Genomic DNA, 115,343 nt, shown 5'->3' with positions numbered 1-115,343 from the left:
TTATGATGACTGGACCGCTTTTTTAGAATCAGAAAATAAACAGTTATTTATTTCTGCGGATGAAGTGGATGACCAGAATCAGAAGTTCTCTTTAAAAAGTTATGAAGGAGGAACCAAAATTCTTATTGTGTGGAGAGCAGATAAAATGAATGTCGCCGCTTCTAATAAGTTTTTGAAATTTTTGGAAGAACCACCAGCAAAAACGGTTATTCTTCTTACAGCTGAAAGTACAAACGATATTCTTCCAACTATTCTTTCCAGAACACAGATTGTAGAAATTCCGAGAATTAATGATGAAGACATAGAAAGTCATCTTAAAAAGAATTTCTCTGTTTCAGAAGAAAAAGTGAGAGAGATTGTTCATGAAGCTCAGGGAGATCTCAATGAGGCTATAAAATTGTTGAATTCCGGAGATAAAAGCAACGAGTTTGAAAAGCTTTTTGTACAATGGGTGAGAGATGCATTTATGGTAAAGAAGAAACCGGAATATCTCAGAAGCATTATTGTCTGGGCAAGAGAAATTGCAGGATGGAACAGGGAAAAACAGAAAAATTTTCTTAATTACTGTTCTGAGATTTTCAGACTGGCATTGCTTCAGAACTATCAATCTGAAAATCTGGTCTACAAAAAGATCAATGCGAACGGTTTCAATTGGGCCGGCTTTTCAAAATTTATCAGTGGGGCTAATATTGAGAGTATTTTGGAGGAAATTAGTACAGCCGATCTTCACCTTACCAGAAACGGAAACCCCAAAATTGTCTGGACCGATCTGGGAATTAAACTATCAAGATATATTCATAAAAGTACATAAATAAAAACTCTGGTTAACGCCGGAGTTTTTATTTTATTCTGGAGATTATCATTTTAGCTTTACTTTCCTGCCTTTTTTATGTATACTTTAATTGAATATAGGCTGGAAATAATTAAAATTATCATTGAAATATTTCCCATATATGAATTAAAAATGAGCTCTCTTTTTATTGTTTTCCATTAAAAACTGCCTCTGTTGCGTATTCAGCATATATTATAGAAAACGTCTTTTCTTTGCAATAAATTAAATCTATATTAAAAAGTCAATCAATCGTTTGATTTGTGTTAAAACTTGTGTACATTTGCGCCCTGAAAAATGAACACTAACATGATTTCAAAAGAAGAAAATATATTATTCGCAGCTGAGAAGCTCTTTGCAGAAAAGGGATTCGAAGGAACTTCCACCAGAGAAATTGCAAAGGATGCGAATGTTAATATTTCTATGATCTCGTATTATTTTGGCTCTAAAGAAAAACTTTATGAGAAATTAGTAGAATACAGAATGAATGAAGGTCAGTTTTTTTCTAAAGATCTTTTGGGAAGAACAGACATCAACGAATGGCAGAAGATTGAAAGAGTAATCGATCAGTTTTCTCACAAGATCCGGACTCAAAAGTGCTTCTACAGGATTATGCAGAGAGAGCAGCTGCATACTAAAAATCCTCAGATTGTAGAATTTTTGAAGCAAACCAAAATGGGATTCCTTTCCATGTATTCACAAATATTGGAAAGAGGTCTTAAAAATGGAATTTTCACCAAAAATCCACCTATTTATCTCCTGCATTCTACCGTAAGCGGAACTTTGTTTTATGCATTTAATGCGAAAGAAATGTATAAAGAGTTCCTGAATGAAACAGAAGATGAAGAAGCTTTTGACGAAAGATACTACACAGAACTTAATAAACATATTAAATATTTACTAAAAGACCTTTTAGGTTATGAAGAGAATAAATAACTCAGTGATTGCATTATCACTATTCGTAGGAATAGCAAATGCGAATGCTCAGGAGAAAAGAACACTTACTCTTGACGAGGCCGTGCAACTGGGAATCCAGAACAGCAAGAATCTCAAGATCGATGCAGCCAAGATCGAAGAGGCTACAGCTGATCTTTTGGAGGCTAAAAACAGACAGCTACCGGAATTAAAAGTGTCAGGTAGCTATATGTACCTTCCGATAAAACCCAATGTTGATATCAAACTTCCTGGTGTTGCAGGCGGAGCTGGCGGGCCTGAAATACATCAGGTAGTTTACGGTTCTGCTAACCTTAGCGTTCCTATTTACAGCGGCGGAAGAATCAAATATGGGATTCAGTCCGCTAAATATCTTGTAGAGGCGTCTAAACTAAGCACTGAGAATGATAAAATTGCCATTGCTTACAACGTTGCCCAGGCTTATAACAATTTGTTTAAAGCTAACCAGTCTATCAAAGTTTTTGAAGAAAATCTTGCCGCTTCTCAAAAAAGAGATGAAACCTTCCTTAAAATGGAAAATAATGGTTTGATCGCAAGAAATGATAGATTAAAGGCGAACCTTCAGACTTCAAATATTGAACTTCAACTATTGGAAGCTAAGAATAACTATAATATTGCCAACATCAATATGGATCTTTTATTGGGGCTTCCTGAAACTACAGAACTTACAGTAGATGAAAATTATATTGAAGAAGGATCAGACGTAAAACCTGTTGATTATTATGTTACCGAAGCCAGAGAAAACCGTAAGGATTTACAGGCTCTGGCACAGCAGAGAAAAGCAGCGGAATTAGGTTCGAAAGCAGCAAAAGCAGAAAATCTTCCTTCCATCGCATTTACAGGAGGTTATGTAGCAGCAGATATCCCTAAGTTTCTTACCGTATACAATGCCATCAATGTAGGAATCGGTGTTTCTTATAACCTGTCCAATCTTTGGAAAGAAAATTCTTCATTGAGACAATCGCAGGCGAGAGAAAAGCAGCTTGCCGCTACTGATGAATTACTGAATGATAACATTAAGCTTGATGTCAACAGAGAATATCAGAACACAGACTATTCGAAAAAGAGAATTGCTGTTTTTGAAAAATCGGCGGAACAGGCTAATGAAAATTACAGAATTACCAAAAATAAATACGACAACGGGTTGGCAACCATGACTGAATTGCTGGATGCAGACGCAGCTCAGATTGCCGCCAATGTTGGCGTGATCAATGCCAAGGCAGATGCTGCACTTGCATACAGAAAACTATTACAGACAACAGGAACTTTAACAATTAAATAATCAGATCGAAACCAAAATGGAAAATAATAATACACAGGCAGCTGAACCTAAAAAGAAAAAAAGTTTAGTTTTTCCTATCATTTTAGCAGCCGTAGTAATCGGAGGAGGAATCTACGGTTACAGAGCCTTTACTTACGGACAGTATCACGAAGAGACTGATGATGCTCAGATTGCTTCCAATATGGCACCGGTAATTTCTAAAATCTCCGGCTATGTAGCTCAGGTAAAAGTAAAAGACAACCAGTTTGTGAAGAAAGGAGATACCTTGGTGATTTTGGATAACAGAGATCAGAAAATGGCTCTTGATCAGGCTCAGGCAGCATTATCTACAGCTAAAAGTAATATCTCCAATGCAGAAGCTACTACCACAGCGACTTCAAAAAATATCGGTTCTTCTGAAGCAGCGGTAGTTACTGCTAATGCTCAGATAGAAGCAGCAAAAGTAAATGTCTGGAAAACTTCTCAGGATTTGAAAAGATATGCTAATCTTGTAAAAGACCATTCTATTACAGAACAACAATATGAGCAGGCTTTGGCTGCAAAACAATCTGCAGACAGACAGTTGCAGGTTTTAGTGGATCAGAGAAACCAAATTGCTCAGCAAACTCACATCGCTTCTTCTCAGACGGCTGCAAGCTCACAACAAATCAGTGTGGCAGGTTCTGTTGCTAAACAAAGAGAAGTAGATGTAGAAAATGCAAAATTGAATTTATCCTATACTGTAATCCTTGCTCCTGAAGATGGATACGTAGGAAAAGTACCTACACAGGCAGGTCAGTATCTGCAGGCTGGAGCACAGTTGTTTGCTTTGGTTAAAAATGACCAGAAATGGGTGGTAGCTAACTTTAAGGAAACGCAGGTAGATAAAATGGTAGAAGGGCAGAAAGTGAAAATTGAGATTGATGCCTTCCCTGAAAAAGAATTTGAAGGAGTGGTAAGCTCATTCTCTCCTGCTACTGGAGCTACTTTCTCTATTCTTCCTCCGGATAATGCGAGTGGTAACTTCGTTAAAGTAGTTCAGAGACTTCCTGTAAAAATTGATTTTGTAAATCTTGACAAGAATATTGCCAAAAGATTAAGAACAGGAATGAACGTGAAGGCAGAAGTTGCTTTGAAATAACATTTAAAATTGTTAAAAATCAATGAACTTCGTTGTCATGAGTGAATCAGCTTTGCTGTCAATTAAAAGGCAGGCTTTACAATTCACCATTTACCTGCGAAGCAAAATTTGCCATTGATTTTTCACATCGAAAAAAACTTATGCAAGATTCATTAGTAGAATATGGAGCGCGGAGAGTAATTATTACGATTACGGCTATCCTTTGTGCCCTTCTTGAAATTGTAGACTCCACGATTGTCAATGTTGCCTTGAATGAAATGAAGGGGAATCTTGGAGCTACGCTTTCAGAAGTAGGGTGGGTGATTACAGCGTATGCCATCGGGAATGTTATCATTGTTCCGATGACGAGCTGGCTTTCACAGCAGTTTGGGCGTAGAAATTACTTTGCGGCATCCATCATTATATTCACCGTATTTTCATTCTTATGTGGAAATGCGACCAATATCTGGGAACTCGTGTTCTTCAGATTGATGCAGGGAATCGGGGGTGGAGCCTTATTGGTAACCTCACAAACGATTATTACGGAATCTTATCCGATTGAAAAAAGAAGTATGGCTCAGGCTATTTACGGCCTTGGGGTAATTATCGGTCCTACACTAGGTCCGCCTCTTGGAGGGTACATCGTTGATAACTTCAGCTGGCCCTATATTTTCTATATTAATATTCCGATTGGGATTGCAGCAACGCTGATGACTCTTCAGTTTGTAAGAAGCCCGAAATATGCAGAAAAACGTAAAGCTTCAGATGTTGACTGGCTTGGAATTGCTCTGCTGGCAGTAACAGTAGGTTCATTACAGTTTATTCTGGAAAGAGGACATGAAGAAGACTGGTTTGAAAGCGGAATGATCGTAGCCTTCACTGTAGCAGCAATTTTAGGATTTATACTATTCCTTTGGCGGGAACTTACCTTTAAGTACCCGATTGTTGAGCTCAGAGTGCTTAAAAACAGTAACCTGAGAATCGGAACTATGATGTCATTCGTTCTTGGATTCGGATTGTATGGTTCTACATTCATCGTTCCTTTGTACACCCAGAGTATTTTGGGATGGACAGCACTTCAGTCAGGAGCTTTGATGATTCCGGCTGCATTAACGACAGCCTTTATGATGCCTATCATTGGGAGACTACTGGCAAAAGGAGCAAAACAGCAGATCCTGGTTTCATTAGGACTATTTATCTTCTTTGTTTACAGTTTCTGGGGATACAAAATTCTGACACCGGATACCAGTAAAGATGCCTTCTTCTGGATGCTTATTGTAAGAGGTGCGGGGCTGGGATTATTATTTATTCCGATTACCTCTTTGTCATTAAGTACCCTGAAAGGGCAGGAGATCGGTCAGGGAGCAGCGTTTACAGGGATGATGAGACAGCTGGGAGGATCTTTCGGGATTGCGGCGATCACGACCTTTATTGCCAATGCAGGACAGAAGTACAGAAACAACTTAATTTCCCATCTGGACGAAAACAGTTTTGATGTTCAGCAAAGACTGGCAGCATTGAAAGCCAATTTTATAGCAAAAGGGATGACTCCTGATGCAGCAATGAATGCCGCCTATAAAATGCTCGATTTATCTGTAACAAAACAGGCCACTGTTTTATCTTATATGGATGTATTTCTTTACCTCGGAATCGTATTCCTGATATGTATTCCGTTTATCTTACTCGTAAAAGAAAGAAAGAGCAAAGAAAAAATAGATTTGAGTGAAGCCATGCACTAGATTTAAAAAAGACCTTCGAAATTTCGAAGGTCTTTTTTGTTGTATCTGCCTTAACATGATAAGAGACAATACTTTCTGTTTTCATTTTGTTAAATAAAAAATAATATCACTTATTGGAGAGTTTATTTATTTTTTCTAGCTTTACATCACCAAATGAAAAAAATATGAATAAATTCCCTCACCTTGTAATAATCCATTCAAAAAGGATTTGCCGGAATGTTGTGTCACACTTTATCTGATTTCCGGTTATTGAACTGAAAGACCTGACTGTTCTTCACTTGCTTTTTATAGTTAATAAAGGCAATTTCCCAATATCCGAAAACGGTATGAAGTATTGTATTCCGTTTTATTATTTAGCTAAATCATGATTTCAAGCCACTAATAACTTATTATATATGAATCAAATTCAACTGCCGGAAACTTATGCGGCATTATCAGATTTCAGAAAAAATGACGTCTATCTTCCTGAAATGAATCAGGCTCAGCTTATTGCAGATTTCTTTCCCGGAACTTTTACAGAGCTTACCCAGCGCCTCTCTGATATTACAGGGGCTTTTTATGGAGGCATGCTCAAACAGATTGGAAAACTTTACGGAGCTGAAGCTATTGAACAGCTTTCCAGTACTTTTATGTACGATCTGGGATCAAGAATGACACTGAGGAATCTTGAAGCAAAACCCAATCTGCAGCCTGGAATTCCGGCCGTTGCAAAAATATTGATGGGAGCAGTTTTTACATCCAGTCCTGAATATAATTTTGAATTTAAAGAATTAAATGACTACAAATGCGAATTGCTCATTAAAGGAGTAGACCGTTACCACAAAATCACCCATAGCCTGCAAATTGCAGGTCTGCTGAAATGGCCAGTCATAAAACCTTTTATACAGGGCATTTGCGACACTATGGGACTGGATGTTTTATTGGATATAAAAGTACTCAAACTTGATCCGGATAGCTCATGCAGTTATCATGTTTTTATTTCAGAAAAGTAACATCAGATATGAATAAAAGCGGACTTTAGTCCGCTTTTTTTTGTAAATGAATATCCAATGGTTTTACCCGAAATGTATAAAGCATCTCGCAGATTTTGTTGATTCTGCAGATTTTAATTTAACAAAATTATAGTCATAGAGGAAAAATTAATTAGGGATGGGCTATCATCAAGAGCGTAGACGAAGAAAGCCCATTTACAAAAAAAATATCTTCCAACGGCTTTAGCCAAATCATAAAACGTTATAATAATAAACTCCAATCCCTGAACCCCGAACCTCGTATCGCGAATCCCAAACCTTATTCAATATTCTCTACCCACTCAATACCACTTACATCAATCAGTTTCAAAGTGTGGATATCATTTTTTTGAAAAATATCATCAATATTCAGGGTAACATCAGCCTTGGCTCCCAACGGAATCACAAGACTGTGTTTTCCGGGTTTCACTTTGGCAACATAATGATTCTTTATATTTTCTTTTGAAATTCCGGAGAGTTCTTTATGATCAAGTTCCTTTAAAATCTTTCCGTTTTTGTCGAGAACATGAATACCTATCAGAAAAGAACCGTACACATCAGCACCTTCTGTTCTGTAGACTTCAAATGTCAGCTTCGAATTGTTATGAGAAATATTTGAAATCTCAAGTTTAGGTTTTACAGACTTATTATGCAGTGTTCCCCATACACCTCCATGAAAATATTGATTGGTAAAGAGAGTCAGTCCGAATATAATCACTGAGCCTGCCAGTACAAGAACTTTTGGGTTTGAAATAGGAAAACTCCCTGAACCCAACCATTGAAACCATCTTTTCTGGGTGAAATTTTTGTTGTTTTTTATGAAATAATAATCCAGAGAATAAGATCCGCTTCCTGTAAGAAACAGTACAAATCCGCCTGCAATACCTAAAACACCAATCTGCCATTCATCAAGACAAGTTGTTCCCAGCCATCCGGAACCTAGTAAAATTCCTAGAGCAAGACTGAAAATTCCTATACTCATTAAGCGGGTCAATAATCCGAGGATGATGAATAAACCCACAATGGCTTCGATAATGGTAAAAATCATCATAGAGCGTTGCAAAGCATCAGGATGAGTTACCAGGTATTCAATAATTGGTTTTATTCCCAGGGCATTGGGTAAGAAGTGATTGAATTTTTCCCCGATATATCCCTTTTCATCAGGAATAAGCTTGTTTTCGAGGATCAATCTGCGCCAAAACGCTGAAAAGTAAGTCCATCCGATAACCATACGGAGGGATAAAGTGTATAATCCGGCCAGCTCTAAAGACTGACGGTTTAAGATATGTTTCATTGAAATTACTATTGTGTTGTAAAAAACTGATTTTTAATTCGATTTAAAAAAAGTTTAAACCAGATTAAGCTTCAGTCTTTTAAATAAAATATATTTCGGTGGGCTGTTACCTGTAGAATGCCCTGAGTAGTTATTGAAAGAAATCCTTTTTTCGACAGAATTTCCGGTTGTTGAAGAAAAACCAGGAAAAGAATTTTTGTATTGGCTCTGAGTTTTGTTTTTTGAAACCGAAATTCCGGAAGTAGCAGATGCCACATCACAGCTAAAGGAAATTGAAGAGGTTGTTTTAATCTTATTCAGTCCGCTTATGAACTGAATGTCAAAAATATCAAGAACATTTCTTTTTACAGAACAAGGAGATAATGAAAACACCAAAATAAGCATCGTAATGATTGCTTTATAGGTTTTCATATGGACTCCTGAATTGTGCATGATTACAAAACTACACTTTATTTCAATGTGAGCTTAATAAATTCTAAAAAATCGTTTTGCTGATCAACAAATAAGTAATGGGAACAGTTATCAATGAGTCTGAAATTTGTCTTTCCAACTATATTTTTGAGATCATTCATCTGTTTTTCTGAAAATATGCCGTCATTCTTACCATATACTGCAAAAACGGGAATTCCTTTTTTTCGAATATCTTTTAAAACCGAGGTATTATCCAGATTATTCTGAGGCTCATTTTGATAGAATTTAGTAGGAGACTCAGCATTTCTTATATTGTTTTTGTAAAATTCGCCTGTGTTGTATTCCGTTCTCAGCATTTCACTTTCAGGAGTAGGATGAGGCATATCAAAGAAGCCAAGTTTCCCGGCCATATCATAGCATCTTTTTCTGTAAGCAGCAGAATTTTTGTCCAGACTTTCTATTTGTGAAATCTCCTGAAGCTGAGCAGCATCATTTTTAAAATGTTCTTGAGCCTGTTTTAAAATATGATCATAGGTTTCCTGTTGGGTAAATAAAGCTCCTGCCAATGTAAGTGTTTTTACTTTTTGAGGAAACTGATCTGTAAATAAAGTCCCGATGATCCCACCAAAACTATGGGCAAGTATATTTGCATTTTGGAGGTGATAAGTGGTGTAAATATCTTTTAAATCCTCAAAACTTTCTTTGAATGTCATGGTAGCATTCTCATCCTTTGAGCGCCCTTCACCGCGTCTGTCATAAACGATCACATAAAATCCTTTATTGGCAAGCATTTGAGCGGTAGTTCCTTCAAACAAAGTAGCATTTCCGCTTGGTCCGCCATGGATAAAAATAACAGCTGGGTTTTGGGGATTTCCATACGCTTTTGAATATAAATTCTGTGCTTTGAAGAAGATCGAACATATAATAAAAAGAAAGGAAAACACAGATTTCATGATGTCGTTTTTAAGTTCTCAAAACTACTAAATATTCTGGGCAAAAGAAGATCAAATGAAGGGAATTATGATTACATTTAAAAATTGAAATCACTACTGACGGACAGTTGTCACAACTCTGATTTATTTTTACCTTTCGAAAGTCTTTACTTAAAAACAGAGAAATATGGACACCAATAATTTTGATACCATCGTCAAACGTTCTTTAGACATCAGAGAGAAGTATCATCAGCTGGAAATAAAAAGCAACGGAAAAGAATGGTCATTGGAAGAAGATGCACTTGCATATCTTACCGATGCCGGACTGGTAGGGAGAAATGTAATGTCCCATCAGAAAACATGGCTGAAGAAAGATTCAGCAGAAGAACTGGAGCATAAATTAGCCGAAAATATCTGGTGGCTGATTGTTCTGGCAGACCGTACAGGAATTAATATTAACGAAGCCGTGGACAAATTTTTAACGAAAACAGAAAATATATTGTAATGAGTTATTGTTTAGCAATAGAAAGAATGCAGCCCGAAAGTAGAAAAGAACTGCACAAAAATTACCATGACCATTATTATGGGTTTCCTATTCATGATGATAATGAATTGTTTGGAAGACTGATTCTTGAAATCAATCAGGCAGGATTAAGCTGGGAAACGGTTCTGAAAAAAGAAGAGAGTTTCAGAAAAGCATATGACCAATTTGATATTCAGAAAATAGCAGATTATACAGAAGAAGACCGTGAAAGATTATTGAGCGATCCGGGAATTATAAGGAATAAGCTAAAAGTAAATGCTGCCATTGAAAATGCTAAAACAATCATTGCATTACAAAAGGAATTTGGTTCTTTTGAAAAATGGCTGGAGCATCATCATCCACTGACTTTGCAGGAATGGATGAAGCTTTTCAAAAAAACATTCAAATTCACTGGTGGAGAAATTGTAAACGAATTTCTTATGAGCACCGGATATCTAAAAGGCGCTCATCATGAAAGCTGCCCGATTCACGCAAAAGTATTAGCTCAAAAGCCTTTGTGGAAGAAAAAACAGTGAAATAATATATAGGGATTACTACGGAGTGACAGATAGAAGTATTTAACATTATGCATACACTCAGTCATTCCGCAGGAATCTCATTTTTCAATTATCTTTTGATGCTTGTTTCATCAGTTCTTTATGCTCATTTCCCCATTTTTCAAATTCAAGAATGATAGGCTTCAACTTATAGCCAATTTCTGTAAGTTCATATTCTACTCTTGGCGGAACTTCTGCATATACGGTTCTGGTAATAATTTTGTCTTCTTCCAGTCTGCGGAGCTGAAGTGTAAGCATACGTTCAGTAATATTCTGAAGCTTTTTTCTAAGTTCTCCGAATCTCATTTTCCCATTGATCAGATAACAACAGATGGCCAATGCCCATTGCCCTCCGATAGTGTTGGAGGCATAGATTTCCGGACATTCATCAGCAAGGGCTTTCTTATTGGCAAAATTGGTAGAGGTTTCCTTTATTTTAGTCATTACTTACATTTTTTATAGTACCATACAATAGGTTGCTAATGTACAAAATGTAAGTTACATGTTGTAATTTTGTAACAGAAATTTAAACAGAATGAAGACTTTAGTAATTGTTACCCATCCTGATATTGAAAAATCAGTGATTAATAAAAAATGGATTGACGAGTTAAAAAAATATCCTGAAAAATACACGGTTCATCAACTGTACGAAGCTTATCCTGATGGAAAAATCAATGTGGCAGAAGAGCAGAAGATGATGGAATCGTATGACAAGATTGTATTTCAGTTTCCTTTTTATTGGTTCAGCAGCCCGCCGCTTTTAAAACAATGGCTGGATGAAGTCGTTTTATACGGCTGGGCGTATGGAAGCAACAGCGGTTTCAAACTGGCCGGAAAGAAAATGACACTGGCTATTACCGCAGGAATAGATGAAGATGGATATTCTGAAACAGGGGAATATAAATACACGATGAATGAACTTTTCCGACCTTATGAACTGACTTTCGATTATATAAAAGCTGATTATAAAAAACCATTCGTGTATTATGGAATTGAAAGAGATTCTTCCGATGAATGGATCAACAGAAGTGTTCCGATGTATCTGGAATTCTTGGATAATTTATAGCAGAATAAAAAATAAAGTTGGACTTGAATTAAAATGAGTTCAATTTACTTTTGTATGTATTCAAAAAGATTTACACCTACAAAAAATACTTCAAAACCCTTATCCCACCGTAGGAGTATTTTTTTTCTTTCATAATAAGATTAATTTAATCTGCCTGGATACTTTTGAAAATGCTTAATAAGTCTAAAGGAGACAAATCTTTGAAATTGAAGATTACTTTGTTTATAATAGCCTTTTTTAAGGCAGATTCATCTTTTTTTCTAATAGCTTCTAATTGAGGATAAGTTTTCATTATAATATCCTCTTCCAACGAATGTCCCTGTATTTTACAATACCAAACTGGCAATTTCAAAGTCATCCCATTGCATAATTCATAGTTGAAATATTCAGATAAATCTTCATTTTTTACATTTACTTGTAAGTCGGAAATTATCTTATCAATAATTTGTTGAAGTTGCGATTGACTAAAATTTAATATATTAAAATAAACTTCATTGTTTTCACACCCAAAGTGTTCTGCCTTTAAAATATTTTCTTTCCAAAGTAAAATTGCTAATAGTAAAGGATCAAGCAAGTAGTTCTCAATACTATATCTTTGAGAATCACCTAAAACTTTAATAAACTCTGAAGATTTATGTTTTAAATCCCAATCAATAATTCCCCAACTAAAATTATTACCAGCTTTTCTGAGAATATCAACTATACTTATGACCTGATCGCAACTTGCTATTCCGATACCATTACCATTAATTTTAGTTTTACCGGACGATATAAAATTTAAAGAAATTTCAGGATTTAATTTATCGTTATAAATATAATATAAACTTTCATAGTAACTAGCATCATACTCACTTTCAACAAAAACTTGTCTTCTGTTTTCATAATTAACGCTGAAAGATGGGACACCAAATGTCAGTTCTTTTAATGCTTTATCTTTGGAGACTTTCATTATTTTAGGAGTAGAACATTTATCCATAATAAAAATACTTTCTTTTGGGGCGAGTGCAACTGTGGATGGCGAATGTGTTGAAAGTATAATTTTAATGCCCATTTTTTTATGAAATATATTATATAAAACATCTAGCAATCTTTTAGACATTGAGGGGTGTAAAGCCGAATCAATCTCATCTAACAACATTAGATTTGTAATAAAGCTCTTTTTTTTTAGTTTATATATGTAAAACGATAAAGCAATAAGAGTTTTTTCTCCTGATGACAGATCATTCAAGTCAGTAATGTAGTTTTCTTTCTTATTTGAAAGTGAAATTGATACATTTTGTTGGCTTATATTCATACCAAAATGAAAGTCTATTTGGCTTTGAATAAATTCGTAACCATTACAATCATATTCATTTAAAACTGTATTAAGCAATTTTATTGGTGAATCTCCATATATTTTTAGAAACTCTTCATCAGAGTAAAAATAGACGTCTTTATTTTGTTTAGTCGCTTGAAATTCGAGATATTGGTTTTGTTCTTTTGCTATTTGATAGCTCTTTTCTGCATTTGCGATTTCTTGCAAATTCAAAAAACCAGAATCAACATTAATTGGATATAAAATATTTTCTTCACCATTTATCTGAATTGATAATTGTAGATAATCTTTAGATATATTTTCTTTAAAATAAATAATTAAATCATTGTAGATTTCACGTAAACTGTGCTTTACATTTATTAATTCGAACTCTAAATTTTGAAAATAATGATGAGTAATATTTATAAACGCTATAAAATTTTGACTAAATCCTTCGACATGGCCTGTCATTAGACTAAGATAAAAATTAGGATCTTGTTCTTTAATGATTTTATATTTCTCGATTTCGGAATCATCCCAATTCAATATCTCAATATTGTAATTATCATGTCTAATAATATTTAGAATTCTTGTTTTAAATACCAAAATTGATACATCAGATAACCACTTTCTAATATCAACTGTCTTAAGATCTTCATTTATAAGATGTAATAATTGAGATTGCTTATAATTTAAACGATATTCTGTGTCAGTTGTGAATAAGAAATTATCTTCATTTTGTTTTTTTTCAAAAATTTCTATTTCTTCATCACTCCATCTTAGAACTTCTGAATTTTGTAATAATAATTTGTCTATTTCGAGTAAATTAATATCTGTATATATATTGTAATTACTTAGAATTGAAATTCTTTGATTAGACAAATTTTGTAGTAAGGTTGAACGTTTGGTGTTATAGATATCATTCTTATCCTGTAAATTGGAATTTTTTAATAGATCCTCATTAAAGAGATTAAAGTCATTATAATTATAATAGATGATGCCTGACTGATCAATATTCTCAACTTTAATAATGCCTTCATTTATCGCCTTTAGTAAATGAGTTTTGCCAGAACCGTTTAATCCGGTAATAATTGTGAAATCTTCAAGTTCGTAATTTTCAATCTTTTGAAGTGAAAGATATGTGTTTTGTTGTAAAAGTTTAATCATCCTAATTTGTAATTTAATATTTTATAAAACCCTTATCCCACCGTAGGCGTATCCTCTTCTTTGAGTATTTTTTTCTCTTTCATGGTAAGCATCATTCTTTCATATTTGTATTTTTCCCAATCAAATGTAGTAAGAAAATCAAGGGCAGCCTGAAAGCCTCTGTTAAAAAGTTCTTCCTTTTCCTCTTTTTTCATGAAGAAATTCAGCCAGCTGCTGGTGCCACAATTAACGCTCTGTATGCTGTACGAACGGTAAAAGGTATGTTTGGTAAGAAATGTCTTGTCATTAAACCCTTTCAGTGTACTGATGATATTTCCAGCATAGCTGAACGGTGTTTTAAGAATTTCTTCACTGGTTTTTCCTTTTTCAGAAAGAATGGCAGAATCACTCGTTAGCTGAACTCCCAAAAGTGGCATTCTCGGATAAAAAACTTCATCAGCATGAAATAAGTCAATAGGAAAATTGGAAATACTGCCACCATCAATGAAAACTCCTGCAGGGTTGATGTCTTCAGGTTTGGTATTCATCCAGTATCTCCATGCATATTTTACAGAATCATCATCTTTATTGATTTGTTTTTGGAAAGGTTCAAAGAAAAAAGGAACTGCCATAGAAGCCCTTACAAATTCAGCAGGGCTGATGTGCTTCAGTTCCTCTTCAGACCAGTAGAGATTGGCCATCGTAGGAAGTTCTACTTTAATTTTAGCATTGATATCTGTGGTAATAATTACATATTCAGACTTCAGAAGGTAGAAGGGATTATTTTTATAATAATCATTGTTGACGGCGCTTTCGTAGAAAATTCTGTATCGGGTTTGGTCGATATGTTCCTGATTTTTGACTTTAATTTTTTCAATGCTTTGCAAAGCCATGAGATAATATTCCTGCCCGTTCCCATAGCGGTAGCTGAGATTAAGGTCTTTTTCTTTCTGAATGAATTTTTCGTTAAGATGGGCAACTGTTTTTATTCCAAATTGATCCAGAGCATTTTGCATGGTATTTTGAAAAATATTTCCGGGATTCAGTCCGCTGTTTTCTTTCCTGAAATTATTATACAGTTTTTGGATGCAGAAAAAGAGGATGACAGCCGGAATCAAGGGAATCAGAAACATCAGTTTGGCATTCTGGATCGTAGTTGAAGGTGCCAGAAAAGGAATGCTGATCAGAATAATAAAAAGGATAACGGCAATAACAGCATTGATCTTAAAGAAATCCTTATTGTTCAGCATAGCATGGAGCGTCGTTTTTACATACGTTTTCCCATCCATAAAATCTGCAAAATTCCAGCTGAAAAGAATATCCTTGATCAGCTCACTTTTAGGCTCTTCTTTGGTTTTGCAGGCTGCAATAAGCATGGTGTTAATCGCTCCGGCACTCGTTCCTGCTACTTTCAGAAAACGGATTCCAAATATTTCCAGCCCATAAAGATAGCCTACCAATGCGCTTCCCCAGACACCACCACCTTCCTGTACAAACTCTACATACTGATTCCCGGACTGATCCAGGAGATCAGAGAATTCTTTGGAAGAGATATTCTCATGTAAAGCAAGCAATTTATCTTTGGATGCCTTTGATAGGGAAGGATCTTCCAGAATTTTGTTGAGGTTTTCGGTAGTCATGGTATTTTGTTTTGAGGATGTGCCGGTAAAAGATAAAGATGATCAATTGGGTGATCAAAATCTTTGTGCCTTTGTATTGATATAAAAATGAATCACCACTGTTTTCGCCTTACATAAATAAATGTACTGATCACAACAGTAGCCATCGCTCCCAATGTTATAAAATAGCCATACTTATGATGAAGCTCAGGCATATTATCGAAATTCATCCCATAAACCCCGGCAATGAAAGTGATGGGTAAAAAGTAAACAGAATAAATGGCCAACACCTTCATCACCTGGTTGGCTTTTTGGTCCGAAAGTGCCAGGAACATGGAAATAAGGTTGGTAATCTGAATGTTTAAATGATCAAAATCGGCAACTACATCCTTATGCTTATCTTTCAAATCGACAATTTCTGAGTCCTGTAAATTCAGCAGTTTAAATTTATCAATAGCATCTGTAGAAATTACCAGTACACGGGAGTTTAATCCAGATTTTCTTTTCAGCTTGTAAAGACGGCGGATCTGGCTGGTATGATTGGTATTTTTAAGGAAAATCTCATTCTCAATATTGTCCATCGTTTCGAACAGGCTTAAAGATTCATCATCAAAACTTTTCATGATCAATATAGCAATCATCAGCATGATTTGCTGAGGTTTAAGATCTTCCTGAATCAAAGACACTTTTTTCTTGGTCTCGGAAATACTTCTGGTTTTCATCCTGTGGATAGTAATAATGGTATTTTCCACAAGAAAGATTCCGATTTTGGTGCTGATATCACTGATGGTATTCAAATTCTTTCTTTCCAGTTCGGTACTTTCACGGAGTAAAAAGAATTTTACATTCCCGTCTTCTTCATATTTCGGAAGGTGATTAGGGTCCATCGTATCTTCCAGAAGAAGGTTGTTGATTTCATATCTTTCATGAAGAAATTTCAGGTCTTCTAAAGTAGGAGCCTCTACATCTACCCATTCGCAATGGGAGGTTCTGTATATCGTATCAATTGGCATAAAGTAAAAATACTAATATTTTGAAAAACTATGTGTTAAATAAGTTTTATCTTTGCCAAAATTAAAAAACTATATGATTAAAAGTACAATAAAAGGTGTGGGATTTTATGTTCCAGATAACGTTGTTACAAATGATGATTTAGCAAAACTAATGACTACCAATGACGAGTGGATTACGGAAAGAACAGGTATCAAGGAAAGAAGACACAGAAAAAACAGATATGACTCTCAGGAAACCAGCGCTTATCTAGGTTTTAAAGCTGCAGAAAAAGCCATCCGTAATGCTGGTCTTACCTCAAAAGATATTGATTACATTGTTTTTGCAACACTTTCACCGGATTATTATTTTCCGGGATGTGGTGTCCTGCTTCAGGATATGCTGGGATGTGATACGATTGGAGCATTGGATGTAAGAAATCAGTGTTCAGGATTTGTGTATTCTATGAGTGTGGCCAATGCATTCATCAAATCAGGTACCTATAAAAATATTCTTGTGGTAGGAGCAGAGGTTCACTCCTTCGGACTGGATTTTTCTGACGAAGGTAGAGGAGTGTCGGTTATTTTTGGTGATGGGGCAGGAGCAATCGTTCTTTCTGCATCAGAAGATGAAAATGCAGGAGATATTTTAGCGATGAATATGCATTCTGAAGGAAAATATGCTGACGATCTTTGTACCCAGTTCCCGGGTTCAAAATTCGGATGGAGTGACAGAATGAGAAAAGATCCTGAAAATGTAACGAACAAAGAAGTATATCCGATCATGAATGGAAACTTCGTATTCAAGCATGCGGTAACAAGATTCCCCGAAACCATGATGGAAGCTTTGAACAAAGCCGGAAAGACGGTTGAAGATCTTGATATGTTTATTCCGCACCAGGCGAACCTGAGAATTGCCCAGTTTGTACAGGAAAAATTCGGCTTACCGAATGAGAAAGTCTTCAACAATATCCAGAAATATGGAAATACAACAGCAGCTTCTATTCCCATTGCTTTAAGTGAAGCAATTGAACAGGGAAAAATAAAAAGAGGTGATCTTGTACTTCTTTCAGCATTTGGAAGTGGATTTACATGGGGAAGTGTTTTGTTTGAATTTTAACTTTTTGAATATATTGTAAATTAAATGAGTTGATTTCATAGATTTTTTTCGATTAACCGTTGTGTTTTTATTAATTGTTACAGATGTTGTATTTTTTAATATAACTTTGTCCCGGTAATTTTATAAAAACACAACGAATGAAAAAACACTTATTTTTTGGGACTTTATTATTCCCTTTGTCCCTATGTGCTCAAGTAGGTATTAAAACTGCAACCCCTCAAAAAAGCTTACATGTCAATGGTTCATTACAGGTAGTAAATGAAATAAATGTAGGAGGAAATGCCACTACAGCTGGTTCTCCGGGTACAACAGGGCAAATTTTGACTTCTCAGGGGAGTGGTGTTGCTCCGGTATGGCAAACACTGAATACAATAAGCGGAACCATTAATAACGCTTATTATGTACAGGGAACTACTGAAGCAACAGCAGCTCAGGGTACAACAATTGACGTACCTGGAGCAACAATTACCTTAACAGTACCAACAGGTCGTACCCAAACTTTTCTGTTTACCATTCTTGGATATGCTACTAATTTCCCTAGTGGTGGTGTTTCCAGTCAAGGAGTTTTTATTCTGGCCCAGAATAATGTTAAAATATCGTCAGCGTATACCACCAAAATAGGAAATGGAGGAGGATTGGTAGACCTTCCCGTTCCGGTAACTTTTCTAAAATCGGTGACGCTTCCTGCGGGTACATATACTTTTAAAGTACAGTATGCTGCGTGGTCAGGTACTGCAAAAGTAAATGTAAATCCTACTACTTACGGTGGATATAATGGGGATACAGAGTCTATGCTTACCAAGATGCAGGTTTTAGTCTATAATAATTAAATATTAATAAGTAAACAAAAACCATTAGCTTTAGTTTATGGTTTTTGCTTTATAAAGGCTTTTGACCTCTTTTTATGTTAACCTTAATAATTGATTTAGGTATTTGAACATGAAAAAATCATGAAGCTTTTGTTAATTTTGAAAATATTATTTGTATTATAGAATTTATAATACAATTTATTGTTTTTGATTGAAAATATTCATTATTGTGTAATTTTTTCGATTGTTTTTTGTTGTAATTTTATTTTGTTAAAAATTCTAAAAACAAAAAAATGAAAAAATGAAAAACTATTTATTACTTGGAGCTTTTTTAGTTCCCTTATCCTTATGTGCACAGGTGGGGATACAGACCTCTACTCCTCAGAAAACCTTGCACGTTAACGGTTCATTACAGGTAGTAAATGAATTAAATGTAGGAGGAAATGCCACAACTGCAGGTTCAGCAGGAACCACCGGTCAGATTTTAACTTCTAATGGTGCAGCGACAGCTCCTTCATGGCAAACCCTGAATACGATAAGCGGAACCATTAACAGTGCTTATTATGTGCAGGGAACTACAGAAGCAACCGCAGCTCAGGGAACAACAATTGACGTACCTGGAGCAACAATTACCTTAACAGTGCCAACAGGACGTACCCAAACTTTTTTGTTTACCATTCTTGGATATGCCACTAATTTCCCTAGTGGTGGCGTTTCCAGTCAGGGGGTTTTTATTCTGGCCCAGAATAATGTTAAAATATCGTCAGCGTATACCACCAAAATAGGAAATGGAGGAGGATTAGTAGACCTTCCCGTTCCGGTAACCTTTCTAAAATCGGTGACGCTTCCTGCGGGTACATATACTTTTAAAGTTCAGTATGCAGCCTGGTCAGGTACTGCAAAAGTAAATGTAAATCCTACTACTTACGGTGGATATAATGGGGATACAGAGTCTATGCTTACCAAGATGCAGGTTTTAGTCTATAATAATTAAGATCAAAATAAAAACCATAAGCTTTAGTTTAAGGTTTTTGCTATATAAAGCTTTTAACTTTTTTATGTTAAATGTAATAATTGGTTTGGGTATTTGAATGTGAAAAAAGATCATGAAACTTTTTATTAGTTTTAAATTATAGATATTGTAATGAAATTTATTTTTTATAATTTAAAATATTTATCATAATGTAATTGTTTTTAATTATTTTTTATTGTAATTTTATTTTGTTAGGAATTCTAAAAACAAAGAAATGAAAAACTATTTATTACTTGGAACTTTTTTAGTTCCCTTATCCTTCTGTGCGCAGGTGGGGATACAGACCTCTACTCCTCAGAAAACTTTGCACGTTAACGGTTCATTACAGGTAGTGAATGAATTAAATGTAGGAGGAAATGCCACAACTGCAGGTTCAGCAGGAACCACCGGTCAGATTTTAACTTCTAATGGTGCAGCGGCAGCTCCTTCATGGCAAACCCTGAATACGATAAGCGGAACCATTAACAGTGCTTATTATGTGCAGGGAACTACCGAAGCAACCGCAGCTCAGGGAACAACAATTGACGTACCTGGAGTAACAATTACCTTAACAGTGCCAACAGGACGTACCCAAACTTTTCTGTTTACCATTCTTGGATATGCCACTAATTTCCCTAGTGGTGGCGTTTCCAGTCAGGGGGTTTTTATCTTAGCACAGAATAATGTTAAAATATCATCAGCCTATACCACTAAAATAGGAGCTGGAGGAGGTTTGAATGATCTTCCTACACCGGTAACTTTTCTAAAATCGGTGACGCTTCCTGCGGGTACATATACTTTTAAAGTTCAGTATGCCGCCTGGTCAGGTCTTGCAAAAGTAAATGTAAATCCTACTACTTACTCTGGATATAATGGTGACGTAGAATCAATGCTTACCAAGATGCAGGTTTTAGTCTATAATAATTAAGTATTAATAAAATAAACAAAAACCGCAGGACCTCAGTTCTGCGGTTTTTTGTATTATAAACAGAGCCTTATTTAAAGGCTTTTTAATAATTTTTCTGTGTCGGAAGAATCTTGTCCTGTGCTTTTTGCCAGTTCAATAGACTTTTCGGCCCACATTTTTGCATTTTTCTTATCACCAACCTTATTGTAAAGATTAGCTAAGGTATCTGTATTGGCAAAGTTCTGGTCTTTCTTTACAGATTCCTGCGCCCATGCAATGGCCTTTTCCAGAGAAGCTTTATTGCTCACATTTTCAAAAAAGTTCCAGGCAAGAGAATTCAGTTCTTCAGAGCCAACTGCAGAATAATCTTTGTAAAGGTCAAGAATTAGTTTTTCGTATTCAGGAATATCTTTATTCTTCAAAGCTCTGTTGGCTTTCATTCTTTTTAAGATCTTGTCAGCTTCCTCTTTGCTTAGAAATTTTTGGGTTTCAGCCATGAAATAGTTATCATCCCATTTCTTTGTATCCGGATTATAGGCTTTTTTAGAAACAGTATTCAGTTTAATATTTTTATCAAACTTTTCATATTTATCTTCCGGGAAGAATTTAACGATATCAGCTTTCTTATCCTGGAAAATTTTATACAAAGGACTATCTGTAGTTTGTACTCCTGAAAGAAGCATTTGGATATCTTCCTGGTCTAAACTTGTTTTCTGCTGAAAGTAACGGTTAAGAACTTTCCCGGCAAACTCAGCATCGTTATACATGGTAAGGCCCGCAAGATTCTTTAAAAACTCAGGATCATTTTCTCCTTTTTCAAACTGTTGCTTCAGAGAAGTCAGTCTTTTGTTGGGATCTTCCGCGTCTTTTGCAAACTGGATAAAGTCTTTTTCTTCCACATATCCTAAAGTTCTGTGTACAGCTTCACCATTTCCATCAATAAACAGGTAAGTAGGGAATGCTTTTACATTATATTTTTTGGCCAGCTCAATTCCTTCTCCTTTTTCCATATCAATTTTAGCATTGATAAAGTGAGAATTGTAATAATCTCCTACAGACTGAAGTGGAAAAATATTTTTAACCATCAGTTTACAAGGTCCACACCATGAGGCATATGCGTCAATAAAGACCAGTTTTTTTTCTTTTTTTGCTTTGGCCAGAATAGAGGCAAAATTGCCTTCTTCAAATTTAATTCCCTGTGCCCACGCAAGGACCCCTATAAAGATTGAGGAAAGTATTGCTATTTTTTTCATAAAAACTTTTTATTCCATGCAAATGTAATAAATATGATGACACATGAGCCGTTCATATTGAAAATAATTATACAGGAACTTTGGTTTTAAAACAGGCATCAGATTATATTAAAGATAATCATCTATTATTTTAGTCTTATTATTAAAATTAATGTAAATTGCTATTCTGGGTTAAATGATTAAATTTCAATATAATATTTTAATAAAAAATAAAATATCACTAGTTTTGTAAAAAACAAAAAGACACTCCGTGAAATCAATGATGAATTATTATACAATCAAAATAATAATTTATTTTTCTATGCCTAAAAGTCTTTTGCAATTTTTATTTCTGCTGGCAACAGCAGTTCCCATATTCGCTCAGAAAAAAAATAACTTTGATCTTATCTGTGAGAAGACCTCTTCTGTTACAGCGTATAAAGATTTACCCAAAGCAATCAAAACTGCAGATTCGCTCTATATGAAGGCGCAAAAACCTTCAGAGAAAATAAAATGCCTGGTACTTTCTTCAGAATTATACCATCATGCAGGTGAACTTAAAAAAGCAATCTGTTACAGTGAAAATGCCCACTCGGTAATCAATCAGATCAATGACCCGGAATGGATGGCTGTGGTGACCAGATTACTTGCGCGGCAATATAGACAGGTAGGGTTATATGAAAGATCAAAAAAATATATTGTAAAAGGACTTCAGGCTTCAGGTCAGATTGTTGATTTTCATAAAAGGAGTGAAGCCGCAGGATTGCTGAATCAGGAAATGGCCTTCTATGAAATGGAAATGGGAAATTTTCCCAATGCAATACGTAATATTGAGTCTTCTCTGAAATATTTTGGAAAAATAAACAGCCAGAACGGAAACAGAACAGCCGCAGCTTCTTATCAGCTGCTGGGAGATGTCTATTTCAAGCTTAATGATTATGCTGTTTCCGAAAACTATTATCGAAAAGCAGAAAGCCTGCTGAACAATGGCAGCTGTACACTGGGGTTGGTGTATAATGGATTAGGAGGCATTCGCCTGAAGCAGAAAAACTGGAAAGATGCTGAGCTATATCTTAAAAAAGCAGAAAAAATTGCAGATACATCCAGGAGCCTTAAGCTTAAAAAAGCTGTTTATTCCAATATTAATGATTATTACGAAGGAATTGGAGACAATTTTAAAGCTTCATTATATGCGGTGAAATATATACGTGCTTATGATAGTATTGCATCCCGTAACCAGAGTTTTGCCATAAAAGATTTTGGAAATCCAAAAGGAAAGGCTAATAAAAAAAATGCGCAGATGAATGGAGTAAAGAATGCCGCTATTGTCATTCTGTCCATTTCATTGGTTGGTCTGTTTATTTTTATTAGAAGGAAACAGAAGAAACAGCGGTCAAAGCTTAGAAATATCATCAGAACTCAGTTGAACATGATCGGTAACAGGACACACTATCCTTTAAAACAATCTGGTGATTTTGAGTTTTCCAATATTTTTGTGGAAGAAATAGATGAGAAAGATTCAGAGACAGACAGAAGAAGAAATGATTCTCTGATGACCCCTGAAACAGAATCAAAACTGCTGGAACTGCTTGAGGATTTTGAAAAAGGTGATCTTTATAACAATAAAGGCATGTCCCTTTCTTTTCTTGCAGGTGAACTGAATACCAATACAAAATATCTTTCGTATGTAATCAATCAGCATAAAAATGCGGATTTCAAAACCTATGTCAACCGTTTAAGAATCAATTATATTGTAGACAAACTGATCAATGATGAGAAGTACAGACAGTATAAAATAAGTATCCTTGCTGATGAATGCGGATTTTCTTCCCACAGTAAATTTGCTGCAGTCTTTAAGGCGGTCACAGACTATTCTCCATCAGCTTACATTAAATATCTGGATAATGAACCCGGACCATATAAAAGTAGTCATTTTCCCGAAAATGATTAAAAACGGGCATTTTATTCAATTCTATATTGCTATTTTCACGAAAATGAACAACCTATTATTTTAAAGGAAACCCTTGCTATCATATCTTTGCGCCAGTTTCGCAGTGCACAAGACAATTCTGTTACAGCTTATCGCTTTTATTTCATTTCTGAACTAAGATCATTATAAGAGAAACTGCATTCCCATTTTTAAATTTTTAAAGGAAATATTCTGATCAGAATATCTGCCATATGCTATAATCGGGGTTGATTGCCCGGTTTTTTTTCAGTCAAGTTTTTTTAAGTGCAAATCCACAGAACTTCTGTGGATTTGTGATTTTATTTAACTTTTATACTGTCGGTTTTTACTTTTGCAGTATCGGAGGTTGCGGGTGAAGGTATGGAGTTCGCTACGGCAGAATCACCCATTCTGTTTCTTAAAGAATCTTTATCGTGAGCATCTTTATATTCCTCTCTTTTTTCTTTGTTTTGAGCACAGCTTCCAAGGAAAAGAAGTCCAAGAACTGTTCCTATCCATAATTTTCTCATAATAGTTAATTTTTATTGTTGATGTTAATCAAATATAAGGATTTAATTAAAAGATAAAAGATAAAAGATAAAAGATAAAAGATAAAAGATAAAAGATAAAAGATAAAAGATAAAAGATGTTTTAATAAGATTCAAATAGGGCTGGGCTTAACCTAGCTAACCGTAAATAATCTATCCATTTGTTTTAGGAAAACTTAAAAAAATAAGCATCTTTCAAAACAAAACTTAATTATCACTTCATATTTTAATTTCTGATCTTTCAACAAAAAAAATCTGCAGAGCTTTCATCTGCAGATTTCCATTTTTAGATTGAATGTTATCATTACTACTTGACAGGAGACGTTGCCATAGAATCCCTTTTTATCTTGGTAGTATCAGGATTCGTCATTTTTGTAGTCATTGTATCAGTAGTGGAAGGTGTCATACTTTTCTGCGTATTACCTACTGCCGCTGAATCCCGGCTACTCGTTGACATTGTCGATTCTTTGGTTCCACAGCTCACTGCAAATATTCCTATTCCAACGGCTGTTAGCAATAACTTTTTCATATTCTTCTATTTTGTGGTGTTGTACTAATGAAAAATCAACAATTATTCCTAACAGGGTCTGCAGAATCGTAAAATATAGGTAAAGTTTGTTAAAAGATGTTAGGTAACAGGTAACAGAGATTAGATATTAGGAGTTTAAAGTTTAAAGTGATAATCCGGAATACTTTATTGCCACCATACTCTCCACTCTCAAACTCCCAAACGCTACAAAAAAGCCCCGAAACCGAAATTCCGAGGCTGTATTCAAAGAACTGACAACAATTACTCATTGCCTATTACTCATTATTTATTAATTACCCAAGGTATGGATATTTGTAGTTTTTTGGAGAAACAAAAGTCTCTTTTACGCTTCTTACAGACGTCCATCTTAGAAGATTCATTTTTGAACCTGCTTTATCATTAGTTCCTGAAGCCCTACCACCACCGAAAGGCTGCTGTCCTACTACGGCACCTGTTGGTTTATCATTGATGTAGAAGTTACCGGATGCGTTCTCTAAAGCCTTGTAAGCTTCGTTAATTGCGTAACGGTCTTGTGAGAATACAGAACCTGTCAATGAATATGGAGAAGAAGAATCTACTAACTTAAGGGTCTCTTTCCAGTCTTGATCTTCATATACAAATACAGAAAGGATTGGGCCGAAGATCTCTTCTACCATACTTTCGTATTGAGGATTTGTAGTTTCAATTACTGTTGGGTGTACAAACCATCCTTTAGAATCATCTACTTTACCACCGATAGCTACAGTAGCTTCACCTGAAGCATTAGCTCTGTCGATATATCCTTTACATTTCTCGAAAGAATTCTTGTCGATGACAGCGTTTACGAAGTTAGAAGGATCTTCCGGAGAACCTATTTTGATGGTGCTCATCTGAGCTTCCATCACTTTTTTCACATCAGCCCAAAGAGATTTAGGGATGTAAGCTCTTGATGCAGCAGAACATTTCTGTCCCTGGTATTCAAAAGCACCTCTTACTAAAGCAGTAGCTACAGCTTCTACGTTAGCAGACGGGTGAGCAATCACAAAGTCTTTACCACCAGTTTCTCCAACAATTCTTGGATATGTTCTGTAGTTGTGAATGTTATCACCGATCATTTTCCACATTCCCTGGAATACTTTTGTAGACCCTGTGAAGTGAAGACCAGCGAAATCTCTGTGCGCTAATACTTTTTCAGCAGTTTCCTTTCCATCAGTAAAGATCATGTTGATAACTCCTGCAGGAAGACCCGCTTCAATTAATACATCCATGATGACTTTTGCAGAATATACCTGTTTGTCAGACGGCTTCCAAACCACTACGTTTCCTAGCATGGCCATACAAGTCGGAAGGTTTCCTGAAATCGCTGTAAAGTTGAATGGAGTTACCGCAAAGCAGAACCCTTCTAATGGTCTGTACTCAACACGGTTCCAGATTCCGTTGTCAGAAACCGGCTGCTCAGCATACATTTCTGTCATGAACTCTACGTTGAATCTTAAGAAGTCGATAAACTCACAAGCAGAATCAATTTCAGCCTGGTGAACATTTTTAGACTGTCCGATCATTGTCGCTGCATTAATTACATCTCTGTAAGGACCAGCCAAAAGATCAGCTGCCTTTAAGAAAATTGCTGCACGCTGTTCCCAGCCTAGTTCATTCCATTCCTGTTTAGCTGCCAATGCCGCGTTGATAGCGTCATCCACATGCTGCATACCACCCTGATAGTAGAATCCGAAATCATGCGTATGATCCTGTGGAGACTGAAGCTGTACTTTTGTTTCAGTTTTTACTTCTTTTCCGTTGATGATCATTGGGATTTCTACCTTTTCAGCCCACATTTTTTTATACGTGTCGATAAGGCTTTTAACTTCCGGAGATCCCGGTTCATATGAGTTTACAGGCTCGTTTACCGCTAATGGTACTTGCGAAATTGCTTTTGACATATTACGTTTTATTATTTTATTAAATTAAATAAGATGTGTATACAAATTTACAATAATTATAAAGAAAGAAAAAATGACATCTGTTTTTGTCAAATAAAATATAAAATGAATTTTCTGATGATATTTAAGCTTTTTTTGATGATAGATTTTATTAAATCCTGGAATTTTTTGATGATTTTTTAGCTTTTAGAAAAAAATGCGTCATTTTATTGTAATTATAGGAATTAGGACAATAAAATATTTGTCATAGTTTAAAAATAGCTATTAATGGCTGTAAATAAGGGATTTATAATGGAATGTTAAAATTATATAAATTCACTTTTGTTGCGATTTTGAACATTTTAAATAATTTTTTTGATACCCGGAGGGATAAGATTGTTCTAATTTTACACCATTATTATCAGGTATGAAAAAAAGAGTCTTATTTTTCTCTTTTGTGATATTTTTCTCAACGTTGTGTGCAGGTCTTTTTGCACATAAGGGGAAAACTCAGCCATATTCTGATATCCTTTCAAAAATTCATCTTTTACAACAGAAATCTGATCAGCAGACCCAGCCTGAAATCTATAGTTTTTCAGATGCGCAGGATGTACAGGATTCCAATGACTGGGAGAAAGTAAAACTTGATTATTCAATACTTGCACAGCAGTGGTTCCACTATTTCTTTGCAGATTATACTTACAACACACGGGTTGCGGCCGTTCAAAACCGTATTTACATTACGGCACCAAGGTACATTCTGTATCATTCCCTGCAGATAGCGGGCTGCTAATTCTTTTTAATTTTTAATGATCCGCTATGGTTTGTATTCCCATGAGTACAGACTCGTAAAAATCATTCCCGATTTACATTTTTGAACATGTCTGTTTGCCTTTACGGAGAGGTGAATAGGACATTGTTTGTCCAATTTTAAATAAAAATATTATGCACTTAACACCGAGAGAAACGGAGAAGCTTATGCTATTTCTGGCAGGCGAACTCGCTCTGAAAAGAAAGGCAAGAGGCCTTAAATTAAACTACCCGGAATCAATAGCTCTGATCAGCCACTTTCTGCTTGAAGGAGCGAGAGATGGGAAAAAAGTAGCTGAACTGATGCAGGAAGGAGCCAACCTTCTGACCAAAGAAGATGTGATGCCAGGCGTTTCAGAAATGATCCACGATGTTCAGATTGAAGCCACTTTCCCGGATGGGACAAAGTTGGTCACCGTACACAATCCAATCCGCTAATACTACTGATTATGATACCAGGAGAAATTTTTGTAAAAGAAGGAACAATTATCTGCAATGAAGGCAGAGAAACTGTGAAAATAAAAGTAACCAATACAGGTGACAGACCTATTCAGGTAGGTTCACACTTCCATTTTTTTGAAGTTAATAAAGCGATGAGCTTTGACCGGGAAAAAGCTTTCGGAAAGAGACTGAATATTGTAGCAAGTACTGCAGTACGTTTCGAACCGGGAGAAGAAAAAGAAGTGGAATTGGTAGAAATAGGAGGAACCAAAAAAGCAATGGGCTTCAATAATCTTGTCGATGGGCAGGTAGATTCTGAAGAACAGAAAAAAGTAAGCCTTGCAAAAGTTGAAGAGTTAAACTTTAAAAATCATTAAGATGAGCTTACACGTAGACAGAAAACAATACGCCAATATATTAGGTCCTACAGCCGGAGATAAAATCAGACTGGGCGATACTGAAATTATTATTGAAATCGAAAAAGATTTCACCCATTACGGAGACGAAGCCGTTTTCGGCGGAGGAAAAACCGTTCGTGACGGGATGGGACAGAATGTCACGGCCAAAAGAGACGAAGGCGTTCTGGATCTTTGCATCACAGGAGCGGTAATTATTGACCATTGGGGAATTGTAAAAGGAGATATCGGAATCAAAGACGGAAAGATCGTAGGAATCGGAAAAGCCGGAAACCCTGATACGATGGACGGTGTAACACCTAATATGATCATCGGCGCCTCAACGGAAGTTCACGGAGGGAAAGGATATATTGTAACTGCCGGAGGAATTGACACTCACATTCACTACATCTGCCCTCAACAGATTGAAACATCTCTTTACAGCGGAATCACCACAATGATTGGTGGTGGTACAGGCCCCAATGACGGAACCAATGCTACAACAGTTACTCCCGGAAGATTCAATATGCAGAAAATGCTGGAAGCAGCAGAAGAATATCCTATGAATCTTGGTTTCTTCGGAAAAGGAAACTGTTCCGCTGAAGAACCCATTGAAGAGCAGGTGGAAGCAGGTGCTTTGGGAGTGAAAATCCATGAAGATTGGGGAGCAACTCCTGCAACCATTGATGCAGCATTGAAAGTAGCCGATAAATATGACGTTCAGGTGGCCATCCACACAGATACACTGAATGAAGGAGGATTCCTTGAAGACACCATGAGAGCCATCAACGGAAGGGTAATCCATACTTTCCACACAGAAGGAGCAGGTGGAGGTCACGCACCGGACATTATTAAAGCTGCTATGTATCCGAATGTATTGCCGGCTTCAACAAATCCTACGCGCCCTTACACCGTAAATACAATTGATGAGCACCTGGATATGCTGATGGTTTGCCATCATTTGAGTAAAAACATTCCTGAGGATGTAGCGTTTGCAGATTCACGTATCCGCCCCGAAACCATTGCAGCAGAAGATATTCTTCATGATATGGGCGTTTTCAGTATCATGAGTTCAGACTCTCAGGCGATGGGAAGACCGGGAGAAGTGATTACCAGAACATGGCAGACGGCAAGCAAAATGAAAGAGCAGAGAGGTGATCTTACTGAAGATAAAGACAGTGGAAATGACAATTACCGTGCAAAAAGATATGTAGCGAAGTATACCATCAACCCGGCTATAGCTCATGGTATTTCAGAATATGTAGGATCTATTGAAGAAGGAAAATTAGCGGATTTGGTGATCTGGAAACCAGCCTTATTTGGAGTAAAACCGGAAATGATTGTAAAAGGAGGATTTGTTATTGCTGCTAAAATGGGAGATCCTAATGCTTCTATTCCAACACCTCAGCCTATTATTTACAGAAATATGTTTGGAGCCCATGGAAAAGCTAAGTTTGGTACTTGTGCGAACTTTGTTTCTCAGATTTCTATTGACAACGGAACCATTGCTTCTTACAAACTTGAAAAAATGATTCTTCCGGTGAAAAACTGTAGAAATATTGGTAAAAAAGACCTTATCCATAATGATAAGACACCTTTAATTGAAGTGAATCCTGAAAACTATAAAGTAACGGTAGACGGAGAATACATCACTTGTGAACCGGCAGAAACACTTCCTTTAACACAGTTGTATTACTTGTTCTAAGATAAATTTTACAAATAAACCTAACAGGTTTCAAAAACCTGTTAGGTTTATTTAACAACAAAAAAAGATTTATCAGACTCTATTGTAAAACAATTATAGAACTAAGTGTAAAATGAAATATTTAAATAAAACAGTTGTTTCTCTTGCGATAGCCGGAATGTCATTACTTTCCGGTAATGTAAGTGCCCAGTTTTTGGGCGGACACAGGCTTAAAAGTGATGAAGACGGACCAAAAGGACAGTTTATGGTGTACGGTTCATTAGACTATTCAAAACTTACAACACCATCAAGCAGCAGCAGTACCGTTTCCAGTGCACCGCTTGGAGTAGGGTACTTCATCAATAATAATGACCTTATCGGAGTTAATTATGCTTACTCGCAGAATACAGTGGACCACAATGTAGTTTACAAGCAAAATGAAGCAGGAATCTGGTATAGTCCTTCAGTAATGCTTGGAAAATATTTTATGTTGATTGGTCAGGTGGATGCCCACTATGTTTGGGGACAGCAACTTTCAACAGCAGCGGATGCTATGCAGAATTTTAACGGATTCCGTCTTCGTGCCTATCCTTTGATCGGAATAGTATTAGGAGGAGGCTGGGCACTGAAATTCAAATTTGCAGAACTTTCAATGCTTCAGACCAAAACAAAAGAAGAAGGCTGGACGAAAAGCTACGTAGCAGGAATCAGCGGTTCAACATTCGGGGTGGGAATCTCCAAAAACTTAGACTTCAGAAAAAAAAACAAAAATGATCATTAATCAAATCATAGGCAATCTTGCTGAAAATCCTACGGAGAAAGCCATAGACTATCTTGATCTGGAATGGTTTGAAACCACCAAAAGAATCCAGCGTAAAAAAACCAGACAGGGAATTGATGTTGCCATCAAATTTCTCAGAGAAGGACAACGATTACGTGAAGGAGATATTCTTTTTGAGGATGCCGAAAAAATAATTGCAATCAACGTTCTGGAAACGGAAGCTATTGTGATGTCACCAGTTTCACTGCTGGAAATGGGAACTGTATGTTATGAGATCGGAAACAAACATATTCCGCTTTTTATTCAGAATGACAAAGTTTTGCTCCCTTTTGAAATGCCGATGTTCAGATGGCTGGAAGCAAGTGGTTTCAAACCGGAGAAACAATCTGTGAAACTGCTTAATCTTCTTAAATCTAATGTAGAGCCTCATGGACATGGAAGTCTCGGCTCCACAATCTTTACAAAAATCTTAAAAATGGCGGCTCCGAAAGATGAATAATATAAATTTCCTGTCAGGATTGCTTCACCTTGCAGATCCTACACTTCCCATCGGAGGATATACCCATTCCAACGGACTTGAAACGTATGTGCAGGAAAGAATTGTACATGATCTGGCAACCGCGAAAGAATTTGTACAGAACATGCTTCAGTACAACCTTAAATTCAATGACGGTGCTTTTGTAAAACTGGCTTATGATGCAGCACAAAAGGGAGATTTGCAGCAGCTTTTAGAACTGGATAATGAATGTAATGCTATAAAATGTCCAAAGGAAATGCGCCAGGCGAGCCAGAAACTGGGTCTCAGACTGATTAAAATCTTCAAAAGAAGAGAAAATTCTCCTTTAATGGAAGCTTTTGAGAAAGCCATTCAGCATAAAGAAGCCAATTCTCATTACTGTATTGTGTTCGGAGTGTATGCTTATTTAATGAAAATTCCTTTGTTCGAAGCCCTTTTAGGATTTTATTACACTTCGGTTGCCGGGATGATTACCAACGCTGTAAAGCTTGTTCCTCTTGGACAGCTGGATGGACAGGATATTCTATTTTCACTATATCCCGTCATGGAAAAAACAGCTTTAGAAACTATAGATCTGGACAGAGACATGGTGGGACTTTGTAATACGGCCTTTGATATCAGATGTATGCAGCATGAGAGGCTTTATTCAAGACTTTATATGTCGTAGAAGGTAAAAGGTAAAAGAGCAAATTGACGAATTGCCCATTGAGTGAAACGTCCTTGCGATCGAAAAATATTCACAATCAAAAAAACTTAGCGCATATAGCGTTAAAAAATAAAATTTAAATAAAATGGAAAACAGAAAATATATAAAAGTAGGAGTAGCAGGACCTGTAGGTTCAGGAAAAACTGCATTATTGGAACGTTTAAGCAGAAAATTATTCGGGACTTATGATCTTGGAGTCATCACGAATGATATTTATACCAAAGAAGATGCTGAATTTATGGCGAAAAATAGTCTTCTTCCTCATGACAGAATTATCGGAGTAGAAACAGGAGGCTGTCCTCATACCGCCATCCGTGAAGATGCAAGTATGAACCTTGAAGCGGTAGACGAACTGGCAGCACGTTTTCCGGAAATCGAACTGGTTTTGATTGAAAGTGGAGGTGATAACCTTTCAGCGACATTCAGCCCGGACCTTGCAGATGTTACCATCTTTATCATCGACGTAGCAGAAGGAGAAAAAATCCCTAGAAAAGGAGGTCCTGGTATTACAAGATCAGATTTACTGATCATCAATAAAATTGATCTTGCCCCTTACGTAGGTGCCAGCCTTGAAGTGATGGAAAATGATGCCCGAAGAATGAGAAAAGGAAATCCTTTCGTGTTCACCAACCTCAAAACAGATGAAGGACTGGATAAAGTAATAGGTTGGATTAAAAAATATGCCCTTTTAGAAGAAATTGAAGAACCGAATTTGGTAAGATAAATGGATAGTCATTTAAAAATTATTGCAGGATTTAAGGGAGGAGAATCCTATGTGAAAGACCTTTATGTCTCGCTTCCTTTCAGAGTAGTTTCTGTTGGGCAGCGAAAAAGTGACAAAAAGCTTTATCAGATGGTGATGAGCTCCTCTCCGGGAATTCTGGATGGAGATCACTATCATTTGGATGTTGCGCTTGAAAAAGGAGCTGCGCTTCAGTTGCAGTCACAATCCTACCAAAGGCTTTTCAACATGCAGAACAAAGCGCTTCAGGAACTCAATGTTTCTATGGAGGATGAAACTTCTTTCGCTTATGTTCCTCATCCGATTGTTCCTCACGAGGATTCCAACTTTAAAAGTAAAGCCAATATTCATATCGGTAAAAACAGTCAGATCATCATCAGCGAGATCATTACCTGTGGGAGAAAACATTATGGAGAAGTTTTTAAACTGAAACGTTTTCAGAATATCATGGAAATCTATCATAACAACAAGCTTGTGGTGAAAGATAACGTTCTGATTCAACCTGACATGATCCCGATCAGCAGCATCGGAAATCTGGAACAGTATACGCACCAGGGAACTCTGATCTTCTATAGTACAAAGGAAAATGTAGACAAAAATGGATTGATTGAAGAGATTGTTGAAGCCGCCGCACAGCACCATGAGCAAATGGAAGTAGGGGTTTCTGCAATGGATGAAAATGGTTTTGTAGTAAGAGCTTTGGGACATGGAGGAGAGTTGATGTACAACTTTTTCCTGCATATTCAGGAGATTCTCTGGTCGTTGGAGTAAAAAGAGGTCCTTGTCAAGAAGCGGGCTTTGGACCGCTTAACAAAAAGAAATCTTCCATTGGCTTCAGTCAAAACTTAATAAAGAATCTGAAATAACAGAATTAATAAAAAATGGATAGTACAGTTTGGGCACTTCTTGTAAGCGCCGTTTCAATAAGTTTTATACACACCGCTTCAGGGCCGGATCATTACCTGCCTTTCATAGTGATCTCAAAATCTAAGAAGTGGAGCGGCATGAAAACAGCCATATTAACGGTTGTCTGCGGTTTCGGACACGTATTCAGTTCTCTGATTTTAGGTTTTATCGGCGTTTTCCTCGGATGGCAGCTGAATAAAATCTCCTGGTTTCAGGATATGAGAGGGAATTTCTCAGGATGGGCACTGCTGATCTTTGGTGGTGTTTACCTTGTGTACGGCCTCATCCAGGCGATCAGAAACAAACCGCATAAGCATTTTGATGTAATGGGTGATGATGTGTACGTATACGAACATAACCACAGCGAAATCGTAATGCCTCAAAAAAGAATAAAAGTAACACCGCTTGTCCTGTTCATGATTTTCGTGATGGGACCAAGTGAACCTTTGATCCCCCTATTATTTTATTCAGGAGTAAAACATTCCATGTCTGAAATTGCCGTACTGGTAAGTTCTTTCACAGCAACTACAGTATTAACCATGCTTGGGATGGTTCTTTTGGGGCGTTATGGTTACTCAACATTATTCAATACCGAAAAACTGGAAAGATATATGGGGGTAGTAAGTGGAGCAGTAGTAACTGTGTGCGGAATTGGAATGGTCTTTCTTGGATGGTAAATGGGTTTCGGGTTTCGGGATTCGAGTGGGAGAGTTTGAGGGTAAGAGAGTTTGAGAGTTTTGATGTGGATTCCGAAACCCGCACCTCGCAACCCGTAACAAAAAACAACCCGCAACGAAAAACAACCCACAACCCCATTATTAATAAATTAAAAAAACTATGGACGAATTTTTCAAAAAACTGCCTTTTTTAGACAATATTTTAAAAGGAATCGGGCAGATTATGCTCCAGGAAAACAGATGGACAGGACTTCTGTTTTTAATAGGAATTTTTATGGGAAGCTGGCAGTGCGGAGTGGCGGTATTGCTTTCAACAGCAGCCGGAACTTTTATCGCAATGAAGCTTAATTATGACAAATCTGAAATCAATGCGGGACTTTATGGTTTCAGTGCAGCTCTTGTAGGGGTAGCATTGGCATTTCTATTTGAGACAACCTTGCTGATCTGGATTTTAATAGTTTTGGGCGGTGCATTGGCGGCTGTTATTCAGCATTTCTTTATCCAAAAGAAAATACCGGTGTTTACTTTTCCTTTTATCATTATTACATGGATATTGGTATTTGTACTCCATCATCTTACCAATATTCCGCCTTCTGAAATGCTAAGCAGTGAAGTGGTTCCTTCAGAATATGATGACTTTCTTACCTGTACCAATGGCTTTGGGGAAGTGATATTTCAGGGAGGAGTGCTTTCCGGGATTATTTTCTTTCTGGCTGTTTTTATTAGCTCTCCGATAGCTGCTTTATATGGATTGGCAGCGTCTATTTTGGGTGCAGGATTATCACAGTTGAATGGCGAACCCATCAAAGAAATCCACATGGGATTATTTGGTTTTAATGCAGTGCTTTCGGCAATTGTTTTTTCCGGAGTCAAAAAAACGGATGGTTTATGGGTCTTGATCGCCGTTCTCATTACCATTGCCATTGATGATCTTTTAATAGACAATCACTGTCTGGATATGGTGGGTGGAGTATTTACTTTCCCATTTGTAGCCGGAACATGGATTACACTTTTGATTCAAAAAATATTTCTTAAAACAAAAAAATAAAAAGTTGGAGAGTCTTAGAGTTTAAGAGTGAGAAAGTTCAATGTTTAAGGTTTTTTCATAATGATTGACAATTCACTTGCGAAGCAAAATTCACCATTGATATTCCTCTAACTTCTAACCTCTGGTTTCTAAAATCAAAATATAATTAAACTAAAAAATGAAAGTAACAAAAATAGCAGCCGTATTTCTGGCTATGGCATTCAGTGGAAAAATGATGGCGCAGGAAGCAGAAAAACAGTTGCTGATAAAAGATGCAGATGACAAATTTCCCATTGCCGATGCTTTGGTAAAATATGACCACGGAAACAGCCATACCCACACAGGAACAGACGGAACATTTGCCGTTTCTGTAAAATCCCTTCCTGATACCCTTGTGATCAGCCGTCAGGGATACGATGAGGTAAAATGGGTGGTGACCAATGATGATGATAAAAATAAAGTTATTTTTTTACAGCATAAGCCCTTTCAGATTTCTGAAGTAGCCATCAATCACAGTTCATTTCTGTCTGCTATTACAAAAGTTGATCTGAATAAATTTCCGGTCAATTCAGCGCAGGATCTGTTGAGAAAAGTTCCCGGATTATTTATTGCACAGCATGCCGGAGGAGGAAAAGCAGAACAGCTTTTTCTAAGAGGATTTGATGCGGATCATGGTACCGATGTAAGCGTCAATGTAGACGGAATGCCTGTGAACATTGTTTCTCACGCCCACGGTCAGGGATATTCTGATTTACATTTTGTGATTCCTGAAACAGTAAACAATATCGATTTTGGAAAAGGAGCCTATTACATGGACCGTGGGGACTTTAATACCGCTGGTTATGTTGATTTTCAGACCTACAATGGCTTGAAAAACAGTATGATTAAACTGGAAGGAGGTTCTTTCAACTCCAAAAGAGTATTGGGAATGTTCAATATTCTGCATGATGATCTTGGTAGAAAGAATGCGTATGTGGCAGCGGAATACAACTATACCGACGGACCTTTTGATGTAAAACAGAATTTTAACAGGGTTAATATCTTCGGTAAATACAATCAATGGCTGACTGACAAAGATTACTTCAATATCCAGTTCTCAACATTCAATTCTTCATGGAATGCTTCCGGACAGATTCCGGAACGTGCTGTAGACGAAGGAATCATTGGCCGATGGGGTAGTATAGACCCTACTGAAGGTGGGAAAACTTCCAGAACAAACCTACAGATGAATTTTAAGCATATTATTTCTTCTTCCGAGCAGATTGATGCGATGGCTTTTTATTCAAAATACAATTTCAACCTGTATTCCGATTTTACCTTTAATTTAAAGGATAAAGAGCATGGAGACGAAATTCAGCAGACGGACGGAAGAAATATTTACGGTGCTGAAGTAAAGTATACAAAGACTTTTTCTTTTGCCAACAGCTCTTTAAACTGGACTTCAGGAATCGGACTAAGGAATGATGATATTAATACCTTACAGCTTAATCACGTTTATCACAGAGACCTTCTGCTGGACAGACTATCCGATGTGACAGGAACGGAAACCAATCTTCATGCCTATTCAGGACTGATATGGAAGACAGGAAAATGGACCATCAATCCGGCTTTGAGAGTGGATCATTTTATATTTAATATGCACAATCTGCTGGATGTGGAGCAATTACCTTCCGGACAGTCGAAAGAAGCAACAAGACTGAGTCCCAAACTGAATTTTTCCTATGCTCAGAATGACAATGTCATGTGGTTCCTGAAAACAGGAATGGGTTTCCACTCCAATGACCTGAGAGTAGTAGTTCCCAATAAGAACGAAAACACCCTTCCGTACTCCATCGGAGCGGACTTCGGGGTAAGATTACACCCGTTCAAATCCTTGATCATTACTCCTGCATTATGGTATATGGATCTTCAGCAGGAATTTGTTTATGTAGGAGATGATGCAGTAGTAGAACCTTCGGGCAAATCAAGACGTTTTGGGGCTGATCTTGGTGTTCGTTTCCAGCCGTTGGAAAATTTTTACCTGAATGCAGATATCAATTATTCCCACGCCAGATTTACCGAAGAAGAAAAAGGTCAGGACTACGTTCCACTGGCTCCGGTAGTTACCAGTACCGGATCTGTCAACTGGGACTTCCTGAATGGTTTTTCTCTGGGACTTCAGTACAGATACCTTGGAGCAAGACCCGCTGTTGAGGATAACAGCATCAGAACAAAAGCCTATTTTGTGAATGATTTGATGCTTTCTTATAACCGTCAGAAATGGGGAGCGAATATTCAGATGAACAACCTTTTCAATGTAAAATGGAATGAAGCTCAGTTTGCCACAGAAACGCAGTTAAAAGGAGAAGCAGAACCCATTACAGATCTTACTTATACACCAGGAAGTCCTTTTGGAGTGAGAGTAGGAGTGTATTATAAGTTCTAAACATGAGAGTGGGAGAGTAGTAGAGTGAGAGAGTTTGAGAGTAGAAGGGTTGAAGAGAGTAAATTATGGGTTTCGGGATACGTGTTTCGGGGTCTTTACTCTTTCCACTTTAGCTTTTTCACTCTTTTACTTACCTCCTTTGCTTTAAAATATTTTGTATAACTTTAAATAATCATAACAAGGATATGGAAGTACTATCCAATTTTCAATATAAAAAGCTCTTTCTTCCGAATATTACGGATAAGATATTGGCTAATAATGCTGATATACAGCTGTATCGGATAGAAAATTATCTTAAAGGTATTCTGATGCCGGTGATTCCGTATCGTACAACGTTCAATTTTATTATTTTCGTTACCAATGGCCATATCCGACAGTATCTTGAAAATAAAGAATATCATGCGGAAAAAGGAGGCGTGATCTTTATTAAGCAAGGAACAATTACCGCAACTGTTGAATTATCAGACGATATTGAAGGCTTCTTCCTTGCTTATGAAAATAATATTCTGTCTGAACAGGAACTGCCAAAACATAAAAGCAGTATCTTTTTCATGACCCCTTTCCTTAATCTGGATAGCCTGACCTACGGAACCATCACACAGCTTCTTCCGATAATGGAACAGGAATTATGGTTGAATAATCTCAATGTGAATGATGTCGTTGTGACAATGCTTCATTTGATTCTCATCAAAATGCTGAGCACAGATTCTGATACTCATCACAAATCTGCAACCCGTCCCATGGAACTGTCTCTTCAGTTCCGTGATCTTCTGTTTAAATATCATGTTGGGGAAAAGAGAGTAGCTTTTTATGCTGATAAACTGTCCGTTACAGAAAGTTATCTGAATAAATGTGTCAAAGGGGTTACTCAAAAATCTCCAAAACAGTGGATCAATGAGATTGATATCAATTACAGCAAAGCATTACTTCACTCCAGTAAAGATATTGCAGAGATTGCCTACGAACTGAATTTCCATACCGCATCCCATTTTACCCAGCTTTTCAAAAAAATTGCAGGAATTACGCCAAAGGAATACAGGGTTCAGTTTTTGAATAACAGCAGGATTTCAGTCTGATATAAAGAATCGAATTTGTGTAATGTCAATGGTCAATTTTTGCTGCGTAAGTGAATAGTCAATGATGCTGAAGTACAGAATAAAAAATTCACTGCGAAGCAAATTCACCATTCACTATTGATTGGTCTCCCTTACATCTTTTCATTTTCCAGAATCTTCAACACCAGTCTTTCTTCTTTCGTAAGATCGGCTTTTCCGTCATTTTCTTCTATGACTTCCAGTTCATCAAGATATTTTTTGATGCTATTATTCTCATAAAGGTTGATTACTAAAGGATGAACATAATACTTTTTGCAGACAGCCGATGTATTTCCCAGGTTTTCTGCCACGATATCCAGGGCTTCTTTTACCTTCTTTTTATATTCAGTGTCATTTTCCGCATATCCGATCTCTTTAAAAGCGATCAGAGCACTTACGGTTCCGGACCATGTTCTGAAATCCTTAGCGGTAAAATCTTCACCACTGATCTCTTTAATATAGTCGTTCACCATCCCTGAATCTACAGAATGGCGGTTTCCTTCATCATCAAAATACTGAAAAAGCTCTTTCCCGGGAATATCCTTGCATTTCTGAATAAGCCTTGCCAACCTTGGACTCCTGAGGTCGATTTGATGCATGACACCTTTCTTCCCTTTAAAAGAAAAAGAAATTTTTTGTCCTTTTACCTTTACATGTTTATCCTTTAATGTGGTCAGGCCGAAAGAACCGTACAGCTTTTCGTATACATTATTTCCAATACGGATATTGGTTCTTTGCATAAGGCTTACAATTAAGGCAAGGATTTTTCGTTTCTCAAAATTTCTCAGGGCAAGATCCTGTTCTATATGCAGACGGATGTCCGGTAATGCATACCCGAACTGAAGCATTCTGTAAAATTTTGTATGATTTCTTAAAGCACTCCACAGAGGGTGGTAGCGGTACTGTTTTCTTTTTTTTACATCGAAACCGGTTGCCTGAAGATGGCCGTTATCAAGAGCACAGATCCATACATTTTCCCAGGCAGGCGGAATCACCAGTTTATTGATCCGGGTAATTTCTTCTTTATCCTTTATTTTTTCCCCGTCCTTATAATAGGAATATTTCTTTCCGGTTTTCTTACGGGTAATTCCGGCGGTTTCCGCATCGGTGGTATATACGAGATGTACCGCCTTTGCAGAAGCTTCCGGATCCTTCATTATTTTAACAATTTTTGAAGGCTTAAGGTGAGAAATCATCTCCAAGTCTGTATTCTTCTCCATAAAAACATGGTTAAGAGTTTTTACCCTTCGAAAAAATCAGTAAAAGAATTCCTACTATCACACAGACTAAGATTATTCCCCACCACATTCCTGCCTTAAAAATCGTTTCTACGGCTTCACAACTTGTGAGTGTCAACAACATTAATATTGTAATACTGTAAAAGCTCCATTTTTTCATAGGTGTCAATTTTTGTGGGTGTACTAGATTCGGAGCCGGTCAGCTCTCCATTTTTTGATAGACCTTTTAATTTCATCTCCTGAGATGTTTTCATGCAGTGCTCTGTATAAAAGCTCTTTGAATTCATCATCATAGGTAAATCTCAGGGCAGCAATCTGATCGAATTTCAGTTTCTCAGCAGTTTCATCAGACCTTTTATTGAAGATCTCAAAATAACGCTGTTTAAATTCCAGAACTACCATACGGTTTTGAAGTCCCAGTGCATAATGCTGCCTTGTCATAAATGCCAGATAAAAAAGCAAAAAAATCACGACAGAAAACAATATCCAGATCAGTTGATTTCCGGGGTCGTCCCAGATTTTATAAATTCCTAGAATCTCCAATATAATGAGCAATGGAAGATAAATAAAATGATGTGGCGGATAAAATTTCCTGTGGTTATTGTAGTTTTGCTGTTTCATGCAATAAAATGTAGCAATAATCTTTCCAAAAATTTATTATTTTGATAATGTGGTAGTTTTTTTTACTTAAAAATGATATATTTTATGAAATATATTTAGTGGTTGGATTTTTGCTGCTCTCTTTGACAATAAAGAATTATAAAGCAAAATAGCGGGTAGATTTACTTTCCTACATCAAATTTTTTGTAACTTTCGGTGGTTAAAAATAAAAAGAATGACTTCAAAGGAAAAAGTTGCTGCGCTTCGTGAAGAAATGCAGAAAAATAATGTTGATGCATTTATAGTATATTCTGCAGATCCGCATATGAGCGAATACCTTCCTGAAGAATGGCAGGAGAGAGCCTGGCTGTCAGGTTTCTTAGGTTCTGCCGGTTTCGTGGTGATTACCAAAGATAAAGGTGGACTTTGGACAGACGGAAGATACTTTACACAAGCTGCTATTGAACTGGAAGGTTCCGGAATTGATCTTTTTAAAGATGGAATGGAAGGAACTCCTAATTATATCGACTGGATTATTTCAGAAATTCCAGCTGGTGGTAAAGTGGCGGTAAATGCTGTTGCAGCTTCTCATGCTAACTGGGAACTGCTTTCTCAAAAATTCAATTCCAAAAATATTACACTTGCTGATGCTCCGCTTTTAAAAGAAGTATGGAAAGACAGAGGAACTCCATCTGCTAATCCTATTTTTGTGCATCCGGTAGAAAGAGCTGGTAAATCAGTATCCGATAAAATTGCTGCAATCCGTCAGAAAATGGAAGAGCAGGAAGCTACCGTACACATTATCTCAAGTCTGGATGATGTGGCATGGACAGTGAATTTGAGAGGAAGTGATGTAGAAAGCAATCCGGTATTCTTAGGATACATTGTGATTACTAAAAATGATGCTGTTCTGTTCACAGGATTAGAGAAAATGGAAGTGGCTGCAAGAAAACAAATGGATGATTCCTTTGTAAAAATGATGCCTTACGAAGAATTCTACAATTATCTGAAAACTTTCAAAAACGAAAAAGTTTTGGTTTCTCCGAACAGCAACCAACAGATTTTTGAAACATTAAAATCAGACAATGAGTTTATCAAAGCTCCGGTTCCCGGCAACCTGATGAAAGCTCAGAAAAACGAAGCTGAGCTGAATGGTTTCAGAACAGTAATGGTAAGAGACGGAGTAGCAATGGTGAAATTCCTTTACTGGCTAACGCACAATGCAGGAAAAGAAGCCATGAATGAATATTCTATCGGGCAGAAACTGAGAGGATTCCGTGCAGAAGGTGAAAACTTTGTCGGAGAAAGCTTTGGTTCTATCGTTGGATATAAAGATAACGGTGCTATCATGCACTATTCTGCTAAAAAAGAAGGAAGCAAAGAAGTAACGAACGCGGACACAATCCTGGTAGATTCAGGAGGCCAGTACCTTGAAGGAACTACAGATATTACGAGAACTTTTGCCTTAGGAACCCCTTCGGAAGAGTTTAAAAGAAATTCAACATTGGTGCTACAGGGATTGATCCGTTTATCTATGGTGAAATTCCCGAAAGGTACAAAAGGAGTACATCTTGATGCTATTGCAAGACTTCCGCTATGGATGGAAGGTAAAGATTTCAACCACGGAACAGGACATGGAGTAGGAAGCTTTATGAATGTACACGAAGGACCGCAAAACATCAGAAAAGATCTGAATCCTCAGGAACTTCTTCCGGGAATGGTTTGTTCAAATGAACCCGGATACTATCTTGAAGGACACTATGGAATTCGTCATGAAAACCTGATTGCAGTAAAAGAAACAGAGAAAACAATTCACGGAACATTCTATGAATTTGAAACATTAACATTCTGCCCGTTCTTCAAAGATACCGTGGTGAAAGAGATGCTTTCAGAAAGCGAAATCGCATGGCTGAATGGTTACCATAAAACTTGTGAAGAAAAGCTTGCTCCACACCTGGATGGAGAAGTTAAAGAATGGTTCCTGCAACTGGTAAGCCCTCTTTAATAAACATTCAAAGGTGAAATCAGGTGTCAATCATCACTTTAAACCTTGAATGATAAACATTAAACTGGATATTGTTAGATAATCCAAAAGTCCTGTAAGGTATTTCCTTCAGGGCTTTTCTTTTTATACAACCGTATTTTTACGGATATAATTTTAGGGATTCCACTGATGCATAAAAAATAAGGTTCACCTATCTTTGTTACAACAAAACATCATTCATATCTTCATAAATAACTCAAGTAAATTCAAAACGGTAGATCATCTCGTCCTGAGATGATTTTTTTTTGTTTTCAATTGAAATTTGTATGACTATTCCTTCTTTTAAAAAGAGGCTATCCCAAGTCTAAAAGTATCATTCTGAACACAGACTGAAAGTCTGCAAACGCAGTTCAGGAATGTAGTGAAGAATCTCACGATTCTGATTATTAATGAGATTTTTCCTTCGTCAGAAATCGAAGATTCGACATAGTCAATGACAAAAGCCAAATTATTTCACTTTTGAGATAGTCTCCGTCTTTGCTTTCTTAAAATAGAATTTTATAAAAATGAAAATGCTGCGTTTACAAAGAAGTATTTTATTTATTTTCGCTGAAACTTATTTGATATCATGGAACGTGACTATTTTCGAAGCTTTAATCTGTTTTCAGAAGATGAAATTGAAGAATTTCTGAAGTTTTCTGAGTTCAGACTTATCAATAAAAATGATTATTTCATACAGGAAGGAGAGCTTTGTAAGGAAGTAGGCTTGGTGAAGTCTGGTATTTTCCGTTCTTTTTATACTTCTGACGCGGGAAAAGATATGACATATTGCTTCAGGTTTCCCAATCATATGATCGCCGCCTATTCGTCATTTGTTTCCGGATGCCCAAGCAAAGAAAGTATGCAGGCTATTACCAATGCTGAGGTGATTATCCTTAAAAAAGAAGCGGTAGATGAACTGGTAAAAAATAGTGTAAGCTGGACGAAATTTTTAAAGATTATCGCAGAGCAGGAATATCTTGAACTTGAAACACGGTTTTTCCAGCTCCAGAGAGACAGTGCCGGCCAGCGGTATGAAACATTACTAAAGAATCATCCTGATTATATTCAAAACATTCCATTGCAGTATCTGGCTTCCTACCTTGGCATTACCCAACGTCATCTGAGCCGTATCAGAAAGGAAATTTCTTTTTAGACATTTGTCCTGCTTATTGAAACAGCAGCGCTCTACTTTTGTCAAAAAAAGTTATGGAGCAAAATATTCTTATAATTGGAGGAAATGGATTGGTAGGTAAAACAATTTCCCGTATTCTGAAATCAAGAAATCCTCATCTTACTGTTTTCATCGGAGGAAGAAAAGGGGGGAAAACAGACAAAGACCTGAAAATCGATGTCACAGATCATTCCTCTTTTAAAGTGATCATTGAGAAAAAAATACAACTCATCATTCTTTCTGTGAATGATAAAGAAGATCATGTACTTCGTTTTGCCATTGATCATCAAATAGATTATCTGGATATTACCAAGCCTACTCCGGCTTTGGTGAAAGCTTATGATATTGCCAGAAAATCAGACATCAACAGCAGAATTGTCTTCAGCTCAGGATGGATGGGCGGGATTGTCCCGGGGTTGGCTAATATTCTTTCAGACTCAGGAGATATTAATGAAGTAAAACTCTTTGTCTATTATTCCGTAAAGGATCTTGCAGGTGAAAGTTCAGCTCACTTTATGGCAGAAAATGTAGCCGTTCCTTTTGTTCATTATAAGAATGATAAAGCGGTTTCTATCAGACATTTTTTAGATACAGAAGTTTTTAATTTTTCCTTTGGAATAGGGAAGAGAAGCGCCTATAATTTTGATGTGCCCGACTTGTATATTCTCAACAAAGTGGAAAGAATTTCCGATGTGAGTGTGAAAATGACCTACAATTCAAAATTCATAACCTGGCTGCTGGGAGCATTTCAATATCTAAGAATCTACAATATTCTGTCTTTAAAAGAAAGAAAAATGATTTTTGGTTCAAGTGGAAACGGAGATCAGGCGGTCTTTGAAATTGTAGTTGATGATCATTCAGGACAAAAGAAACTGAGTTTGCAGAGTGAAAAAGGACAAGCAGAATTAACCGCTTTATCTGCTGTTCTGCACACCGAAGAACTGCTGAGAAATCCTCATGAAAACAAGGTGTATTTCAGCCATCAGCTGCATGAGCCTTTATCATTAATGGCACAGCTTAATGCCTACGATTCTATCAATATTAATGTGAAATCATGAAAAAAATAGCCATTATCAACGGGCATCCCAATAAAGATTCGTTCAATTTTGGGGTAACAGAAGCTTACAGGTTGGGAGCCTCAGAGGCAGGAACAGAAGTGCGGGAAATCGTTATACGGGATCTCAACTTTAATCCCAATTTACAGTTTGGATATCAGAAAAGAATGGAGCTTGAGCCGGATTTACTGAAAGCCTGGGAAATTATTCAGTGGGCAGATCATCTCGTTTGGGTACATCCGGTTTGGTGGGGAGGATTTCCTGCCTTGATGAAAGGATTTATAGACCGTCTTTTTTTACCGGGAATGGCTTATAAATACCGTGAAAATTCGGTATGGTGGGACAAGCTTTTAAAAGGTAAAACAGCACATATCATAGCAACATTGGACCAACCGGGATGGTATTACCGTCTGTTTTTTGGCAGACCAAGCGTAAATCAGCTTAGAAAATCTATCCTTGAATACTGTGGGGTAAAACCGGTGAAAGTGACTTATGTAGGTATTATCAGAAATTCTAAAGATGAACAGAGGGCTCAATGGCTTAGGAAAGTGAAGGAATTAGGAAAGAAGCATCAATAGTTTGCACCTTATTTTTTTGGTAACGGAGAATGATAACTTTATCTGGTAATAGGGTCTTTTATTATCAGATAAAGTTTCATTATTAAAGTGAAGAAGCGTTTGTTTCTCCATTTTTATAGTCCTTTTTTGCCCTCAATCCAATATGCCTGTGATTTGATACATTTTGGAGAGACGCCTCTGGCTTTAAGAAATTTTCTGATTAATGACATTCTTTCTCCGTTTCCTGTGAGATAAAAGATAACCTCATCATCAGAGATGGATTCTTTTTCTTCCCGCAGAAAATCATTCAAAGCTTCAATCATTCTCATGGTATTGTTTTTAGGACAGTGATAGCCATATAAATTAAGCTTTTCAAGAGCAGAACAATCATCAAGCTCATGAAGACAAATGAACAAAGAACCGGATTCCTCCACAGCTTCCTTGATCGAAAGAGAACTTCCCAATGATGTTTCATCTCCCAGAGAAAAATGAATCCGGGCACCTTGAGTAAAGAATTGTTTTCCTCTGGGCATTAAAAGCTTTATGGAATCTCCTTCTCTCAGTCGGGTTACAAAATGACTTCCTGCAGCAGACATGTCATGCAAATGAAACAAAACATCGAAAGTTCCTGCTTCTTTGTTAAAATTAAAAGGAGAATAATTCCTGAAATCCCTGTCGTTGATTCTTATTCCGATGGCATAGGCAGGTTCATAAGGAACATTCTCTAATTCTGTGTCAAAACGTATCAGTCGGAGATCATTGGTGATCTGTTCTATATGGTTAACGGTGCATTCTTTGAATTTTGAAGACCAGACATTTTCTACCGTGTCGTTGATCCATTTTGGAAGGCTTGGCATACGTGATTTTTTATTGCAAAGGACGTTGCAAAATCAGAAAATACCGATAGCGGTTTCGGGGAATTAATTGGACTATTCGTGGTTGAATATTTATTGTTGCTGATTCCGGAATTCTGATGGAGACCGGTCTTCCAGTTTTGAAAACAAACGGCTGAAATAGGTATGATCACTGTATCCCAGTTCATAAGCTACCTCTTTTATACTCAGATTGGTAAAGACCAGTAATCTTTTGGCTTCAATCAGAATTTCCTGGTGAATCCAGTGTTGTACAGGCTTTCCTGTGACTTCACGAACCGTTTCCGTTAAATATCCTCTTGTAATGTTTAAAGCTGCAGCATATTCAGATGGACTTTTCATGGTTTTAAAATCTTTCCGAACCAAAATTCTGAATGCTCTTGACAGCTGTAAAGCACGGTTTTCATCTGAAGCCGGAGAAATATTCTTCTGGGAATACATCAGAGCAAACATTCCGAGAAAAGCATTAAGCAGCGATTGAACGATGAGAAATCCTTCTTTAGTGGAAAGCATTTCGTTTGTATATGAGGCATGAAGTAGGCCGGCTGTCGTATTAAGGTTTTTGACAAGGTTCTTATCCACAGACAGAGGCTGTATTTCACCTAAACATTCATCAAAAAAAGAACGTACCGTGTCAGGAACAAGTTCTGCTTTTACTGCCACAAACCATCCGCAGACATTTTTCATTAAAAGTCCCTGATGTACCTGTCCCGGCAATACGCAGAAAATAGTAGACTCTCTTGCTTCAACAGTTTTAAAATCGACCATCATTCTTACATGCCCGCTTTCCATGCAGGTGAAAATATAATGACTGTCCCGATGGATTCCTTTGTCCAGAAGAATATCCCCAGAATCATAAGGCTGTTTATCCATCCTTTTGATATGGAACTGATGATGGGTAATACCATTTAAATCATAGGTGGGAATGGTCTGTTTCATCTTTAAACCTTTTGTGATGAGGATAATACGGAACAGCAAAATTACGTATTTTCACGGTTTTACATCCCGGATTTTAATCTCAAATTCGCGGTGCATAACCATGATGCTTCTTCAAGTCAGATTTTATATGAATATACACCGGAATTCGGAACAGAAAGAGAACCTGTTCCGGATTTTATTTTGCTTTTGAAAATGCCATTTTTATAGCTAAATAAGTTAATACGCTGGCCATAAACCATTTCTGGACCTTTATCCACACCGGATTATTGGAAAAGAATACAACAACTTTTGCAGCTGTTAATACAATGATAAAGTTGATGCTGAAGCTGATCAGAACCTGAATGATCCCTAGTTCCAGACTTTGGGTAAATATCGAACCATACTCGGGTTTGATGAACTGAGGAAAGAAAGACAGGTAAAACACAGCCACTTTCGGATTCAGTACATTCGTTAAAAAACCAATGGTGAAAAGCTTTTTGGGACTATCATGAGCAACATTTTTGTCAACATCAAAAATATTTTTGCTTTTGGGTTTAATAGCCTGATAAGCAAGGTATAAAAGATAGATAGTTCCCAGTGTTTTAAGAACGGTATACGCGAGTGGAACAGCCAGCAAAACAGCTGTAAGACCAAATGAAACCATGATGATATGGAATAAAAATCCACATACGACTCCGGCTAATGAGATAAATCCGGACTTTTTTCCCTGCGTTATAGATTTTGAAATCAGATAAATCATATTAGGACCAGGGCTGATGACTAAAATAAGTGCGGCCAGAATAAAAAATATAAGCTCGTGAAATGGAATCATGTTAGTACATATTTAAAGGGATTTCCGGTACAAAGATAAGTGGTGTTTCCGGTTTAATTTTATCAGAGACAGAAGAAAAAGTATTTTTTTCTCAAATTATATTTTATTTTCCACCTGAATGTGATTTAAAAAATAGATCAGTCTGTTTTTTTTGTAAATTTCAACTCATAAAATAATTATCATTCACAAATAAATATTATCATGACTACTGAAAACATCTTTGAAGCTATCAGAAAATGGAAACATCTTATTGATTCCTACAAAAACGGAATTGATACCAATGGAGCAGAAATTTTGAATTATTTGAATCAGGGAACTCACTTCAGCGTTTCAGGTGAAGACATTGCACTGTGGGAAAAAAATTTTGGAACTGATGACTTCAAAATGATTCATGCTTATGTAGGAATTCATGAAGGTCGGCTGAAATTTTTCCTGATTGATTCTAAAAGTGATAAAGATGCTCATTTCAATACCATTCTTGTTAAAGATTTCTTAGTAGAATTCAGTGAATCAAAAATAGAAAGCAGCAATGACATTGTGATAGATGTTCCTCCCATTACTGCTGAATCAGCCATTAACCGTAACTTCAGATGGAACATGTTTGGGACTTCCTGGCTGCAGGCTCAGAAAACAGATGATATCTTTCAATTGATTTCCATACCGTTTTCAGATTATGAGAATATTGGAATTACAGGTGGGCAGGCGTGTACCAGTTTCTTTGGACTTACAGATGATCTGGAAAAAAAAGATCCCGACTTCCCTTATCATATCGAAATCATTACAGTGAAAAGTCTGGCCATTAATCATATGAGCGAGACTGCTGAAAATTATTCCACCCCAAGGCCTCCTTTTACGATTATTGATACTCTTAATGATTATCAACTTCTGAAGCAAAGTACCAGTGTTTTCGTATAACAGCCTATCCCTGTATTTACAAATTATGATTAATCTGGTCTTATGTATCGGGCTGATTGTATTGATAAAGGAAGGGATCAAGACAAAACTTCCTGTGATTATACTGCTCACAGGAGAATTGATGCTGGAGCTGACGGACTTAACGGACCGGCTGATGAAATTAAATACACTCAATATCTACAATTATACATTAAGTCAGTTTTTTGGTTTGATGACTCTTACCGTGATTTATAATCATTATTATATCCAGCTTTCCCTTAAATTAAGATGGATGATCTATTGTTATGCTATATTGGCATTGATTACTAATCTGTTATATGTGCAAAACAATACACGGATTACTTTTTATTCCAATATTATCACCAGTATTATTATTTGTAGCTATGCCGCCTCTTATTTTATGAAAATCATCAGGCAGGGCAGGGCAGACAGGAATATGTTTATTGTGAACATTCTTGTTTTCCTGTTTTTTTCTATAGAATGTATCATATCCACTACCTTTAATTTTTTAATCAGCAATCACCTGAGCTGGGTAGCACCTATCTGGCTTTTTAGAGGGATCTTATTATTGTCTTTTTATATAGCATTTATTAATCTGGGATGTGGCGTTGGGAAGATCAGGATCAGATAGTTCTATGGATATGGATCGGTATTGGGCTGTTTTTTTTAACAACGCTATTCGTTACGTTATTGGTGATTAATTATTTGAAAAGTATAAAGAAAAACAAACAAAAGGTTTCAAAGCTGGTCCGAAATACCCAAAAAGAATATCGGGATAATATGCTGCTTTGGCAGGAACAGGACAGGGAACGCCTGGCAGAAGAACTTCATGATAATATTATTTCACAATTGAATATTATCCGTTTGAATATCAATGATAAAAGACCGGAAGATCTTAATCATGATTTAAAAAAATCAATGCAGCTGATCCGGGAGTTATCTCATAATCTTACGCCACCTGATCTCGATGAGATAGAACTGGAAGATTTAATTGCAGACTATCTTGATCAGATCAATAAAAATGTAGAGGTTATTTTCCGTCATATGACAATAAGGACGGCCATCAGTAATCCTGTAAAACTTAATCTTTTCAGAATTGTTCAGGAACTGATCGCCAATATTTTAAAACATGCTGAAGCTACCAGAGTAGATGTTTCCCTAAGAATCTCTCTGAATTATCTGATACTAACCATAGAAGATAACGGCTGCGGATTTATCATAGAAAAACATTCAGGAGGGATCGGGCTGAGGAATATTCAGTCCAGAGCTCAAAAAATTAAAGCAATTTATAAACTTAAGACACAGCCTCAAAAAGGTACAAAATTCATTGCCTGTCTGGCATTACAATAAAAATAAACATGGAACACTCAAAAATTAAAATCGGAATTGTAGATGATGACCTGCTGTTTGTACAGCTTTTGAAAAATTATATTGAAAATAATGGAGACTTTCAGGTGTTGCTTACCTCAACAAGCGGATATCATTTTCTTAAAGAACAGGATTCTGCATCTTTAGATATCCTGATTCTGGATCTTCGGATGACCAATGGAGATGGCCTTGAAGTCATGGCTGAACTTGCCAAAAAAGAAACCGAAACAAAAATCATTGTTCTTTCCAGTTTCTACCGTCGTTCATTCATGGGGCAGATGCTGAAAATGGGTGCTCATGCTTTTTTACCCAAAGAAATTGAACTCGAAGAATTATTATCCGTAATCAAGACAGTTCATCATACCGGACATTATTTTTCCAATGACCAGATTAATGTTATGAGAACCCAGCTTTCCAATAAGCTTCCGGAATTTCATGCTTTTTCCAGAAATGAACTCACAGAAAGAGAAATAGATGTTTTAAGACTGGTCTGCCAGCAGTTGAGCACCAAAGAAATTGCAGATTCTCTGTTTATTTCACCCAAAACGGTAGAAACTCACAAGACTAATCTCATGATCAAAACCGGAGTGAAAAATATGGCAGGACTTGTTATTTATGCCGTACAGAATAAGGTGATAGATCCGGATGAGATTGTATTATTTGATAAATAGTTTGATCCAAAAAGAATCAGGGAGCACATTAATGTACTCCCTGATAACAAGAAATCTAAAAACACTATAATTTAGGATGTAAAATTTTAGCAATAGACACTGCATCTGCCACAGTATCCAGGCTGTAGATCTGGATAACACCCTGTGTAGTGGCTGCCTGACCTAAGATGTTCTGCTGGTTTTGTGCATTCACTGCATTTTCAAACATAATTCCTGTAGAATGGGCAGCAGATTGATATACGTTGGCAAGAGCCATTGCTGGAGATTCTCCTACTACTTTTACGTTCGATTGCGTTACCGCGTCTGTGATTTGTTCGTTTACTGGCATAATGATTATTGTTTATTTGGGTTAAAAACAACCGGAATTTCCGGTTGTTACGGTAATGGTATTTAAGCTATTCGCAAAAAGGAATTAAGGATTAAGAATTTTAGCAATAGAAACTGCATCTGCCACAGTATCCAGGCTGTAGATCTGAGCAATACCTTGTGTCGTTGCTGCTTGCGTAACAATGTTTTGCTGATTTTGAGTATTCACTGCATTTTCAAACAGGATTCCTGTAGAATGGGCCGCTGATTGATATACGTTGGCCATCGCCATTGCAGGAGATTCTGCTACTACTTTTACGTTGGATTGCGTTACCGCGTCTGTGATTTGTTCGTTTACTGGCATAATGATTATTGTTTATTTTGGTTTAAAAAACAACCGGAGTTTCCGGCTGTTCGGATAATTGATTATAATAGTTTCGTAAAAAGTGATTACGGAGTAAGGATTTTAGCAATAGAAACCGCATCGGCTATCGTATCCAGACTGTAAATTTGAGTTACTCCCTGTGTAGTCGCTGCCTGGGTAACAATATTCTGCTGGTTTTGAGTGTTGATTGCATTTTCAAACATGATTCCTGTGGAATGTGCTGCAGATTGATACACGTTGCTTAGAGCCATTGCAGGAGATTCTGCTACTACTTTTACGTTGGATTGCGTTACTGCGTCTGTGATTTTTTCGTTTACTGGCATAATGATTATTGTTTATTTGGGTTAAAATTACCGGGTTTTCCGGCGGGTTAATGTATTCTGCGGTCTGCAGAATTGGTTTAAGGTTTAAGAATTTTAGCAATAGAAAGAGCATCAGCGATGGTGTCTTTGCTGTAGATTTGAGTCACACCCTGAGTAGTGGCTGCCTGGGTAACAATATTATGTTGATTTTGAGCGTTTGTTGCATTTTCAAACATAATTCCTGTAGAATGTGCAGCAGATTGATACACATTACTTAACGCCATTGCAGGAGATTCTGCTACTACTTTTACGTTAGACTGCGTTACCGCGTCTGTGATTTGTTCATTAACTGGCATAATGAGTAAGGTTTATTAGGTTAAAAACAACCGGGCTTTCCGGTTGAGGTTATTACTTGGATCAAATAGCCTAAAAATTAAGGCTTAAGGATCTTCGCAATAGAAACTGCGTCAGCTACAGTATCCAGGCTATAGATCTGCAGGATTCCCTGAGTGGTCGCTGCCTGGCCTAAAATGTTCTGCTGATTTTGCGTATTTACCGCATTTTCAAACATGATTCCTGTAGAATGGGCTGCAGATTGATACACGTTGGCTAGTGCCATTGCAGGAGATTCTCCTACTACTTTTACGTTCGATTGTGTTACCGCGTCTGTGATTTGTTCATTAACTGGCATAATGGTAATTGTTTTTTTTGAGATCGGATCTCGGTTAATAAATTATTGAGGTAAACTAGTTTTATGTTGGAGTTTTAAACTCACCACAGATCCTGCAGATGAACATATTTCAAAAGCATTGGTATTAACAGGTTATGAATAAACTGGATCTGAAGGGTGGCTCTGAATACAATGGTTGAAACCCTATCTGTAAAACCTGTGCGAGTTTAAAGCATATTTTTTTTGTAAAAGGATGCGGTCTTTATTTTTAATATCTGTCTCAAAAATAAATTCCTGCTGCGGGTATACTGGCAATGCCGGATTCCTTTGGGCTAAAGACGGATTCTGAATGATTGCTTTTGTACATTGACAGCATCTGAAAGGCGGTGCAAAAATAAATGTTGACCTGATTGTATATATGCTGAGAGCACCGGATTTCATCTTTGCAGAGAAATAAACCGCATCCGTAGTTGTGTAGAACAGGAATTAGAAACGCTGTTTTCTAAATGACTCCAATTCCTTTATTTTTATATTTTTGGGACTCATTTTTTTTAATCCCATCACATAATGGCTGATCCCGGTCATAGCATTCCGTTGCTGGTTCAATGCAGAATTGATTTGCATCTGTCCGGTGGAATGTGCGCTTACCTGTGCAGAAATAGCCTGAGGTACTGCGGTATAGATTCCGGTTACGATTGTATCAATTTCGTTCATATTAATTCGTTTTGTTGGTTCTAAGGTTTGATATTACCCAATCTTGTATTCAGCTTATTCATTCGCTCCATTATTTTAAGTTCTTTCTCCTTTATTTTTGCTGTTGAGGCTTCCTGCAGTTTTTTCAGCTGTTCTTCATAATTCATTACAGGAGTATCAGGCGGTGGTGAACTGGCCACAGGAACAGGAGCTGCTTCATGCTGTTTTACGGCTTCCTCCAGTTTTTCAAGAAGAGGAGCCAGGGACTTCATGGTCTCTTTGATGGCTTTCTCCTTGATATAAGTAATGATTTCGTCTTCATGTCTTAAAACAAAAGGCATGATTTCTTTTTCTACCATTTTAGGTTCTGTCACAGGCACCGGTGGTCTGGGAGCAGGAGATTTCTTACTGATTTTTCTGCGCATACGTTATATTTTTATGAGATTAGAACATCTGTTTTTTACAGCAGATAATTAATAAATGCAGCAGCAGATCTCCAGTCCCGGTTGATTTCTTTCACTACATTATATCCGGTAATCTCCAGAGCGATACATGCTGAGATGGCACTGGCCGACAACATTTCTTTAAGCTGGTTGGAAGGAAGAGTCAGGACATAATCATCCGGAATCACGGGTGGTGTACCGTTATTTGGAGTTGTTTCGTTTACTATAATACTCAGGATTTCCTGAAAATAGTGGGCAATCAATTTGGAAGCCTGGAATTCCAGTTCTCTTTTTAATTCTATGATTTCATTCTGGCTTACCAATTCCGAAATAGCTGACACATCCACATCATGTACCGCATACTGTGCTTCCCCTGTATTAGACGGTGTAATCGTAATATCGGTTTTGAGTATACATTTTGATTTTTCAAGATTGATGGTAAGAAGCTTTGAGTCAATTTCCGGAGAAGCTACTTCACTTAAAGTGCTGAGAGGTAAAATTCTAACATTACAGTAAAAGGCTTTCGGATCATCCAGTTTGACCATGATCACAGCTATTCCCGTTGATTGATCTTTAGGTTCTACTACAAAACACTGAAAATGATTGTACCTTTTCCCTAATCTGTTGATACAGCTGACGAGTCTTATGGAAGGCTGAATATTAATGTCCGAGGTCTGAAGATTAAATATAAAACGTTCCGAATGATCGCTCTTTTTTATATCTGTACTTTTGGGATTCAGATAAAGAATATCATTGCTTCTGGTCAGATAAAGTCTTTCATTCAAATCATTTAAACTTTCCAGGTTTAAAATTTTGGCAGGTTTGGTTGCTGAGGAGTAATTCATCTCTTATTTATTTTAATTTTTTCAATGAGTTGGGCTATTATTGTTCTTTTCTTGGGATTAACTTCCGTTTCTATAGAAGAAATTACCGCTTCTTTAATCTCTGGTTTTACGAGTGGCTGTGTCAGTTTAACTGACTTTAATACTAATTTTCCCCCATGATCAGCCTTAATAGAGCTTTTTCTCATACTCTCTTTTTCTGATGAGACTTCTTCCGGAACCGGATCTACTTGTTTTTTTTTTCAGGATCTTCAGCCTCAGAGGAAACTTCCGTGTAAGATGGTGGAGAAGGAAGGGCTTCTGAGACAGGAAGCGCGTTGACATTATAAATAGTATTGGAAATTTTTGCCTTTACTTCAGCATAATCACTTACCATTTTGAATAAGTCTTTCATCATTTCATTGCCTTTTCCTGCATCCTGGCCTTGAATATTTTCAGCCATCTGAACAGAGGTCTCTTTATTGCCCGGAGCCGGCCCGAAAGTCGTTCCGTAGGTCAGGAGATTATTGGCCAATCTGCTCAAAGCAATTAAACCTACCTGCTCAAATCCTTTTAAGAATGACTGTAAATCCTGAACCATCATTCCTGTAGACTGTTCTATCATTACTTTGGTTACTCCGGTCATTGGAGAAGCTTTAGGCGGAGCCAATACCTCACTGTTCACAAATACTACAGCTTTCTCCGCCGGAGTGGTAGCATTGGCTGCCTGGGATTGTTGGGTTTCACTGTTGTTTTCACTCATGATGGTAAGGTTTTAAATTATCCTTTTAAAATTTTAATGGCATCTGCAACAATCGCAGGGTTGAGCTGGTTCAAGTTCTGCTGGTTTGTCACAGAATTCTGAATGGAAATTCCACTGGCATGCGTGGCCATCTGGTAAAGCATACTCATAGCCTGTGCGGGAGACTCACCAAGTACCGTAACGTTAGTCTGCGTTACTGCATCTGTAGTCTGGGTGTTTACTGTTTCTGCCATATTCTGGTTTTAATGGGTTACTATTTTTTTTGATTTAAATATTGACTATGAGATTGTTGATCTCTTTTGTCTGATACAAATTTCATTAAATAAAATAAATCTTCATTAAGGGAAAAAACGGAATTTTAAAAAATAAGGGAATTCTCCTATGAGTGAAATTTTAATCATGACTCTTTATGATATCTAAGAACTTAATGAATGAAATACACAAATACATTACCTGTAAATAAGGGTAAACCCCTAGTTTCTGAAAATGGGTTTTTCCCCTTTAACGAGTCAGAATGTTTCCGCAGAAATTTGTGTTATTAATATGGATAAAAACTCTGGAAGTCAGAATAGAGAAAAATTTCAGAAATCAAATAAATAACCTTAAATAAAACGATTATGAGCATTATAGGAAAATACAACAATTTGTTTTTCAGTGCAAAAGGAACAAATAACAAAGCTAAGATAGGAATCAGGCTGAAAAACGGAAAGATAAAAGCAATGACTGTGCAGGAGGTCTTCAATACCTACTTTATAAACAGCAGGGAAAACGAAAGAAAGATGCTGGAAACCCTGGAGCTGATGGGAGGAGATATAAAAGATATCATTCAGGTACTTGACATTTATAACGCAGACTATCTATCTGAAGGAGACTATAAATTCAACCATGATCAGTGGGAAAGTGACAAGTATGAAAATGAAAGAAAAGAAAAGTATGGGGATGTCAGCGAAAAGGAAAGGCATGAAGTTAATATCATTATGAATACCCAGGTTGTTACATCTTCTGTATATCGGGATCTGCAGCAATTGTTTTTTATCAAAAAATTTCATGAAAGAAGATGGGATAACGGAAGTAAAAGTAAAGAATTTATGAGGCAAAGACTTGGTTTATTGAGGAACGGAACAGAAGGCAGTCCTGATCTCCATACGATGACATTCTACAGAACAATGGGAGAAACAGAGTTTAAAGGAATAAGTGAATGGGCTGAAAAATATAGGACAGAAGGTGGAAATATTAAAACTGATCTTACTTTCCATCATGAAATAATGAATACAAAGGTATTTGCCAACGATAATATCCCGAATGAGATACCCGTTCGTCATCATTTGGGCGGATACAGCCAGGCCAGATGGTATGCGAGACCTGATAAGCATCAGTTTAAATTTCTCGTGCAGTTTGTATTGAATAAGAATGCTAAAGGATTCTTTGGAGAGCCGGAGCAGTTAGTTTTACAAAGAACATCCAAAAATAGTAATTCTGCGGTAGCAAAAATTAAATCATGGTTTGAAGATAACGAAATACCGTTTGAAGAAATAAGTAACAGTGAAGGCCAAAAAGCAGGTAGAATAGGCCTTAAAAATGAAGATAAGGAAGGAGAGGGATTAAGTATTTCGTTAGGGGAGAGCGGAGATACCCAGGAAGTATTTCAAGGTTTGCTCAGCAGAATACGGCTTATTGAAGTAATTGCTCCGGATTAGATTTTTCAAAATTAAGAATATAGTAAAAAGACAGCCCCTATCAATAAAAGGCTGTCTTTTTAATAAACAGATTACGCTGAAAGTGGGCGATCCTCCAGTTCTTTCCTCTTCCTCCAGAAGAAATAAGCCACAACAGCTGTTGCAATAGGCAGCGCAATACCAAACTCATCAATATAATAATTCGTATTTCCCGTATCTGCAGTTAGAGGAGTAAAAATAGACTGTATAAAAAGATTATGACTGGCATGTAAAATAACACCTGTCCATAAACTCCCGGATTTTAATCTTAACCATGTAAAGATGAAACAAGCTGCAAATATCATAACCGTAAAACATAGAAGAGCCAGCCATTTAGGTCCGCCTGTATTATAATTGGAAAAAAGCAGGAGAGGATAATGGTAGATCGACCAGATTACACCCATCCAAAGAGAAGTAGCGGTATAAGAATTCATTTTGGCCAGCTGAGGAGTTAAAAGACCACGCCAGCCTATTTCTTCACCTAATGCAGAGCCTACTGAACGTACCATGCCAAAACTGCTCATCAGAATAACATACAGAATGATTGTGAGACCATCTGGAAGATTCCAGCCCATTCCTTTGCCAATTTCCGCTACAAATTCACGATTGTAAAAACCGCCAGCTCCACTGATCCAGATGATGAGGTAAGGAACCAAGCTGTAAAGAAGGGGGATGCAGTACGCCATGATCTGGTATTTTGTAAGTCCCCATTTCCATCCCAGAGAAGAAATGGGGATATTCCGGATACGGCAGGTAAGAAATGCAGCAATAGCAGGACACCACATGACAATTGTTGCATAAGAGATCATTCCGCCGCCAAGTTTTCCTGTACGGATACACATATAATAGACTGGAAGACAGAAAAGCAGAGTAAGAATCAGATAAGTAGCAATATTCTTCCTGATTTCGGATTTGGATAGTGTATTTTCCATAAACTGATGTGGTGTTAGTGTTTGTAAATAACTGAAAAATAGAAAGTTATTTTTAAATAAAAATACACTTATTTTTTATATGATTAATAATTTAAATATCAGCAGAAGTAAGAAAAAATTTTAATAAGGAAAACTGTAAATTAGCCAAAACATTTTTTTCAGAATATCCCCAACGATGTCCAAGCTAAAAGCCATAAGAGAACAAAAAAATCTGACCCAGGAAGAGCTGTCAGAACAATCCAAGATTTCCGTAAGAACCATTCAAAGGATAGAATCCGGAACAGAGCCGAAGGGACATACGTTAAGATTACTGGCTCAGGCTCTGGAAATAGAAGAGATTGAATTGCAGCAGGATCAGCCGGCCGCAATTTCAGAAACACATGAGGTTGAAATAGAAGCAAAAGAAGAGGAAGCTCCAATCAATTATTCATACATTAAAATCATTAATCTTTCCTCACTAATCTTTACCCTTTTACCACCACTGAACATTTTCGTTCCGCTTATTCTCATGCATAGTATGAAGCAGAGAAACAGCCTGGCCAGACAGATTATTTCAGTTCAGATGATTTGGACAGTGATGGCGCCTATTACCTTCATGCTTGGCATCTTTTTAAAGTTCGGAAAACAGTTTACCCTGATCCTGATGATCCTGATTGTGCTTTCCAATGTATTTATCATCCTTAGAAATGCAGCCGAAATAGATAAGAATAAAAAACTCTATTTCAGACTGAAATTCAGCATGATATAAAGCCTGTCATGACTTTGTCGGGTTTTTGTCGGGTTCATTTTTAGCAGAAAAACAAAAGGAAATTGAATCTTTGTCAAAAAATAACAATGACAAAGTTTTCAAGGTTCACCCTTCCTTTTTTAATGCTGTTCATGAGTGTCATGCAGGCACAGATAGAAAAAACAGATCCTCTTTATAAAACCATTATGTCGAAAGACAGCCTGTTTTTTTCTATAGGCTACAATACCTGCAACATCAAGCAGATGGAAAATCTGTTGAGCGGTAGTTTTGAATTTTACCACGATAAAGGAGGTTTCGAAGACAGGAAAAATTTTATCATTGATTTTAAAAACGGATTGTGCAAATCCCCGGAAACTTATCAGCTCAAAAGAGTACTGGTTGATAAAAGCACAGAAGTTTATCCTATGTATAAAGACGGGAAGATCTATGCTGCCATTCAGAATGGAGATCATCTGTTTTATGAAAAGATGGGGAGCCAGGCGGAGAAACTAGTAGGGGAAGCAAAATTTACCCATTTATGGATACTGGAAAATGATGAGTGGAAGCTTAAAAATTCATTGAGCTTTAATCACCATCCGAAGCAGACTACCGATAGTGAAACTATGTTTGATAACGATCAGTCCATGCAAAGCTGGCTGAAAGAAAATAATATTCCAACGCTGGGATTAGGAATTATCGAAGATGGAAAATTACAGCAGGTAAAAGTTTTTGGCGGGATCAGGAAAGGAATTCCAGCAGCTCATAACGCCTTATTTAATGTAGCATCACTCACCAAACCTGTTACAGCAATGGTAGCCTTACGCCTGATAAGTTCAGGCAAGTGGAAACTGGACGAACCTCTTGATACTTACTGGATAGATCCTGATATTGCGAGTGATCCAAGGCATCAAAAATTAACCACCAGAATGATCCTGAGCCACCAGACAGGTTTCCCGAACTGGAGATGGATGAATTCAGATAAAAAGCTGAATTTTCAGTTTGATCCCGGCACAAGATACCAATACTCAGGAGAAGGTTTTGAATACCTTCGGAAAGCACTGGAAAAGAAATTTGGGAAAACGTTGGAGAAGTTAGCACAGGAACTCATCTTCCAGCCTCTCAAAATGAAGGATACCAGTTACATTTGGGGTAAAAATACTAACGAAGCAAGATTTGTAACAGGATATAATGAAAAAGGGGAAGCTTACCCCATCGAAAAAAGTACTACAGCCAATGCTGCCGATGATCTACATACAACGGTAGAAGATTACGGAAATTTTATGGTCAGCATTATGAAAGGGAAAAATCTGAAACCGGATGTTTTTCAGGAAATGATCAAAAAGCAGGTAAAGGTTAAAGAAAATAAATATTTCGGATTAGGTTTTGAGGTTTATGATCTTGGAAATGGTGAATATGCATTATCTCATGGCGGAGCAGATCAGGGAACAAGATGTATCGCCATTGTATTGCCCGATTCAGGAAAAGGAATTGTAATTTTTACCAATGTGGATGATGGTTATAGGGTGTATGAAAAGCTTGTACTTTATTACTTAGGAGAGCACGGACGAAAAATTATTAAGATAGAAACTAAATGATTATATCAGTGATAAAGATATTATCGCAATAATCATTGTGTATCTTTGAAAGATTAGAAATACTGGATATATAAATAATTTCTATAGTATGCTTTTAGAAAAATTACTTGAAGAGTTTGATGTAGATCCCAATACCTTTAGTTCGGAAGAATCTAAGTTATTTGATCAATATTTTGAACAGATCTCAGTCAGGAAAAATACATTTCTGATTAAAGAAGGGGAAACAGAAAAGTACAGTTATTTTGTTTTTGAAGGCTTATTACGTTGCTGGATAATTAATCACAAAGGAGATGAACAAACGTTTTGGTTTTGTAAGAAAGGAACTTTTTCATTGTCAAATATATCCTTTACATTACAGGAAAAATCCGCTTTTAATGTACAGACCATCGTAGACAGCGTTATCTACAGGATAGACAAGAAGAAGGCCGCCGAATTATATTCTGCTATTCCCAGATTAAAGACAGTTTTTGATGATTTAACAGCTATATTACTTAATAAAATACTGAATAGAAATATTGACCTGATTAAGTATTCCCCCGAGCAGTATTACCTCCGGATGATTGATGAATATGGTGTCACTTTAAATTATATCCCCCTAAAAGACATAGCCTCTTATCTGGGGATCACACCACAAGCGCTGAGCAGAATTCGTAAACGCATTTTTTAACCTGGGTTCAGTATTTTAGATGAATAAGTTCTGACCTTTGTGATCTAAATTTACAATTATGATCAGAGAAATTACGGTAACAGATTATCCACGTTTGATTGAGATCTGGGAGAGCGCAGTGAGGAATACCCATGATTTTCTTAAAGAAGAAGACTTTGCATATTATAAAAAACAGCTTCCTGGCTATTTCCCGCATGTCACCCTTTCAGGGTTTGAACAAGAAGGTATTTTAGTTGGGTTTGCAGGTGTTGCGGAAGGAAACCTTGAAATGTTGTTTGTAGACAATAACTACCGAAGTACCGGAATAGGAAAAAAATTAATTGAATATGCAATATCTCATTTACAGGTAACCAAAGTGGATGTAAATGAGCAAAATAGCCAGGCTGTTGGTTTTTACAGACATATGGGATTCAATATACTGAAGAGATCCGAACAGGATGGAGAAGGTAAAGAATATCCCGTCCTGCATATGCAATTGTAGCCTATAAATAAACAGAAAATCCCTGCGTTCAAAAGAGCAGGGATTATTTTTATATAAATCTAAATTTATTTTACCTTTTCAAGGAGATATAATTTTGCTCCGGAAAAACCTAATTTAGGCATGAGATTGCCTTCCAGGGTAGTGTCTCACTAACTGTGTAAGTTAAAAAGTTATTCTGAAAAATTTTTGAGCCCTCTAAAGCTCAAAAATAATTTTCGGAAATAACTTTTTATTAATTTTAACCTATATAGTTATGATCGACAAAGAAGAATTATTAAACAACAAGGATTTCTATAAGTCCTTTAAAAATGGAGAAGATTTAACCTTTTTCTTCAAACAGATGCACAAACGTGCCGTTGAACATATGCTGGAAGCAGAACTTGATGCTCATCTGGACAATGAAAAACATGAAAAAACCAAAGAAGGGAACTATCGCAATGGACATGGAACCAAGAAAATAAAATCCTCTTTTGGAGAGAGTGAAATCAAAGTTCCCAGAGACAGGGCAAGCAGTTTTGAACCTGCATTAGTTCCAAAAAGGCATAACATCATCGAAGGTTTGGAGAATATTATTATCTCCTTCTACGCCAAAGGGATGAGTGTGAGCGATATCGAAGAGCAGGTTAAAGAACTATACGATTTTGAAATATCTTCCTCTGCCATTTCCAGGATTACCAATGCCGTTGCCACCGAAGTGGTGAGCTGGCAAAACCGCCCCTTAGAAGATTTGTATTTAATTGTCTGGATGGATGGGATCGTATTCAAGGTTCGTGAAAACTCCAAGGTCATTAACAAAACCATCTATTTGGCAGTAGGATTAAATCGTGAAGGGAAAAAAGAAGTTCTTGGAATGTGGCTCGGTAAGAATGAAAGTTCGAGCTTCTGGATGGGTGTTTTAACGGATCTCAAAGCTCGCGGCGTGGAAGATATCCTCATTACGGCAACAGATAATCTGAACGGATTTACTGGGACTATTCGCTCAGTTTTCCCACAATCTCAAACCCAAATCTGTGTCGTTCATCAGATCAGAAATGCCTGCAAATATGTGGTTTGGAAGGATAGAAAAGAATTTTCTGCAGATATGAAACATATTTACACCGCCCCAACAAAACAAGCGGCTGAAGCAGCTCTCAATGATTTTGCAGGAAAATGGGAAAGCAAATATTCTTATGCTATCGCCTCCTGGCGGAATAATTGGGATGAGCTTACTGTATTTTTTGAATTTCCTTTAGAGATCCGTAAGATCATTTATACCACAAATTTAATTGAAAATCTCAACGGAAAAATAAGAAAATACACCAAAAATAAAATGTCTTTCCCTACTGATGAGGCCGTAATGAAATCAGTGTATCTGGCATTAAAAGAAGCCACTAAGAAATGGACAATGCCTATCCAAAATTGGGGCATTGTTCTCAACCAATTTATGCTTATTTTTGAAGAAAGGCTCAGATTATAAAATCCAAGCCATAACTTTTTAACTTACACACTTTATGGGAGAGTGTCCCTTCCAGAACCATAGTTTTATTAGTCACATCAATCACAGATATATAATTGTTGGAATTATACTCTATATAATTCTCCTTTTCTTTTGTGGATGGATTTTTTCCGAATTCCATAGAATATTTTACCCAATCTTCATCCTGTGTGCTGCAATGTACAGGCTTGAATTTGGACCTCTTAGCCTTGAAAACAATCTGATCAAAACCTTCCGTACATTCCGAAGTAAATGTTCCGTCCGGATTCTGATCTTTTGAAAAATCTTCAAAAGAACCACGGTAAACACCCACTACTTTCCAGGTACCATCCAGACGGTCTTCATCTATCTTTCCCTTAGCCTTGCTTACGGCCCAGCTAATCCCGTTTACTGTACCTTTTACCGCTTTATAACTTAAGCTTACTGCACCTGATACTACTTTTGTAGCCGTTCTTACCACACATGATTGGAGAACCAATACAACCGAAGCCAGCAATAGTATTTTTTTCATTTTGTCAATTTTTTCAGATACGAAGATAGGGTTTTTAAAAAAACTGATGGATTTCAAAGACTATTGATCAAAATAATGGGTAAGATCAGATATATTTTTGATATGAAGATCTTCAGCCTGCTTTCTTCGCATCATCAGAGCATAAGCATTATTAAATCCTAACGGTTTCAGCCATTGAATCCCATATTGTTTTTCAAACTCGGTATTCACATATTCATAGGTTGTCTCAGGACTTTTGGACATATTGCTGATGGTCTCTGTGGAAGGTTTTAAAAGCACCAGAAGCCCTGTTCCCGTATATTCAGGATAAAAGTCTATGGCATCATTCATTAACGCATCAAAACATATTTTTGTTCCCCCTAAACCCGTTTTCGTTTCCACTTTATAATCTGTATACCCTTCAATAAGCATAGTATACATTTCTGCGAGAATATATTGCTCACCAAAGATTTTTGAACCAATTCTGACTGTTCCGGAATTTCTTTTTCCAGGACTTTTATACAGATTATTTCTGATGAGAAATTCCTTTGCAATCTTTTCCGGGGTTTCATGGAGATGATCAGCTCTGTAATTCAGGTCTGTCATAATGGAATCTGTGAACTTTCCTGCCAATAGATTTAAGGTTCTCTCCAGCTCCGGAAATTTTTTCAGCGTTTTGGTCTTGATAATGGGAGCCGCATAATAAGGAGGAAATATTTTTTTATCATCATCCAGTACATACAGATCATACGCTTTGATTCTGCCGTCTGTAGAATATCCGCTGATCAGATCCAGTTCATTCTCATAAGCAGCCTTATACATAATCGCATCACTTACCACAAGAGGATTTACATTGAGTCCATAGACTGAGCGAAGCCCGATATCACCATCCTGTCTCCCCATAAATTCCGGTGTAAAACCCGCTTTAATCGTACGGTGTGACCCAAAAATCAGAACATATCCTATTCCCAGAATAATAAGGATAACAGGAAGAATATATTTTAGTTTTTGAAAGAACCGATAACCCGATTTCTGGATCATGGCAATAATCTGATCCAGAAAAACAGCTAATAATGCCGCCGGAATGGCTCCAGCCAGAATCATATTCGTATTGTTGAGCGAAATTCCTCCGAAGATAAACTCTCCCAAACCTCCTGCTGCCACAAAAGAGGCCAGAGTAGCCACTCCAACATTAATAACAGCAGCAGTCCTGATACCTGCTATAATAACCGGCATGGCCAAGGGAAGCTTTACCTTAAAAAGAAGCTGGCTTCTGTTCATTCCCATGGCCTTCGCAGCCTCAATCACAGCCGGATCTACACCCGTAATTCCGGTATAGGTATTCCGGATAATGGGCAGCAGAGCATAGATCAATAAAGCAGCAATGGCGGGCTTCGGACCAATGCCTAAAACAGGAATCATAAATCCCAGCAAGGCAATACTCGGAATAGTCTGCAAAATGCCGGCGGTGCCCAGCACCGGACTGGAAAGCTTCTTTTTTCTGGAAATCAGTATTCCTAATGGCACTCCCACAATGATAGCCAAAAGCAGAGACAAAAAGGTAAGCCCAAGATGCTGAATGATCTGGGTAGTCAGCTTTTCGTGCTGTTCCGCAATAAATTGCCAAAGACTCTGCTGCTGCGTCATACCATCTGTGATTTTCTATACTGATTAAACGCTCTGACCACTTCTTCATACACTTCAGCGTTTTGGTGATCCGAACTCAATTGCTGTAAAATATCCCATACACTTTTACTACCCGTACCGTTGGGTCTGTAGTATACATTTTCTGGTGTAAGAAACGGGCTGATGTGATGTAACGATGTTACTTTATACTCTAATAAAAGACGGTTTTTGGTAAAAAAATTACGCACAAAGTCATTTTCAGGTTGGTAAAGCATTTCTCTGGGAGTACCGGTCTGTACAATTTTTCCCTGATCCATCAGACATACCCGGTGACCCAGCTCAAAGGCTTCCTGTACATCATGAGTAACCAGTATGATGGTTTTACTTTTAAGTTCTTCCAGCGATTTAAATTCCGAATGAATATCAGCCTTGGTAATCGTATCAAGCGCTCCGAAAGGTTCGTCCATCAGCAAAACAGGATTATCTGCAATCAAAGCTCTTGCAATACCTACCCGCTGCTGTTGTCCGCCGCTCAACTCGTGGGGAAACCGGGAAAGTACCTCTTCAGAAAGATGGAGTTTGGCCAAAAGCTCATCCGTTTTCCTTTTCGTCTTCTTTTTGTCCCATTTCAAAAGCTCAGGAACTACTGCAATATTCTGCTGAATTGTATAATGGGGAAATAACCCCGAATGCTGCATGACAAAACCAATTCCCATTCTCAGTTCCTCAGCCTTCTGATCACGGATATTTTTGCCATCTATGAAAATATTTCCGGAATCTGCTTCTATGAGACGGTTGATCATCTTAAGCGTGGTTGTTTTCCCGCATCCGCTGGTTCCTAAAAGAACAAGAATCTCCTGATCAAATGCCTGAAAAGAAATTTGATCTACTGCCTTTTTTCCGTTAAAACTTTTTGAAATTGATTCTACTGTAATCATCGGCAAAAAATTACTGGGCAAGTCTGATTCCTGTGAACTGCCATTTTAAATTAGGCTGAAAAAAATTGCGGTATGTATTTCTGCTGTGTCCCGGAGGAGTAGCTTCCGAAGCTCCTCTTAAGACCATTTGATTGATCATGAATTTTCCGTTATATTCCCCTACAGCTCCTGCTTCTTTCTTAAAATGAGGATAGGGCAGATAAGCAGAATTCGTCCATTCCCAGCGTGTTCCCCAGTCAAAATAAACGGAAGCCGTTTCCCATTCTTCTTCAGTAGGCAGACGCATTCCTTTCCAGGAGGCAAAAGCAGACGCTTCATAGAAATTGATATGGCACAATGGGGCGTCAGGGTCTATTTCCTGTAAGCCATTGAGGGTATAATACATCCATTTATTTTCGATATAATGCCAGTACAGCGGAGATTTTGCAGCATTCTGTTTCACCCAGTCCCATCCTTCAGCATGCCAGTGTCTGAAATCTTCATATCCGCCTGCTTTCATAAATTCTAAATATTCACTATTGGTGACAAGCCGGCTGGCAATTTTAAAATCTGTAAGATATACTTTATGCCTTCCTAATTCATTATCAAAGCAAAATCCATCTCCTTTATATCCAATTTCATAGACTCCTTCAGGAAACCTGAGCATTTCCAGATCTCCGGAGTTGTTTTTTCCGGGTTTTTCTTCTTTTGTATACGCCGGGAAAAGCGGATTGTGCCCTAAAATATATTTAATGTCAGTCACTAATAATTCCTGGTGTTGCTGCTCATGGTTAAGCCCCAGTTCCAACAGCGGTTCAAGAGCTTCTGTCAGAAATGAGCTTTCAAGAAAAGCTTCCATATGCTCATCTACGTATTTTCGATATTGATACACCTCTGAAACAGAAGGACGGCTGAGGTTTCCGCGGTCGGTCCGGATCACCCTTGCTCCGATAGTTTCATAGTAGCTGTTGAAAACAAAATTATACTGTGGATCAAAAACCTTGTAATCCGGAAAATGCGGGGTAAGGATGAAAGTCTCAAAAAACCAGGTGGTATGACCAAGATGCCACTTAGGAGGGCTTACATCTACAATCGGCTGTACTACATAATCCTCGATTTCCAGCGGAGCACAGATTTCTTCAGAACGTCTGCGGATGTTCCGATACTTTTTGGTAATATCTTTTGTGATGATCTCTGGTGTCATGTCTTTTAGTTTTTAATGATTACAATTCTATGAAATAAGGATGTTTTATTTTTTCACTTTTGCAGATTGGCTGTGTGTATCATCTCTTTTTATTTTACCTGCCAGATGCTGTCTACAAACCATTTTTTAGCATCTTTGATTTCTCCTGTGATGGTAAAACCCGATTTTTCACCCAATTCCCTGATGTTTTCAGATGAAAATTTCTGTGAAATTTCCATATCGATAAGTTCGTTTTCTTCAAAAGAAATCTTTGTATTGTCAATCATAACATCCTGGCTGATAAGGCTGATCAGAAAACTTCTGCAGGCTCCGGTAACAGGATCATAAGTCTGGTAATGCTGAAATTGTTTCACATCGAAATTACCACCCAGTTCATTGTTGATACGGGTAAGAAGATTAAGGTTAAAAGAAGCGGTAATTCCTTCTTTGTCATTATAAGCCTCCAGAATGATGTGCGGATTTTTCTTGAGGTCAAATCCTACCAATACACGATCTTTTGGGGATAGATTGCTATTCAGATGCAGACAGAAGTCTTCAGCCTCTTCAGGAGTCATATTCCCAATATTGCTTCCTAAAAATAAAACAACTTTTCTCCGGTCCGATAAGGAAGCGGCTTTTTGAAGCATTTCAAAATAATCCCCTTCCAGACAGACTATTTTCAGTTCAGGAAGCTGATTGCTTAGTTTTTTGTGGAGTATCGAAAGGATATTTCCTGAGATATCAATCGGCATGTAAGTAAAGTCAATCCCTTTCCTGGTCAGCTGCTCAAGTAAGTAGGTGGATTTTATGGCGTCTCCCGCTCCTAATTCAATCAGGTCGAAAGGTTCATTTCCGGGAATAAGCAGATCAATAAGTTCATCTGTTTTATTTTTGAAGATATCCAGTTCACACCGGGTCAGATAATAGGAAGGCATGGCCATGATTTGCTGAAAAAGATGATCACCTATCTTATCGTAAAAATACTTTGAAGATAATTTTTTAGGAGTATTTTGGAGTCCGTTCAAAACATCTGAACGGAAATGATCAACAGCATTCTTTTCAGTCTTAGATTGTGGGTCTAACTGTATATTCATAAGTCTTATTTTGTGTTATTTTGTAGAGTATTGCAATTATCCTGCCTTTTACAACATGAAATTTTTTTGCATATATCTAATTAAATATAAACAATTTTACTTTTAATAGAATGATTATCATGATGTTTTTACAAGATGTGGTACTTTTTTATACCCCGGAAATTCTTTCTTTTAAAATTAAAACAATGAAGAAGAGTAGAGAAGCTGTCTTGTTTACCGTCCGAAAATCAGTATTCAACGTTTAATATGACCTGTTCAAAGTATTTGTTCTTATTCCGATCTCTGCTTTGCCATAATTTTACCATCACAAAACATCACTATTATGAATACTACATTGAACTTCAGTAAAAGAATACAATCCATTTTATCCCTGTTTATTTTGACGGGAATGGGATTTTTGTCTTTAAAAGCACAGACGTATACCAAGGGAGAAAAAGACCTGGAAACATCCGTTACCTCCGCGTTTCAGAATACAAAGAACATCAGAGCCGGACTGCTGAACGTTGGATATGCAGAAGTAGGCCCTGCCAATGGAAAACCTGTTGTTCTTCTTCATGGATGGCCTTATGATATCCATAGTTTTGAAGAATCCTCCGCTATACTTGCTGAAAAAGGATACCGTGTCTTAGTCCCTTATTTAAGAGGCTATGGAACCACTACCTTTATCTCACCGGATACAAAACGCAACGGTCAGCAGAGTGCTGTTGCATTGGATATCATTGCCTTTATGGATGCCCTGAAAATCGATAAGGCCATCATTGGCGGTTTCGACTGGGGTGCAAGAACCGCAGATATCATGGCTGCACTGTGGCCTGAACGATGCACCGGACTGGTAGCGGTAAGCGGCTATTTGATTGGAAGTCCAAAGGCCAATGAAAAACCCTTGCCTCCGAATGCCGAGTTGTTATGGTGGTATCAGTATTATTTTTCAACAGAAAGAGGGTATAAGGGGTATAAAGCCAATACTTTAGCCTTTAATAAACTGATATGGAAAACGGCTTCTCCAAAATGGACTTTTGATGACCAGACCTATGAACGTTCTGCCAAAGCATTCGACAATCCTGACCATGTAGATATCGTGATCCACAATTACCGCTGGCGTCTGGGATTAGCAAAAGGAGAAAAACAATACGATGCGCTTGAAGCCAGGCTGGCAAAATCTCCGTCCATTTCAGTCCCAACAGTTACCCTGGAAGGCGATGCCAACGGAGCAGCATTTCCCGCACCGGAAAGTTATGCTTCAAAATATACAGGTCAATATGCACATCATACTTTAACGGGCGGAATTGGTCACAATTTGCCACAGGAAGCTCCAAAAGCATTTGCAGAGGCAATCATAGAAGTAGATTCCATGTCAAAATCCAAATAAAAATCTGAAAGACTAAAAATAAAACCACTGCTCAATAACAGTGGTTTTTTATCTTTATAGTATCCTAAACTAGTTTTTATACTCTTCTTCAACCTTCAGTTTATTCACCAAAGGATTGGCATACATTGCTAAGAAATACTCTCTGGAAACAGGATCTGAAGGATCTATGCGCATTTCAAGTCTGCGGACAAACAACTGTTTTTCCTGTTCCGTATATTCGGAAGCATATGTATTCGTGTTATGGAGCAGATCGTAAGCGATGTACTTGGTTGGCCAAAGTTTATAATTACTGATGATAGAACGGTCAATTACCTGTGCAATGGCCTGCAGCTGTTTGTTTTTATTGTCAATGGTCGCTGCAATTTCATCCAGTTCTTTATTCAGAACATCACCGGCATGAAGGTGAATGCGTTTCTTTTGACCCAGAATTCCGCTGATAATGTTGGTGAAATCTTCATTTTTCCCTTTAATGTATTCCTCATCCCTGTGTTGTGCCAGCAGCTGAGGCATCTTTAAGGAATCTGTGGGATCATACTCATAGGAGATAGAGATAGGAACAATCTTTAAGGATTTAAAATACTCTGTCAGTGGCTGATCTCCGGCTGCCATGGCAAGCATTTTCAAAACACCCTGCTGGGTAGAATCGTTACCGTTTTTGGTACGGCCTTCACGCTGGGCAATCCATACAGAGCGGTTTTCCTGAAGCAGAAGCTCTTTAATATATTCAGACATGGTCTGTGAGCTGGTCAGCTGTTCACGAAGTGGCAGACCTCTTTGTACCAAAAAATTCCGGTTTAGTTTTGCCAGTACGTTTAAGAACTTCTTACGCACAAGATTATCTCCGATGGCAGAAGCCGTCATTACATAACCGCCTTCCAGCAATACCAGATTAAGCAGTGAAGTATCCAGAACGATATCCCTGTGGTTTGAGATGAAAAGGTAAGAGGTGTTTTTGTCCAGCTTATCAAAGCCAGAAGTCGTTAAACCGTCAGAACTTTTTGCAAGGATCTGGCGAACGGCAAAGGCAACAAACTGATGCTGAAAATCACTGATGGAATGAACATTCTTAAACTGTTCCAGCCAAACCTGCTCATCTGTATCAGGAAAAGTAAAATTCATAAAGGCTTTCATCATGGGATCACGGGCGATGCTCTGTAATCTCTCATTCACTTCCTGATCATTGAAATACCGGATTTCATCAAACTTAGACATGCGGTTAGGTAAAAATTAAAACTTTTTGCAAAAGAACGAAAATTTATCGGGGGAGAGGCTATAAAGGGTGTTAAAGTATTATGAAGAGCGTAGGAGTTTGGAATGGCAGAGCTATTATTTTTAGTATACTGAAGGAATTTAATAGAAACAGGCTTTAGTCTAAAGTTAGTGCATTTATTCAGATTCGTACGAAATGGGAAAATGGCCTTTAGTTTCCAATAATAAATAAAAAAGGTTCAGCACTTATTTTACCTTTTACGGTTTTCCTTATTTAGCAGTAGCCACAAAAGTTGTAAATTGTGCTCTTTAAAATTTTTGAATGAATCACGCTGTACACAACAAGCTGGTCTCGTTTATCTGGAGTATTGCAGATGACTGTTTAAGAGACGTTTATGTAAGAGGGAAATATAGGGATGTTATCCTGCCAATGATAGTTCTACGAAGGCTTGATGCATTATTAGAACCTACTAAAAATAAAGTTTTAGAAGAAGCCGCTTTTCAAAAGGAGACTTGGAAAGTTACAGAATATATAGATAAACCACTCGTTGATACCACTGGATATGTTTTCTACAATACTAGTGAATGGACACTCCAAAGCCTTTATGCTTCGGCTACCAATAGCCAACAGATTTTGTTAGGAAATTTCGAAGACTATTTGAATGGTTTTAGTGCTAATGTACAGGAAATCATTAGTAAATTTAATCTTCGATCGCAGATCAGACATATGGCAAACAAAGATGTATTGCTGGATGTGTTGGAGAAATTTACGTCACCGGATATCAATCTTACGCCTTTTGAGAAACTGGATTCTTCGGGAAGAAAACTGCCTGCTTTGACCAACCTTGGCATGGGCTATGTTTTTGAAGAATTAATCAGAAGATTTAATGAAGAGAACAATGAAGAAGCCGGAGAACACTATACGCCAAGAGAAGTCATCGACCTGATGACGCATTTGGTGTTTGAACCGATTAAGGATAAAATTCCATCAGTGATTACCATTTACGACCCAGCCTGCGGAACGGGTGGAATGCTTACGGAGTCTGAACTCTTTATCACAGATGAAGAGGGCGAAATAAAAGCTACTAATACTTCGGTGTATCTTTTTGGAAAGGAGGTAAATGATGAAACCTATGCCATCTGCAAATCAGACATGATGATTAAGGGTAAAGATCCCGAACACATCAAAGTGGGTTCTACCTTGTCTACAGATGAGTTTGCCGGAACGAAATTCGATTTCATGCTGTCTAATCCGCCATATGGAAAAAGCTGGGCGAGTGAACAGAAGTACATTAAAGACGGAAAAGATGTTATAGACAACCGTTTTCTTATCAAGCTAAAAAATTACTGGGGCGAAGAAGAAGTTGTTGACGCTGTACCAAGAAGCAGTGACGGTCAATTGCTTTTCCTTATGGAAATGGTAGATAAAATGAAAGCCGTTACTTCCAAAAATACTATAGGTAGCCGTATTGCTTCCGTCCACAATGGGTCGAGCCTGTTTACAGGAGATGCAGGTGGTGGAGAAAGCAATATTCGAAGATACATTATTGAAAACGATTTGCTGGATGTGATTATTCAGCTTCCTAATAATATTTTTTATAATACAGGAATTACCACTTATGTCTGGATTCTCAGCAATAACAAGCCTGCTCAACGTAAAGGTAAGGTTCAGTTGATTGATGCCGGTGAAATGTATCAGAAATTGAGAAAAAATCTTGGTAATAAAAACTGTGAACTTACCAAACAGCATATTCAGGAGATTGTCAAGTGTTATCTTCAACTGGATGAACTTGATAAAAAAGACACTGGAAATATTGCCAGTAAAGTTTTTGAAAATGCTGATTTTGGATATTATAAAGTAAACATAGAAAGACCCAAACGTTTGAAATCTCAATTTACTTTAGAGAAAATTGAAGTATTGAAATGGGACAAATCTCAACCCGCATTTTCAAAAGAGCTGTATGATACCTATGGGGTGGAAGTGTACGAAGGTTTAGAGAAATACAAAAAGGAAGTTGAAAACTACATAGAAAAGCATGACCTGAATATTAATGCTAAGCAATTGGCAGGTTATCTAAAAAAAGAAAGTTGGAACAAACAGGAGCAGCTTTACCAAACAGCAGTTCGTTTGATGGAAGTATTGGGAACAGAAGTATATACCAATTTTAATGAATTTGTTGCTAAAGTAGATGAAGTTCTGAAGCTGGATAAAACCAAACTTTCTGCTTCCGAAAAGAAACAGATTCTGGATACGGTAAGCTGGTATGATGAAGAGGCTGATAAAGTCATTAAAAAAGTAGAAAAGTTAAACAGTCAAAAACTGTCTGATTTACTGGATTATTTAGGTTGTACGGAAAAAGACTTACCTTATTATGGCTACTTCCCAACAACTAAGAAAGGGGAATACGCCATATATGAAACCGAAAGCGACCTGCGTGACAGTGAAAGCATTCCATTAAAAGATAATATACAGGATTATTTTCTGAGAGAAGTAAAACCTTACGTAGAAGAAAGCTGGATTGCTCTGGATTCTGTAAAGATCGGTTATGAATTAAGTTTTAATAAATATTTTTATCAACCTGTACCATTACGAAGTTTGGAGGAAGTAACGAAAGATATTCTTGCATTAGAACAGGAAGGCGATGGATTGCTGGCTGAAATTTTAAATTTTTAGACGATGCAGCGATACGAAAAATATAAAGATAGCGGTGTGGACTGGATTGGGGAAATTCCGGAGCATTGGAAAGTTTTGCCAGGTTTGAATTTTATTTATGAGAACAAAGCAAAAAACAAAGGTATGATTAGGAACACTGTTTTGTCTTTAAGCTATGGTAAAATTAGAGTGAAAGCAGAAAGTGAGCTTACTGGTCTTGTTCCCGAATCATTCGAAACCTATCAATTAGTAAATGTTGGCGATGTAATTTTCAGACCAACAGATTTACAGAATGATATGGTAAGTTTAAGAAGTTCAATTTCCGAATTTGAAGGAATAATAACAAGTGCATATTTAAACTTAAGATTTAAAGAAAATGCTGACCCTAAATTCTTCCATTATTTTTTTAGAAGCATAGATAACAATAAAATAATTTATGGTTTAGGCTCAGGATTAAGACAAAATATCAGTTATTTAGATTTTAGAAGATTTAATTTTCCTTTTCCTCCTCTGGAAGAACAACAAACCATCGCCATCTTTCTTGACGACAAAACTTCTAAAATAGATCAAACCATTGCCATCAAGGAAAAAGAAATCGAACTGCTGAAAGAACGTCGCCAGATTCTTATCCAAAAAGCTGTTACCAAAGGTTTGGATGATGAAGTGAAAATGAAAGACAGTGGTCTAGATTGGATAGGAGAGATTCCAGAGCATTGGGAGGTGAGAAAGTTGAAGTATTGTTTAAATATTAAAAACGGACAAGATTATAAGCACGTTGAAACAGAATCAGGTTACCCAGTAATTGGTTCAGGAGGACAATTTGCTTATGCTTCAAAATATCTGTATGACGGAGAAGCTATATTGCTTGGGAGAAAAGGAACAATTGACAAACCTCAACATATTATTGGGAAATTTTGGACGGTTGATACAATGTTTTATTCTATTCCCAAGAAAAAGTTTTTAGGAAAGTTTCTTTTTTATTGTTGTCAATGCATACCATTTTCATTTTACAGCACAGCAACTGCATTGCCAAGTATGACACAAAAAGACTTGAATAATCATCCTATTTCCATTCCGCAGTTGGAAGAACAAATCAGAATAGTTTCCCATTTAGAAGAAATAGAAGAAAAAATCGCCAAAGCCATTTTGCTTAAGCAACAGGAAATAGAAAAGTTGAAAGAGTATAAAACGGTGCTGATAGATAATGTGGTGACGGGAAAGGTGAGGGTGAACTAAAAAAAATAAAAACTAATAACCAAGAATAAATTATGACAACATTAGACAGAGATAAAATTATTAAGAACACCGAAAAAGAAGACGAGCGTTCTGACTTAAAACAGCATGCTGATAAAATGCTGAGGGATTTTGAAAGGTTTAATGACTCTTCAGCTACAAGGGCAATTTGGGAACTGGTACAAAATGCTTGTGATTTAACAGAAGAATGCGAAATAATAATTGATTACAGAAATAAAAAAATTGCATTTACTCATAATGGTAAACCGTTCAAAACAAAGTCATTAATTTCTCTCATCAAACAGGTTAGTGGTAAATATGGGGAAGAAGAAATAAAAGAAGTTGGGAAATACGGTACAGGTTTTCTTGTAACTCATTGTTTTGGAAGGAAATTTACAATTGATTCTATATTAGAAGCTGACGGGTACTATTTTCCTGTAGATAATTTTGAAATTGATAGATCTCCTCAAAAATGGGAGGAGCTGAGTGATAATATATCTATACAGAAAAGAAAAGTATATGAGATAATTAAGACACACTCGCCAATTTCTGTAAATAATTATAAAACAACCTTTACATATCTTCCGGAAACACAAAATGAAATACAAAGTGTTGAAAGATCACAACAGGAATTGAATAGCTACATTCCTTTAGTACTAACTATAAATGAAAGGATAAAAAAAATAGAAATTATTTACTCAGAAGAAGAAAAAGTACTTTATGAGTTTGTTTACAAAAAAAAGTTTCCAAATAATGCAGGAATAAATTTGTATCAAACTGAAGTAGCTACAAATGGGGAGAAAGGAATTTTATATAGTTTGCGAGACGAAGAAGAGGAAATCGAAATAATTTTACCTATAAATGAAAATAATGAAGTTTATAAGTTGAATGAAAAAGTGGCTAGGTTATTCTTATATTATCCTTTAATTGGGTCAGAAAGTTTTGGTATTAATTTTATTATTAATTGCAATAGATTTCTTCCAACAGAGCCTCGAAACGGGATTCATTTGAGTAGTAACAAAGATCAGATAAAAGATCAAGAAGAATCCAACCGTAATATAATAAGTAGATGCAATGAGCTAATATTCTCTTTTTTAAAAAGTGATGTATTTGTAGTTAAAGATTCTTTGCATTATACTAACATAAACTTTAATACAGAATCGGAAAATTCTTTACAAAATGAATATTTTAGTGATTTACAGAAAACCTGGAATGATGTAATCCAGTCTTTAAGATTAGTTGAAACTTCCGAAGGATATAAAACTGTTGGAGAAGCTATCTATTTTTCAAAAGACTTTATTTCCGAAGATAATAGTTTAACGGATTTATTTTATGAATTATCTTCCAGATTCTATCCGAATCTTCCTCCAAGAATAAGTATCAAAAAGTGGAGTGAGAATGCACAAAAATGGAATAATGAAAATATAAGTTTTATCGGACATCAAGAATTAGTAGAAAAAATAAGTAATTGTTCATTATCAGATTTTCAACTTAGTAGCCTTTTAAAGTATTATAGATTTTTAATAGATAATAATTTAGAATCTTATTTTACAACTCACTCATTATTACCAAATATTGTTGGAGAATTTAAGAAAATGAATCATTTTATTGATTCTAAAAATCTCAATGATAAAATGATTACTATTGGGAAGGTTCTTATTCCTGAAAAGACAAGTCAGTTAATTCACAAAGAATTTATTTTTGATTTTACATTTAATCAATTCACGCCAAGAAATTTCTCTGATGAAATTAAAAACTGTTTAGAAAATCGTGATTTCTCTAAATCAATTTTTGTTAATAATAGTATTAATGAAGATAATTACGATAGTGAATTGTTTAATTCAGCAGATAAACTTGATTCTCAATTTTTTTATGCGTTGCTTGATGTTTGTAAACTTAATACTACATTAGAATCTACAAGTAAACCTATTAATTTAGTAAAGGAAGTATCAAAATATTATGGACTTAGTGAAGATTTGATAGTGATTCCACAATCAAGCGAAATTGATGAAAAGATAGAGATTAGAACTATTCGAAAAAGTCTTGTAAAAATTTTCTTTAATCTTATTGCTTTACATAATGCTGAATGGGTTGCAAATAATGAGGATTTTCTATTAATAATTCATTCTCTATATGATGATAGTTATAAAGATATTTATAAAGAGAGTAGAATTTATCCAAATCAATTATATGAATTACACCTTTCTGAAAATTTAAAAAGAGACGATAATGTAATAGATGATATAAAAGAGTTGTATTTCGAAGTAAAAAATGAAGATATAAATGAAAAACTCTCTCTAAGGGATTTTAATAAATTTATTTTAGAAGAAAATATTATAAATAATAAATATCTCACCACAATTATTGAAGATGAAATATTCTCAAAGGAAGTTGTTAATATTGAGGAACATGAGAATATTTTCACGATTCTTAAAATAATACCAAAATTGAGCGATAAATTATATCAACAGCTGTTTCCACATTTAAATGAAAGGAAAGCTTCGATTATGATCTCTGTTGTAACAAATGAGGAAAAAAAGGAAGATATTTTTGCAATCGTAATGCTTGAAAGTGATAAATTAAAAAGTATTGGAAGGTTAATCGCTAATCCTAATTTTGAAGATATACTATTTAAAGCATCAGAACTCTTAGTAGATGAACATCAACAAAAAGCAAACTTTCAGTTTAAACACAAAATAGGAACTCACATTGAGAAAGTTTTACGTGAACATTTGCAATCAATATATGATCCTAATGATATTATTTATGAGGTAAAAGAAGAACAGGACGGACAAGATATCATTATTAAAATTAAAAATGATATAAAATACTATATTGAAGTGAAATCTCGGTGGGATAAAAAATCATCAGTACGTATGTCAAAAAATCAAACTTTAACAGCTTACGAAAATCAGGAGAGATATGCACTTTGTTCAGTGGATATGACAGATTATTTTGAAGATGACCGTTACGAGGTTAAAAATATCAATAATATTGTGTATGCTATCAGATTTATTACTACAATTGGAAATGGTGTTGAACATCTTATTAGTGTTTTAAAACAAACTAATGAAAAAGAACAGATCCATCTTGACGGCGATTACAGAACATTGATACCTCAAGAAATTATTGAAGAAAGTGGGATTGGATTTGATGAATTTGAATCTTACTTAGTTGAAAAATTAAAAACTCATGCAATCACAAACTAACGAATTCGCCCTAGAAACCGCCATAGAAAAAGCACTCTGTGGTATTTCTACAGAAGATATAAAAAATGGAATTGTAGCAGATTCAAATGCTCCTTACAACGGTAATGGTTACTATATTGGAAACCCTGGTGACTTCAATGCAAAATATGCTTTGGATGAGGTTCGCTTTTGGGACTTCCTTGAAACCACGCAAAAAGAAGAGCTGGAAAAACTAAAACGCCAGTCGGATTGGAAAATTAAAATTCTTGACCGTTTCGATAAGTTGGTCAAAAAATATGGTATTTTGAGACTGCTTCGTAAAGGTCTGGCAGTTGATGATGCACAGTTTACGCTTTTTTATGTAGCTCCTTTACAGAATAGCAGTCAAAGTATTAAAGATAATTTTGAGAGTAATCAGTTTTCTGTTACCCGACAATTAAGGTATTCAGTTGCTAATCCACTAGAAGAAATAGATATGGTGATTTTCATCAATGGTATTCCTCTTTCTACTATAGAACTCAAAAATCCATGGACAGGACAAAATGCTAAAGTACACGGCGTCAATCAATACAAATATAAACGGGATACAACACAGCCTTTGCTCAATTTCGGAAGGTGTATTGTTCACTTTGCCGTAGATACTGATGAGATTTATATGACCACCAAATTGGATGGTGCTAAAACCTTTTTTCTTCCCTTCAATCTCGGTAATAATTTTGGGAAAGGAAATCCACCCAATCCTTTTGGTCATAAAACTTCTTATTTCTGGCAGGATATTTTACGCAGAGATAGTATTGCCAATATTATCCAGCATTTTGTCAGATTTGACGGCAATGAAAATGATGCTTTAAACAAAAAGACTTTATTTTTTCCAAGATATCATCAACTGGATGTAGTCCGAAGATTAATGAAGGATACTACTCAAAAAGGAGCTGGAGAAACCTATCTTATTCAGCATAGTGCAGGTTCGGGTAAATCCAACTCTATTACCTGGCTGGCGTACCAACTTATAGAAGCTTATCCTGAAAATGAAACGGTTGCAGGAAATAAATCAACCAATCAGCCGATTTTTGACTCTGTGATTGTGGTAACAGATAGACGGTTATTAGATAAGCAGTTGAGAGATAATATTAAAGAATTTTCTGAAGTTAAAAATATTGTAGCGGCTGCATATAGTTCTGCTGACCTAAAAACCGCATTGGAAAATGGCAAAAGAATTATAGTTACAACAATACAGAAATTTCCCGTTATCGTAAAAGATATTGCTGATATGAGCAATAAACAATTTGCTGTTATAATTGACGAAGCACATAGCTCACAATCCGGAAGTTCTGCTGATAAATTGAATGAAGCTATTGGAAATAAAGGAGAGGATCGGGACTATGAAGATTATCAGGACAAAATCCTTCAGGCGATGCAGGCCAGGAAAATGACTAAAAATGCATCTTATTTTGCCTTTACGGCAACCCCTAAAAATAGTACTTTAGAAAAATTTGGAAAGAAACAGGAAGATGGATCCTTCAAACCTTTTCATTTGTACTCAATGAAACAGGCTATTGAAGAAGGATTTATTTTAGATGTCTTAGCTAATTATACAACTTACAAAAGTTATTATGAATTAGAAAAATCTATAGAAGACAATCCGTTGTTCGATACCTCAAAAGCTCAAAAAAAATTGAAAGCTTATGTGGAAAAACATAAGCAAACCATTGGTACGAAAGCAGAAATAATGCTTGATCATTTTACAAGCTCAGTGGTAAATACAAAAAAACTGAAGGGAAAGGCAAAAGCAATGGTAGTGACACAAAGTATAGAATCTGCTATTCGATATTATAAGTCGCTAACTGAACTGCTAATGAAGAAAGGGAATCCTTTTAAAATTGTGATCGCATTTTCCGGAACTAAAACAGTAGATGGTATAGAATATACCGAAGCTCAAATGAATGGTTTTGCAGAAAGCGAAACTAAAGATAAGTTTGATGAAGATGAATATAGAATATTAGTGGTTGCTAATAAATATCTTACAGGATTTGACCAGCCTAAACTTTCTGCTATGTATGTAGACAAAAAACTGCAAGGTGTTTTAGCTGTTCAAACTTTATCAAGATTGAATCGCTCTGCCAATAAATTAGATAAGCGAACAGAAGATCTTTTTGTATTGGATTTCTTTAATTCTGTAGAAGATATTAAAACTTCTTTTGATCCTTTTTATACTTCTACTACATTAAACAGTGCAACAGATATTAATGTATTACACGAATTAAAAGACAGTTTGGATGATTCAGGAATCTATGAACAAGCAGAAGTAGAGAATTTCAATGAAAAATATTTTAATAAAATTGATGCACAATTCTTAAGTCCTATTATCGATTTGGCGGCTCAAAGATTTATTTCAGATCTGGAATTAGATGATAACCAAAAGGCAGATTACAAAATAAAAGCTAAACAGTTTGTAAAGATTTACGGACAAATTGCAGCTATTCTTCCTTACGAAATGATTTCTTGGGAAAAACTTTTTTGGTTTTTAAAGTTTCTTATTCCAAAATTAAAAATTGAAGATAAAGAGCAGGATGCTTTAGACCAACTTTTAGAATCTGTCGACTTATCGACGTATGGTTTGGAAAGAGTGAAACTGAATACTTCTATATCTCTGGACGATTCTGAAACAGAGTTAACTCCTCAGAATCCAAATGTTAGAGGTGCACACGGGGAAGCTGAAAAAGACGAATTAGAAAGGATTATTAAAGGGTTCAATGAAAAATGGTTTCATGGTTGGGAAGCTACCCCTGAAGATCAAAGAGTCAAATTTATTTCTTTAAGTAAATCAGTTCAGGCACATCCTGATTTTACTATGAAAGTTGCCCAAAATACAGATGAACAAAATAGAGATCTGGCATTGAAAAAAATTCTTGATGAAGTAATGTCTCAACAAAGAAAACAGGAACTGGAGCTTTATAAATTATACGCTCAGGATTCGTCTTTTTATCAGGCTTTTTACAATATGATCAAACAAGCAGTTAATATTTAATACTCCACATTATAATTTAAACTAATAACATGAAAACCAAAACTGACTCACTTAGATTAACAACAGCTAATCCTAAAAAGTTGATTGAAAATTTATTTGATAAAATAGATCATAATAAAATTCGTAGTTGGGAATACGATTCTGATGAGTTGCTTTCTCATAAAGGAGCACAGTATATTGATCATTTTTATTTTAAGTATAGTATAGACCAGAAAAAGGGAATTTTAATTTTTGATCTATATTCTGATGGAAATCAGTTTGCAGAATCCAGAGCCATTCAGTTATTAGAAAGAATGCTTAAAGAACATTTTGGAGAAGATTCCGATATAATTTAACAGTATATAATAAGATGTATTTATATAATATAGATCAAAAAAAGCTAAAAAACTTAGCAGAGAAATCATTTAAGCTTGAAAAAGATATTCAAAATGTTTTTGAATCTAATCTCGAAACATTAACGAATTGGAAATTTATAAAGTCTGAGTTTACTATAAAAGCGAACAGAATTGATACCTTAGCTTATGATAGTGAAAACAATTCTTTTGTTATTATAGAATATAAAAAAGACAGACACTTTTCCGTAGTAGACCAAGGAGTTTCGTATTTAAACCTAATGCTGGAATACAAAGCAGATTTCATTGTTGAGTATAATGAAAGCCAGAATGAAACCATTAAACGTGCAGATATTGATTGGTCGCAGTCGAAAGTTGTTTTTGTGTCTCCTGCTTTTACAGACTTTCAAAAACAGGCTTCGAACTTTAAAGACTTACCAATAGAGCTTTGGGAAATTAAGCAGTATGAAAATGATATTATACTGATTAATCCTATAAAAAAATCTAAAGCAGCTCCTAATATTAAAGAAGTTAAATCTGAACAAAATTCTGTTATAAGTAAGGTAACCAAACAAGTAACTGTATATACTGAAGACTTATATCTTTCGGGTAAAAATGATTCTGTAATTGAACTTTACGAAAGTTATAAGCAAGCAATTTTAAACTTATCTTCCGAGTTAGAAGTACATCCCAAAAAATGGTATATCGCATTTAAAGCAAAAACAAACGTTATTGATATAGAAGTTCAAGCCAATTCATTAAAAATGTGGATCAATCTCAAAAAAGGCAATCTTGATGATCCTAAAAATATTATGAGAGATGTCTCAGATCTTAAAGGTCATAATGGAAATGGAGACTATGAAATAATTGTTAAGGATACAGAAAATCTAGAATATATTATGAGTCTTGTGAAGCAAGCATTATAATATTGTTGTTGGAAATTAACTATTTATTATACTTTGATTTAAGCTTATATTTGAGTAAATATAAAAACTAAATATCATGGAAGAATATGATTACATTATTGTCCAAAGTGTATTAACTAATGAAAGAGGCAAACATGGGCCAGTTCACATCAAGCCTCTTCCTGATCAAGATCCATATTTGGAAACAATGTTTGTACAATGCTCTAAAGTATTATCTACTGATTTTCCTGTAGGAACAAAATTTAGAATAAAAGCTAAAATAGTCTATCCGAAAGAAAAACGCCCTTTTGCTTCCAGCCATTACACTTGGCCTTTTGAAGTAATAAAAGATTAAAAAGTTAGATAAATAACCTCTTCATATTATATTGAAGAGGTTATTTATTAATATTAAGATATTGTGTTTATCCCTCCGATAAATAATATTTTCAAACTTACATATTAATATAGATAAGTTTTGATAAATGTATTGTTCAATATTATCCTTTGAAACGGTGTTTCTTTATAAAAAAGATTTTGTATACATTAGTTTTAACTTCCAAACTTCTTCACCCTAATCACCTTCTCCCTTACCTTAATCACAAAAGGCTCAAGTTGTACTATTTTCCCGGCTTCCACTTTGAAAGTATCTGTAGAGCGTTCGCAATAGGTATTGGACGGCAGAGAGTTTTTATTCAGTTCAATCCTGTAATTTCCGGAGGGTAGGAAAGAGGCAAATTCCCCATTGTCATCGGTGATGATATGATGTACTAACTGTTCGTTTCGGTAAATATTGAAAAGAATACCTCCGACTTTGGGCGTGAAATCTCCTGCTGTTTTGGTGTCAAAATCATAGGTTATTTTTCCCTGGGTCGTTCCGTTTTGATGAAGAGGGATCTCAAAAGAGTAGTGGTGTTTGTCTACGGTAAATTCGGTTTCATCATAATACCAGCCTTGCTGGATCACCTGTTTCAGGGCATACTTTCCATAAGGGATAGAACGGTAGCTGATAGAGCCTGACGGGTCGGTTTTAAATGAAATATTGTTGAGCATAATGAGATAGCCAGCCGCTTCTTTGTCGCCTTCATCATAGATATTATTTTCGTTCAGGTCATAATAGACAAATGCTTTGATATCACCCTTTTTACCCGGATCAAGGGTGCTGTTTCTAAGGTTGACGGTTACACCGGCTTCCACGGTCAACAGATTATTGGTGAAACTTCCTGCAGTATAACTGAAGTAGGATGAGTTCAGGTACAGAGCATATTTTTCCCTTGAATACTTCAGGTTCATAAAGCCGGAAGGCGATTTTCCGTACAGAACATCATCCGTATAAGAAACCCCTGAGGTGACATTCAGCTGACGGTTGAAGAAATTTTTATTCACAAAAGCAGAAAGGGAAAGCTTTTTGTAAGGAGTGTTCTGGTTCATCATTTTTGAAAAAGCATATTCGGAAAGGAAATAACTTCCGTGCTGATAGATCCCGTTCACGGTAAGCCATTTGTAGCTGTAAGTTCCGCTTGCCTTCATCTGAAACTGCTGTTTGTCGTTGTCGGGATATTGAACCAATCCTGTTTCCATGCTTAAGATGGAGGAGTGTTGCTTATCAGGGCTCAGCCAGGTAAGGTATTCCGTAAAACGCTGGGCTTTTAGCTGTTTTGTGTTCTCATAAGGCTGGGCATTGAAGAAAGTATTATAAGAATTGGAATTTTCTTCCTGATACTGGTAGCCAAGTCCCATCCCGAAATTCCCTTTTTTAGGGAAGTTGATTCCTGTATCCAGTCTTAGATTGCTCGAATTCAGGGTGTTGTCGTAAAAGTAGAACTTGGGTGAAAAATGGGAAGCCGTAATGTTGGCATACACATTATGGTCTTTGAAAATCATGGTAGAGAAATTCTGCTGAATCTGCAAAATTCCCCTTCTGTTTCCGGGATAATAATCTGTGCTGTAGAAATAATTTCCGTTCAGATTCACCTTTTTAATCATTCCGGAATATTGTGATTCCAAAGCGAGGGAAGGTTTTGCAGGCTGGTTGTTTTCGTAGAAACTTAGTCCGCCATACACCTTGGTGTTGGTTCTCCAGTCTTTGCCGAAAGCATACTGAAGATCTGTTCCCGCTACATGATGTCTGGCTTTTTCGTAAGGATCATCCCTGAAAATATATGTTCCGGAGAGATTGCGGGAAGCATTTTGAGCCCCAAGGGTTCCTCTGGTGTAAAATCCATAACCATATTTCAGAAAAGAATTTCTTTCGATCAGGCTGTAGGTCTGGTCTACAAAACCTGCTTCAATTTTTTTGTCTTTATCCGGAGAAGTGTAGGAATATTCCAGCCCTCTTCCGAATAGAGAAAGTTCCAGTAATTTATTGATGTTTCCGATGGTGAATTCACTGTTTTCCCTGTGATAGGTCAGATAGGTATTGTTGACAATGGGATCGCTCTGGTTCTTCATGGTATAGATATTCCCCCGGATGAAAATATATCCTGAAGGAAGGTTGAAACCTCCGGAACCTACCAATTGATACATGTCCAGGTTTTCTCCGGCATGCCTGTAACTTGCCGTGATGGTATTCCGCGTAAAGTTGGAAAAAGCAGTGGATTCCATATCCTCATAACGCTGCACCGAAGAAACATTCTGGACGGAAACACTGGTATTACCGAATATTTCTCTGTCCGGCTCTCTGAAACCTGCAATATTAACGGAAATCTGAGTGCTTCGGGATCTGATTCTGGAAGGCAGAAAACGGAACACAAAGACTGAATCTTTCTGCACGCCAATACTTCCTGTTTTCTCTATAAAAGCATTTCCCTGCTCTGCTTCCGGAATTTTAAAGACAACCGTTACATGCTGCTTTCTGTTTCCAAGATTGGAAACCCTTGCCCTTACTTCTACCGAATCGGTAGCCTTATTCACATAAATCAGAGGAGTTTCTGCCGTGATGCGCATGGCATTGTTTTCAGTAACGGTGTAAGGTATTTCTTTTTCCGCCATTGTTTTATTCTGCTGGTCAGAAAGACGGAAAGCCATACGGGATTCACCCGAAACGGCATTATTACTGACTACAATTTTTACCGGAATGAAAAGATGTTCACCGGATTTCATTTCGACCTGAAGACTGTTGCCCGAAATATTTCTGAAACCTTGAGGAATCGTAATGTTTATTTTTCCTTTGAAATCATTTGTGCTTTGATTGTCAAGGACAATGATCAGATCCAGAATGCCTGTTTTATCTGTTCTGGATTCATTACGGATATCAAGACTTATCCCGGAACTGCTTTGCGCCGGAATCCATATCTGAAACGAAATCAAAAAAATGAAAAAAATTTTTTTGAACAGGTCTTGAAGCATGGTTATTGGGGGATAATCTCGTATTGAAGAGTGGTGGAATATTCTTCCGATTTGGCATTAATCAGTCTTTCATCATTGGCTTTGGTGGAATATCTGATATCGTAATATAAGCTTGAATTTCCGGTGGAGCCTCCAGTCGCAATAAGCTGGGAAGAAGCACTCAGCAGAATAGGATATACATTCCCATTGTTTCCAGAAACGGGGATGAGATTCATTTTTACGGTTCCTAAAGCAATGTAGTTTCCGGCCGGAGAGCTGAACTGCCCCTGAAGAGAACGTAATTTGATCTGGTAATTGGTATTGCTTTTTACAATCAGTCCATTGGAATAGGTGACACTTACTCCGTTGATATAATCCGGCATACTTTTGAATTCCAGTGATCCGTTGACTGCTTTTGCGGAAAACTGAAGCGACATTTCGGGTACATCGGTCGGAGTTCCGCTGAGCGTTCCGATGTGAATCTGGAAATTATGATCAGCCCTGCCGATAATATTGTTGTACTGGTCATACGCTGTAAACTGTACCGGAGCGTTAAATCGGGTCCAGGAAGGGTAGCTTCCCAGATAAGATCCTCCCATAACGGTCAGGCTGTATTTTACCTGCAGGTTATAATAACCGTTGGGCTGTGGGGGCTGATTGTACAACGCTGCATTGGACTGTGGAATTAAAAAGACTTCCTGGTTGGCCTGAAGAAAAGTATTTAACGGCATTCCGATCTGAGGAATGGTGGGCACAGGTCCCGGATAAGCCTGTCCTGAAGTGGAAACCGGTTGAAATGATATTTTGTTGGCAGGCATTGTATAATTTCCGTCCGTAGAAGTGATAGGCTGCTTCAGCTTCATGGATATTTTCCAGTAAGGAATATTAAATGCGCCGTTACCAGCCAGCGTAAAGGTATAAGCATCGGGATTGGTATTTCCGCTGTAGGAATTAATCTGCAGGTAACTGTTCACCCAGGAGTTGTAATTGATCTGTGAGAAGCAGTTCAGGGAAATCAACAGAAAGAAACAGAAGAATTTTTTACTATTCATAGCTGAAACTTAATTCTCCTAATTCCAGATTGTTGTTGTCTCCATAATCAATCATTACAGAAGCGGTGTACTTTCCTTTTTCAAGGCTTGCCGGAAGAGCGATATCCATTTCTCTTTTATTTCCGGGCATAGAGTAAAAGATAACGGGATCCAGTGATACTTTTTTTCCGGTTTGGGTATTCACAAAGTCAGTGTATATTTTTCCGTCACCCCATACATCGCCCTGATTTTCAAAAAAGAGGTTGATTGTATTGGTTGTTTTTCCGTATACCAGATTCTGGATTTCAAGTTTTTTCGTTTTGGCGGCAGGCAGTTTGTGGAATAATTTGATTCCTGAACGGATGCTTACCTTGATGTTGGCGCCTTTATGATCCACATCATCTACCGGATTCATCTGGCTTACATACAAAACAGCCGTATGGGTAGACAGTTGATTGGAAAGTGTATTAGGAACGGTAATAGTAACCTCAATATCTTTTTTTTCTCCGGGAGCCAGCGTGAAGTAATTCTCCTCTTTTTTGACCGAAACCCAACTTGCGCAGGAAGTGGGAAGGGTATTGGCGGGATACGTTACATTCTCACCTTTGCCGTCATATTCCCAGTCTCCTAAACTTACAGCCAGATCCAGAGAATTTTTGGCACTTACATTCGTTACCGTTATTGTCTGGGTATTGCTGTTTCCGTTTCCTGACTCAAAGTACAGTCTTGGCGGTGAAACCGAAACCCCTGTTTGTGCATATCCGTGAAAAGATGATAGGAAAAGAAGACTGAAAAGGAGAAGAGAGAGTCTGCTCATGACGGAGATTAGTTTTTAAGTGTTGATAAAGTGCTGGGGTAGGTACAACACTTTATCATTACAAAATGATGTCTATTATTGAGAAATAATGGTATACGTAAGTTCAGTAGTGTATACTGTAGGATCTTGTCCGGCAATATAATTGTTCAGGTACTTATTATCTCCGGCTCCTTTGTATTCAATGTTAATTTTTTTGTCTACCCCTCCTGTAGAAGAAGTTACCAAAGTAGCTTCGTTAGTTGATAATTGTACATTCTGAGCATATTGAGCACCGTTTACAGCGTCAGAACCTGCGCTTGCTTTAATCTGGATGGTGTTAGCCTGGATGTTTTTACCTCCATACTCTAATACATCGTTACCGCCTCTTACTTTTACCTGGAATCCTCCTGTGCTGTAAATGCTTAAATGATCTGCGTTTACAGAAGATACACCGTTGGCATAGTCATCTTTAGTGATGTAGTCTAAATTAACGACTTTTTGAGCGTTGTTAACAACAAGCGTCTGGATAGGCTTAAGTCTGACATTCAGCGTTACATTTTGTGCCTGTAATGTTGAGAATCCAAGGATAGCAAAAGATGCTAAGATAAAATTTTTCATAAGGTTAAAGACGTTTTTTTGTATTAATTGTTTTTAAAATTGCGGATGCAAAGGTAAATACAAAGAACATCAGGATCTTTGTGAAAAAATACTTATTATTTGTGAATTTTTACGAAGAAACAGGTACGCACTGATCAGTACTTTTTATGAATAATTACATAAAAAGTATCATTTAAATGTTGATAAAATCACCATAAAGTGAAAAGAATGCTTTATTAATCTTAAACATTAATTTTACTTAATATATAGGGAATGAATAAATCGCAAGATTGTTATTCAGTGCATAGTTATTTTTTCAGGCCTTGCTTTATTTTTTACTGAGAAATTAGAGTTAATATTAAAAAATTTTCATCGTCACTTTTGTTAACGCTTAAATTTTCCATAGCATTTTCAATCTCATGTTGGATAGGATATTGCTCCTGAACCACTCCTTTAGAATGGTTGATAAGAGGATATTCTTCAAACTTTTCTCTGTTGCTTTCGGAATTACCGATTGTACTGCGATATTCATTATATTTTGCATTCAGCTGAAACCCTGTCGGACTTGAGATGGTTACAGACTGAACCTCCCGGAAGGAAGCTTCGTTTCCATCGTCCGAAAATCCTGAGCCTATAGCAAGCATCTGTACCGGATAAAGCCTTACATTAAGCCTTAAACCGTCTGCTGCCTGGGCAAATGATTTTGTAATAGCAAAATAGAACAAAATGAATATAATGTACTTTGCAAGCATATAACCTGTATTTTTCCCCAAAAGGTTACTTATGTAAATATACAAATTATTTCATTTCTGAGGGATTTTTTCCGGTATGTTTTTTAATAAAATTGGTGAAATTTCCTTCATTGCTGAAACCCAGATCATAAGATATTTCAGAGATGGTGGAATTTGAAAAATTCAGCGCTTTTTTGCATTCAATAATGAGTTTTTCAATGATGATATGCTTGGCTGTTTTGCCCAGTACATACTCTGTCATCTCGGTAAGTTTCCTTGAAGAGATATTAAGTTCTTCCGCATAGTAAGCCACTTTCTTTGCCTTTTTGTAATCTCTTTGCAGCAGAATTTTGAAGCGGTTGACATAGTACATATAGTCAAATTTGATGTCCTTTTTGATTTCTTCGGTGGGAATATGTAAAAGGGCATCCAGCATTAGCCTTTCTATGGCATTGTGGGCAGCAGATATATACAGGCTTTCATCCTTTTTTCTGAAACTTTCCATACGTTCCAGGAATATCACTCTCATCTGTTCTGCATTGAAGAAAGGAGCAATAAATATTTCAGAATTATAATTATAAAAAAGCTGTGAATTGATAAAAAGGCTGTCTTTGGTTGATCTTTCATAAAAACTGGATGAAAAAGCAATGGAATACACATCTGATCTTTTGGTCTCCCCAAAAACGATTTTCTTTTGTGGTCCAACAAAGGCAATATTTCCCCCTTTTAATGGGTAGGGAACATTATCTATCGTTAACTGGATATCTTCCAGAATGATATAGATACAAAAATATTCCAGGGTATTGAATTCTCTTTTGTTGTTATTTCTATTGATAAGGTAATCTAAACGATTGATACTGAATCCTATATTCTTTAACTGATCCGTTATTTTGTACATACATTGTTAGTCATTCTGTCCAAGAAGAATTCTTGTAAATTTTTCATATAAATATAAAAAATTTACCAAATATCTGGTTTTAAAGAAAAAAATTAAGTAAGTCTTTGCTTAAAAATACCCGGTGACCTTATGATCATCCGGGCATTGTTATCTTTTTTTTGATTTTAATAAAATGATATACAGTGTTATAGCTGCTTTTGTTTAAAAATCATGAATTTACCTCTGCTGGTACTGATTTCACTTTGCACATCCATCTTCTCAACCTCCAAACCGGCAGATATACAAAAATCACTGACAGAATTCCTGCCAATGTTCCCACCACGACTGCCATTGCTGTGGCGTCCAGTTTATAATCTTTTGAGAAATTATATTGTCCTATGAATAGGAGAGATAAAACTAATAGTCCTGTAATCAGACCGTGTACGATGCTAAGCCTGGTCATGAGTTTTTTAATATTCAGCTGTTCATCTACCGTAAACTCTATCGCTTCCTGGCTGGCGGCATCCGTTACTCTTTTGATGATATCAATGGTGAGAACTACCGGAAGGAAGATGGCCATCGGCAGGGTAAGACGGGCCAGATTTTGGGTTCCTGAGAAAAAATGCGTGTAGCCTAATTCTTTGAAACTGGCATAGGCAATAATGAAATTAAAAAATACATTCGGAAGGACATAGTAAATCGTACGCTTAATGAGAAAGCGTTTGAGGGTGGTTTTCTTTATAGGTTTGGGCTTCGGAGGTTTTATTTTAAATTTCATAGAGAGGTGGTCAAAAGCTCAATGGCTTTATCTTTTATCAGATGAGCTTCCTCTTTGGGAAGAAAATTTTCATTGGACATGAAGGTGAAATCCATCTGTTGGTTGTATGTACTGGTGACTAACGTATTAGAGTTCAGCCATGGGAAAGCCACGGTAGGGCTAAAGACTGTTTCCAGATTGAAATTTTTATAATCATTCGGGATATTTACCTTTCCCATATTGGATAAGGTTACATCATGTCCGCCTTCACTGGATTTCAGCATGTTGATCATCCGTTCCACAACAGGATGCATATGTTCACCCATCCACAGAAGTTCACGGGCTTCCAGCTTGTTGATTTTCTCAATAAGATCCTTTTTGATCTCTTTGGCATTACTCAGAACATCCTGGCTGCCTTTTTTTAAGGAAAGTTCTACCGTTGGGGCAAAAGCAAACAAATGATCATCTTTAATTTCCGGGATAAAATGACGTACATCTACAGGACTGATTACCTTACCTTTGGCGCGGTCTCCCTGAACATCACGAAACGCCTGCATCACCGAAGAACAAAGTAAAGCATGCACAGAAATTCCGTTGGCTTTACATTTTTCAGTGATCAGTTTGGTGTCCTTTGGAGTCATTTTCCAATGAATGGCGTAGTTTTTTCCCTGATTTCTCTTTTTACTTTTCTTCTGTATGGAAAAGAATATTTTAGCAAACAGAAGGTAAAGACCGGCTTTATATTTTTTTATTCCGATGTTAAAGTCCGAAGGCAGGAAGTCATCAACAGATTCAAAAGCAACATAAGGAATTAACGGACCATAAGGATTGTCCAGTAAGCTTAGAAGTTCACGTAGTAAAGTGACACCGGTGGTCCCATCGGATATACAGTGAGGCATAATCCAAAGGATTTCGGAAGTACCCTGTCCTTTTACCCATACTACTTCGGCAAGTGGTTTTTTGGGAGTTTCAAAAAGTTTAAACCATCCTTTTTCAGATTCTTTAAACCAATCTTCGTCTGTTTTACGCTCCACAATACGAAGGGGAATAGGTTCAATATCTCTTTGTCCCATAAAAAAAGGGTAGCGCCCTTTGTTATGATCAATATTGGTTCTCAGAATAGGATGCTTCTGTTGGATTCTTATTAAAGCCGTTTTAAAATTTTCTTCAGGAATTTCTCCCTTGATTCTTGCTGTATAAATACAATTTAAAGGTGTTTCCGGATCTACATACATGATCCTTTCCACCATCATTAAAGGTCTTTTGATCATGATACTGCAGTCTGTTTTATTTGTGATTGAATTGTTCTGATAACTTCATCACGGATGGCTACTACTTCAGTATGAGGTATATAACCTTCGCTTCCCATGATTGAAAAATCCATCCTTCCACGGTAAGTAGAAACCACCAGAGTTGTGGTGTTTCCGAGCGGACCAATGACTGACGGACTGAAGATGGTCTCTACTGTAAACTCTTTATACTCATGAGGAATCTGAAGTGGTCCCAGATTAGAAAACATACAGTCGTTGGAAGATTTTCCGTTCTTTAAAAGCCTTGTGAAACTTTTCAGTGCATCATGTCCTGACTCCATCACCATCATGGTGATATAAGGATCCAGTTTTGAGGCTTTTTGTTCTACAGATTTCTGCATGGCACGGAGATTCTCTGTGAAGCTTAGCTTTTCATCCAAGGAAATCACAATCATCAGCCCGAAAGCGAAGATATGATCTGCTTTAATCTGTTTGGCAAAACGTCGGATGTCTACCGGGCAGGAAACTTTATTGAAAGATTTTTTACCTCTTACTTTTTTAAATGAATGTAACAATGCAACACTCAAAAATGTATTGACAGTAACTTCCTGCGATTTGCAATAAGCGATCACTTGCTGACTTGTTTCCTCATCCAGTTTTCCATGGATCAGATAGTCATTCTGTCTTTCAACAGGTTTTTTGTTTACCGGAAGCCATTTGATGGCAGTAGCAGCAAGTCTTCCGATAAATCTGGCTTTCAGTTTCTGTCTTCTGCTGTTCAGAATAGGGGAAGGAACCACATCCTGAATTCCCATTATGGGATTTTCTATCCCGATATCGGCAGACGGATTGTCCAGAACGATAAGAAATTCTTTTAAAAAGGCCATTGCAGAACCACCATCGCAAAGACAATGGTGGAACGCAAACAGCATGTCAGAAACGTCTTCCCCTCTGATCCAGATAAACCGGATCAGGGGAAATTTTTCGTAATTAAAAGTGGTGTTCCATTCTCTCCTGGATTCCTCCTGCCATTGATCTTCACTTTGTCTGGTGACGATTCTTACAGGAATAGAAACAGGTTTTTCAGGAACATTAAACCATGGAATATTTTTTTCATCATGGCTGATCAATGCTCTCAGCCATGGGTGTTTATTTTGGATTCGTGCCAGAGCCTGCTGGATATCTTTTAAAGTAAAGGTACCTCTCAGTCTGAACGGAATAACTGCGTTAAAGGGTTCTGAGCCGTCTCCCAATAACATACGTTCTCCAAATAGCAATCTTCTTTTAATAGGTTGATTCATAGGCTACACTGAAGCTAATATTGAATGTTCGTGTACAAAATTTTCTAATAGTTCTACGGCTTTATCATTTCCTCCGGCAAGCGTGAATGTATTGCGGACTTCCTGAGCAGCGGTTCTGTATTTTGGATTTTCCAATAATTCAAAAACAGTTTCACGAAGGGCATCTACACGAAGTCTTTTGTATCGGATGCTGATTCCGCAGCCTGCCTGCTCAATCAGTTTTGCAATATGGAAGTGGTCATATGCAATGGGAGTGATCAACATCGGTAAACCATTACGGAAAGTATCGTTTACGGTGTTGAAACCACCGTGGCAGATCACCATATCCATTTGCTGCATCACTGCCGATTGTGGCACAAAGCTGTTCACAATAAAGTTGTCCGGCCATTCTTCAAAGATTTCCGGTGGAGTAGCGGCAATCACGGTCACCGGCTGGTCTTTGAATGCAGCAATGATTTTTTCGAAGAAAGCTTTTCTGATATCTACCAACAGTGTTCCCAATGACACAAATATCTTTGGAGTGGTGGATGCATTCAGTTTATCCCAGTCAAACGGAGCATCGTTCGGACGTCCTTTTACCGGGCCTACAAATTTCATATGAGGCGGAACGGTTTCAAAACCAGCGAAAGCCTGTGAAGTAAATACCATATTCAGTTTGTGAGAATGGATATAAATTCCCTCCTCATGAATTCCCACTTCTTTTTGAAGGTCTTTGATCAGTTTTTGTTGCCATTCCCAGATTTTAGGGGCACTTTTTTCCGTGTCTCCCATCACATCCGGAGGAACAGGTGTTGTCGTTACACAAGGAATATGATGTTTATGAGCGAAAAGCGCCCCTCCGAAAGTGATACAGTCGTTCACGATCACATCCGGCATCCAGCTTTCTGTTAGTCTGGTTAATCCCGGCATCATCATTTTAGCGAAAGGAACATAGGTTTCTTCCAGAGCCAGTTTCATTACTTCAGGACCGGAACATGCAGGTCCGTCATCCTGCCTTTTCAAGATACGGGCGATTTCCTCCTGATACGGAACAAGATCTTCTTCAGGGTAGAAATAAGAACCTCCTTCAGGAATATGTTTACTGTCTAAAGGGGTTATCCCGAACCATTTAACTTCATGTCCGCGGGCAATCAGACTTGCTCCCACACTCAGAGTCGGGCTCACATGTCCGAAAAACGGAGGAACTACAAATAAAAATTTAGACGGTTTTTCAGGTTTTGAAGCCTTTGATATCGCTTGTTCCAATAAGTTAGCTGCTGTAGCTGCTCCTCCTGCTTCCACAAAAGAGTGACCTACTTTCTGAGCTGCTTCACGGTAGCTTGGAGTATTTAAAATCTGTTGTACCGCTTCTCTCAGGTGATTGGCTTTAAATCGGTTAAAATTCAGGCGCTCACCCGCTTCTGTACGCACCACACGTCCTGCAACATGCGACTGATCATACGCAATCGGAATCACGACCAAAGGAATACCGTTGGATAATGTTTCAGAAACGGTATTATGACCGCCATGGCAAACTACGCCGTCAAGATGAGGCAGCAGATCCAATTGCGGAACTTGTTGATACACCATAAAGTTATCCGGCCACAGCTCAAAAAGCTCTGGATCAGAAACGACTACAACGGTTAAATCTTCCTCTTTAAAAGCATCGATTACCTTTTGGAAAAATGCCTTTTTATGATCGTGATCGAAGGTAGTTCCGATACTTACAAAGATCTTTTTATTGTCTTTGCTTTTTAATCTCTCCCAGTCGAATTCACATGAAACACGTCTTTCCGTAAGAACCGGACCTGTGAACTGGTATTGAGACGGCAGATCCTCCATTTCCCCAAAGAAATAACCGGAAGTCAAAACCAGAGTCAGAAGGTCAGACGTCGCCAGAGAACGTTCTTCCCGGAAACCGAGTTTTTTCTGCAGATCAATGATTTGATTAACTTCCCATTCGTGTACTTTTGGAAGCTCATTCATAATTTTGATGGCTGCCGGAGCGGTAACAGAAGTGGCATAAGGAATACCAAGAGTTTTGGCTGCAACCGGAGCTGCAAATAACTGATGATCTCCGATAATCAAATCGGGCTGCTCTATTTTTAATAAAGTAACAATACCATTGTAGCAATGTCTGTTCAGCGGGATAAGAACCTCTTCATACAGGAACTTAACGCTGTCTATACCATACACTACTTTTTTGGAGATAATATCGAGATATTGTTCACTTTCTTTTTTTTCTTCGTCGGTCTGATCGTACTGGATCAGTAATAATTTTCCTCCTTCGGGAAGTTTGGCCTCTAAAGTAGGGTCAAGGCTGATCCAGGCTACTTCATGTCCTCTTTCCAGCAGTGTAGCACCGATGCTTAAGGTAGGGTTGACATGTCCTGTCAATGGTGGAACTATAAATGCAAATTTAGCCATGGTTTTGTGTTAGGATTTTAGATAAAAATTGAGCAATCGTTTCAGCGATAAGCTGAGGTTCCTGGATAGGAATATTGTGATCGCCCGGAATTAATTCAAGTTCAGATCCGCTGATTTGAGATTGCAGCCATTCACCTGTAGGTCTGCAATTGGAATCAGCGCCATAAAGCAATAGAGTAGGAGCTGTCAATTTGTTGAAGTCGGTTTCACCCAGGAAATGTTTTTCCTTAATCATATCTGCTTTAATGCTGGTTTGGTTAAACAGAAATTCATACATACGGTGGTTCTTATCCATTTGTCTTTTGCCCATCTGTACTTTGGTGGTATCTGTAAAATTGGCTACATAGTGCTCAAGAAATTCCTTGCTGTATTCATCAATGATGTTACGGGCTTTTTCATCCTGAGGATCCGGCGCTTCCATCACCACTAGCTGATTCACGCGGTCCGGGTATTCTAAAGCTGTTTTTAAAGCAATAAGACCTCCGAAGCTATAGCCGACAAGGTGTATTTTTTCCAGTTGAAGGTGATCTATTAAACCTATTAAATCGGATGACATATTGTCAAGGTCGTACCCATCCAGAAAGCGTTCACTCATACCGTGGCTTTTCAGATCGTACATCACCACATGGAAATGTTTTGCCAGAATTGGGGCAATATTAAAATAATAAATGGACAGGTTACTGAACATACCGTGGATGAGTACCACGGTTTGTTCGGCTCCTTTGTTGAGTTCCTGTATATGAACTTGTCTGTTATTGACAGTGATTATTGGCATTCGTAGATATAATTGATGATCATACTAAGGTCAAGATTAATAAGCTGGTCAAGATCCATAGATGATAACCAACCTGTAAAGTCGATCTGATCGCCAAAATGCGCCTTGATCTTTTCAGAGAAAGAGACAATCTCGATGCTGTCCATCTCAAGATCTCTGGTGAATGAACTTTCAGGAGTAATGTCCATCTCTTCTACAAATTCAGCACCTATCACTTCAGTAATAAAACCTTTTAATAAAGTAAAAAGTTCTTCGTGGTTCATTTTTAATGTTGCGTTTACAGTGTCCATCCGATAATATAATTTTTATGTTTAATAGTTTTGATTTCAATGTTGTTGATCCACAGGTGATCGTCTTTTATCAATTCGACTTCGAAGGCTTTAGGATTTCCTTTCAGTCCTGTTCCCAGAAACTTTCCATAAGCTTCTTTGGCTACCCAGAAACGGGTGGTCCATTCTGCCTGATCTCGGTCTTTTAATAAGGTTAATTCTTTGTCGGTAAATACCATGTCGTAGAATCCTGAACTGCGTTCTTCTATCAGTTCCATATCAATTCCTACAGATTTTCCATATCTCGCGATTCCCACGGCTTCTTTTCCTTTATGAGCCAGAGAAATATGGATGTTATCTGTAAAATCACTGATAAGGTAAGGTTTCCCCACTTCATCGGAACGGATTTCAAACGTAATCGGGAAGCAGGCATGATTTTTTTCTTTGCGAAGAAGATTTCTTACGGCATCTTTCACTGCCACACGGCTTACCATCCAGTTTTTCTTTTTATTAGGTAACAATTGCTGATGATGCTGTTTTTCCGTTTGGTTGAAATATCTTTTCAGGATAAAATCCCATGAAGCAACTCTTGTATAGGCCTGATGGAAGAAGAAAACTTCAGGGGCAATCTCTTCCGAAAGGCGGTTGTGCAGTGGTGACATGGAAACATTCCATAAAGCGGCATCAATTTCCAGTCTTCTGTTCTGCCATCCGGTAATCGCACACCATACTTTACCGTCTCTTTTCAGGATAATGTCTGCAATGGCGAATTCATCATTCAATTCAGTCAGCATGCAGGTACATTCAAAAATACCTTCCTGATCATGCATATCGCCGAAGAATTCAATATCTCTGATTTTTACAGGGAATGCAATACGGTCTTTCACCAACGTAAGCTGAAGCCAAAGTCCGAACAGCTGTCCTGCATTGTCAAGCAATGATCCTTTACCTCCGTTTGCTTTTATCTTCCCGATGATTCCTTTATCTCCTACGGCAGAAACTTCTGTAATTCCCTGATATTGGTCCCCATGGAACATGTGCATGTCGTAGATTTCTTCAGGGGTTCTTTCGATAGGTAAAAGATTACCGATGGAAAGATTGAAGTCAGGTGTTGGAACAGGAGCAGATTTTAAGACTACTTCTGCGTTGGCAAAATTTTCAATATCGAGATAAGCGTGATTCGGTGAACGCCATTCTCCTTTTACGGTTTTTTCGAAAGGTTTGGCAACATTCATCCATTGGAATACACTTACATTCATGATTTTATGAACCAATGTTCCCGGGATTTCTGCTTCTGCAATTTCTGCAAGCTGTTCAAAGATCATCGTCATCGGGATTACCGGTTCCATATCTGCTACATGAGCCCATCCTTTAGGCTGTCTCAATAAACTGTGATCGATCAGGTAAGGATGACTTTCCAGCGTTACATATAAATCTTTTGTAAAATTTGTACTTCTTACGGGTTGTGGAGCAGCATGAACTACAGGTGCAGGTCTTTGGATGGTGATTTCCGGACGGTTCTGGAATAAAGTCAATACTTCTTCCTGCATACGGATCATATCGGCAACGTTATCCTGGAATGCCTGTACCAGAGGATGTCCGCTTTTTGTAGCAATAGCTGAAGCTGTTGCGGCATATTGTTTTGGCGTGTCAAAAGACTGAGCCAACGCTTTCACCTCTTTAAAATTACGGATGATAGGTGAACCTAATTCCAGCTTAATACCTTTTCCTGACGGTCTTTTCGAATGATTCTTAATCTCCAGAAAATCAAGAGCAATTGTTTTTCCTTCTACAAATAGGGAAGCAACTACACGCTGTAACTGCGCCAATGCAGAACGGGTTGGAACGCTGGAAGCAATTGTACTGAATGCTTTTCCTTTCAAGGTATCATCAATAAATCCGATCAGTCCTCCTGTACCGACCTGAATGAAGACTCGCGCGCCTTCTTCGTATAATTTATCGGTGAGTTCACGGAAACGAACAGGTTCTACCAAATGCTCTGCACTCAGTTTTCTGATCGCTGCCTGATCTGCAGGATAAGGTTCTAAAGTGGTGGCAGACCACAATGGGATTTTCGTCTGCTGGAACTGTGCTTTTTCCATTCCCGCAAGGATCACATCCAGCTTATCTGCAATAAAAGGAGAGTGGAATCCAGACTGGAACGGCAGAACCTGATGGAAGATCTGTTTTGCTTTTAACAGAGGAACCAATTCATCCAGAGCTGCATTGCTTCCGCAAAGAATCACCTGATTAGGGCAGTTGTCATTGGAAACATAGAGGTTTGAAATTTCAGCAATAAAAGGTTTTATCACCTCAATTCCGGCTCCTATGGCAATGAACTTGGAATCTTTTAGTTCAAAAGTTTCAGGATTCAGTACATCAATTAAGGCTTTTACAGAATTGGCTTCTGCTAATTCCGAAGAGTAACCGGCCAGCCATTCTCCTAAGCTGTGTCCTGCATTCATATCCGGAATAATTCCCAGTTTTTTCAGTGAATTATCAAGAATACTGCAGTTGTTGAAAATGTTTAAGGCATCGGTTAGAAGCCCTTCACCTTCTGTTTCGATAGGTGCTGATAATCCGAAATAACGGCTTACCGTTTCTACCTCACCTTTTGCCAGACCATCTAATCCAGGGAATACAAAGGCTACTTTACCTCCATCTTTTAATAATGGGGTAGAAGTATACCAGATATCCTGTTTGTTTTTCCAGATGATATTTTTGGAAACAATTTTTATGGCTTTTTCTATTCTGGCAGGAGTTGGATCGAATATCGCAACTCTGAAATCTCCTTCGCCGATAGTTGTTTCATTATTTTGTAATGCAGATAGCAGTTCTTCATGAGTAGGTCTGGCCAAGATCAATACCTGATCTTTTTTAGGCATATCATACCCTTCCAAAACAACGTGTGCATTGATTCCTCCGAATCCGAAAGCATTCACTGCCGCTACTTTTGGCAGTCCTGTTTTTGACCAGTTTCTGGCTTCCTGTACCGGTTCAAACCTTGTATTCTGCATCTCCGAAGTCGGATTTTCGCAATATAGGGTTGGTGGTAAAGTATCGTGATGTAAGGCAAGACAGGTTTTAATTAATCCTGCAATTCCGGCAGCTGGCATGGCATGTCCGATATTGGACTTTACAGATCCGATACCTGCAGCCGGAGCAGCTTCTTCTTTTCCAAAGAATTGAGCCAAGGTCTGAAGTTCTGTTTTATCTCCAAGCGGTGTTCCTGTGCCGTGAGCCTCAAGATATCCCACTTTATTTTTATCTAAATCAGCATTGATCCATGCCTGTTCCAACGCTTTCAACTGACCTTTTACAGATGGGCTCATCACGCTGGTTCCGGTACCATCACTGCTTACGCCAACGCCTTTAATAACCGCATAGATCTTATCCTGATCGCGAACGGCATCTTCCAGTCTTTTTAAGACTACGAAACCACAACCTTCTCCGATTAACAGACCATCAGCATCCATACTGAAAGGTTTGATCTGCTGCTGACGTGACATCGCTCCCAGCTGGGCAAAAATACTCCAGAAGGCAGCATTCTGTCCTGTGTGTACACCTCCTGCGATCATGATATCTGAACGGCCTCTCTGAAGTTCCTGCACTGCATGATCTACAGCAATTAAAGCAGAGGCACAAGCGGCATCTACAGTGAATGCAGCACCTCCCAGATTGAAACGGTTGGCGACAAGTGAAGCAACAAGATTGGGAATTAATCCCATCGCAGTATCTGCTGCAAAACGACCTTTACGTTCCTGAAATGCATGCTTTACCTTTTCAATATCGGAAGAAGAAACGTGAGGCAGTAACTCTTGTAACAATGAAGAAATCTGTTCTCCGGTTCTTACAATTTCTATAGCTCGGGTCGCACCTGGGCCTGTGTAGTTTCCTTTACCAATGATGATTCCTGTTTTTTCAAGGGAAATGTTTTTCTGAAATATACCTGCATCTTCCAGTGCTTTCTGTACCAGATCAAGGGTAAGCAGATGATCAGGTTCCGTTCCTTCAACGGCTAATGGCAAAATACCAAATGCGGTAGGATCGAAAGTATAATCAGGGATAAACCCTCCACGCTGACAGTAAAAACGGTCAACGGGACTTGTGGCATCACTGAAATGAACCGGATCTATCCGATCCGCCGGAGCGAGTTCGGTAGAATCAACTTTATTGACAATATTCTGCCAGAAAGTGTTGGCATCCTGAGCCCCGGGAAAGACACAGGATAAACCAATTACAGCAACATCTGTTTTTTTCATACTTTGTTTATACAGTGTTTTACCAATTATTTCCTGACATGATCAGCACCTGGCTTTCTGTTCCGTATTTAATTTCGTTAAGGAAGATTTCTTTTCCTTCATCCAATGGGATCATGGAAATACCTCTGCGCTCGTACTCAGATTCCAGGGTGGAAGAGACCATTCCGGCACCTTTCCATGGTCCCCAGTTGATAGAGATTACTTTTCCTTTTAACCTTTTGTTTAAAGCATTAGCGTAATCATCCAGTACACTGTTGGCTGCGGCATAATCTGTCTGACCCTTGTTGCCGTATACGGAAGCAATACTTGAGAATAATACTACAAACTGACAGTCTGAACGAAGCTGTTCTGCCAATACACGAAGGGGTTTTACTTTGGTATCAAATACACGTCCGAAGGAGCTTGTGGTCTTTTGTTTGAATAATTTATCTTCTAAAAGACCTGCTCCGTGGATGACTCCATCCAGACGGTTGTATTTCTCATAAATACTGCTGATCAGATTGCTTAAACCTTCTTCGTCACAAAGATCCAGTGATTGGTAAATGATGGTGTTTCCAAGGTTTTCCATGTCACGGATAGTACGCAGGATCTGATTATTTTTGAAAATCTTCGTCGTTTCTTTTTCTATTTCTGCAGGAGAAGTGAATTGACCAGACTTGATCAGGAAACTTCTGATTTCTTCTTTGGTTTTCATCCCCTCAAAGTCTTTAGCCGAAAGCTCATTTCTCGGGTCTGCCGATCTTCCTACCAGAATATAGGTGCAAGGATAAGCCTCGGACATGTGTTTTACCAACTCGGCAGTGATTCCCTGTGCGCCTCCCAATACCAATACCACAGATTTTTGATCTAGCTGGATATGGGCCTCATGTAAACTCGTGGATAATGGAGAAGGAATGATGTCTACCTGGTGTCTCTGATCATTTTTATAAATCACTTCAGCAGGTTTATCGTTGGTAAGGATCTCTTTCAATGTAATTTCAGCAATCTGATCTACTTCCTGAGGGGTGCTCAGGCTGATGAGTCTGCATGTTGTATTATCAAATTCTCTGGCTAAACTTTTGAAAAGTCCCGGATATCCCTGATGATGACGTAATATACTTGCATCTGTAATTTCCTGAATATGTGCAGGAATATCAGAAATAAGATATACCCATTTTGCTTTATCAAAATCCAGTTTCTTGATCAGATCTACATGATCGATAATACTTGGCTTATCAACAGCAGAAAATAGGTCTAACATAATTAATCCGTCGATATTTGAAAGATCTTTATCCGTATCTACTATTTCTACGATAGCTCCATGTTTTTCCAGAGTTTCTTTGATCGCAGAAGTTTGTTTGCTGTCATCCTGTGTAATGGCAAAACGTTTTCCCTGCAATACTTCAGTATTTTGTACTTTAGAAGCATCGGTAGGAGTGATGTCAAAACGAAGACGTGACAATACATTTTGAGTTGGCTCTGTAGTATTTTCTTCTTTCGCTTCCGGAGCTGCTTCGTTGGTTTCACCATTCATTTCGCTGATCCAGCTTGCCAGACCACGAAGGGTTTTAATGGCCGCCAGTTTTTCCATCACATCATCAGCCTGTTCAAGGTTTTGACCAAATCCGATCTTAGTTTTAAGATCACCGATGATTTCCATACGTTTGATGGAATCTATGCTTAAATCTGCTTCCAGATCAAGATCAAGCCCCAGCATTTCTTTTGGATATCCTGTTTTTTCGCTCACGATATTCAAAATAGCATTTTGAAGGTCCTCCAGTGAGAATGCCGGCTGAGCCTGTGGTTTTGAAGGCGCTGATTCGGCCGCAGATCCATTTTTTTCTGTCGCAGCAGTTGTTTCAGCACCTGAGAATTCAGTAAGCCATGAAACTAATCCGCTTAATGTTTTTATGCCTGCCAGCTGTTCCATAACGGTGTCTTCGCTGGTGTTTCCGTTGCCCAGAGTTCCCAATTCGTTACGAAGTGTTCCGATGATCTCAACTCTTTTGATAGAGTCGATACTTAAATCCGCTTCCAGGTCCATTTCCATACCCAGCATTTCCTGAGGGTATCCTGTTTTGTCACTTACTACCTGTAGTAATAGGGATTTAATATCTCTTGACGGAGCTTGTTTTACAGGAGCTACAGCTACAGGTTGCTGATGAACTGGCTGAACCGGAATCGTAGATATAGGTTGGTGTGCAGCAGCCGGTGCTGGTGAATGGTATACAGGAGCAGGGAACGCCTGAGGATTCTGTCCCATAAAGGAAAGCATCACATCGCGTTGTGCCTGTATCATTAATTTCATGCTGTTCAAATATTCCTGCAACATGCGTTCAGCAGTAGACTGGGCTTCCGTTGCGGGTGCCTGTGGATTATTAGTAAAATTGTTCATGGGAATTGGGTTTATAAGTGGTAATGCACCATTAGATGGCAGATTACCGGTGGTTGGGTGGGCAGTTTGCCCGTTAACACGCCAGATAGCAGGGCTTTTTTTGTAAAGCTCAGGTTGGTTAAGATCAATAATCGTAACACTTCTGCCGTCAAAAAGTTTATCAATGTTAAAGCTTCTGCCTGTTCCTAAATATTGTGCCAGCATGCAAAGCAGATGGCTGAATTTATTACGGCTGTTGTCTTCAACATATAGGGTGAGCTGATCTTTTTCAAGACAGGATTGGGTTAATCCGGTAAGTACTTTTCCCGGTCCTACTTCGATGAATATTCTTGCACCGTCATTGTACATGGCCTGAAGCTGTTCTACAAATCTTACAGGCTGTACCAGATGATCAGTAAGTCTTTCTTTTATTTCTGATGGATTCGTTGGATATACTTCTGCAGTGGTATTAGACCAAACAGGAATCTGCATTTCCTGGAAAGGAACATCTTTTAAGACTTCAGCGTATAAATCTTTGGATTTCGCTAGTAATGGACTGTGGAATGCACAGGCAACTTCCAGTTTTTTAGCAGAAATACCTTCCTGTTTAAGCACTTCAAGTAATTTATTGATAGCTTCCGTACTTCCAGCAATCACACATTGAGTCGGAGCGTTGAAATTCACAGGATAGCATCCTTCAACTTTAGCAATAATAGGTTGTAAACGTTCTGCAGCAGCACTTGCTGCCAACATTGAACCCGGATCTCCGCCTTCTACTGAATCTAAGATAGATTGAGCTCTCTTAACACTTAGGTCCACCAGTTTATCCTCTCCAAATACTCCTGCAAAGCATAAAGCCGGAATTTCACCATAGCTGTGGCCTGCCAGCATATCAGGGATAATGCCTAATGATTCTAGGAATTTTGCCAATGCAAGGTCTACAATTCCTAAAAGTGGTTGTGCTAAACGGGTATCTTTAATGGTTTCTTTTTGTTGTTTTAAATCAGCTTCGGTAAAGGTTTTAGAGGGGAAAACTACTTTTTCAAGTTCAGGATATTCATCAATAATTTTACGCATAGCCGGGAAAACTACAAATAAGTCACGAGCCATATTGATTCTCTGGCTGCCCTGTCCCGGGAATGTGAATGCTACTTTACCTTCTTTTTTATTCACGGTGAAAGTATCTTTTGTCTCAATCCCTAGCAGTACTAACTCAAGCTTCATCATCAGGTCTTCAGCGGTGTCTGCGACAATACTGAACTGGATTGGTTTTTCTGAGCTGATGCTTAAACTGTAAGCAATATCTTTTAATGGAATACCATCATTAATTTCTAATAATACCTTAACCTGGCTTGACTGTCCTTTCGCTTCTTCATAGGTATCTCCGCGGAAGACAAACAATTCTGAAGGCCACGACTGCATGGCAATTGAATTGTCCTGTTTAGGATGGTTCGCAATAACGGTATGGAAATTCGTTCCTCCAAATCCGAAAGCACTGATTCCTGCATAACGGTTTTTCTCTGCCCATAATCCACTTTCAGCATGGAATGCAAACGGACTGGTTTCTGCGTTATAATAAGCATTTGGCTGCTGAAGGTGAAGGGTAGGTGGCTTTACACCATGATAAACGGCAAGGGAAGCTTTGATCAATCCTGCTAATCCTGCCGCACATTTTGTATGGCCGATCTGTGTTTTCACGGAACCTAAATGCGTCTGTCCTGGTAAAGCTCCTGAGCGACTGAATAAATTAGTCAGTGCACTTAATTCAGTTTTGTCACCTACTACCGTTCCTGTACCATGCGCTTCTACAAGGCCTACAGAAGCAGGACTGATCCCAGCCTGGGAATAAGCACGTTCCAGAGCTCTTACCTGACCTATTTTTCTAGGAGCAGTCAATCCAAGGGCTTTTCCGTCGCTGGATCCTCCAACTCCTTTGATTACTGAATAAATTCTGTCACCATCACGTACAGCATCTTCGTATCTTTTTAAAACAAGGATGGCGATACCTTCTCCAAGAGCAATACCGTCTGCGTCATCATCAAATGTAGCACATCTTCCTTTTCTGGATAGGGCATGCGTGCTCGAGAACATCAGGTAATCGTTAATTCCATTGTGTAAATCTGCTCCTCCGGCAAGAACCATATCAGATTTTCCTAATACAAGTTCCTGACATGCCAGATCAATGGCTGCCAAAGAAGAAGCACATGCGGCATCTACCGTAAAGTTTCTTCCACCAAGGTCTAATCTGTTCGTAATCCTACCTGCGATTACATTTGCCAGAATACCCGGAAAAGAATCTTCAGTCGTATGTGGGAAGGCTTCTTTTACTTCTTCATGAAGTTCTCCGAAAACCTGCTTATAATATCCTCTGAAACTATAGCTGTTGGCAAGGTCATTACCTCCTTCAGCACCTATAATGACAGAAATGTTTTCTCTGTTGATGTATTTTTCTCCATATCCAGCATCTTCCATGGCACGCTTGGCAACCAATAAGGTTAACAATTGAGTAGGTTCAATAGCGGCAAGAGATTGTGGTGGAATACCGAATGCCAGCGGATCGAAATCGATTTTAGGAATAAATCCTCCCCATTTGGAATGGGATACATCCGGTTCGTTGGAATCCGGCTTATAATAAAGTTCTTTATTCCATCTTTCATCCGGTACTTCGGTAACACTGTCTTTTCCTAAAATGATATTTCTCCAGTATTCATCAAGGTTTTTAGCTCCCGGGAAAATACATTCCATTCCTACGATAGCGATGTCCAGCGGTTTTTCCGTAGAAACGGGTTCTTCCGGTAATGCCGCATCCTGAATATGTTTGTAATTGTCTACAACACTTTGATGAAGAGCAGCCAATGAGATCACACGATTCTGCATGGTGGCTACCTGTCCGATCATATACATTCCTAAGTCCAGTTGGTCATCTTTAGGAATGTTGACCAATTTATCACCCTGACGTTCTATACCTTTAGCCGCAATACGTAAACGGCCTACATTTAATTTTTCAAGTTGTTCCCATACCTGCTTTTTATCCATTCCGGCAGCAAGAAGTTTTGCCTTTTCGGTATTGAAATGGTGGGCAAAAGCTGTATTTAAACAACGGGTTTCATGTCCGGGAGCTGTTTCCAGTAAAACGGTATCCTTCGCCTGCATTGCCTGAGATTGGAATTCTTCCTGAATAGCTCCGGTTTGTACAGCTTCGTGGGTATACAGATACGCTGTGCCCATCAATACCCCGATTTTTACTCCTCTTGCAGCCAATGGTGCAGCCATGATGGAAACAAATGCCGTTGAAAAAGCGTTATGAATTCCTCCCGCAAAAAAGACACTGATGTTTTCAGGATGATCTTCTTTTAAAATACGTTCAATTTGTTTTTCCCAAAGAACTGTACTGGACAGGGGTCCTACGTGACCTCCACACTCTCGTCCTTCAAAAATGAAGTTTTTAGCTCCTTCTTTCAGGAAAATATCCAGAAGGGCAGGGGAAGGAACGTGTAAAAATGATTTAATTCCTGCTTTTTCAAATACTTTAGCCTGTGCAGGTCTTCCTCCGGCTATCAAAACTACAGGAGGTTTTGCTTCTAATATATAGGATGTCTGTTCATCTCTTAATTCCTGTGGAGCAAATCCTAAAATTCCCACACCCCATGTTTTTTCACCAGCCAGTTTTTTGGTATCCATTACCAAAGATTTTGCAGACTCTCCTTTCAATAAGGATAAAGCAACAAAAGGTAAGGCTCCTGCATCTGCTACTGCATTGGCAAAGGAAGGAACATCACTCACACGGGTCATTGGGCCTTGGGCGATAGGATAACTCAAGCCCAGTTCCTGTGCTAAAGAGTTTTGTTTATCAATTACTTTAAGTGCTTTGGCTTGTTTCAGGTGTCCATACATGGCTTCTTTGAAACCGAAAATAAGTTTTTTCAGTGTTTTGAAGTCTTCATACAGATCCGTTGCTAATGAAATATCTTGTCCCATAGGGATATAGCATGTACTAAGGTCGAAACCTGTAAAGTATTGTTTCAGATCTTCAGCGGTTGCATTTTCAGGTAAAGCAGGTGAGTTAGGTCTTACCAATACACGATGGTTAGCAATCACCTTAGTTTCTGTACCATTCAGTTTTGAGCATACTTCTTTCAGATCCTTAGGAACTGAACTTTCCGGGAACAACGCCAATTGGCTGTCCAGAACAATTCCTGTTGCTCCTAAAGCTTTTGATGCGGCGGCAGTATGGAGACCAATTCCTCCCTGTATCCACACCGGAATCCTCTGGATTTCTTTGATCACACGCTGGAATAATACAAACGTGGATTCATAGCCTACTAATCCACCGGCTTCATTTCCTTTGATAATGATTCCTTGTGCCCCTGATTCTTCAGCTTGTCTGGCCTCTTCCAAACTGGTTACCTGATAAATAGCAGGTACATTGAATGGTGTGGACATTCCGAACGGTAGGATCGCAAATCTTACTTTTTCCGGAATCTGCAGAGTGGTGAAATTGTCGTTAGAAAAATAAATACCATACGATGGTACGTCTATCTCGTCAAGTTGATGTAACGCTTCCTGGGCTTTCGTTAGCTCATTTCCTAAACTTAGTACGGGGAACGCACCCGCCTGGTGCAATCGGGATATAAGGTTAACGTCCGGCTTTTCAAAAGGCGTCAGTCCAATAATGGTTAATTTTTTCATGGCGTGTTAATTGAATTATTGAATGATAGCAAGAGTTTCATAACAGAATGCAAGGTCTTTCGCTAAGACCATTACTTTTTGCTATGATATAGTAAAAATTGTTTTTGTTAAATCGTTAACAATATGTATTGTTTTGTGGTAATTATTTAATAATCTATCGTTTGTTGATAGATTTTGGATTGTAGTAATTATATCCGGCTTTTCAAAGGGCATCAGCCTGATTTTGGTCAAGTTTTTCATAGCATTTACGGTATAGAAATAGTTAATGATATCTCATAGCAAAACACTAATGTTATTCATATAAATAACAATTTACTGTTATGAGGAAATAAAAATAATAAAACAATCATATATCTTTAATTATAAACGCTATTTGATAATGATTTTTTAATATGAAAATATCAATTGTTCAAATGCTATTAAAGTATATTTATTGTTTCCTTATTCTTAGAAACATGGCCGGTAAAATCTTATAAATTTTAACTATAAATGGTTATAGTTAAAAAAATGTTAAGCAAATATAGGAATAAAAAATAAAATATTTCAAAAACAAGAGATTTGTTTTTAGGTATATTACAAAAAGATAATATACAATGAATACGGTTCTGAAATGTTAGAATTACCTTTATCAATCTGATAAAATGACAAAGCGAATTTAAATAAAATTAATCAATATATTGTGATTTAATTTGAATTATTTATGAACTTTTTCTATCTTTTTGATAAATAAATAGATAGGTATTTTTAAGAATAATTTAAATATCTTTCCGAAATTCATAAAAAAAGTAAATATAAAAGGTGGGTGTTTTTTTAATTTTTAAGGTAAAAGATCTGTTTATTAATGTGTTATGTCTATGGGTGATCTTTCTGGGATTTAATAAAACAATTGCTTTTTATTGTATTTTATGATTAGTATATAAAACTTTTGTATTTTTGTACTCCTAAAAACTCAATCATAATTTGATTTGATGAAATTATGATTTATACATGCCTGTGTTTGTAATAGTAAGCTCGTTTTCTCTTGTTTTTGCAATTATGATGATTTAACGGGTTTCTAATCTTATCCATACTCAATTCGTATTGACTTCCTTTTCAGAAATTGGCCAATTTCCGGTCGATCTTGAATAACTGTAGTCAGATTCAAGAGGTCTTACTTTTGGGGTGTGTCATACAGAAATTTGTTTTTGGATTTAAAAAATACAACAAAAGAAAACAGGTATATATGAAACAGACAACAACTTTCAGATCAGATACTCACAAAGAAAAGGTGATGGAGCAATATGATGCTGCATTAGCAAATTTTAAAGGAAATATCCGTCAACAAGCGGTCCCAACAAGCTTTGGAGAAACCCATGTTATCAGTTATGGAAATGAAGATCATCCTAAACTTATATTACTTCATGGAGCTAATTCTAACGCTGCATCCTGGATGAAGGATCTTGCTTTGTACAGCAAAGAATACAAAGTATATGCTATTGATATTATTGGGGAACCAGGTAAAAGTGAACAAAACAGACTTCCTTATAAAGGTAATTATTACAGTGATTGGCTGTTTGAGGTTTTCCAACAACTGAAAATAACAAAATTTTCTTTGGTGGGATTGTCTCAAGGTGGATGGCTTGCGATAAAGTTTGCAGCCAGATATCCGGAAAAAATCAGTCAGCTTGTCCTTCTTTCTCCGGGAGGAATTGTAAAAACACAGCGCAGCTTTGTGTTTAAAGCGATATTCTTTTCTCTACTTGGAAATGCCGGGAAGAGAAAAATCAATAAACTGATAACGGGTTCACAAAAAATAGATCAGTCTGTTCTGGACTTTATGAGCCTCATGCAGTCCTCTGTGAATGCAAGGATAGATAAGGAGTATATCTTTTCTGATGAAGAATTGAAAAATATGACCATGCCTGTCTTTTTTATAGGTGGAGCAGGTGATGTGGTCAGGGATTCTCAACAAATAAAAGAAAGACTTGAAGGGTTACTTCCTGATTTTGAATCCTATGTTGATCCAGATAAAGGACATGTGCTGGTTGGTCTGGCAGATAAAATAAATGCATTTTTACTAAAGAGAAGGAATGATTAATCCTTTATGCAAAGGCTCCAAAACATTTTGTTTTGGAGCCTTTGTGATAATTTACGTACCAGAATCTTTAAAAGATACTTAATCCATACTGTTTTGCCAGATCTAAAATCATATGATATCCGGCCAGAGAATTTCCATGTTGATCTAAAGCAGGACTGAAAACTCCGATTCCTATTTTTCCCGGAACACTTACCGTAATACCTCCTCCTACACCGGATTTGCTTGGTAAACCAACAGTTCTGGAGTATTCCCCACTGAATTCATACATTCCGGCAGTCAGCATCTGTGATTCTACTAATTTTGCCATATCTGCATTTTTATAAGTGGCATCACCGTCAAATCTTACACACTGGTTGGCAAAGAAGTATCCTATTTTTGCGAGATCTTCAGCAGTAAGTTCAATAGAGCATTGTTTGAAATAGTTGTCCAGCTGGTCTTCATTTCCTGAAATCAGTCCGCTGTTTTTCATGATGTAAAACATTCCACGGTTACGGTGTCCTGTTGACTTTTCCGATTCGTAAACAGACTTATTATATTCTATAGATGGGTTTTTGGTAATATACCTTACCATATCCAGGATTTTAAGGAATGGTTTTTCTCCGTCTCCTGAGATCAATGAAGTGGTAAGGATTGCTCCGGCATTCATCATTGGATTAAGCGGCTTTCCTGTGGTTTCAAGATTGGAAAAATGGTTGAAAGGCTTGTCTGATCCGAAATATCCCATTTTATCAAAAATATGAGTTTCTCCTTTTTCATTGACGGCTACCATTAAGGATATGATTTTGGAAATGCTTTGCATGGTAAATTTCTTACTTACATCACCGGTGTTGAATACTTTTCCATTTTTATCAACCACTGAAAAGGCAATTGCTTTAGCATCCATTTTCCCTAGTTCAGGAATGTAATCTGCCACTTTTCCCTGAGTATAATAAGCTCTGTTTTTTTCCAGAATGGTATTTAATGTTTTTTCTGAAAGGGTTGAGAGATCTGCTGTCTTCTGTGCATAAAAGATTGTGTTTAAGGAAAGAAAAGCTGCAGTACAGATTCCTTTGGCGGAAAATAAAAAATTTTTGTTTCTCATATAAGAGTTGTTGAATATAATGTTTATGATAAGCCTTGAAAAACAAAGATAAATTATTTTAATCTTGTCGGCAATTCTAATGATTGTCCTTATGGATATTGATATGAATAGGAAATGCTTAATGAAGATTAAGTTGTCGAAATACATATAGTTTTTTAAGAATTAAGGAATGGGTAAAACTTGTTATTCTATCTGTTTTGAATGTGATTAATTTTAATACAAATTGATATTATTTAGTAAAAAATAAATTAAATTTAATTTTACTTGTTGATTTTGGGATTTATTGGTAGAAAAAATAGGATTTTATTTGATTGAAAATGGCTTGGAGACCCTGAAATTAAAAAAAAGATGATTTTTTTTATATAACTAATGAGTTGGTGAAATAGCATATAAGTATGAATTTATCTATATTGTTGAAATTCAACTGTGAAATAATGTTATTTTTTCACGATTAAATGAGTTTTATATTATTATTTTTACTAATTTGACAAAAAATTAATAACACTTTTTTAATAACTATGAAAAACAACACCTATTTTGGTAGGCAGCACATCTTCAGATGGCTCCTGCTATGTTGGCTTCTGGTACCCTGGGTACTACAAGCTCAAGCTCGAATTACATGGACCGCTCAGGTCGGATGCCAGGAATTCCGTGGCGAAAAAGATGGTCAGATCCCTGACAACGGAATCGCTTATTCCTACATCAATTCATCCCAATGTCTCCGGGTCTGTGAGCAATCAACCGTAAAATACGAGATTCAGGGACCGAATGTTTCCAATGTCCAATGGACGGTTTCAGGAGGTACAGCAGCTATTTCAGGACCTACGAATACCGTAGCGAATGTAAGCTGGGGAGCAGCGGGGAACGGATCTTTACAGGCGGTTATCACCTACAATGACGGAACTGTGGAAACCCAGACCATTTGTATCGAAAAGATTAACAGGCCGATTGCTAAATTTGAAATGTTAAACCTGACTGATACTGTATGTAGGAATACAACGATCTATTTTGACAATCTTTCTGAACAGAACGGTGGATCGGATATCATTAACTACTTCTGGGACTTTGGGGATGGTACAACTTCTACCGCTTTTGAGCCGTCTCATTTGTATGCTAATCCCGGAAACTATACAATTACTCTGACGGTTACCAACAAGTGCGGCTGCCAGGATAAAATTAAAAAACAGATCAAGGTATTAAAAGCTGATCCTGTACAGATCAACTGTGCTTCCGTAGTATGTGAAGGGAGTACTGAAAAATACAATGTACAGGATGGATGCAACAAAGGACAATGGAAAGTTATCGGAGGATCAATTGTCAACATTAACGGTAATGAAATTGAAGTGGTTTGGGATCAGGTAGATCCGCTTGAAGGCTTTGGATATGTAATGTACATGTCAGAATGTGCATGTCCTGAGTGGACGACAATTAAAATTCCTGTAGTTTTAAAAAATGCAAAAATTAAAGGACAGGGAGTGATATGTACCGGCAGACAGTATACTTATTCAATTCCTCAGTGGCCAACAACCAAAGTTAACTGGAATGTGACAGGTCCTGCGGGAGGTCTGCTGACGAATACTCAACAGAGAAACGAAATTGTTTTCTCCGCAAATCAGCCAGGGACTTATCATCTTACAGCAAATTATTTTAATACTTTATTGGGATGTGAAGGACAGGCTTCTATAGATATCGTAGTAGAAGCACCAGTATTGGTAAGTGGTGGTGTGGATGAAATCTGTGCCGGAACAAGCCAAGGATTTACAGCTGTCCCTAATGTACCGGTGATCTGGAAAGTAACAACAGGGGCATCTACGTATACTTCTCCACCCATGACAGGAATATTCAACTATAACTTTGCTACGGCAGGAACATATACTGTGACGGCTACCAAGCAAGGTGGAGGTTGTGAAAGTAATGGAAGAATTATTAAGGTATTACCAATTCCACAGGCACCTAACGGAACCATTTCCGGAGAAACAAAAGTATGTCCTGGAAAACCTTATGTTTATACCATCAGTTCAGTGGATCCCGGAATGGTACCGGTTTGGACTGTTACCAACGGAACTATTCAAGGAAGTAATGCAGGACAATCTGTTACGGTGATATTTAATGCCGGCGCTACGTCATATACAGTGTCTGCACAGAACAAATCTATCAGCAGTGCAGCATGTCTTTCAGCTCCGAAAACGTTTAACGTAACTAAAATAGACCTTAGTACTATTGTTATTAATCCAAAACCAGGACCTTTCTGCCCAAGCAGTACTCAAACTTTCAGTGCTAACCTGAATGGTATTGTTCCTGACTTTATGGAATGGTCGTTTGCCAGTTCCAACTTCGGAAGTGTAGTAGGCGGACAGGGTACAGCTAATATTACCGTAAACTTCAACGAGATTTCTTCAACGAGTACTACTGATCTTATTCTGAAAGTAGTAAAATGTGGAGTAACACAGATTATTACTATGCCGGTATCTTTAATTACGCTTCCGGTAGTAAGCTTTACCAATGTTGGCGGAATTTGTTTAGGATCAAATCTTACTTTTACAGTAAATCAGGGAACTATTACTTCAGCCACAAGTGTTACTTTCACTTTTGCTGGCGGAACGTTTACGACAGCCTTTAATCCGTCTGGGGTTTACAGCTTCCCGAATAACGGATATATCCAGAATAATTCAGGAAATAATGTTTCCCACACAGTTACTGTAACTTATGCAGGTACTAACGGATGTAATTATAAACCTACTGCAAGTGCTAATTTTATTGTATATCCTGAAACCATTATTACTGTTTCTCCGGTATATAATATTGCAGTTTGTGATCCTACCACAATGACACCGTATACTATTACGGCTAACAGCTCTACAGGACTTACCAATATCATATCCTGGCAATGGTATAAAAATAATGGTATTATATCTGGTGCAACTACCAACTCGTATACCATCTCAGGAGCAGGTGCTTTTGGAACGTATAGAGTGCAGGCAGTAGATATTAACGGTTGTGTGGTTTCTTCACAGAATATTAATGTAACACAATCATGCCCGAGCAGTGGAAGTTGTACAGCAAATCCTCAGATCAACTTCGTACCGGCATGGACTGCTTGTAATAACATTACGGTTTCTGGTTTAACGTACAATGGAACTCCGGATGAAATCCAATGGTTGTCTGATACTTTCCTTACTTTAGTTTCAGGTCAGGGAACAGCTTCACCGGTATATCAGACTAATCTTGCAGGAGCACATCTTGTTTTTGTACGCCTGAGATACGGTTCATGCTGGTACAGCAAAGGGGTAGAAGTGAGAAAGAACTATGAACCTAAATTCAATATCAGTACAGTATGTAGTGGAAATGGTTATAGTGTAACACTTTTTAATACTTCTACAATATTTGAAATCAATCCGGCGTCTATTACCTACACGTTCACTTCGCCGGGACAGCCTACCCAAACAGGACAGTCTGCTACTTATAATCTTGCGCCAGGTACTTATACCTTTACAATGACGGTTTCTGCACCAGGGAAGCCAACATGTACTACTACGCAGACTATTACATTAGCTCCTATTCCTGATACATCTTTCTTGGTTCCAGCCTGGTTGTGTGCCCGTTCGCCTATAACATTCAGTCCAATAAATTATGTTCCCGGAAATACCTACACATGGATTTTTGATGGTACATCTTATATTACGACAGGATCAGGTGCTACAATAACGTATAATACAGCAGGAACAAAAACCATTCAGCTGAAAATTAAAACACCTATGGGATGTGAATATACTTCTGCTGTCATTGGTGTGAATGTAAAAGAAGCTACTCTGGATGGTACTATAGCACCTCCTTCTCTTGTGGCTTGTATAGGAAGTGCTCCTAATATTGTATTTACCAGTACACTTGGATCTCCTAGTCAGTATATCTGGATGAATGGCTCTCAGCCTGTTGCAGGTGCACCAAACTCTCCGGTATTCACACCTACGCAATCTGGTAATTACTGGCCGGTGCTGGTATCATCAGATGGATGTACAACAAGTATTATGAGTACCAAAGCAATCCCGGTAACGCTTAAAAATCCTCCATATGTAAATATATCAGGAACAGCGAATATCTGTGAAGGATCTTCAACGGTACTTACCGGTATTGTAACGGATAACACCTTAGAATATCAGTGGAAAAAAGGAAATTCTGTAATTGTACCATGGGCTTCTTCTCCTTATCCTATTGCTATAAGTACAGGACCATTATCTGCTGGTACTTATGTGTATACGCTGGAAGTAAGAACTCCGGGTACATCAGGATGTACAAGCAGCAAAAGCTTTACAGTTACTGTAAATAGCCCGCCGGCACCGATTTCTGTAACCTATAGTATGGTGGGTTGTCAGCCTTATCAGGTGATGTTAACA

Annotated in this window: 100 protein-coding genes (2 of these 100 running past the window's edge); 51 read left to right on the top strand and 49 right to left on the bottom strand. The window is 37.4% G+C overall.

Annotated elements, in window-relative coordinates:
- The 6 genes from RHP76_RS07900 to RHP76_RS07875 form a co-directional block, all read left to right on the top strand.
- Positions 1 to 811, top strand: partial view of a DNA polymerase III subunit gene (locus RHP76_RS07900; RefSeq protein WP_311229910.1) — the 3' portion only. It extends 308 nt beyond the left edge of the window; the window shows 811 of its 1,119 coding nt (coding positions 309–1,119); its start codon lies beyond the left edge, outside the window; its stop codon occupies positions 809 to 811.
- 315 nt (positions 812 to 1,126) lie between these two features.
- The gene (locus RHP76_RS07895; protein ID WP_311229909.1) at positions 1,127 to 1,765 is read left to right on the top strand and encodes a TetR/AcrR family transcriptional regulator; all 639 of its coding nucleotides are present in this window, start codon (positions 1,127 to 1,129) and stop codon (positions 1,763 to 1,765) included.
- The gene (locus RHP76_RS07890) at positions 1,749 to 3,065 is read left to right on the top strand and encodes a TolC family protein (protein ID WP_120231891.1); all 1,317 of its coding nucleotides are present in this window, start codon (positions 1,749 to 1,751) and stop codon (positions 3,063 to 3,065) included. Before RHP76_RS07895 ends, RHP76_RS07890 begins: the two co-directional genes overlap by 17 nt.
- Before the next feature lie 16 nt (positions 3,066 to 3,081).
- The gene (locus RHP76_RS07885) at positions 3,082 to 4,185 is read left to right on the top strand and encodes an HlyD family secretion protein (protein WP_311229908.1); all 1,104 of its coding nucleotides are present in this window, start codon (positions 3,082 to 3,084) and stop codon (positions 4,183 to 4,185) included.
- A 140-nt stretch (positions 4,186 to 4,325) separates the two neighbouring features.
- Complete coding sequence (locus tag RHP76_RS07880; protein WP_062674556.1) at positions 4,326 to 5,903, top strand: DHA2 family efflux MFS transporter permease subunit; 1,578 nt, start codon at positions 4,326 to 4,328, stop codon at positions 5,901 to 5,903.
- 395 nt (positions 5,904 to 6,298) lie between these two features.
- Positions 6,299 to 6,895: a hypothetical protein gene (locus tag RHP76_RS07875; RefSeq protein ID WP_062674558.1), complete on the top strand. Its 597-nt coding sequence runs from the start codon at positions 6,299 to 6,301 to the stop codon at positions 6,893 to 6,895.
- A gap of 298 nt (positions 6,896 to 7,193) precedes the next feature.
- Here the strand turns inward: RHP76_RS07875 and RHP76_RS07870 are convergent, their stop codons facing one another.
- The 3 genes from RHP76_RS07870 to RHP76_RS07860 are packed head-to-tail and all read right to left on the bottom strand — an operon-like array spanning position 7,194 to position 9,571.
- Complete coding sequence (locus RHP76_RS07870; RefSeq protein ID WP_311229907.1) at positions 7,194 to 8,207, bottom strand: TQO small subunit DoxD; 1,014 nt, start codon at positions 8,205 to 8,207, stop codon at positions 7,194 to 7,196.
- Positions 8,208 to 8,261: 54 nt separating this feature from the next.
- Complete coding sequence (locus tag RHP76_RS07865) at positions 8,262 to 8,618, bottom strand: hypothetical protein (RefSeq protein ID WP_062674562.1); 357 nt, start codon at positions 8,616 to 8,618, stop codon at positions 8,262 to 8,264.
- Positions 8,619 to 8,656: 38 nt separating this feature from the next.
- Positions 8,657 to 9,571: an alpha/beta hydrolase gene (locus tag RHP76_RS07860; RefSeq protein WP_311229906.1), complete on the bottom strand. Its 915-nt coding sequence runs from the start codon at positions 9,569 to 9,571 to the stop codon at positions 8,657 to 8,659.
- A 166-nt stretch (positions 9,572 to 9,737) separates the two neighbouring features.
- On the opposite strand from RHP76_RS07860, the gene RHP76_RS07855 reads away from it, so the two are divergent.
- Positions 9,738 to 10,055 (top strand): nucleoside triphosphate pyrophosphohydrolase family protein, encoded by a 318-nt coding sequence (locus RHP76_RS07855; protein WP_216444149.1) that lies wholly within the window; start codon positions 9,738 to 9,740, stop codon positions 10,053 to 10,055.
- Entirely contained in the window at positions 10,055 to 10,609 is a 555-nt protein-coding gene (locus tag RHP76_RS07850) for a DNA-3-methyladenine glycosylase I (RefSeq protein WP_311229905.1), read from the top strand. The genes RHP76_RS07855 and RHP76_RS07850 overlap by 1 nt, the downstream gene beginning before the upstream one ends.
- 87 nt (positions 10,610 to 10,696) lie before the next feature.
- On the opposite strand, the gene RHP76_RS07845 is transcribed toward RHP76_RS07850, so the two are convergent.
- Positions 10,697 to 11,074: a winged helix-turn-helix transcriptional regulator gene (locus RHP76_RS07845; protein WP_062674569.1), complete on the bottom strand. Its 378-nt coding sequence runs from the start codon at positions 11,072 to 11,074 to the stop codon at positions 10,697 to 10,699.
- A 91-nt stretch (positions 11,075 to 11,165) separates the two neighbouring features.
- Here RHP76_RS07845 and RHP76_RS07840 point away from each other — a divergent pair, with 91 nt between their 5' ends.
- The gene (locus tag RHP76_RS07840; RefSeq protein WP_311229904.1) at positions 11,166 to 11,696 is read left to right on the top strand and encodes an NAD(P)H-dependent oxidoreductase; all 531 of its coding nucleotides are present in this window, start codon (positions 11,166 to 11,168) and stop codon (positions 11,694 to 11,696) included.
- Between the two features lie 145 nt (positions 11,697 to 11,841).
- Here RHP76_RS07840 and RHP76_RS07835 read toward each other — a convergent pair whose 3' ends face one another.
- The 3 genes from RHP76_RS07835 to RHP76_RS07825 all read right to left on the bottom strand — a co-directional run bounded on the left by RHP76_RS07835 (position 11,842) and on the right by RHP76_RS07825 (position 16,768).
- On the bottom strand, positions 11,842 to 14,157 hold the full coding sequence (locus RHP76_RS07835) for an AAA family ATPase (protein WP_311229903.1): 2,316 nt from the start codon (positions 14,155 to 14,157) through the stop codon (positions 11,842 to 11,844).
- 32 nt (positions 14,158 to 14,189) lie between these two features.
- Positions 14,190 to 15,776: a patatin-like phospholipase family protein gene (locus tag RHP76_RS07830; RefSeq protein ID WP_311229902.1), complete on the bottom strand. Its 1,587-nt coding sequence runs from the start codon at positions 15,774 to 15,776 to the stop codon at positions 14,190 to 14,192.
- Positions 15,777 to 15,868: 92 nt separating this feature from the next.
- Positions 15,869 to 16,768, bottom strand: a complete 900-nt coding sequence (locus RHP76_RS07825) for a magnesium transporter CorA family protein (protein ID WP_311229901.1) — start codon at positions 16,766 to 16,768, stop codon at positions 15,869 to 15,871.
- Between the two features lie 73 nt (positions 16,769 to 16,841).
- Between RHP76_RS07825 and RHP76_RS07820 the strand changes: the two genes are divergently transcribed.
- From RHP76_RS07820 to RHP76_RS07805, 4 genes are all read left to right on the top strand, one after another.
- Entirely contained in the window at positions 16,842 to 17,864 is a 1,023-nt protein-coding gene (locus RHP76_RS07820; RefSeq protein WP_120231879.1) for a 3-oxoacyl-ACP synthase III family protein, read from the top strand.
- Between the two features lie 137 nt (positions 17,865 to 18,001).
- Entirely contained in the window at positions 18,002 to 18,694 is a 693-nt protein-coding gene (locus RHP76_RS07815; protein ID WP_120231878.1) for a hypothetical protein, read from the top strand.
- Between the two features lie 280 nt (positions 18,695 to 18,974).
- On the top strand, positions 18,975 to 19,667 hold the full coding sequence (locus RHP76_RS07810) for a hypothetical protein (RefSeq protein ID WP_311229900.1): 693 nt from the start codon (positions 18,975 to 18,977) through the stop codon (positions 19,665 to 19,667).
- A gap of 253 nt (positions 19,668 to 19,920) precedes the next feature.
- A complete protein-coding gene (locus tag RHP76_RS07805) occupies positions 19,921 to 20,613 on the top strand; it encodes a hypothetical protein (RefSeq protein ID WP_120231876.1) in 693 nt (230 codons plus the stop codon).
- A 71-nt stretch (positions 20,614 to 20,684) separates the two neighbouring features.
- On the opposite strand, the gene RHP76_RS07800 is transcribed toward RHP76_RS07805, so the two are convergent.
- The gene (locus RHP76_RS07800) at positions 20,685 to 21,845 is read right to left on the bottom strand and encodes a thioredoxin family protein (protein WP_311229899.1); all 1,161 of its coding nucleotides are present in this window, start codon (positions 21,843 to 21,845) and stop codon (positions 20,685 to 20,687) included.
- 301 nt (positions 21,846 to 22,146) lie between these two features.
- Here RHP76_RS07800 and RHP76_RS07795 point away from each other — a divergent pair, with 301 nt between their 5' ends.
- Entirely contained in the window at positions 22,147 to 23,775 is a 1,629-nt protein-coding gene (locus RHP76_RS07795; protein WP_311229898.1) for a helix-turn-helix domain-containing protein, read from the top strand.
- 317 nt (positions 23,776 to 24,092) lie between these two features.
- Here RHP76_RS07795 and RHP76_RS07790 read toward each other — a convergent pair whose 3' ends face one another.
- From RHP76_RS07790 to pruA, 3 genes are all read right to left on the bottom strand, one after another.
- On the bottom strand, positions 24,093 to 24,302 hold the full coding sequence (locus RHP76_RS07790) for a hypothetical protein (RefSeq protein WP_120231874.1): 210 nt from the start codon (positions 24,300 to 24,302) through the stop codon (positions 24,093 to 24,095).
- 325 nt (positions 24,303 to 24,627) lie between these two features.
- Positions 24,628 to 24,777, bottom strand: a complete 150-nt coding sequence (locus tag RHP76_RS07785; RefSeq protein WP_277695276.1) for a hypothetical protein — start codon at positions 24,775 to 24,777, stop codon at positions 24,628 to 24,630.
- Positions 24,778 to 25,142: 365 nt separating this feature from the next.
- Complete coding sequence (gene pruA, locus RHP76_RS07780; RefSeq protein ID WP_062674595.1) at positions 25,143 to 26,768, bottom strand: L-glutamate gamma-semialdehyde dehydrogenase; 1,626 nt, start codon at positions 26,766 to 26,768, stop codon at positions 25,143 to 25,145.
- A gap of 406 nt (positions 26,769 to 27,174) precedes the next feature.
- Between pruA and RHP76_RS07775 the strand changes: the two genes are divergently transcribed.
- From RHP76_RS07775 to RHP76_RS07715, 13 genes are all read left to right on the top strand, one after another.
- The gene (locus RHP76_RS07775) at positions 27,175 to 27,540 is read left to right on the top strand and encodes a hypothetical protein (protein ID WP_311229897.1); all 366 of its coding nucleotides are present in this window, start codon (positions 27,175 to 27,177) and stop codon (positions 27,538 to 27,540) included.
- A 152-nt stretch (positions 27,541 to 27,692) separates the two neighbouring features.
- Positions 27,693 to 27,995: an urease subunit gamma gene (ureA, locus tag RHP76_RS07770; protein WP_034697260.1), complete on the top strand. Its 303-nt coding sequence runs from the start codon at positions 27,693 to 27,695 to the stop codon at positions 27,993 to 27,995.
- A gap of 11 nt (positions 27,996 to 28,006) precedes the next feature.
- Entirely contained in the window at positions 28,007 to 28,375 is a 369-nt protein-coding gene (ureB, locus tag RHP76_RS07765; protein ID WP_034697259.1) for an urease subunit beta, read from the top strand.
- Between the two features lies 1 nt (position 28,376).
- Positions 28,377 to 30,098: an urease subunit alpha gene (gene ureC, locus RHP76_RS07760; protein ID WP_311229896.1), complete on the top strand. Its 1,722-nt coding sequence runs from the start codon at positions 28,377 to 28,379 to the stop codon at positions 30,096 to 30,098.
- A gap of 112 nt (positions 30,099 to 30,210) precedes the next feature.
- Positions 30,211 to 30,858: a hypothetical protein gene (locus tag RHP76_RS07755; protein ID WP_288443022.1), complete on the top strand. Its 648-nt coding sequence runs from the start codon at positions 30,211 to 30,213 to the stop codon at positions 30,856 to 30,858.
- Positions 30,848 to 31,357, top strand: a complete 510-nt coding sequence (gene ureE, locus RHP76_RS07750) for an urease accessory protein UreE (RefSeq protein ID WP_062674602.1) — start codon at positions 30,848 to 30,850, stop codon at positions 31,355 to 31,357. The genes RHP76_RS07755 and ureE overlap by 11 nt, the downstream gene beginning before the upstream one ends.
- A complete protein-coding gene (locus RHP76_RS07745) occupies positions 31,350 to 32,042 on the top strand; it encodes an urease accessory protein UreF (protein ID WP_311229895.1) in 693 nt (230 codons plus the stop codon). The genes ureE and RHP76_RS07745 overlap by 8 nt, the downstream gene beginning before the upstream one ends.
- Positions 32,043 to 32,166: 124 nt before the next feature.
- Complete coding sequence (gene ureG / locus RHP76_RS07740; protein ID WP_047094673.1) at positions 32,167 to 32,805, top strand: urease accessory protein UreG; 639 nt, start codon at positions 32,167 to 32,169, stop codon at positions 32,803 to 32,805.
- On the top strand, positions 32,806 to 33,594 hold the full coding sequence (locus tag RHP76_RS07735; RefSeq protein ID WP_311229894.1) for an urease accessory protein UreD: 789 nt from the start codon (positions 32,806 to 32,808) through the stop codon (positions 33,592 to 33,594).
- Positions 33,595 to 33,704: 110 nt separating this feature from the next.
- Positions 33,705 to 34,406, top strand: a complete 702-nt coding sequence (locus RHP76_RS07730; protein ID WP_311229893.1) for a hypothetical protein — start codon at positions 33,705 to 33,707, stop codon at positions 34,404 to 34,406.
- 160 nt (positions 34,407 to 34,566) lie between these two features.
- Complete coding sequence (locus RHP76_RS07725; protein WP_288443018.1) at positions 34,567 to 35,454, top strand: urea transporter; 888 nt, start codon at positions 34,567 to 34,569, stop codon at positions 35,452 to 35,454.
- Between the two features lie 157 nt (positions 35,455 to 35,611).
- A complete protein-coding gene (locus RHP76_RS07720) occupies positions 35,612 to 37,858 on the top strand; it encodes a TonB-dependent receptor (RefSeq protein ID WP_311229892.1) in 2,247 nt (748 codons plus the stop codon).
- Positions 37,859 to 38,043: 185 nt separating this feature from the next.
- Positions 38,044 to 38,934: an AraC family transcriptional regulator gene (locus tag RHP76_RS07715; protein WP_062674616.1), complete on the top strand. Its 891-nt coding sequence runs from the start codon at positions 38,044 to 38,046 to the stop codon at positions 38,932 to 38,934.
- A gap of 131 nt (positions 38,935 to 39,065) precedes the next feature.
- On the opposite strand, the gene RHP76_RS07710 is transcribed toward RHP76_RS07715, so the two are convergent.
- Together RHP76_RS07710 and RHP76_RS07705 are read right to left on the bottom strand one after the other, a co-directional pair.
- Positions 39,066 to 40,172: a DNA topoisomerase IB gene (locus tag RHP76_RS07710; protein ID WP_062674618.1), complete on the bottom strand. Its 1,107-nt coding sequence runs from the start codon at positions 40,170 to 40,172 to the stop codon at positions 39,066 to 39,068.
- A 201-nt stretch (positions 40,173 to 40,373) separates the two neighbouring features.
- Complete coding sequence (locus RHP76_RS07705; RefSeq protein WP_123279485.1) at positions 40,374 to 40,811, bottom strand: DUF6526 family protein; 438 nt, start codon at positions 40,809 to 40,811, stop codon at positions 40,374 to 40,376.
- Between the two features lie 214 nt (positions 40,812 to 41,025).
- Between RHP76_RS07705 and RHP76_RS07700 the strand changes: the two genes are divergently transcribed.
- From RHP76_RS07700 to RHP76_RS07685, 4 genes are all read left to right on the top strand, one after another.
- Positions 41,026 to 42,795 carry an aminopeptidase P family protein gene (locus tag RHP76_RS07700; protein WP_311229891.1) on the top strand — a complete coding sequence of 590 codons (1,770 nt, stop codon included), beginning with the start codon at positions 41,026 to 41,028 and terminating at the stop codon, positions 42,793 to 42,795.
- A 607-nt stretch (positions 42,796 to 43,402) separates the two neighbouring features.
- Complete coding sequence (locus RHP76_RS07695; RefSeq protein WP_311229890.1) at positions 43,403 to 43,969, top strand: Crp/Fnr family transcriptional regulator; 567 nt, start codon at positions 43,403 to 43,405, stop codon at positions 43,967 to 43,969.
- Between the two features lie 53 nt (positions 43,970 to 44,022).
- Complete coding sequence (locus tag RHP76_RS07690; RefSeq protein WP_311229889.1) at positions 44,023 to 45,045, top strand: saccharopine dehydrogenase; 1,023 nt, start codon at positions 44,023 to 44,025, stop codon at positions 45,043 to 45,045.
- Entirely contained in the window at positions 45,042 to 45,620 is a 579-nt protein-coding gene (locus RHP76_RS07685; RefSeq protein WP_311229888.1) for an NAD(P)H-dependent oxidoreductase, read from the top strand. The genes RHP76_RS07690 and RHP76_RS07685 overlap by 4 nt, the downstream gene beginning before the upstream one ends.
- Positions 45,621 to 45,733: 113 nt before the next feature.
- Here RHP76_RS07685 and RHP76_RS07680 read toward each other — a convergent pair whose 3' ends face one another.
- The 3 genes from RHP76_RS07680 to RHP76_RS07670 all read right to left on the bottom strand — a co-directional run bounded on the left by RHP76_RS07680 (position 45,734) and on the right by RHP76_RS07670 (position 48,221).
- Positions 45,734 to 46,456: a siderophore-interacting protein gene (locus RHP76_RS07680; protein ID WP_311229887.1), complete on the bottom strand. Its 723-nt coding sequence runs from the start codon at positions 46,454 to 46,456 to the stop codon at positions 45,734 to 45,736.
- Positions 46,457 to 46,546: 90 nt separating this feature from the next.
- The gene (locus tag RHP76_RS07675; RefSeq protein WP_311229886.1) at positions 46,547 to 47,410 is read right to left on the bottom strand and encodes a helix-turn-helix domain-containing protein; all 864 of its coding nucleotides are present in this window, start codon (positions 47,408 to 47,410) and stop codon (positions 46,547 to 46,549) included.
- 175 nt (positions 47,411 to 47,585) lie between these two features.
- Positions 47,586 to 48,221: a LysE family translocator gene (locus RHP76_RS07670; RefSeq protein WP_311229885.1), complete on the bottom strand. Its 636-nt coding sequence runs from the start codon at positions 48,219 to 48,221 to the stop codon at positions 47,586 to 47,588.
- Between the two features lie 201 nt (positions 48,222 to 48,422).
- Here RHP76_RS07670 and RHP76_RS07665 point away from each other — a divergent pair, with 201 nt between their 5' ends.
- Genes RHP76_RS07665 through RHP76_RS07650 form a run of 4 tightly spaced genes read left to right on the top strand, consistent with a single transcriptional unit; the run spans position 48,423 to position 51,175 of the window.
- Positions 48,423 to 49,136: a hypothetical protein gene (locus RHP76_RS07665; RefSeq protein WP_120231857.1), complete on the top strand. Its 714-nt coding sequence runs from the start codon at positions 48,423 to 48,425 to the stop codon at positions 49,134 to 49,136.
- Positions 49,137 to 49,161: 25 nt separating this feature from the next.
- Complete coding sequence (locus RHP76_RS07660) at positions 49,162 to 49,767, top strand: hypothetical protein (RefSeq protein ID WP_311229884.1); 606 nt, start codon at positions 49,162 to 49,164, stop codon at positions 49,765 to 49,767.
- Complete coding sequence (locus RHP76_RS07655) at positions 49,737 to 50,486, top strand: sensor histidine kinase (RefSeq protein WP_311229883.1); 750 nt, start codon at positions 49,737 to 49,739, stop codon at positions 50,484 to 50,486. Before RHP76_RS07660 ends, RHP76_RS07655 begins: the two co-directional genes overlap by 31 nt.
- An 8-nt stretch (positions 50,487 to 50,494) precedes the next feature.
- Entirely contained in the window at positions 50,495 to 51,175 is a 681-nt protein-coding gene (locus RHP76_RS07650; RefSeq protein WP_311229882.1) for a response regulator transcription factor, read from the top strand.
- 64 nt (positions 51,176 to 51,239) lie between these two features.
- Here the strand turns inward: RHP76_RS07650 and RHP76_RS07645 are convergent, their stop codons facing one another.
- From RHP76_RS07645 to RHP76_RS07595, 11 genes are all read right to left on the bottom strand, one after another.
- Positions 51,240 to 51,503 carry a RebB family R body protein gene (locus tag RHP76_RS07645; RefSeq protein WP_034697228.1) on the bottom strand — a complete coding sequence of 88 codons (264 nt, stop codon included), beginning with the start codon at positions 51,501 to 51,503 and terminating at the stop codon, positions 51,240 to 51,242.
- A gap of 84 nt (positions 51,504 to 51,587) precedes the next feature.
- On the bottom strand, positions 51,588 to 51,845 hold the full coding sequence (locus RHP76_RS07640) for a RebB family R body protein (protein WP_034697227.1): 258 nt from the start codon (positions 51,843 to 51,845) through the stop codon (positions 51,588 to 51,590).
- Between the two features lie 86 nt (positions 51,846 to 51,931).
- Positions 51,932 to 52,189 (bottom strand): RebB family R body protein, encoded by a 258-nt coding sequence (locus RHP76_RS07635; RefSeq protein WP_034697225.1) that lies wholly within the window; start codon positions 52,187 to 52,189, stop codon positions 51,932 to 51,934.
- Between the two features lie 77 nt (positions 52,190 to 52,266).
- Positions 52,267 to 52,524: a RebB family R body protein gene (locus RHP76_RS07630; protein WP_034697223.1), complete on the bottom strand. Its 258-nt coding sequence runs from the start codon at positions 52,522 to 52,524 to the stop codon at positions 52,267 to 52,269.
- Between the two features lie 77 nt (positions 52,525 to 52,601).
- On the bottom strand, positions 52,602 to 52,859 hold the full coding sequence (locus RHP76_RS07625) for a RebB family R body protein (protein ID WP_034697220.1): 258 nt from the start codon (positions 52,857 to 52,859) through the stop codon (positions 52,602 to 52,604).
- Positions 52,860 to 53,324: 465 nt separating this feature from the next.
- Positions 53,325 to 53,552, bottom strand: coding sequence for a hypothetical protein (locus RHP76_RS07620; protein WP_311229881.1), 228 nt, complete (start codon positions 53,550 to 53,552; stop codon positions 53,325 to 53,327).
- A 20-nt stretch (positions 53,553 to 53,572) separates the two neighbouring features.
- Positions 53,573 to 53,956 (bottom strand): hypothetical protein, encoded by a 384-nt coding sequence (locus RHP76_RS07615; protein ID WP_311229880.1) that lies wholly within the window; start codon positions 53,954 to 53,956, stop codon positions 53,573 to 53,575.
- A gap of 35 nt (positions 53,957 to 53,991) precedes the next feature.
- Entirely contained in the window at positions 53,992 to 54,819 is an 828-nt protein-coding gene (locus tag RHP76_RS07610; protein WP_120231851.1) for a hypothetical protein, read from the bottom strand.
- Positions 54,816 to 55,004, bottom strand: a complete 189-nt coding sequence (locus tag RHP76_RS07605) for a hypothetical protein (protein WP_120231850.1) — start codon at positions 55,002 to 55,004, stop codon at positions 54,816 to 54,818. The genes RHP76_RS07610 and RHP76_RS07605 overlap by 4 nt, the downstream gene beginning before the upstream one ends.
- A gap of 38 nt (positions 55,005 to 55,042) precedes the next feature.
- Positions 55,043 to 55,558 (bottom strand): hypothetical protein, encoded by a 516-nt coding sequence (locus RHP76_RS07600; protein WP_311229879.1) that lies wholly within the window; start codon positions 55,556 to 55,558, stop codon positions 55,043 to 55,045.
- A 17-nt stretch (positions 55,559 to 55,575) separates the two neighbouring features.
- Positions 55,576 to 55,791 carry a RebB family R body protein gene (locus tag RHP76_RS07595; protein WP_034697211.1) on the bottom strand — a complete coding sequence of 72 codons (216 nt, stop codon included), beginning with the start codon at positions 55,789 to 55,791 and terminating at the stop codon, positions 55,576 to 55,578.
- A gap of 384 nt (positions 55,792 to 56,175) precedes the next feature.
- Between RHP76_RS07595 and RHP76_RS07590 the strand changes: the two genes are divergently transcribed.
- Positions 56,176 to 57,255, top strand: a complete 1,080-nt coding sequence (locus RHP76_RS07590) for a hypothetical protein (protein ID WP_120231848.1) — start codon at positions 56,176 to 56,178, stop codon at positions 57,253 to 57,255.
- Positions 57,256 to 57,326: 71 nt separating this feature from the next.
- On the opposite strand, the gene RHP76_RS07585 is transcribed toward RHP76_RS07590, so the two are convergent.
- Positions 57,327 to 58,205 carry a CPBP family intramembrane glutamic endopeptidase gene (locus RHP76_RS07585; RefSeq protein WP_280210104.1) on the bottom strand — a complete coding sequence of 293 codons (879 nt, stop codon included), beginning with the start codon at positions 58,203 to 58,205 and terminating at the stop codon, positions 57,327 to 57,329.
- A 175-nt stretch (positions 58,206 to 58,380) separates the two neighbouring features.
- Between RHP76_RS07585 and RHP76_RS07580 the strand changes: the two genes are divergently transcribed.
- The 5 genes from RHP76_RS07580 to RHP76_RS07560 all read left to right on the top strand — a co-directional run bounded on the left by RHP76_RS07580 (position 58,381) and on the right by RHP76_RS07560 (position 63,131).
- Positions 58,381 to 58,953, top strand: coding sequence for a helix-turn-helix domain-containing protein (locus tag RHP76_RS07580; protein WP_311229878.1), 573 nt, complete (start codon positions 58,381 to 58,383; stop codon positions 58,951 to 58,953).
- Between the two features lie 86 nt (positions 58,954 to 59,039).
- Entirely contained in the window at positions 59,040 to 60,527 is a 1,488-nt protein-coding gene (locus RHP76_RS07575; RefSeq protein ID WP_311229877.1) for a serine hydrolase domain-containing protein, read from the top strand.
- Positions 60,528 to 60,615: 88 nt separating this feature from the next.
- Positions 60,616 to 61,194 (top strand): Crp/Fnr family transcriptional regulator, encoded by a 579-nt coding sequence (locus RHP76_RS07570; protein ID WP_062674665.1) that lies wholly within the window; start codon positions 60,616 to 60,618, stop codon positions 61,192 to 61,194.
- Between the two features lie 58 nt (positions 61,195 to 61,252).
- The gene (locus tag RHP76_RS07565; RefSeq protein WP_062674667.1) at positions 61,253 to 61,675 is read left to right on the top strand and encodes a GNAT family N-acetyltransferase; all 423 of its coding nucleotides are present in this window, start codon (positions 61,253 to 61,255) and stop codon (positions 61,673 to 61,675) included.
- Between the two features lie 253 nt (positions 61,676 to 61,928).
- A complete protein-coding gene (locus RHP76_RS07560; protein ID WP_311228317.1) occupies positions 61,929 to 63,131 on the top strand; it encodes an IS256 family transposase in 1,203 nt (400 codons plus the stop codon).
- Here RHP76_RS07560 and RHP76_RS07555 read toward each other — a convergent pair.
- The 5 genes from RHP76_RS07555 to RHP76_RS07535 all read right to left on the bottom strand — a co-directional run bounded on the left by RHP76_RS07555 (position 63,121) and on the right by RHP76_RS07535 (position 68,459).
- A complete protein-coding gene (locus RHP76_RS07555) occupies positions 63,121 to 63,660 on the bottom strand; it encodes a hypothetical protein (protein WP_311229876.1) in 540 nt (179 codons plus the stop codon). The genes RHP76_RS07560 and RHP76_RS07555 overlap by 11 nt on opposite strands.
- A gap of 60 nt (positions 63,661 to 63,720) precedes the next feature.
- Positions 63,721 to 65,286, bottom strand: a complete 1,566-nt coding sequence (locus RHP76_RS07550; protein ID WP_311229875.1) for an ABC transporter permease/substrate-binding protein — start codon at positions 65,284 to 65,286, stop codon at positions 63,721 to 63,723.
- Entirely contained in the window at positions 65,283 to 66,203 is a 921-nt protein-coding gene (locus RHP76_RS07545) for an ATP-binding cassette domain-containing protein (protein ID WP_288442970.1), read from the bottom strand. The genes RHP76_RS07550 and RHP76_RS07545 overlap by 4 nt, the downstream gene beginning before the upstream one ends.
- A gap of 10 nt (positions 66,204 to 66,213) precedes the next feature.
- Positions 66,214 to 67,386 (bottom strand): ergothioneine biosynthesis protein EgtB, encoded by a 1,173-nt coding sequence (gene egtB / locus RHP76_RS07540; protein WP_288442969.1) that lies wholly within the window; start codon positions 67,384 to 67,386, stop codon positions 66,214 to 66,216.
- Between the two features lie 89 nt (positions 67,387 to 67,475).
- Positions 67,476 to 68,459, bottom strand: a complete 984-nt coding sequence (locus tag RHP76_RS07535) for an L-histidine N(alpha)-methyltransferase (protein WP_311229874.1) — start codon at positions 68,457 to 68,459, stop codon at positions 67,476 to 67,478.
- A gap of 322 nt (positions 68,460 to 68,781) precedes the next feature.
- On the opposite strand from RHP76_RS07535, the gene RHP76_RS07530 reads away from it, so the two are divergent.
- Positions 68,782 to 69,828 carry an alpha/beta fold hydrolase gene (locus RHP76_RS07530; RefSeq protein WP_288442965.1) on the top strand — a complete coding sequence of 349 codons (1,047 nt, stop codon included), beginning with the start codon at positions 68,782 to 68,784 and terminating at the stop codon, positions 69,826 to 69,828.
- A gap of 69 nt (positions 69,829 to 69,897) precedes the next feature.
- On the opposite strand, the gene RHP76_RS07525 is transcribed toward RHP76_RS07530, so the two are convergent.
- A complete protein-coding gene (locus RHP76_RS07525) occupies positions 69,898 to 71,040 on the bottom strand; it encodes a 1-acyl-sn-glycerol-3-phosphate acyltransferase (RefSeq protein ID WP_288442963.1) in 1,143 nt (380 codons plus the stop codon).
- Positions 71,041 to 71,359: 319 nt separating this feature from the next.
- On the opposite strand from RHP76_RS07525, the gene RHP76_RS07520 reads away from it, so the two are divergent.
- The 7 genes from RHP76_RS07520 (at position 71,360) to RHP76_RS07490 (ending at position 82,731) form a co-directional block, all read left to right on the top strand.
- Positions 71,360 to 73,711 carry a type I restriction-modification system subunit M gene (locus RHP76_RS07520; protein ID WP_288442961.1) on the top strand — a complete coding sequence of 784 codons (2,352 nt, stop codon included), beginning with the start codon at positions 71,360 to 71,362 and terminating at the stop codon, positions 73,709 to 73,711.
- Positions 73,712 to 73,714: 3 nt separating this feature from the next.
- The gene (locus tag RHP76_RS07515) at positions 73,715 to 74,926 is read left to right on the top strand and encodes a restriction endonuclease subunit S (RefSeq protein ID WP_288442959.1); all 1,212 of its coding nucleotides are present in this window, start codon (positions 73,715 to 73,717) and stop codon (positions 74,924 to 74,926) included.
- Positions 74,927 to 74,958: 32 nt separating this feature from the next.
- Positions 74,959 to 78,132, top strand: coding sequence for a sacsin N-terminal ATP-binding-like domain-containing protein (locus RHP76_RS07510; RefSeq protein WP_311229873.1), 3,174 nt, complete (start codon positions 74,959 to 74,961; stop codon positions 78,130 to 78,132).
- The gene (locus RHP76_RS07505) at positions 78,116 to 81,139 is read left to right on the top strand and encodes a type I restriction endonuclease subunit R (protein WP_311229872.1); all 3,024 of its coding nucleotides are present in this window, start codon (positions 78,116 to 78,118) and stop codon (positions 81,137 to 81,139) included. Before RHP76_RS07510 ends, RHP76_RS07505 begins: the two co-directional genes overlap by 17 nt.
- 29 nt (positions 81,140 to 81,168) lie before the next feature.
- Entirely contained in the window at positions 81,169 to 81,474 is a 306-nt protein-coding gene (locus RHP76_RS07500; protein ID WP_168237359.1) for a hypothetical protein, read from the top strand.
- 14 nt (positions 81,475 to 81,488) lie between these two features.
- Positions 81,489 to 82,397 (top strand): DUF5655 domain-containing protein, encoded by a 909-nt coding sequence (locus RHP76_RS07495; RefSeq protein WP_311229871.1) that lies wholly within the window; start codon positions 81,489 to 81,491, stop codon positions 82,395 to 82,397.
- 76 nt (positions 82,398 to 82,473) lie between these two features.
- A complete protein-coding gene (locus tag RHP76_RS07490; protein ID WP_288442946.1) occupies positions 82,474 to 82,731 on the top strand; it encodes a hypothetical protein in 258 nt (85 codons plus the stop codon).
- A gap of 194 nt (positions 82,732 to 82,925) precedes the next feature.
- On the opposite strand, the gene RHP76_RS07485 is transcribed toward RHP76_RS07490, so the two are convergent.
- The 14 genes from RHP76_RS07485 to RHP76_RS07420 all read right to left on the bottom strand — a co-directional run bounded on the left by RHP76_RS07485 (position 82,926) and on the right by RHP76_RS07420 (position 107,794).
- On the bottom strand, positions 82,926 to 85,682 hold the full coding sequence (locus tag RHP76_RS07485) for a hypothetical protein (RefSeq protein WP_311229870.1): 2,757 nt from the start codon (positions 85,680 to 85,682) through the stop codon (positions 82,926 to 82,928).
- 41 nt (positions 85,683 to 85,723) lie between these two features.
- Positions 85,724 to 86,752 carry a hypothetical protein gene (locus RHP76_RS07480; RefSeq protein ID WP_311229869.1) on the bottom strand — a complete coding sequence of 343 codons (1,029 nt, stop codon included), beginning with the start codon at positions 86,750 to 86,752 and terminating at the stop codon, positions 85,724 to 85,726.
- Positions 86,745 to 87,548, bottom strand: coding sequence for a fimbrial biogenesis chaperone (locus tag RHP76_RS07475; protein WP_311229868.1), 804 nt, complete (start codon positions 87,546 to 87,548; stop codon positions 86,745 to 86,747). Before RHP76_RS07475 ends, RHP76_RS07480 begins: the two co-directional genes overlap by 8 nt.
- 75 nt (positions 87,549 to 87,623) lie before the next feature.
- On the bottom strand, positions 87,624 to 88,145 hold the full coding sequence (locus tag RHP76_RS07470; RefSeq protein WP_114819220.1) for a hypothetical protein: 522 nt from the start codon (positions 88,143 to 88,145) through the stop codon (positions 87,624 to 87,626).
- Between the two features lie 314 nt (positions 88,146 to 88,459).
- On the bottom strand, positions 88,460 to 88,876 hold the full coding sequence (locus tag RHP76_RS07465; protein WP_311229867.1) for a hypothetical protein: 417 nt from the start codon (positions 88,874 to 88,876) through the stop codon (positions 88,460 to 88,462).
- A gap of 46 nt (positions 88,877 to 88,922) precedes the next feature.
- A complete protein-coding gene (locus RHP76_RS07460) occupies positions 88,923 to 89,753 on the bottom strand; it encodes a helix-turn-helix domain-containing protein (RefSeq protein WP_120231828.1) in 831 nt (276 codons plus the stop codon).
- Between the two features lie 208 nt (positions 89,754 to 89,961).
- On the bottom strand, positions 89,962 to 90,510 hold the full coding sequence (locus RHP76_RS07455) for a hypothetical protein (protein ID WP_120231827.1): 549 nt from the start codon (positions 90,508 to 90,510) through the stop codon (positions 89,962 to 89,964).
- On the bottom strand, positions 90,507 to 91,760 hold the full coding sequence (locus tag RHP76_RS07450; RefSeq protein WP_311229866.1) for a phthiocerol/phthiodiolone dimycocerosyl transferase family protein: 1,254 nt from the start codon (positions 91,758 to 91,760) through the stop codon (positions 90,507 to 90,509). The genes RHP76_RS07455 and RHP76_RS07450 overlap by 4 nt, the downstream gene beginning before the upstream one ends.
- The gene (locus RHP76_RS07445; RefSeq protein ID WP_311229865.1) at positions 91,757 to 93,040 is read right to left on the bottom strand and encodes a condensation domain-containing protein; all 1,284 of its coding nucleotides are present in this window, start codon (positions 93,038 to 93,040) and stop codon (positions 91,757 to 91,759) included. Before RHP76_RS07445 ends, RHP76_RS07450 begins: the two co-directional genes overlap by 4 nt.
- Positions 93,041 to 93,043: 3 nt before the next feature.
- Entirely contained in the window at positions 93,044 to 95,446 is a 2,403-nt protein-coding gene (locus tag RHP76_RS07440) for a glycosyltransferase (RefSeq protein WP_311229864.1), read from the bottom strand.
- A complete protein-coding gene (locus tag RHP76_RS07435) occupies positions 95,439 to 96,221 on the bottom strand; it encodes an alpha/beta fold hydrolase (protein WP_120231823.1) in 783 nt (260 codons plus the stop codon). Before RHP76_RS07435 ends, RHP76_RS07440 begins: the two co-directional genes overlap by 8 nt.
- Complete coding sequence (locus tag RHP76_RS07430; protein ID WP_034696900.1) at positions 96,212 to 96,511, bottom strand: acyl carrier protein; 300 nt, start codon at positions 96,509 to 96,511, stop codon at positions 96,212 to 96,214. Before RHP76_RS07430 ends, RHP76_RS07435 begins: the two co-directional genes overlap by 10 nt.
- A complete protein-coding gene (locus RHP76_RS07425) occupies positions 96,499 to 100,752 on the bottom strand; it encodes a beta-ketoacyl synthase N-terminal-like domain-containing protein (protein WP_311229863.1) in 4,254 nt (1,417 codons plus the stop codon). The genes RHP76_RS07430 and RHP76_RS07425 overlap by 13 nt, the downstream gene beginning before the upstream one ends.
- A 19-nt stretch (positions 100,753 to 100,771) precedes the next feature.
- Positions 100,772 to 107,794: an SDR family NAD(P)-dependent oxidoreductase gene (locus tag RHP76_RS07420; RefSeq protein ID WP_311229862.1), complete on the bottom strand. Its 7,023-nt coding sequence runs from the start codon at positions 107,792 to 107,794 to the stop codon at positions 100,772 to 100,774.
- 1,222 nt (positions 107,795 to 109,016) lie between these two features.
- On the opposite strand from RHP76_RS07420, the gene RHP76_RS07415 reads away from it, so the two are divergent.
- Positions 109,017 to 109,871 (top strand): alpha/beta fold hydrolase, encoded by an 855-nt coding sequence (locus tag RHP76_RS07415; protein WP_311229861.1) that lies wholly within the window; start codon positions 109,017 to 109,019, stop codon positions 109,869 to 109,871.
- A gap of 67 nt (positions 109,872 to 109,938) precedes the next feature.
- Here RHP76_RS07415 and glsA read toward each other — a convergent pair whose 3' ends face one another.
- A complete protein-coding gene (gene glsA / locus RHP76_RS07410; protein ID WP_120231819.1) occupies positions 109,939 to 110,952 on the bottom strand; it encodes a glutaminase A in 1,014 nt (337 codons plus the stop codon).
- A 518-nt stretch (positions 110,953 to 111,470) separates the two neighbouring features.
- On the opposite strand from glsA, the gene RHP76_RS07405 reads away from it, so the two are divergent.
- A protein-coding gene (locus RHP76_RS07405; RefSeq protein ID WP_311229860.1) for a PKD domain-containing protein crosses the window boundary here: on the top strand, positions 111,471 to 115,343 show its 5' portion. Its footprint extends 996 nt past the window's final position; only the first 3,873 of its 4,869 coding nucleotides appear in the window; it begins with the start codon at positions 111,471 to 111,473; its stop codon lies off the right edge, out of view.

Source organism: Chryseobacterium sp. SG20098, from assembly GCF_031844745.1.
GTDB classification, from domain to species: domain Bacteria; phylum Bacteroidota; class Bacteroidia; order Flavobacteriales; family Weeksellaceae; genus Chryseobacterium; species Chryseobacterium cucumeris.
Note: the sequence above shows the minus strand (reverse complement) of the source record. Positions and strands in the feature narration are given on the sequence as shown.

Coding starts and splice junctions, on each gene's coding strand:
- RHP76_RS07725 (WP_288443018.1), top strand. CDS start 34,567: ATGGACGAATTTTTCAAAAAACTGCCTTTTTTAGACAATATTTTAAAA.
- RHP76_RS07695 (WP_311229890.1), top strand. CDS start 43,403: ATGGAACGTGACTATTTTCGAAGCTTTAATCTGTTTTCAGAAGATGAA.
- RHP76_RS07605 (WP_120231850.1), bottom strand. CDS start 55,004: ATGAGAAAAAGCTCTATTAAGGCTGATCATGGGGGAAAATTAGTATTA.
- RHP76_RS07525 (WP_288442963.1), bottom strand. CDS start 71,040: ATGTCTAAGTTTGATGAAATCCGGTATTTCAATGATCAGGAAGTGAAT.
- RHP76_RS07425 (WP_311229863.1), bottom strand. CDS start 100,752: ATGAAAAAAACAGATGTTGCTGTAATTGGTTTATCCTGTGTCTTTCCC.
- RHP76_RS07535 (WP_311229874.1), bottom strand. CDS start 68,459: ATGAATATACAGTTAGACCCACAATCTAAGACTGAAAAGAATGCTGTT.
- RHP76_RS07470 (WP_114819220.1), bottom strand. CDS start 88,145: ATGAAAAATTTTATCTTAGCATCTTTTGCTATCCTTGGATTCTCAACA.
- RHP76_RS07680 (WP_311229887.1), bottom strand. CDS start 46,456: ATGCCAAGCCTTCCAAAATGGATCAACGACACGGTAGAAAATGTCTGG.
- RHP76_RS07855 (WP_216444149.1), top strand. CDS start 9,738: ATGGACACCAATAATTTTGATACCATCGTCAAACGTTCTTTAGACATC.
- ureE (WP_062674602.1), top strand. CDS start 30,848: ATGATCATTAATCAAATCATAGGCAATCTTGCTGAAAATCCTACGGAG.
- RHP76_RS07690 (WP_311229889.1), top strand. CDS start 44,023: ATGGAGCAAAATATTCTTATAATTGGAGGAAATGGATTGGTAGGTAAA.
- RHP76_RS07840 (WP_311229904.1), top strand. CDS start 11,166: ATGAAGACTTTAGTAATTGTTACCCATCCTGATATTGAAAAATCAGTG.
- RHP76_RS07610 (WP_120231851.1), bottom strand. CDS start 54,819: ATGAATTACTCCTCAGCAACCAAACCTGCCAAAATTTTAAACCTGGAA.
- RHP76_RS07430 (WP_034696900.1), bottom strand. CDS start 96,511: ATGGACACTGTAAACGCAACATTAAAAATGAACCACGAAGAACTTTTT.
- RHP76_RS07435 (WP_120231823.1), bottom strand. CDS start 96,221: ATGCCAATAATCACTGTCAATAACAGACAAGTTCATATACAGGAACTC.
- RHP76_RS07885 (WP_311229908.1), top strand. CDS start 3,082: ATGGAAAATAATAATACACAGGCAGCTGAACCTAAAAAGAAAAAAAGT.
- RHP76_RS07675 (WP_311229886.1), bottom strand. CDS start 47,410: ATGAAACAGACCATTCCCACCTATGATTTAAATGGTATTACCCATCAT.
- glsA (WP_120231819.1), bottom strand. CDS start 110,952: ATGAGAAACAAAAATTTTTTATTTTCCGCCAAAGGAATCTGTACTGCA.
- RHP76_RS07880 (WP_062674556.1), top strand. CDS start 4,326: ATGCAAGATTCATTAGTAGAATATGGAGCGCGGAGAGTAATTATTACG.
- RHP76_RS07810 (WP_311229900.1), top strand. CDS start 18,975: ATGAAAAACTATTTATTACTTGGAGCTTTTTTAGTTCCCTTATCCTTA.
- RHP76_RS07775 (WP_311229897.1), top strand. CDS start 27,175: ATGAAAAAAAGAGTCTTATTTTTCTCTTTTGTGATATTTTTCTCAACG.
- RHP76_RS07865 (WP_062674562.1), bottom strand. CDS start 8,618: ATGAAAACCTATAAAGCAATCATTACGATGCTTATTTTGGTGTTTTCA.
- RHP76_RS07490 (WP_288442946.1), top strand. CDS start 82,474: ATGGAAGAATATGATTACATTATTGTCCAAAGTGTATTAACTAATGAA.
- RHP76_RS07620 (WP_311229881.1), bottom strand. CDS start 53,552: ATGAACGAAATTGATACAATCGTAACCGGAATCTATACCGCAGTACCT.
- RHP76_RS07615 (WP_311229880.1), bottom strand. CDS start 53,956: ATGCGCAGAAAAATCAGTAAGAAATCTCCTGCTCCCAGACCACCGGTG.
- RHP76_RS07440 (WP_311229864.1), bottom strand. CDS start 95,446: ATGGCTAAATTTGCATTTATAGTTCCACCATTGACAGGACATGTCAAC.
- RHP76_RS07465 (WP_311229867.1), bottom strand. CDS start 88,876: ATGCTTGCAAAGTACATTATATTCATTTTGTTCTATTTTGCTATTACA.
- RHP76_RS07685 (WP_311229888.1), top strand. CDS start 45,042: ATGAAAAAAATAGCCATTATCAACGGGCATCCCAATAAAGATTCGTTC.
- RHP76_RS07870 (WP_311229907.1), bottom strand. CDS start 8,207: ATGAAACATATCTTAAACCGTCAGTCTTTAGAGCTGGCCGGATTATAC.
- ureA (WP_034697260.1), top strand. CDS start 27,693: ATGCACTTAACACCGAGAGAAACGGAGAAGCTTATGCTATTTCTGGCA.
- RHP76_RS07645 (WP_034697228.1), bottom strand. CDS start 51,503: ATGCCAGTAAACGAACAAATCACAGACGCGGTAACGCAATCGAACGTA.
- RHP76_RS07555 (WP_311229876.1), bottom strand. CDS start 63,660: ATGAAAAAAATACTATTGCTGGCTTCGGTTGTATTGGTTCTCCAATCA.
- RHP76_RS07710 (WP_062674618.1), bottom strand. CDS start 40,172: ATGGAGAAGAATACAGACTTGGAGATGATTTCTCACCTTAAGCCTTCA.
- RHP76_RS07845 (WP_062674569.1), bottom strand. CDS start 11,074: ATGACTAAAATAAAGGAAACCTCTACCAATTTTGCCAATAAGAAAGCC.
- RHP76_RS07480 (WP_311229869.1), bottom strand. CDS start 86,752: ATGAATAGTAAAAAATTCTTCTGTTTCTTTCTGTTGATTTCCCTGAAC.
- RHP76_RS07505 (WP_311229872.1), top strand. CDS start 78,116: ATGCAATCACAAACTAACGAATTCGCCCTAGAAACCGCCATAGAAAAA.
- RHP76_RS07590 (WP_120231848.1), top strand. CDS start 56,176: ATGAGCATTATAGGAAAATACAACAATTTGTTTTTCAGTGCAAAAGGA.
- RHP76_RS07835 (WP_311229903.1), bottom strand. CDS start 14,157: ATGATTAAACTTTTACAACAAAACACATATCTTTCACTTCAAAAGATT.
- RHP76_RS07600 (WP_311229879.1), bottom strand. CDS start 55,558: ATGAGTGAAAACAACAGTGAAACCCAACAATCCCAGGCAGCCAATGCT.
- RHP76_RS07640 (WP_034697227.1), bottom strand. CDS start 51,845: ATGCCAGTAAACGAACAAATCACAGACGCGGTAACGCAATCCAACGTA.
- RHP76_RS07700 (WP_311229891.1), top strand. CDS start 41,026: ATGACTTCAAAGGAAAAAGTTGCTGCGCTTCGTGAAGAAATGCAGAAA.
- RHP76_RS07585 (WP_280210104.1), bottom strand. CDS start 58,205: ATGGAAAATACACTATCCAAATCCGAAATCAGGAAGAATATTGCTACT.
- RHP76_RS07660 (WP_311229884.1), top strand. CDS start 49,162: ATGATTAATCTGGTCTTATGTATCGGGCTGATTGTATTGATAAAGGAA.
- egtB (WP_288442969.1), bottom strand. CDS start 67,386: ATGACACCAGAGATCATCACAAAAGATATTACCAAAAAGTATCGGAAC.
- RHP76_RS07705 (WP_123279485.1), bottom strand. CDS start 40,811: ATGAAACAGCAAAACTACAATAACCACAGGAAATTTTATCCGCCACAT.
- RHP76_RS07825 (WP_311229901.1), bottom strand. CDS start 16,768: ATGCCAATTGATACGATATACAGAACCTCCCATTGCGAATGGGTAGAT.
- RHP76_RS07720 (WP_311229892.1), top strand. CDS start 35,612: ATGAAAGTAACAAAAATAGCAGCCGTATTTCTGGCTATGGCATTCAGT.
- RHP76_RS07500 (WP_168237359.1), top strand. CDS start 81,169: ATGAAAACCAAAACTGACTCACTTAGATTAACAACAGCTAATCCTAAA.
- RHP76_RS07650 (WP_311229882.1), top strand. CDS start 50,495: ATGGAACACTCAAAAATTAAAATCGGAATTGTAGATGATGACCTGCTG.
- RHP76_RS07670 (WP_311229885.1), bottom strand. CDS start 48,221: ATGATTCCATTTCACGAGCTTATATTTTTTATTCTGGCCGCACTTATT.
- RHP76_RS07715 (WP_062674616.1), top strand. CDS start 38,044: ATGGAAGTACTATCCAATTTTCAATATAAAAAGCTCTTTCTTCCGAAT.
- RHP76_RS07815 (WP_120231878.1), top strand. CDS start 18,002: ATGAAAAAACACTTATTTTTTGGGACTTTATTATTCCCTTTGTCCCTA.
- RHP76_RS07595 (WP_034697211.1), bottom strand. CDS start 55,791: ATGGCAGAAACAGTAAACACCCAGACTACAGATGCAGTAACGCAGACT.
- RHP76_RS07580 (WP_311229878.1), top strand. CDS start 58,381: ATGTCCAAGCTAAAAGCCATAAGAGAACAAAAAAATCTGACCCAGGAA.
- RHP76_RS07850 (WP_311229905.1), top strand. CDS start 10,055: ATGAGTTATTGTTTAGCAATAGAAAGAATGCAGCCCGAAAGTAGAAAA.
- RHP76_RS07560 (WP_311228317.1), top strand. CDS start 61,929: ATGATCGACAAAGAAGAATTATTAAACAACAAGGATTTCTATAAGTCC.
- RHP76_RS07570 (WP_062674665.1), top strand. CDS start 60,616: ATGCTTTTAGAAAAATTACTTGAAGAGTTTGATGTAGATCCCAATACC.
- RHP76_RS07415 (WP_311229861.1), top strand. CDS start 109,017: ATGAAACAGACAACAACTTTCAGATCAGATACTCACAAAGAAAAGGTG.
- pruA (WP_062674595.1), bottom strand. CDS start 26,768: ATGTCAAAAGCAATTTCGCAAGTACCATTAGCGGTAAACGAGCCTGTA.
- RHP76_RS07495 (WP_311229871.1), top strand. CDS start 81,489: ATGTATTTATATAATATAGATCAAAAAAAGCTAAAAAACTTAGCAGAG.
- ureB (WP_034697259.1), top strand. CDS start 28,007: ATGATACCAGGAGAAATTTTTGTAAAAGAAGGAACAATTATCTGCAAT.
- RHP76_RS07655 (WP_311229883.1), top strand. CDS start 49,737: ATGTGGCGTTGGGAAGATCAGGATCAGATAGTTCTATGGATATGGATC.
- RHP76_RS07800 (WP_311229899.1), bottom strand. CDS start 21,845: ATGAAAAAAATAGCAATACTTTCCTCAATCTTTATAGGGGTCCTTGCG.
- RHP76_RS07890 (WP_120231891.1), top strand. CDS start 1,749: ATGAAGAGAATAAATAACTCAGTGATTGCATTATCACTATTCGTAGGA.
- RHP76_RS07630 (WP_034697223.1), bottom strand. CDS start 52,524: ATGCCAGTTAATGAACAAATCACAGACGCGGTAACGCAGTCTAACGTA.
- RHP76_RS07515 (WP_288442959.1), top strand. CDS start 73,715: ATGCAGCGATACGAAAAATATAAAGATAGCGGTGTGGACTGGATTGGG.
- ureC (WP_311229896.1), top strand. CDS start 28,377: ATGAGCTTACACGTAGACAGAAAACAATACGCCAATATATTAGGTCCT.
- RHP76_RS07830 (WP_311229902.1), bottom strand. CDS start 15,776: ATGACTACCGAAAACCTCAACAAAATTCTGGAAGATCCTTCCCTATCA.
- RHP76_RS07625 (WP_034697220.1), bottom strand. CDS start 52,859: ATGCCAGTTAATGAACAAATCACAGACGCGGTAACACAATCGAACGTA.
- RHP76_RS07455 (WP_120231827.1), bottom strand. CDS start 90,510: ATGAAATTTAAAATAAAACCTCCGAAGCCCAAACCTATAAAGAAAACC.
- RHP76_RS07820 (WP_120231879.1), top strand. CDS start 16,842: ATGATTAAAAGTACAATAAAAGGTGTGGGATTTTATGTTCCAGATAAC.
- RHP76_RS07520 (WP_288442961.1), top strand. CDS start 71,360: ATGAATCACGCTGTACACAACAAGCTGGTCTCGTTTATCTGGAGTATT.
- RHP76_RS07510 (WP_311229873.1), top strand. CDS start 74,959: ATGACAACATTAGACAGAGATAAAATTATTAAGAACACCGAAAAAGAA.
- RHP76_RS07785 (WP_277695276.1), bottom strand. CDS start 24,777: ATGTCAACGAGTAGCCGGGATTCAGCGGCAGTAGGTAATACGCAGAAA.
- RHP76_RS07450 (WP_311229866.1), bottom strand. CDS start 91,760: ATGATCAAAAGACCTTTAATGATGGTGGAAAGGATCATGTATGTAGAT.
- RHP76_RS07805 (WP_120231876.1), top strand. CDS start 19,921: ATGAAAAACTATTTATTACTTGGAACTTTTTTAGTTCCCTTATCCTTC.
- RHP76_RS07730 (WP_311229893.1), top strand. CDS start 33,705: ATGGATAGTACAGTTTGGGCACTTCTTGTAAGCGCCGTTTCAATAAGT.
- RHP76_RS07665 (WP_120231857.1), top strand. CDS start 48,423: ATGACTACTGAAAACATCTTTGAAGCTATCAGAAAATGGAAACATCTT.
- RHP76_RS07545 (WP_288442970.1), bottom strand. CDS start 66,203: ATGATTACAGTAGAATCAATTTCAAAAAGTTTTAACGGAAAAAAGGCA.
- RHP76_RS07530 (WP_288442965.1), top strand. CDS start 68,782: ATGAATACTACATTGAACTTCAGTAAAAGAATACAATCCATTTTATCC.
- RHP76_RS07445 (WP_311229865.1), bottom strand. CDS start 93,040: ATGAATCAACCTATTAAAAGAAGATTGCTATTTGGAGAACGTATGTTA.
- RHP76_RS07875 (WP_062674558.1), top strand. CDS start 6,299: ATGAATCAAATTCAACTGCCGGAAACTTATGCGGCATTATCAGATTTC.
- RHP76_RS07460 (WP_120231828.1), bottom strand. CDS start 89,753: ATGTACAAAATAACGGATCAGTTAAAGAATATAGGATTCAGTATCAAT.
- RHP76_RS07550 (WP_311229875.1), bottom strand. CDS start 65,286: ATGACGCAGCAGCAGAGTCTTTGGCAATTTATTGCGGAACAGCACGAA.
- RHP76_RS07635 (WP_034697225.1), bottom strand. CDS start 52,189: ATGCCAGTAAACGAAAAAATCACAGACGCAGTAACGCAATCCAACGTA.
- RHP76_RS07575 (WP_311229877.1), top strand. CDS start 59,040: ATGACAAAGTTTTCAAGGTTCACCCTTCCTTTTTTAATGCTGTTCATG.
- RHP76_RS07735 (WP_311229894.1), top strand. CDS start 32,806: ATGGATAGTCATTTAAAAATTATTGCAGGATTTAAGGGAGGAGAATCC.
- ureG (WP_047094673.1), top strand. CDS start 32,167: ATGGAAAACAGAAAATATATAAAAGTAGGAGTAGCAGGACCTGTAGGT.
- RHP76_RS07755 (WP_288443022.1), top strand. CDS start 30,211: ATGAAATATTTAAATAAAACAGTTGTTTCTCTTGCGATAGCCGGAATG.
- RHP76_RS07745 (WP_311229895.1), top strand. CDS start 31,350: ATGAATAATATAAATTTCCTGTCAGGATTGCTTCACCTTGCAGATCCT.
- RHP76_RS07790 (WP_120231874.1), bottom strand. CDS start 24,302: ATGAGAAAATTATGGATAGGAACAGTTCTTGGACTTCTTTTCCTTGGA.
- RHP76_RS07795 (WP_311229898.1), top strand. CDS start 22,147: ATGCCTAAAAGTCTTTTGCAATTTTTATTTCTGCTGGCAACAGCAGTT.
- RHP76_RS07420 (WP_311229862.1), bottom strand. CDS start 107,794: ATGAAAAAATTAACCATTATTGGACTGACGCCTTTTGAAAAGCCGGAC.
- RHP76_RS07475 (WP_311229868.1), bottom strand. CDS start 87,548: ATGAGCAGACTCTCTCTTCTCCTTTTCAGTCTTCTTTTCCTATCATCT.
- RHP76_RS07565 (WP_062674667.1), top strand. CDS start 61,253: ATGATCAGAGAAATTACGGTAACAGATTATCCACGTTTGATTGAGATC.
- RHP76_RS07895 (WP_311229909.1), top strand. CDS start 1,127: ATGAACACTAACATGATTTCAAAAGAAGAAAATATATTATTCGCAGCT.
- RHP76_RS07860 (WP_311229906.1), bottom strand. CDS start 9,571: ATGAAATCTGTGTTTTCCTTTCTTTTTATTATATGTTCGATCTTCTTC.